General features: G+C 60.5%; 75 protein-coding genes and 6 pseudogenes. 53 read left to right on the forward strand and 28 right to left on the reverse strand.

The features are described 5' to 3' along the window. Positions 1-132: 132 nt before the first annotated feature. A complete protein-coding gene (locus NKI95_RS26320) occupies positions 133-342 on the reverse strand; it encodes a hypothetical protein (RefSeq protein WP_352720348.1) in 210 nt (69 codons plus the stop codon). Between the two features lie 735 nt (positions 343-1,077). Between NKI95_RS26320 and nifA (NKI95_RS26325) the strand changes: the two genes are divergently transcribed. The 3 genes from nifA (NKI95_RS26325) (at position 1,078) to NKI95_RS26335 (ending at position 5,355) form a co-directional block, all read left to right on the forward strand. Further along, positions 1,078-2,850 (forward strand): nif-specific transcriptional activator NifA, encoded by a 1,773-nt coding sequence (gene nifA / locus NKI95_RS26325; protein WP_502909258.1) that lies wholly within the window; start codon positions 1,078-1,080, stop codon positions 2,848-2,850. 235 nt (positions 2,851-3,085) lie between these two features. Continuing rightward, positions 3,086-4,225: a histidinol-phosphate transaminase gene (gene hisC, locus NKI95_RS26330; protein ID WP_352720350.1), complete on the forward strand. Its 1,140-nt coding sequence runs from the start codon at positions 3,086-3,088 to the stop codon at positions 4,223-4,225. Between the two features lie 89 nt (positions 4,226-4,314). After that, the gene (locus NKI95_RS26335; protein WP_352594659.1) at positions 4,315-5,355 is read left to right on the forward strand and encodes an LLM class flavin-dependent oxidoreductase; all 1,041 of its coding nucleotides are present in this window, start codon (positions 4,315-4,317) and stop codon (positions 5,353-5,355) included. A 243-nt stretch (positions 5,356-5,598) separates the two neighbouring features. On the opposite strand, the gene NKI95_RS26340 is transcribed toward NKI95_RS26335, so the two are convergent. From NKI95_RS26340 to nifS, 16 genes are all read right to left on the reverse strand, one after another. Continuing rightward, positions 5,599-5,802: a hypothetical protein gene (locus NKI95_RS26340; RefSeq protein WP_352457028.1), complete on the reverse strand. Its 204-nt coding sequence runs from the start codon at positions 5,800-5,802 to the stop codon at positions 5,599-5,601. A 159-nt stretch (positions 5,803-5,961) separates the two neighbouring features. Then, the gene (locus tag NKI95_RS26345; protein ID WP_352720351.1) at positions 5,962-7,857 is read right to left on the reverse strand and encodes an ABC transporter ATP-binding protein; all 1,896 of its coding nucleotides are present in this window, start codon (positions 7,855-7,857) and stop codon (positions 5,962-5,964) included. After that, the gene (locus NKI95_RS26350; protein ID WP_352720353.1) at positions 7,857-9,725 is read right to left on the reverse strand and encodes an ABC transporter ATP-binding protein; all 1,869 of its coding nucleotides are present in this window, start codon (positions 9,723-9,725) and stop codon (positions 7,857-7,859) included. Before NKI95_RS26350 ends, NKI95_RS26345 begins: the two co-directional genes overlap by 1 nt. Positions 9,726-9,779: 54 nt before the next feature. Further along, positions 9,780-10,700: an SIR2 family NAD-dependent protein deacylase gene (locus tag NKI95_RS26355; RefSeq protein ID WP_352720355.1), complete on the reverse strand. Its 921-nt coding sequence runs from the start codon at positions 10,698-10,700 to the stop codon at positions 9,780-9,782. 36 nt (positions 10,701-10,736) lie between these two features. After that, complete coding sequence (gene nifT / locus NKI95_RS26360; protein WP_352457024.1) at positions 10,737-10,949, reverse strand: putative nitrogen fixation protein NifT; 213 nt, start codon at positions 10,947-10,949, stop codon at positions 10,737-10,739. Next, positions 10,946-11,266: a nitrogen fixation protein NifZ gene (locus NKI95_RS26365; protein WP_352516056.1), complete on the reverse strand. Its 321-nt coding sequence runs from the start codon at positions 11,264-11,266 to the stop codon at positions 10,946-10,948. The genes nifT and NKI95_RS26365 overlap by 4 nt, the downstream gene beginning before the upstream one ends. 99 nt (positions 11,267-11,365) lie before the next feature. After that, entirely contained in the window at positions 11,366-11,560 is a 195-nt protein-coding gene (locus NKI95_RS26370) for a 4Fe-4S dicluster domain-containing protein (RefSeq protein WP_352457023.1), read from the reverse strand. Between the two features lie 31 nt (positions 11,561-11,591). Further along, a complete protein-coding gene (gene nifB, locus NKI95_RS26375) occupies positions 11,592-13,070 on the reverse strand; it encodes a nitrogenase cofactor biosynthesis protein NifB (protein WP_352720357.1) in 1,479 nt (492 codons plus the stop codon). Between the two features lie 238 nt (positions 13,071-13,308). After that, the gene (gene nifA / locus NKI95_RS26380) at positions 13,309-15,072 is read right to left on the reverse strand and encodes a nif-specific transcriptional activator NifA (RefSeq protein WP_352720359.1); all 1,764 of its coding nucleotides are present in this window, start codon (positions 15,070-15,072) and stop codon (positions 13,309-13,311) included. A 182-nt stretch (positions 15,073-15,254) separates the two neighbouring features. Further along, positions 15,255-15,554 carry a ferredoxin family protein gene (locus NKI95_RS26385; RefSeq protein WP_352720361.1) on the reverse strand — a complete coding sequence of 100 codons (300 nt, stop codon included), beginning with the start codon at positions 15,552-15,554 and terminating at the stop codon, positions 15,255-15,257. Between the two features lie 11 nt (positions 15,555-15,565). Then, positions 15,566-16,873, reverse strand: coding sequence for an FAD-binding protein (locus NKI95_RS26390; protein ID WP_352720431.1), 1,308 nt, complete (start codon positions 16,871-16,873; stop codon positions 15,566-15,568). Positions 16,874-16,882: 9 nt separating this feature from the next. After that, positions 16,883-17,992, reverse strand: a complete 1,110-nt coding sequence (locus NKI95_RS26395) for an electron transfer flavoprotein subunit alpha/FixB family protein (RefSeq protein ID WP_352720363.1) — start codon at positions 17,990-17,992, stop codon at positions 16,883-16,885. A gap of 18 nt (positions 17,993-18,010) precedes the next feature. Continuing rightward, positions 18,011-18,862: an electron transfer flavoprotein subunit beta/FixA family protein gene (locus tag NKI95_RS26400; RefSeq protein WP_352506801.1), complete on the reverse strand. Its 852-nt coding sequence runs from the start codon at positions 18,860-18,862 to the stop codon at positions 18,011-18,013. 188 nt (positions 18,863-19,050) lie between these two features. Further along, positions 19,051-19,431, reverse strand: a complete 381-nt coding sequence (gene nifW / locus NKI95_RS26405) for a nitrogenase stabilizing/protective protein NifW (protein WP_352506802.1) — start codon at positions 19,429-19,431, stop codon at positions 19,051-19,053. Further along, the gene (nifV, locus tag NKI95_RS26410; protein WP_352720365.1) at positions 19,428-20,633 is read right to left on the reverse strand and encodes a homocitrate synthase; all 1,206 of its coding nucleotides are present in this window, start codon (positions 20,631-20,633) and stop codon (positions 19,428-19,430) included. Before nifV ends, nifW begins: the two co-directional genes overlap by 4 nt. Further along, entirely contained in the window at positions 20,630-21,847 is a 1,218-nt protein-coding gene (gene nifS / locus NKI95_RS26415; RefSeq protein WP_352720366.1) for a cysteine desulfurase NifS, read from the reverse strand. Before nifS ends, nifV begins: the two co-directional genes overlap by 4 nt. A 13-nt stretch (positions 21,848-21,860) precedes the next feature. Between nifS and NKI95_RS26420 the strand changes: the two genes are divergently transcribed. Further along, a complete protein-coding gene (locus NKI95_RS26420) occupies positions 21,861-22,205 on the forward strand; it encodes a hypothetical protein (protein ID WP_352720368.1) in 345 nt (114 codons plus the stop codon). Positions 22,206-22,274: 69 nt separating this feature from the next. On the opposite strand, the gene NKI95_RS26425 is transcribed toward NKI95_RS26420, so the two are convergent. Continuing rightward, positions 22,275-22,595, reverse strand: coding sequence for a HesB/IscA family protein (locus tag NKI95_RS26425; RefSeq protein ID WP_023678237.1), 321 nt, complete (start codon positions 22,593-22,595; stop codon positions 22,275-22,277). A 581-nt stretch (positions 22,596-23,176) separates the two neighbouring features. Between NKI95_RS26425 and hemP the strand changes: the two genes are divergently transcribed. After that, positions 23,177-23,281, forward strand: a complete 105-nt coding sequence (hemP, locus tag NKI95_RS26430) for a hemin uptake protein HemP (RefSeq protein ID WP_352480503.1) — start codon at positions 23,177-23,179, stop codon at positions 23,279-23,281. Between the two features lie 32 nt (positions 23,282-23,313). Beyond that, a complete protein-coding gene (locus tag NKI95_RS26435; RefSeq protein ID WP_352720370.1) occupies positions 23,314-24,381 on the forward strand; it encodes a hemin-degrading factor in 1,068 nt (355 codons plus the stop codon). 126 nt (positions 24,382-24,507) lie between these two features. Here NKI95_RS26435 and NKI95_RS26440 read toward each other — a convergent pair. Then, positions 24,508-24,842: pseudogene (locus NKI95_RS26440) on the reverse strand (hypothetical protein); the annotation flags it as partial. 437 nt (positions 24,843-25,279) lie between these two features. Between NKI95_RS26440 and NKI95_RS26445 the strand changes: the two are divergent. From NKI95_RS26445 to NKI95_RS26485, 9 genes and pseudogenes are all read left to right on the forward strand, one after another. Continuing rightward, a complete protein-coding gene (locus NKI95_RS26445) occupies positions 25,280-26,497 on the forward strand; it encodes a cytochrome P450 (RefSeq protein WP_352720372.1) in 1,218 nt (405 codons plus the stop codon). A 40-nt stretch (positions 26,498-26,537) separates the two neighbouring features. Then, complete coding sequence (locus tag NKI95_RS26450; RefSeq protein ID WP_352720374.1) at positions 26,538-26,738, forward strand: ferredoxin; 201 nt, start codon at positions 26,538-26,540, stop codon at positions 26,736-26,738. Between the two features lie 323 nt (positions 26,739-27,061). Continuing rightward, on the forward strand, positions 27,062-27,673 hold the full coding sequence (locus NKI95_RS26455; RefSeq protein WP_352720433.1) for a nitrogen fixation protein NifQ: 612 nt from the start codon (positions 27,062-27,064) through the stop codon (positions 27,671-27,673). 854 nt (positions 27,674-28,527) lie between these two features. Beyond that, positions 28,528-29,961, forward strand: coding sequence for a hypothetical protein (locus NKI95_RS26460; protein WP_352516062.1), 1,434 nt, complete (start codon positions 28,528-28,530; stop codon positions 29,959-29,961). A 55-nt stretch (positions 29,962-30,016) separates the two neighbouring features. After that, positions 30,017-30,772 carry a hypothetical protein gene (locus NKI95_RS26465; RefSeq protein ID WP_352667638.1) on the forward strand — a complete coding sequence of 252 codons (756 nt, stop codon included), beginning with the start codon at positions 30,017-30,019 and terminating at the stop codon, positions 30,770-30,772. Then, entirely contained in the window at positions 30,772-32,085 is a 1,314-nt protein-coding gene (locus NKI95_RS26470; RefSeq protein ID WP_352516048.1) for a methyl-accepting chemotaxis protein, read from the forward strand. Before NKI95_RS26465 ends, NKI95_RS26470 begins: the two co-directional genes overlap by 1 nt. Beyond that, positions 32,082-33,122: an OmpA family protein gene (locus tag NKI95_RS26475; RefSeq protein ID WP_352491463.1), complete on the forward strand. Its 1,041-nt coding sequence runs from the start codon at positions 32,082-32,084 to the stop codon at positions 33,120-33,122. The genes NKI95_RS26470 and NKI95_RS26475 overlap by 4 nt, the downstream gene beginning before the upstream one ends. 58 nt (positions 33,123-33,180) lie before the next feature. Beyond that, positions 33,181-33,327, forward strand: a pseudogene (locus tag NKI95_RS26480) (DUF4236 domain-containing protein); the annotation flags it as partial. Positions 33,328-33,453: 126 nt separating this feature from the next. Further along, positions 33,454-34,335, forward strand: a complete 882-nt coding sequence (locus tag NKI95_RS26485) for a hypothetical protein (RefSeq protein ID WP_352491527.1) — start codon at positions 33,454-33,456, stop codon at positions 34,333-34,335. 29 nt (positions 34,336-34,364) lie between these two features. Here NKI95_RS26485 and NKI95_RS26490 read toward each other — a convergent pair whose 3' ends face one another. Next, a complete protein-coding gene (locus tag NKI95_RS26490) occupies positions 34,365-35,192 on the reverse strand; it encodes a thermonuclease family protein (protein WP_352516047.1) in 828 nt (275 codons plus the stop codon). A 537-nt stretch (positions 35,193-35,729) separates the two neighbouring features. Here NKI95_RS26490 and NKI95_RS26495 point away from each other — a divergent pair. The 4 genes from NKI95_RS26495 to NKI95_RS26510 all read left to right on the forward strand — a co-directional run bounded on the left by NKI95_RS26495 (position 35,730) and on the right by NKI95_RS26510 (position 47,243). Then, complete coding sequence (locus NKI95_RS26495; RefSeq protein WP_352720376.1) at positions 35,730-41,318, forward strand: DUF3320 domain-containing protein; 5,589 nt, start codon at positions 35,730-35,732, stop codon at positions 41,316-41,318. Positions 41,319-41,388: 70 nt separating this feature from the next. Next, on the forward strand, positions 41,389-42,648 hold the full coding sequence (locus NKI95_RS26500; protein ID WP_352516045.1) for a metallophosphoesterase family protein: 1,260 nt from the start codon (positions 41,389-41,391) through the stop codon (positions 42,646-42,648). Continuing rightward, the gene (locus NKI95_RS26505; protein ID WP_352720378.1) at positions 42,645-46,115 is read left to right on the forward strand and encodes an ATP-binding protein; all 3,471 of its coding nucleotides are present in this window, start codon (positions 42,645-42,647) and stop codon (positions 46,113-46,115) included. The genes NKI95_RS26500 and NKI95_RS26505 overlap by 4 nt, the downstream gene beginning before the upstream one ends. 879 nt (positions 46,116-46,994) lie before the next feature. Further along, positions 46,995-47,243 (forward strand): hypothetical protein, encoded by a 249-nt coding sequence (locus NKI95_RS26510; protein ID WP_352516041.1) that lies wholly within the window; start codon positions 46,995-46,997, stop codon positions 47,241-47,243. 757 nt (positions 47,244-48,000) lie between these two features. On the opposite strand, the gene NKI95_RS26515 is transcribed toward NKI95_RS26510, so the two are convergent. From NKI95_RS26515 to NKI95_RS26525, 3 genes are all read right to left on the reverse strand, one after another. Then, the gene (locus tag NKI95_RS26515) at positions 48,001-49,218 is read right to left on the reverse strand and encodes an MFS transporter (protein WP_352720380.1); all 1,218 of its coding nucleotides are present in this window, start codon (positions 49,216-49,218) and stop codon (positions 48,001-48,003) included. A gap of 57 nt (positions 49,219-49,275) precedes the next feature. After that, positions 49,276-50,712, reverse strand: a complete 1,437-nt coding sequence (gene rpoN / locus NKI95_RS26520) for an RNA polymerase factor sigma-54 (protein ID WP_352720382.1) — start codon at positions 50,710-50,712, stop codon at positions 49,276-49,278. 69 nt (positions 50,713-50,781) lie between these two features. Further along, complete coding sequence (locus NKI95_RS26525; RefSeq protein WP_352516037.1) at positions 50,782-51,315, reverse strand: peroxiredoxin; 534 nt, start codon at positions 51,313-51,315, stop codon at positions 50,782-50,784. 1,660 nt (positions 51,316-52,975) lie between these two features. Between NKI95_RS26525 and NKI95_RS26530 the strand changes: the two genes are divergently transcribed. From NKI95_RS26530 to NKI95_RS34535, 30 genes and pseudogenes are all read left to right on the forward strand, one after another. Beyond that, positions 52,976-54,178 (forward strand): cytochrome P450, encoded by a 1,203-nt coding sequence (locus NKI95_RS26530; protein ID WP_352720384.1) that lies wholly within the window; start codon positions 52,976-52,978, stop codon positions 54,176-54,178. A gap of 90 nt (positions 54,179-54,268) precedes the next feature. Beyond that, a complete protein-coding gene (locus NKI95_RS26535; RefSeq protein WP_352720385.1) occupies positions 54,269-55,558 on the forward strand; it encodes a cytochrome P450 in 1,290 nt (429 codons plus the stop codon). A 1-nt stretch (position 55,559) separates the two neighbouring features. Further along, a pseudogene (locus NKI95_RS26540) lies at positions 55,560-55,685 on the forward strand (ferredoxin); the annotation flags it as partial. A 168-nt stretch (positions 55,686-55,853) separates the two neighbouring features. Continuing rightward, positions 55,854-56,696, forward strand: a complete 843-nt coding sequence (locus tag NKI95_RS26545) for an SDR family oxidoreductase (RefSeq protein ID WP_352491518.1) — start codon at positions 55,854-55,856, stop codon at positions 56,694-56,696. Beyond that, positions 56,696-58,039, forward strand: coding sequence for a cytochrome P450 (locus NKI95_RS26550; RefSeq protein ID WP_352720386.1), 1,344 nt, complete (start codon positions 56,696-56,698; stop codon positions 58,037-58,039). Before NKI95_RS26545 ends, NKI95_RS26550 begins: the two co-directional genes overlap by 1 nt. Before the next feature lie 154 nt (positions 58,040-58,193). Continuing rightward, the gene (locus NKI95_RS26555; protein WP_352720435.1) at positions 58,194-59,192 is read left to right on the forward strand and encodes a polyprenyl synthetase family protein; all 999 of its coding nucleotides are present in this window, start codon (positions 58,194-58,196) and stop codon (positions 59,190-59,192) included. Positions 59,193-59,340: 148 nt separating this feature from the next. Next, a complete protein-coding gene (locus NKI95_RS26560) occupies positions 59,341-60,891 on the forward strand; it encodes a hypothetical protein (protein ID WP_352720387.1) in 1,551 nt (516 codons plus the stop codon). Beyond that, positions 60,888-61,790 (forward strand): terpene synthase family protein, encoded by a 903-nt coding sequence (locus NKI95_RS26565; RefSeq protein WP_352720388.1) that lies wholly within the window; start codon positions 60,888-60,890, stop codon positions 61,788-61,790. The genes NKI95_RS26560 and NKI95_RS26565 overlap by 4 nt, the downstream gene beginning before the upstream one ends. A gap of 85 nt (positions 61,791-61,875) precedes the next feature. After that, positions 61,876-62,925, forward strand: a complete 1,050-nt coding sequence (fni, locus tag NKI95_RS26570; RefSeq protein WP_352720389.1) for a type 2 isopentenyl-diphosphate Delta-isomerase — start codon at positions 61,876-61,878, stop codon at positions 62,923-62,925. Between the two features lie 54 nt (positions 62,926-62,979). After that, on the forward strand, positions 62,980-64,146 hold the full coding sequence (locus tag NKI95_RS26575; RefSeq protein ID WP_352720390.1) for an NAD(P)/FAD-dependent oxidoreductase: 1,167 nt from the start codon (positions 62,980-62,982) through the stop codon (positions 64,144-64,146). A 140-nt stretch (positions 64,147-64,286) separates the two neighbouring features. Further along, on the forward strand, positions 64,287-64,865 hold the full coding sequence (locus NKI95_RS26580) for a transposase (protein ID WP_502909255.1): 579 nt from the start codon (positions 64,287-64,289) through the stop codon (positions 64,863-64,865). 121 nt (positions 64,866-64,986) lie between these two features. Then, positions 64,987-65,316, forward strand: coding sequence for a helix-turn-helix domain-containing protein (locus NKI95_RS26585; protein WP_352720391.1), 330 nt, complete (start codon positions 64,987-64,989; stop codon positions 65,314-65,316). Continuing rightward, entirely contained in the window at positions 65,291-66,547 is a 1,257-nt protein-coding gene (locus NKI95_RS26590; RefSeq protein WP_352720392.1) for a type II toxin-antitoxin system HipA family toxin, read from the forward strand. Before NKI95_RS26585 ends, NKI95_RS26590 begins: the two co-directional genes overlap by 26 nt. Before the next feature lie 488 nt (positions 66,548-67,035). Continuing rightward, positions 67,036-67,929 (forward strand): nitrogenase iron protein, encoded by an 894-nt coding sequence (nifH, locus tag NKI95_RS26595; RefSeq protein ID WP_023801970.1) that lies wholly within the window; start codon positions 67,036-67,038, stop codon positions 67,927-67,929. Positions 67,930-68,025: 96 nt separating this feature from the next. Continuing rightward, positions 68,026-69,528, forward strand: a complete 1,503-nt coding sequence (gene nifD / locus NKI95_RS26600) for a nitrogenase molybdenum-iron protein alpha chain (RefSeq protein ID WP_352720393.1) — start codon at positions 68,026-68,028, stop codon at positions 69,526-69,528. A 126-nt stretch (positions 69,529-69,654) separates the two neighbouring features. Beyond that, entirely contained in the window at positions 69,655-71,196 is a 1,542-nt protein-coding gene (gene nifK / locus NKI95_RS26605; RefSeq protein ID WP_352720395.1) for a nitrogenase molybdenum-iron protein subunit beta, read from the forward strand. Between the two features lie 56 nt (positions 71,197-71,252). Further along, positions 71,253-72,743, forward strand: coding sequence for a nitrogenase iron-molybdenum cofactor biosynthesis protein NifE (gene nifE, locus NKI95_RS26610; RefSeq protein ID WP_352720396.1), 1,491 nt, complete (start codon positions 71,253-71,255; stop codon positions 72,741-72,743). A gap of 9 nt (positions 72,744-72,752) precedes the next feature. Beyond that, complete coding sequence (gene nifN / locus NKI95_RS26615) at positions 72,753-74,135, forward strand: nitrogenase iron-molybdenum cofactor biosynthesis protein NifN (RefSeq protein ID WP_352720398.1); 1,383 nt, start codon at positions 72,753-72,755, stop codon at positions 74,133-74,135. Continuing rightward, positions 74,101-74,598 carry a nitrogen fixation protein NifX gene (gene nifX, locus NKI95_RS26620; RefSeq protein WP_352720400.1) on the forward strand — a complete coding sequence of 166 codons (498 nt, stop codon included), beginning with the start codon at positions 74,101-74,103 and terminating at the stop codon, positions 74,596-74,598. The genes nifN and nifX overlap by 35 nt, the downstream gene beginning before the upstream one ends. 17 nt (positions 74,599-74,615) lie before the next feature. After that, a complete protein-coding gene (locus NKI95_RS26625) occupies positions 74,616-75,095 on the forward strand; it encodes a NifX-associated nitrogen fixation protein (protein WP_352720402.1) in 480 nt (159 codons plus the stop codon). A gap of 27 nt (positions 75,096-75,122) precedes the next feature. Continuing rightward, entirely contained in the window at positions 75,123-75,908 is a 786-nt protein-coding gene (locus NKI95_RS26630) for a response regulator transcription factor (RefSeq protein ID WP_352720404.1), read from the forward strand. Positions 75,909-76,009: 101 nt separating this feature from the next. Continuing rightward, positions 76,010-76,897 carry a universal stress protein gene (locus tag NKI95_RS26635; RefSeq protein ID WP_352720405.1) on the forward strand — a complete coding sequence of 296 codons (888 nt, stop codon included), beginning with the start codon at positions 76,010-76,012 and terminating at the stop codon, positions 76,895-76,897. Positions 76,898-77,134: 237 nt separating this feature from the next. Next, positions 77,135-77,485, forward strand: coding sequence for a hypothetical protein (locus NKI95_RS26640; RefSeq protein ID WP_352720407.1), 351 nt, complete (start codon positions 77,135-77,137; stop codon positions 77,483-77,485). 59 nt (positions 77,486-77,544) lie between these two features. Then, positions 77,545-77,802, forward strand: coding sequence for a FixH family protein (locus NKI95_RS34530; protein WP_502909260.1), 258 nt, complete (start codon positions 77,545-77,547; stop codon positions 77,800-77,802). Between the two features lie 542 nt (positions 77,803-78,344). Then, positions 78,345-78,989 carry a hypothetical protein gene (locus NKI95_RS26650; RefSeq protein WP_352720410.1) on the forward strand — a complete coding sequence of 215 codons (645 nt, stop codon included), beginning with the start codon at positions 78,345-78,347 and terminating at the stop codon, positions 78,987-78,989. Between the two features lie 419 nt (positions 78,990-79,408). Continuing rightward, complete coding sequence (locus NKI95_RS26655; protein ID WP_352720412.1) at positions 79,409-79,840, forward strand: DUF269 domain-containing protein; 432 nt, start codon at positions 79,409-79,411, stop codon at positions 79,838-79,840. After that, the gene (locus NKI95_RS26660) at positions 79,828-80,031 is read left to right on the forward strand and encodes a CCE_0567 family metalloprotein (protein ID WP_352720414.1); all 204 of its coding nucleotides are present in this window, start codon (positions 79,828-79,830) and stop codon (positions 80,029-80,031) included. Before NKI95_RS26655 ends, NKI95_RS26660 begins: the two co-directional genes overlap by 13 nt. After that, the gene (gene fdxB, locus NKI95_RS26665; protein WP_352720416.1) at positions 80,028-80,345 is read left to right on the forward strand and encodes a ferredoxin III, nif-specific; all 318 of its coding nucleotides are present in this window, start codon (positions 80,028-80,030) and stop codon (positions 80,343-80,345) included. Before NKI95_RS26660 ends, fdxB begins: the two co-directional genes overlap by 4 nt. Beyond that, the gene (locus tag NKI95_RS26670; protein WP_352720417.1) at positions 80,342-80,635 is read left to right on the forward strand and encodes an exopolysaccharide production repressor protein; all 294 of its coding nucleotides are present in this window, start codon (positions 80,342-80,344) and stop codon (positions 80,633-80,635) included. The genes fdxB and NKI95_RS26670 overlap by 4 nt, the downstream gene beginning before the upstream one ends. 73 nt (positions 80,636-80,708) lie before the next feature. Then, positions 80,709-80,847: pseudogene (locus NKI95_RS34535) on the forward strand (1-aminocyclopropane-1-carboxylate deaminase); the annotation flags it as partial. Between the two features lie 730 nt (positions 80,848-81,577). On the opposite strand, the gene NKI95_RS34540 reads toward NKI95_RS34535, so the two are convergent. Beyond that, a complete protein-coding gene (locus tag NKI95_RS34540) occupies positions 81,578-81,889 on the reverse strand; it encodes a hypothetical protein (protein ID WP_502909256.1) in 312 nt (103 codons plus the stop codon). A gap of 683 nt (positions 81,890-82,572) precedes the next feature. Here NKI95_RS34540 and NKI95_RS26680 point away from each other — a divergent pair. Then, on the forward strand, positions 82,573-83,592 hold the full coding sequence (locus tag NKI95_RS26680; RefSeq protein ID WP_352720419.1) for a D-alanine--D-alanine ligase family protein: 1,020 nt from the start codon (positions 82,573-82,575) through the stop codon (positions 83,590-83,592). Between the two features lie 200 nt (positions 83,593-83,792). On the opposite strand, the gene NKI95_RS26685 is transcribed toward NKI95_RS26680, so the two are convergent. Then, positions 83,793-84,287 (reverse strand): hypothetical protein, encoded by a 495-nt coding sequence (locus tag NKI95_RS26685; RefSeq protein WP_352720420.1) that lies wholly within the window; start codon positions 84,285-84,287, stop codon positions 83,793-83,795. A 234-nt stretch (positions 84,288-84,521) separates the two neighbouring features. Then, a complete protein-coding gene (gene blsG / locus NKI95_RS26690; RefSeq protein WP_352720422.1) occupies positions 84,522-85,625 on the reverse strand; it encodes an arginine 2,3-aminomutase in 1,104 nt (367 codons plus the stop codon). 1,370 nt (positions 85,626-86,995) lie between these two features. Between blsG and NKI95_RS26695 the strand changes: the two genes are divergently transcribed. From NKI95_RS26695 to NKI95_RS26705, 3 genes are read left to right on the forward strand one after another with little or no spacing between them, the layout of a single operon-like run. Further along, on the forward strand, positions 86,996-88,345 hold the full coding sequence (locus NKI95_RS26695; RefSeq protein ID WP_352720424.1) for an aspartate aminotransferase family protein: 1,350 nt from the start codon (positions 86,996-86,998) through the stop codon (positions 88,343-88,345). Beyond that, positions 88,345-89,259: a 3,5-dioxohexanoate:acetyl-CoA acetone transferase gene (gene kce, locus NKI95_RS26700; protein ID WP_352720426.1), complete on the forward strand. Its 915-nt coding sequence runs from the start codon at positions 88,345-88,347 to the stop codon at positions 89,257-89,259. The genes NKI95_RS26695 and kce overlap by 1 nt, the downstream gene beginning before the upstream one ends. Before the next feature lie 50 nt (positions 89,260-89,309). Then, on the forward strand, positions 89,310-89,741 hold the full coding sequence (locus NKI95_RS26705) for a PaaI family thioesterase (RefSeq protein ID WP_352720427.1): 432 nt from the start codon (positions 89,310-89,312) through the stop codon (positions 89,739-89,741). 315 nt (positions 89,742-90,056) lie between these two features. Here the strand turns inward: NKI95_RS26705 and istB are convergent. Both istB and NKI95_RS26715 read right to left on the reverse strand, forming a co-directional pair. After that, positions 90,057-90,831: pseudogene (istB, locus tag NKI95_RS26710) on the reverse strand (IS21-like element helper ATPase IstB). Positions 90,832-90,847: 16 nt separating this feature from the next. Next, positions 90,848-91,621, reverse strand: a pseudogene (locus tag NKI95_RS26715) (Mu transposase domain-containing protein); the annotation flags it as partial. Positions 91,622-91,709: the final 88 nt, after the last annotated feature.

Genomic DNA, 91,709 nt, shown 5'->3' on the forward strand with positions numbered 1-91,709 from the left:
AAGCACCTGCGCGTAAAGCTTGGCATAGAAGGGTTTGCGGGGCGCGGGACTCGCGCCGCGGACTTGTGCAGCTGACACTGTTTCTCTCTCCCTGACCGGATCGAGGTGGCGTGACTTCTCCCGGGCTTCTCCCTATCGCGGCGCTCCGGTCGAACGCTGCACCAAGGCCGCCGCAATACCCATGCCAAATGGATCCGCATGACCTGAACTGACGTTGGGCTCGCCAATGATGGGATGAATGCGGTGGCACAAGACGGGAATGACAAGGCCGCCGTCCAGCACGCGCTTGATGTTCTCCGGCGGATTGCCGGTCGATCTCTCTGGCTTGCGGTTTTGCTGCACATCGTGGTGGGCTCCTCGGTTTGCCGACATTGGGAAGGGCCGCATCGCTGGCACCAGAGCGGAGAATTGCCGTGTTCTTTGCCGCGCTGCCGCAGCAGCGACAGCTTGAAAGCGACGTCGAGACGTAGGGATTGACGCCGCTGGTGCTGACCGCGACGATGCGGTTCAGAAGTTCCGAGCACCGCCGAGAAAGCCGCGCTCGACCGCCACCTTCGCGCCTTCACACGCGACGCCGCCGCCTTATCTGTGTCATCAATATCGAGGAAATGGCGGTTGCCGCGACCGACCAGTGTCGTCGGCAGTGATTATCGCTCCCGCCCCTGGTTCGCAGGCGCTGGTGACTGGCACGGCCCGGCAACTCGGCGCGGTCAGCCGCTCGGGCACCGCATCGCCGGCGCCGTATTTCTGTCGTTCAACATCGCCGACAAAAATTAGAACTGATGAATTCTATCATAGGCCGCGAGGTTTCCTTTCACGAATGAAAGAAAGCTCGATTGACTATGCCGCCTCGCTCCAGTCTTTTGAAAATCAACGTGTGGTTGCCCCCGTGCAAGCCGAGAACGTGGCCAAGCTTCGTGGAGGGAGAGCCAAGCGATGCGTCAGGGGTCGACCCGCTTTGCACTCGACCACACGGCGGTGGCACGAGTTCACGTCAGAGCATTTTCGCGCTTGCCCGCGACGTCGCGGGCGCACATGCCGCCGGCATGCATTTCATGGCGCGAGATCGAGGATCATATGCACCACAACATTCCCAAATCAGAACAAAATGCCAGCGAGTGCCGCATTTCGCTTCCGGATGCGAAAAGGGCTTACCCAAAGTCCGAGATGAACACCGCGGTCCCTTTTGTGCCATCGCACGAGCACGCGCTTACCGGCATCTTCGAAATATCGAAAGTACTCACCGACCCCGCCCGGCTCGAAGTCACGTTGGCCAAGGTCGTCGATCTCCTGCCCTCGTTTGTGCAGATGCGGCACGGCATCATCGCTCTCTTCGACGCTGAGGGCGTACTGGACATCACCGTAGTCACCGGCTGCGACGAGAACAGCGATGAGCGCTCCCGGATGCGCCTGCCGCGCAAGGCAATCGATCTGATTGTGACGACGGACACGCCGCTCGTCGCCGAGAACATAGCGGTGCATTCGGCCTTCACTGCCGCTGACATAGAGGTGCTTGGGGCCTCCGACACCGTGTCCTTCATCGGCGTTCCCATTCGTGTTGATGGGAACGCCGTAGGCACGCTGACTATCGACCGCGCCTTGGACAGCAGGTCAACGTATCGGCTCGATTATGATGTCCGGCTGCTCACCATGATAGCCAACATGGTGGGACAGACAGTCAAGTTGCACCGCTTCTCCGCGGGCGACCGCGAACGACCGACGGAGGTGGAAGATGGGCTGCAAACGCAATTCTCTGATGTCAAGCACCCTGCACCGCAGCGCAAGAAGGTTCACGTCAAGGGAATGATTGGCGATAGTCCGGCGCTAAGCGCGCTGCTCGAGAAGATCGCAGTTGTAGCTAAGGCAAAGACCACGGTTCTGTTGCGAGGCGAATCCGGTACCGGGAAGGAGCTGGTCGCCAAGGCAATTCACGAGTTGTCGCCGCGCGCCAAGCGGCCCTTCATCAAACTCAATTGTGCAGCGCTGCCAGAGACAGTCCTGGAATCCGAATTGTTCGGTCATGAGAAGGGTGCCTTCACAAGCGCGTTCAATTCCCGCAAGGGTCGCTTTGAGCTCGCCGACAAGGGGACGTTGTTTCTGGATGAGATCGGCGAGATCTCGGCCTCCTTCCAGGCAAAGCTACTGCGCGTGCTGCAGGAGCAGGAGTTTGAGCGCGTCGGCAGCAACCAGACCATCAAGGTCGACGTTCGCGTGATTGCCGCCACGAACAGGAACCTTGAAGAGGCGGTTGCAAGGAATGAGTTCCGCGCCGACCTATATTATCGCATCAACGTGGTCCCCTTGCTGGTGCCGGCGTTACGCCAAAGGCGCAGCGATATTCCGCTCCTCGCAGCTGAGTTTCTCAAGAATTTCAACGATGAGAACGGCCGTACGCTGACCTTCGATCCGCGTGCGATTGAAGTACTGATGAAATGTGAATTTCCCGGCAACATTCGCGAGCTTGAAAATTGCGTGCACCGGACAGCGATCCTGGCGGAGGGACTATCAATCGGGAGAAACGACTTTGCGTGCTCCCACGACCAATGCTTTGCCGAGGCGCTGCGGAAGAGCAGATCGGGCAAGGCCGCGCTGCAACCAGCGCCAATCCTGCCAGAGGCAGTGAATCCGGCCACGCCTCCGGATGCGGCCGCTCGTTCGGCCGCCACCACAGTCCCGCCTGCCGGAGCAACCCACTCATTGGGCGCGAGGACCACCGACGCCGAGCGCGTCATTGCTGCCATGGAAAGATGTGGCTGGGTACAGGCAAAGGCGGCGCGCCTGCTTGGACTGACCCCGCGCCAGATTGGCTACGTGCTGAGGAAATACGGCATCGAGGTCAAGCGTCTGTGAAAGCATGACTCAGGCGGATTAGCTGAGACCGCTTAGCGGCTTGGCCCGCGCAGGGATGCAGATCCGCGTCCGCGTCAATTCGATCCGACCGAGGACAGCCTGGCCGAATTCCCGTGGCAGCCGGCGTTGCGACCATCTTGTGAAAGGCGACGCTGCCATCGTCAATCCGTCCGCCATGTTGCTCTCGTTGCGAGCTCATACGGATGAACCTGTGCGACAGAAACGGAGATAAAATATGTCCGATGCAAAACTACAAGCTGTGCTTTCGTCTCTTCCGCAAGGGACGCGACAGTTAGATGCTCTGCCGTCCAACGGACCAGCGCCGGACGAAAGTTTTGTCAAGCTGAATACGAATGAGAACCCGTTTCCGTTGCCGCCAATCATAATGCAAAGTGCAGTGGCGGCCCTCAATCGCCAGTATCTGTATCCGGACGACGATAACATCAGCTTGAGGGAAGCAGCGTCCAATACCTATGGCGTATCCACGGATCAGGTCATCGCAGGCAACGGGTCGTCTGAACTGCTCGGACTCATCTACAGAGCTTTCCTCGCCCCTGGCGACAAGGTGGCGATGATATCGCCAGGGTTTTCGTTCAACCGCAAACTTGCCATGTTGCATGGTGCTGAGTTTCTCGAGATCGGATGTCAAACTCATTCGCTGCCAATGGAGCAATTGCTTTCCGGTCCGGCAAAAGACGCCAAGTTCATTCTGGTGGCCAATCCAAACAATCCGACCGGAACATTCCTCTCGATAAGCAATATCGAACGCCTCGTGGCACAATCGGATCGCCTGGTCGTCCTTGATGAGGCCTATGTCGACTTTGCACCCGATCACGGGCTGCGCCTCATCAACCGTTATTCGAACCTTCTGATCTTGAGAACATTTTCGAAGAGCTATGCCGCCGCCGGCATTCGCGTCGGTTTCGGTTTCGGTCACCCTGAGATTATTGGCAGGCTGCGCAACATCCAGAACGTCTTCAACATGAACGTGATCGGGCATGCGGTTGGTATCAGCGTGCTTGCGCATCGCGGCGCCTACGCAGAGAACCACAAGCACATCAGACATGAACGACAGCGAGTGACAGCCGCACTGTCGCAACTTGGATTTTCCGTAACGCCCTCCCACGCAAATTTCTTGCTAGCCCGTGTGCCAGCGGGACAGGACGGCTCATGGTGGCAAGCAGCCTTGGAAAGGCAAAAGATACTCGTTGCCTACTTTCCGGACAATGGTTTGGAACATTGCATCCGCGTCAGCATCGGCACAAAAGAGCAATTGGATGCATTTCTTGCTGCCGCTCGCGATATAGTTGGAAGCTTAAACATACCAAGCACCACGGGCAGGGGAGCGTCAGGCTCTGCTCGTTCGGTACGCTGACGCTAATCCGATATCACACATTGCTATCTTTAGACTTGCTTGGTCACCCAAGCACGACAACATTTTTCTTTAAAATCGGGGACAATCGAGTGACAAACGTCTTTCCTTCAAACCTAGCCTTCGGCATCTTCGATCATCTGGACGAGGACGGCCTCGATATCGCCCGGCAGTACGAAGATCGCCTGATATTAGCAGAGGCGTGCGATCAGCTAGGGTTCTATGCCTATCATCTCGCAGAGCACCACTGTACCCCCCACGGGAGAGGTCCATCGCCGAATCTGTTCTTATCGAGCGTCGCCCAGCGCACCCGGCGCCTGCGTCTCGGACCCTTGGTGATGCTGCTTGCGCTTTATCATCCGCTGCGTGCGTTCGAAGAGATCTGTATGCTGGACCAGTTGAGCGGTGGCAGGCTCGAACTGGGCATAGGGCGCGGTGCTCTCCCGATCGAATTGGGTTACTTCGGGATTGGTGCGGACGCGGTGCCGGGCCGCTATGCGGAAGCCAGCGAAATTCTTGTTGAAATACTTGTTAATGCCATGAAGGTTGGCACGCTGTGCTATCAAGGCCGCCATTTTGAGCTCAATGACGTTCCTTTGACGCTAAGACCTCATCAGCGTCCACATCCGCCGACATGGGTCGCCGCCAATCGACCCGAGTCCGCAGCCTGGGCCGCTGCGAATGGAGCAAATATCGCGTGTGTAGGACCTTCCTCTTCTGTTCGCAAAACTACTGATGCGTTCCGCGCCTATCGAGAGGACAACGCTGGCGCGGGCGATCAAGCGCCATTTATTGGATTGCTCCGCATGGTCGTGGTTGGGCGTTCTGAAACAGACGCGTATTCGATCGCGGCACCTGCTTACGATCGATGGCTCAAGAGCTTCCAATTCCTTTACGACCTTAATGCCATCCCGACTCCACCAAACCTGCCGCTGACCTTCGATGCGGCAATAGAGCGTGAATTGTGCGTGGTAGGATCAGCAGCGTCTGTGCGAGAAGCTCTGCTCAGTCAGTTGGAAGAGGCAGGTGCTAACTACCTTCTTTGTCAACTGGCATTTGGAAATCTGCCGCTAGATGCTTCCCTGTACACCGCGACGACCATTCAATCCGAAATCATGGCTCGACTTGGCTGACCATGAAATTCGCGGTCTGATCCGAAGGTTAAATCGTAGTAACAGCGCTCCCTCACATCCACGTGCTCGAGCGTGCACGTGGTGGGGGCGGGCAATCGGGAGGGAGGCCAAACTGACGACGAGCCGGCGGCACAGATTACCAGGTTTGTGCGTTGGCTGGCGTCTGGGCCATCGTGTGAACCTGCACGATCCTAAGGAGCCGAGCGCGTCACGATGCGGGCGCGTCTGCTCGTCGCGCTCGCGCTAGTCGTTGCCCATAGCCCGCCGCAAGAGGTTCTTCTCGACCGGGGCGGCGCCGGTGGCGGCTCCCGCATCCAGCTTCATCAGCGGCTCGGCGGTAGCAAAGCCGTCACTCGCTACGGCGCTGTTGAGGGCGCGCTCGCGAGCGGCTTTGCTACGCCGAGCGACACCACCTGGAGCGAGTTCGCCCGATGTCGCGGCGTGCACCGCGGTCGGATAACGACGCTGGAGGAAATCGTTCGCAGCCGGTCTTCACGATCCGCGCGAGTGCTTTGCATGAATGCTGCCTGCTTCCTCGTCTGCGGCGGCCTGAGTGTCCGCCGGCACGCCCGAAGTCAATGTCAGTACCACAAGGCCGCCAAGACGTCAGGTCTGGGAGCCGGCTTGTACGGTCGTATCGTGTTCTGGAATATCGTCAAAGGAGGCGTAGTTGAGATTGTAGAGTTTGGAATACAGGCCCCCCATGGCTATTAGCTGATCGTGGTTGCCAGTCGCAATAACTTGGCCATTCTGAAGCACGATGATGCGGTCGGCACCCCGGATCGTGGCAAGACGGTGGGCGATGACGAGGCCAGTGCGCCCTTCAAGCAGCTTTATCAGAGCCTTCTGAATCTGCATTTCCGTGTAGCTGTCGATGTTGGCGGTAGCTTCGTCGAGCACGAGGATCTTGGCGTCGGCGACGAGGGCGCGGGCGAAACTGATAAGCTGGCGCTGGCCGAGAGATAAGTTGTCGCCGCGTTCGCCAAGTTGGGTCTCATACCCGTCGGCGAGGCTCATTATGAAGTCGTGGGCGCCGACCGCCTTGGCGGCCTCGATCACCTTGTCGCGCGTGGCTTCCGTCTTGTGGTATCGAATGTTCTCGAAGACCGTCCCGGTGAACAGGAACGGCTCCTGCAGCACCATGGCGACCTGGCGGCCGAGCGATTCCTGGGTGAGATCGCGCACATCATGTCCGCCGACCAGCACTTGGCCCTGCTGAACATCATAGAAGCGGTGGACCAGGGCCATCGCGCTCGATTTGCCAGAACCGCTCGGCCCGACCAGTGCGACCGTCTCGCCGGGATTGACCCGGAAGGAGACATTTTTCAGCACCGAACGGTTCGGATTGTAGCCGAAGGTGACGTCCCTGAACTCGACCGAGCCGTCCATTTCGGGCGAAAGCACCTCGGCATTGGGTTTGTCCTGAACATCGATCTTGACGTCGAGCACATCGGTCAGGCGCTTGCCTGAGGCCATGGCGCGCTGCATGACCGAATATTGCAGGGTGAGTGAGCGGATCGGGTCAAAGAAGCGCTGGATGTAAAATAGGTAGGCAACCAATACGCCCACATCTATGCGGCCATTCATGACCATCGAGCCGCCGACCACAATAACGGCGGCCATGGCGAGGCCGGTGAGGCCATCGACGATAGGCACCATGACCAGTGCATATTTGGCAGCGATCAGGTGGGTCCTGAGGTTGGCATGGGCCTTGTCGTCAAAAAGGATGAAATTCACCTGCTGGCGGTCCATTGACTGGACGGTGCGCACGCCGTGAATGGCTTCGGCCAGCGCGCCGTTGACGACGGAATTAGTCTCGTGTGCGGCCATGAAGGCGTCGCGGGCACGCGGCAGCCAGACAATGCGGACGATCACCAGGACCGGCAGAACCGAGAGCGTCAAGAGGCCGAGGCGGAAGTCGAGCCACAGCATTACGAAAACGATGCCGAAGAGAAGCGCAACATCGCCTACGGAATATACCGAGGTTTCGAGGAATTCCTGTATGGAGTTGACGTCGCCTTGCAGGCGCGACATGAGGCGTCCGACCTCGGTCTTGTCCATGAAGGAGAGCGAAACCTTCTGCAGATGGCCAAACATGGCGCGGCGGATGTCGAACAGGACAGTTTCGGCCACTTTCCCAACCACGGTTTCCTGCATGTAGCCGGCAGCGAAATTGACCAAAATCGCCAAAACGAACGCGCCGACGGCCGCGAGCTGGGCTGAGCGATCGGTCCTTGCCGGGTTCATGCCCTGGTCGAGCGCGTAGCGGATGATCAACGGGATGAGAAGCTGCGTCCCGGTGAAGATCAGCATTGCTGCAATCGTGATGACTACCCTGGCCCGATAGGGACGGACGAAAGCCCAGATGCGCCGGAGGATGCTCTTGTCGAAAGCCCGGCCGAACATCTCCTCCTCGATGCGGTGCGAGCCGACAACCGCGCGCGGAGGGCGTCTGCCGTCGTCACGTTCGGCTTCGACTTCGCCGGCGCGGCCCTGCGCCATCAGCGGGCGCCCCCATACTGGGTCATATTGTCATCACCCGGGCGCGTCTGGAGATCGTAAAGGGCCCTGTAGCGTCCCCGCTTCGCCAAAAGCTCTTGATGCGTGCCGCGTTCTACGATTTCGCCGTTATCGACAAAAAGGATCTGATCGGCATGCACAAGCGCACTCAGCCGGTGCGCGATGATGATCGTCACCCGATCCTTGGCGAAGCGCCGCATCGCCGCGCGGATGCGCTGCTCGGTGCCGGCATCGATCGCGGCCGTTGAGTCGTCGAAAACGACGACGGAGGGGCGCAGCATCATGGTGCGAGCAATCGTGAGACGCTGGCGCTGGCCGCCAGAGAGAGAGACGCCGCGTTCGCCCACGACCGTCTCGTAGCCTGCTGGGAGCCCGAGGATGTAGTTGTGGAGCTGGGCGAATTCGCCAGCGCGTTCGATTCGCTGTCTCTTCGCCCAGGGATCGCCATAAGCGATGTTGTTCTCGATCGTAGTGGTGAATAGGAATGCATCCTGCTGTACGACGGCGACCGCCTTGCGAAGCGTCGCGAGGGTGACATTGCGTACGTCCTGGCCGTCCAGCGTGATGGCGCCACCGGTCACGTCGTAAAAGCGGGGGACCAGATGAGCCATCGTCGATTTGCCCGAACCCGGCGGACCGACGATCGCGATCGTCTCGCCTCTACGGGCCTCAAAGCTGAGGTTCTTCAAAATGGCGCGGTTTTCGGCGCTGGGGTACGCAAACGAGACATTGTGGAAGCGCAGAGTGCCGTCGCTTATCTCGAGCGGTCTGGCCTCGAGAGCATCCCTGATTGTGATCTCCTGGTCGAGGAGACCGAAAAGCCGCGAACCGCAGCTAGAAGCGCGGGCAAAGGCATTGACCATGAGGCCGATCTGGCGGACTGGCATTTGCAGGATTGTCATGAAGGTCAGGAAGGTCGCCACCGTTCCGACGCTGATCTCGCCAGCGACGAGCTTGCTGCCACCGATCCAGAGCACCAATCCCATTGCGAAAAAGAAGGACAAGGTCATCGCCGACGTGCTGGGCACGTAGATGTCAACGCGGTCGTGGGCGAGGTCGAGCGCGTTCTTGGAAGCGCCGTCGAACTTCAGCATCTCGTAGGCTTGAGCCGCAAAAGCGCGGACCACGCGGATGCCTGCGAGATTTTCCTCCATCACGCGGCTTAGTACCGAAAGCCGCTCATGCAGGTCGAGCCAGGTGGCGCGCAGCCTAAGCTGTGTGGCCGATGAGCGCCAGGCGACAAAAGGCACGAAGCTCAGCGCGACCAGGCCGAGCATGGGATCGGTCGAGATCATCATGTAGGCGCCGATCCCGATCAGCATGGTGAGCAGGAGCACGCGAACGAGCGCGGTGGAAAAATACATCCGCACGCCTTGGAGATCGAGCATTCCGATGGTGATCAGATCGCCTGAATGGACCCGGTCGTGAAAGGAAAAGCTGAGACGCTGGATCTTGTCGTAGTAGGCGAGCCGCAGTTCGTACGCGACATGATGCCCGACGGCTTCGGCAAAATAGTTCTGCGCCATCGTGAAAAGGCCGCGTAGCGCGCTGACGGCGAGCAGCAGGAGAGCAGGGGTCCAGAGCGCTTGTCCTGCCGCAGTCCCCGCGACACCGCCCCCGATGGCTGTCTGGGTCAGGTCGACGGCCCGGCCGAGAAGCTGGGGAATGAGCAACTGGAGGATTGCCGCCAGGACCGTCGAGCCCATAGCGAAGGCGACCTGCCAGGGGTGCCGCAAATTCATACGCGTGATGCGCAACAGCGTACTCAAATCCCGGCCCCAGCGCGCCGCTTCCACATGGGTCAACGAATTCAGAGCTTTCGTTGCGCTGCCGATAGCATCACTGCTCACGGGTGTATTCCCGACTGCATTTTGCGCCTTCGAGGCAAGCCGAAGGACCAATCATCAAAGGGGCCCGCCATTGTTAATCCTGTCCACCGCAGCAGGGCGCGTTCCTATAAGCCGAGCCGCGGCTTCACTTACTGGCATGTCGATCACCGTGATTCCGCTTGCCCCAAGGAAACGCGCTTCGTTTCTGGTCAGCGTTTCCGCGTCCATTACCGCGCAATATGGACCTCGGGAGCGCTTCATGATCTGCCTGGCGTAGGTGCGCAGCATCTGATCGTTGAAGCGGCAGCCAACGAAGAAAAATCCACGGGTGATGCGCCGTTCCTTCACCACGTCTGGGATCGGTGTCTGGATATCGATTTCGGTCAGGACTTCGACATAGTCGGAATCTGCGACGAGAAAGTTTTGCGCCGGCCTAATACTCCCGTGAGGTGTATAGAGAACCGTCTTTGCCCCCGATCGGGGGTCGAGTTCCCTCCCGGACAAATCGTAGGTTTTCGTCCAAATGTCCCGGATTTCGTTCGCCCGCGTTACGCCCTGGATCTCGACGACGTCCGTTCGGCCGGTCTCTACGAGAGCCGTGCGCATCGCGCCGTCGTACCAGCTGTCGACGATGAGGGAGAGCGGCAGCCTTGCGAGCCAGGCGTGGAGGAGGGTAGGCGCCACCGGCGCTGCGAATATGTCGGTCATCCAAGCTTGAAGCGTCCGGCGATGCCGGCGCTGTTCGATGAACTGCGCAACCGACCACATATTGGTGCGGATCCTGGAAGGGGCTGGCGCCCGTGCATTGAGTGCCGCGGCAACGACCTCGGGCGTATGCGGCACAGGCGGTTCCGCACAGTTGAACCCAAGAAGACCCGGACCGAGATAGGGGATCACCTCATCGGCGGCGAGCGCTTCCTTCGCCAGGTCAAGCAGCTTTTCGGCAAAACTGTCCCGTACGATGACCAGGTGGCCCGATGTCAGGATCGTGTTCATGCTCGTTCCTCGCGACGAACCTATCAAGGGGCAGCATCAGTCCTCTTCGGAAACCTTCTTTGCCTCGACGGTGATCGGCAGACGCGTATCCCGTGGAAGATCGGGTAGGAGGAGCCGCCACCCGTTCCTGAGCGTCACAGTTCCGCCCCACAACTCTTCCTTCTCAAGCTTGATGATCGGCTCTTCGAGGTCCTTTTTGGGGACATACGCCGACAAGCCAGCATCGGTCCTGCGGATCATGACTTTCATCTGGCCGTCCCTTCATTGGTATTGCTATCAGCACTGCAGGGCGCCTCGGCTTTGTCGAGGCTCATCAGTTCACGCGCTCGCATGCCGACGACGGTGCCACGGTCGATCCATTCGACCGCATAGATGAAGAATTGCTGGAGAAAGGTGCCAATGTCGCGCACATATCCCTCGTCGCCCTTCCGCACGAGATTTTCGCCGATCTCCCTGCCAGGATAGGTGCCGTCATTCTTTATGTGGCGAGTGGCACGTACCCGCTCTCCCGGCATGAATCGTGGAGGCCTGCGGATTTCGACCTCCTCTTCGCGTCCGAGCGACATGTCCGTTCCCTGATTTCTCTTGAGGCTGCAGATCGTGAACAAAGGCGTTCCAGCCGTCCTGCAAAGGCATCCCCGACCATGTCGGCAGCCCAATGTCCGTCACGCAGGAACGCAGGTCTTCGGCACCGGGCATACCGAGGCACATTGCTGCGCATCGAAGACCCCCTCGCACTCGGTGCACTTGTGCGGCTCGATCACGTAGCTCTCGCCTTTGAACTTGATCGCGCCGGAGGGACATTCGAATTCGCAGGCGCCGCATTGGGTGCATTGGGATGCGATGATCTTGAAAGCCATTTTAACTCCTGGTCCGAATGAATGAGACAGCTCAGGCCGTCGCCGCGAGTGCGGGGGTCCCACACGCGGCGGCGTAAATCGCGCTGATTGCGGTCTCGATATAGTCATGGGCATATGCGTCGGTGGCTTGGATTCCAGCGTCCGCGAGCTGATCCTGCGGGCAGTTTCCGATCTTGGCGCACAGCACGATATCTATGCCTTCAAGCGCTGCGATGACGCCATCGAGGACGGCTTCTCCGCCCCAGCCGCCGAGGCAATACTGCTCCACCTTCCGATGCCCGACAAAACTGATCCCTCTCGGCGAGGCTTGATAAACCTGGAATTCCTTCGCATGGCCGAAATGTTCATTGACGCGGCCGCCGCCCTTGGTCGCCACCGCGAAGAGAAGGGACTTGCCGGGGCTCGCTGCCTTGACCAATCCGATCGCTTCTCTCCTAGCCGCCACGTGATCACGGCGCTCCTCCGCGACCAGCTCCCGATAGGCCTTGCGATTGCTGGCATCGTAGGTGACCTCGCCGGGAATCCGGTCGAGTGTGAATTCCTGGCCACGATCCTCACCGAGCAGGCCGACGGCATCTGCCCGGCACTGCCGGCAGTGGCGCATCAACTGGGCGCCGCCTTCGACACGATCCTGAAGAGCCTTCATCTCCATTGCGTTTGGGCCGCGTTGCCCGCTCAGTCCGTAGTGCGTGCCGTGCGCCGGGTCCGAAATCAGCGGCATGAGGTTGTGCAGGAACGCGCCTCGCTCCTTGACCCATCTATTCACCTTGATCAGATGCTCATCGTTCACGCCGGGGATCATCACCGAATTGATTTTGGTGAGGATGCCGCGCGCGGTCAGCATCTCCAGACCCAACATCTGCCGCTCGTGCAGGATCCGGGCGGCTTCGATGCCGACGTAGCGGCGATGGTCGTAAAAGATCCAAGGATAGATCTTTGCACCGACCTCAGGGTCGACCATGTTGATGGTGATCGTCACGTGATCGACATTCATGTCGGCAAGCTCATCGACATGGTCCGGCAGCGCGAGCCCATTCGTGGAGATGCAAAACTTGATGTCTGGGATTTCCCTGGCGACTCGTTCGAACGTTGCCTTCGTCTTCTTCCAGTCGTAACAGGCATCGCCAGGTCCGGCGATGCCGAGCACGGAAAGCTGCGGCACCTCGTTGGCGACCGCGATCACCTTGCGTAGCGCCTGGTCGGGCGTCAGCTTTTCGGAGACCACCCCAGGCCGGCTTTCGTTGGCGCAGTTATATTTGCGATTGCAGTAGTTGCACTGGATATTGCAGCCGGGCGCGACCGCGACGTGCATGCGCGCGAAATAGTGATGCGCCTCTTCTGAAAAGCAGGGGTGATCCTTGATCTTGTCCCAGACAGCCGGATCCGTGTCGTCCGGCTTTATCGACGAGCCGCAGGACGAAGACGCGCAGCCACCGGCTTTCACGGTGGCAAGCAACTGGTCATCGAATGTCGTGCTGAGGCTCTCAAGCGAAATTGCCGGTGCGGACATCGAACGGCTCCGTTGCTGGGTGAATGTCGCAGTTCAAACCGCAAGACCTATGCCAGCTCAAAGAGCGGTTTTGGTTCACGAATTGGCTTTCGTGTCGGATTCCGTCGGATTGCTCCGACACACCTTTGTCGGGCTTCCGACAGTGGACAAGCAAATCGGGTCGCGAAGGCTACCAGCCTTGGGCGCGAAGGGTGTGAGGGAGACTACTCCGGGCTTACGTTTGACGTCATCACGACGTCTAGAATTTCTTCACCTCGATGCCATATCGGCGCAGCGCGTAGCCGATTTGCCGCGGCGTGAGGCCGAGGATACGAGCCGCCCTGGCCTGAACCCAACCGGCCTTGTCCATCGCGTCGATCAGCCGGTCGCGTTCCGTCAGACGCGGGGGACAAGCGGGATCGTTTGGATCGCCGGCCGCAAGGGGAGATACGTTGCCTGCGGAGGCACCGATGCGACTGGCCGGCAGCCGCAATCCGACGGGCACTGCGTTGACCCGTGCGAGATCGTCGATGGTATTGCCGCCATTCGAGCGGTCGGCTCGCTTCCAGAGGAGCCAGGAAAGGCACTGGCTCTTCTTACAGGCGAAATCGGATGGCGTGATCGTCCTTGAACGCGCAAGTGTGGCCGTCCTTTGGACGCAGTTCTCCAGCTCGCGGACGTTACCAGGGAAGTAGCATTGCGAGATCAGGTCAAGCGCCGACGGCGCGAAGGCGAGTGCGCGATCGTTCTCCTTGTTGAATCGATTGAGGAAGGCGTTCGCAAGGCGTGGAATATCGCCGGGTCGCTCTCTGAGCGGAGGCAGGATAATTGGCACCACATTGATGCGGTAATAAAGGTCGGCCCTGAACTCCCCTTTTATGACGGCCGTCTCGAGGTCCTTGTTGGTGGCGCATATGAGGCGCACGTCGACCTGTAGCGTTTTGGTGCCGCCGACTCGCTCCAACTCGCCTTCCTGCAAGACACGCAACAGCTTGGCTTGAAAGGCCGGCGAAATCTCGCCGATTTCATCAAGTAGCAGCGTTCCCTCATTTGCCAATTCAAAACGACCGGCGCGCTGGGAGATAGCACCCGTGAAAGCGCCCTTTTCATGCCCAAACAGTTCTGACTCCAGAACGCTTTCAGACAGTGCGGCGCAGTTCAATTTGACGAAAGACTTCTTCCTCCGACGTGAGAGCTTATGGATGGCTTGCGCAAAGAATTCCTTGCCGGTGCCGCTTTCACCCCGCAGTAGCACGGTGGAATTGGTCCCTGCTACGACCGAGACGGTTTCGAGCACCTGCTTGAGTGCGGGGCTTTCCCCGATGATCCCTTCGATTTTGACATCCGCATGCCGGGCAGGGTCGTAGGTCCTCCCCTCGTTGGGCGATTTCTCCGGTCTCCATTGCTCATGGACAGACCGCTGACGATCTGTACTCAGGATGCGATGGAGACGGATCGTCCGGCCGACAAGGTTGGCGACCATCGTCAGGAAGCATGTGTCCTCGTCGTCGCGAAAGTCGGTGGCGCCGTCTCCGGCGCGGTCGATCGACAATGTCCCAAGGATTTTATGATCAGCCTTTAGCGGGATACCGACAAAGGCAATTGGGATGGTGCCGCTGCTCGAAGATGTTTGAAGGTCAGCTTGAAATAGTTGGGACTTGCGGACGTCCGGTATGAAGAGCGGCGTCCCCGTAGCGACGATTTGATCTGTTATGGCCTGTGGTATGACGCGGCGAGTGCCTGATTGAGGTGCGTGGGTATTGCCGGCAGTTGCGGCAATCTCCGGCTCTCCTTCAGCGTCCAGGACGACGATTGCTCCGTGACGCATTTGCAGAAACGAAGGCAGGATGTTCACGACATTGGCGAGCGTAATCTCCAGCTCGCTGGGGGCGGTCAGCACCTTCGATATCTCGTAGAGTCCCCTGAGCGCGATATCTGCTTGGGGCATGCTTTTGATGGGCGGTTCAGGGCGGGTATCCCGAGGTGCTACCTCGTCGACCCGATCTTGCGGTACGTGAGCCATGGAAACACCTCAGGGGTTGTCGTCCAGAGTGCTCCTCCTTTTGTGTCTGAGTCTGAATTCTGAAAGCACAGTATTCACGAGCTTCTCTTCGTTGCGAGGCTATTCAAGCAAAGATGAGACTTGGCGTTGGTCGCGACCGCAGGTGTACCAAGACTAACCCTCTTGATACGTGCGTGCGTCGGTCATCCGAATTTGAAGAGGACTCCGAAACCGCCGCGTGGATAGTTCCACTCGATCTCGCCACTGGTCTCGCACAAAATCCGGCAGGTGCCGCACTCCATGCAGCCGTCGGCAGTGATCTCCACTTGACCTTTGTCGTTCAACTCATAACATTTCGCGGGGCAGACGTAGGTCAGCGCGAGCAAGTTCGCGCTTGGCCTCTCGTGCGGTAGCACTTTGATATGCGGACGGCCGGAATCCACCAAGTAGCGGTTCTGGTAAAGCTTGTCCTCGACACGTGACTTCGTCACTGCGATCGTCATTTCGTCTCCCCTCAGCGCCACGCCAATGCAAGGCGGACCGCGTCGCTGACCAGCCCCCAGCGCGAGCGCGCCTTGATGAAGGCCGCCGTGGTCGCCTTTTCCTTCTCGATCTTCGGCGTGCCGTCGACACGCATGAAGTTCTGCGCGGCTTGCGACATCAACCGCGGATAAGCCGTGAAGTAATTGCAGGAATTGGTGTGGAGCAAGGCCGGCATGTCTTTGTATTTCCTTAGGTCCTTGACCACGAAGGACTTGTCCAGCATGGCTTTGTAAAGGGCGAGATTCCGTTTGGTCATAGGACCGTTGCGGCTCTTGACCTCGATGATTGCCTCAGCCGCGATGCGGCCGGAGGTCATGGCGAGGTTCGAACCCTCGCGGTGAATGGCGTTGTTCAGTTGCGCGGCATCGCCGACCACGACCCAACCGTCGCCAAAGAGCTGCGGAATAGCCTTGTAGCCGCCTTCGGGAATGAGATGCGCGGAATATTCTTTCACTTCCGAGCCGGCGATCAGCGGCCGGATCGAAGGATGGGTTTTTAAGGCGTCGAGGAGGACGTAAGGGCTCTCGACAATCGCGGCGAAATCGGAGACGAGGCAGCCAATGCCCAGTGAGATCGACTCCTTGTTGGTGTAGAGGAAGCCGAGCCCGGCCATGCTGCGGGAGGTCGTGCCCACCGCCTCGATCACGCAGCCTTCATCGCCTTTGAGGCCGAACCGCTGCTCAATGACCTCTTCGGGCAGGAAATGCATTTCCTTGACGGCGAGCGCCACGGTTTGCGGCTTCGGCATCTCGCGCAGGCCGGCCCGCGTGCCAAGCAGTCCGCAGACACCTTCTGCGAGAACGACCACGTCCGCGTAGATGGCTCCGCCGGCCCGGTCTGTGCGGACGCCGATCACCCTGTCCTTGGCGTCACGGATGAGTTCCGTCACGGTCGTCTCGCACAGAACCGTCGCGCCGGCCTCGCGCACCTTACGCGAAAACCATTTATCGAACTGGGCACGGATAATCGTGTAGCGGTTGGGCTTCGCCTCATTGAAGTCGTCCGACCGATAGTGAATCCCGGTGTGGGATGTGTCGTCCATCACCCAAAGCCGCTGTTCAACCAAATGCCGCTCGAGAGGCGCATCGTCCCGGAAATCCGGGATGATCTTCTCCAGCATGTTCGCGTACATGATGGCACCCTGGACATTCTTGGAGCCCGGATATTCACCCCGCTCCAACTGCAGCACCTTCAGGCCGTGGCTGGCCATGGTGTAAGCAGCTGCGTTTCCGGACATGCCGGCCCCAATAACAATCGCGTCGAATTGTTCCTCAATCATGTCCATCCCTTAGCTCGCAAGCTTATCGCGACTGTGGGGCGACAGCCGCCGGGTGAAGGCTTCCGTCAGTGCGGGCAGGAAGCGGATCGCGTCGGTGACGATCCCGAGGTGGGCGAAATCGAAAATCGGCGCGTTCGGGTCGGTGTTGATGGCCACGATGAGATCCGCCCCCTCGACGCCAACCCGGTGCTGGATGGCGCCGGAAATCCCAGCCGCTATGTAAAGCTTCGGCCGGATGGTCTTGCCAGTTTGGCCGATCTGCCGATCAGCCGGCATCCAGCTCTTCTGGACCAACGGGCGCGAACAGCCATGCTCGGCACCAATTGCCCGCGCGAGATTCTTCACCAGCTGCAGGTTCTCCGCCGCGCCTAGACCCAGGCCTCCCGCAACCACGACGTCGGCATAGGCAAGATTTGCCTTTGCCGACTGACTATCCGGCAGGAAGCCCAGGACTTTGGTAACGATCTCGTCCTCGGCTACCGAGAGCTTGTGCCGGATGACACGCCCGACCGGTTTATCCGCCCGCGGTGGCATGGGCATGACCCTCGGTCGCACTGTCGCCATCTGGGGGCGGAAATTGAGCGTATAGATCGTGCACAGCAAGGAACCGCCGAAAGTCGGACGGGTGGCGGCGAGCGAACCGTCGGTATCCACATCAAGTTCGGTGCAGTCGGCCGTGAGCCCTGTCTGCAAGGTCGTCGCCACGGAGCCGGCAAGATCCCTGCCGAGTGTGGTGGCGCCGAGAAGAAGGATCTCGGGTTTGTGGGTATTGACCAGATCCGTCATCGCCTTGGTGAATGGCTCGTTCCGATAGTCGGCGAGCAACGGCGCCTCGACGATGTAGACAAGGTCGGCGCCATAAGCGAACGCTTCGGCAACGGCGTTCCCGATGGCCTCTCCCGGCGGTCCAAGCACGACGCCTGCAAGCTGGACCTGAAGCTTGTCTGCTAACTTGCGGCCTTCGCCGAGCAGTTCGAATGATACGGGATGGACCTGACCGCGTTCGAGCTCGATGAAAACCCAAATGTGCCGGTAGTCCTTGAAATGCGCGGGCAGCTCCTTCTTTATGCCGGCACGGCCGGCGGCAGGGCGAGGGGTTTCTCGGTTCGCGGTCGACATCGTCTGCTCCTTGCCCTCTCACGCGCCGCCGTTGAAGGCGAGCTCATGTTCCAATGCCGGCTGGCGGGTGAAGATTGCCGTGATGAGTTCGTCAGCGACATCGCGCAAGGCCATCTCGGCGGTGTCGATTTTTGTCGCCTTTTCCGCTCGCGCAGGAGGCGCGAAAACGCGCTTGACCACCGTCGGTGAACCGCGCAGGCCGCATTTGGTGAGATCCTCAATGCCGGCGTCGGCCGCACTCCATTTCAAGACCTGGCTGCGCGCGGCGCACAGGGCGTCCTGGATCGAGCCCCGGCGGATTTCGTTTGTGCCTTCCAGCATGGTGATGAGGCAAGGGAGCCTGCTCTTCAGCATCTGTGTGCCGCCTTCGGAGCGGCGCTCGACCCTGATCTCGCGTGCAGCAAGGTCAATAGAGGCGATCTTCGCGACATAGGTCAGTTGCAGGAGTCCGAGGCGCTTGGCGATGCCGGGCCCGACCTGGGCGGTGTCGCCATCGATCGTCTGCTTGCCGGTGAAGACGAGGTCTGGCGTGCCGAACGTCTCGCCAACCTTCGCGATTGCCTGGGAAAGGGCGAACGAGGTCGCCAGCGTGTCGGAGCCGGCAAAATAGCGGTCGGTCAAGAGCACCGCTCGGTCGGCACCGTAACCGAGCGCCTTGCGCAGCGCGTCCTCTGCCATGGGCGGACCCATAGTGAGCACGGTGACTTCGCCACCATAGGCGTCGCGCAGTCTGAGGGCTTCTTCGAGGGCGAACAGGTCGTAAGGGTTGATGATGGTCGGAACACCCTGGCGCATGATCGTGTTCGTCACCGGATGGACCCTTATCTGTGCCGAGTCCGGCACCTGCTTGATGCAGATTACGATGTGCATTGGCGGTTTCTCTAGGCTCCTGTCCGGATGCGGGCTTGGCGGTTATCTCTTTGGTGCGCATCATTCGTGCCAACTGTTTTGCGCTGCCCCCTATTCCTAGAACTTAGCTTGGTTGCTTCTGAGGGCGCCGTGGTGATGACCGGATTTGTCGGCTTCTCGACATTGTCGCGTCGCAACCCGTGTCGCGGTCATTCCTGTCCGAACCGCTTCAGTACGGAGTCGAACGGGACAAAGGTGCGGCCCGGCGTGGCAGGTTTGTTCGGATCGTGGTCTTTGAGCACCTTGAAGACCCGATGGGTGAGCGGCGAGGAAACCGCGAAGTCCTCGTAAGCGCGTTCGAGCGTCGCGCGCACCCGCGCGGCAATCACCTGGTCGGGCAGACCGGAGAAATCTTCTTCGGCAAGGTATTGGCCCACGCGCTTCATGATATGGAGCCGCGAGACATTCAGCACCTTCGGATCATAGGAGACGCCAAGGACTGCGAAGAACTCCTCCGCAGCCGACAGGCGCTTCAGTCGTGCGAGGATGTCGGTGACATTGATGGGGCGGCTGTCAGCGGAACAATTCATTGCATTCTCCCTGGTCGGAAAACTGTGGTGTCGGTGCGCTCGCGCACGGCTGACCTGGACCCGCACAGCTCCGCGAGGGATGCCTCGCTGCACATTCCATCGTAGAGCTCGACCAGTTGAGTTGCAGTGACGGTCGATTTGGTCTCGGCCGCCTCGCGCCGGACGCGGGCCACCATCGCGGCTGCCAGATCCGGGTCGAGATCGCGACCGCTTTCGCTCAGCACATGGGCAATCGCAGTGGCGCCGGAATGCTTGCCGATGACGATACGCCGGCAGCGGCCCACGAGAGCCGGATCGAGCCCTTGATAAGTACGCGAGTCCTTCAGCAGCCCTGCGACGTGAATGCCGGATTCGTGGGTGAAAACATCGGCGCCGACGACCGGCTTAATGGCCGCGGTCTGCCGGCGGGCGGCCCAAGCCACCTGGGCGGCGAGGTCGGGCAATGCGGTCAGCTCGATGCCGGTATCCGCGCCGTCGAGGACCGCCATCGCGGCGGCCACCTCTTCCAGCGCGGCATTGCCCGCACGCTCGCCGAGCCCCAGGACGGTGACGGAGGCATGGCGCGCGCCTGCGCGGATCGCGGCCAGCGTGTTGGCGGCAGCAAGTCCGAGATCGTTGTGCGCATGAACTTCAAGGTCGATTGGAGACTGCGCCACGAGCTGGGCGACAAGTTCGAAGGTCGAAAACGGGTCGAGAACGCCGACTGTGTCGGCTAGCCTGACGCGGCTTGCGCCGGCGCGTGCAGCCGTCTCGATGACGCGGGCGAGATGATCCCGATTGGCCCGCGAGGCATCCTCGCAGCCCACCGCGACGAAGAAGCCGGCGGCGGCTGCGCGCCTGACCATATGCTCGATGACTTGGAGCGCTCCCGCCTTATCGAGGCCGAGCTTGGCGGCAAGTTGTATGTCCGACGCAGGCAGCGATAGATTGACGGCGTGGACGCCGCTCTCGATCGCTGCATCGAGATCCAACGACGTCATCCGGCACCAGGCCATGAGCCGAACCGGGAGACGCCGCGCGACCGCGGCGCGAATTGTTTCGATCTCGTCGGCGCCCATGACCGGCGTGCCGATCTCGATCTCTGTGACGCCGGCCGCCGCAAGAGACTCGGCGATCTCCAGCTTTTCCGTCGTGGTAAAGGCGACGCCGGGCGCCTGCTCGCCATCGCGCAAGGTCGCGTTGAGAAAGACATGACGGGTCATGAACGGTAGCCTGTTCTGCTGCCGCTCAGGCACAGACCGGATTGAACGTCTTCGGAGCTTCGCTTACCCGGCCCAGAACTGGGAAAGCCACGCAGCTTCTCCACGATTGCCGGCATGACCTCGAGCACCCGGTCGACGTCCGCTTCGCCGTTGTCCCGCGCCAAGGAGAAGCGGACTGCCGCGTGTGGCGTTTTCATCGCGCTCAGGACATGGCTCGGTTCCAGAGAGCCGGAGGTGCAGGCGGAGCCGGAGGAACACGCGATGCCCACGCGGCTGAGGAGGAGTGGAATTCCATCACTTTCGACATGTTCGAAGGAGATGTTTGCGGTGTTGGGCAACCGTTCCAGGGGATCACCAGTGACACAGGTGCTTGGGATGCGCTGGAGAATCCCGTCCTCTAAACGGTCGCGGAGCGACTTTACCCGTGTGGTCTCGTCGTCCATGAATTTCAAGGCGAGTTCGGCCGCCATGCCGAGCCCGACTATGCCGGGCGTATTCTCGGTGCCAGCACGCCGGTTGTGTTCTTGGTGGCCCCCCTTGATCAGCGAGTGGAAATTGACGCCACGTTTTACGAAAAGCGCGCCGATCCCTTTCGGCCCGTGCAGCTTGTGGCCGGAGAGCGACAGCATGTCGATTGCGGTCGACTTCAGGTTCATCGGAAGCTTGCCGACCGCCTGCACAGCATCGGTATGGAAAAGGGCGCCCACTTCCTTGGCCAACTCGGCAAGCCTGGCCACGGGGAAGATCACACCAGTCTCATTGTTCGCCCACATTATCGAGACGATTGCCACCTGTGGGGTGAGGGCGGCCATATAGGCGTCGAGGTCGAGCCGGCCACGGCAATCCACCGGGATCCTGTGCACCTTGAGGCGGCGGGTCTTCTCAAGATGCGCGCAGAGCGTCAGCACGGCGGGATGCTCGACCGCCGACGTCACGATCTCGGTTCGGTTGGGCGCCGCCTCGAGCGCCGAAAGAAGCGCTGCATTGTCGCTTTCTGTCCCACCCGAGGTGAAGGTGATCTCATCGTCGAACTCCGCGCCGATCAGAGCTTGCAACTGCCTCCGCGCCTTTCTCACCGCCGCACTGACTGAGGCGCCAAGAGCGTGCGCCGACGAAGGGTTGCCGAATTGATCCCTAAAGAACGGCAACATCGCTTGCACGACCTCAGGATCGACCCGTGTGGTTGCGTTGTTGTCGAGGTAGACAGGTTTCATGTGCGATCCTCAGTTGACCGGAATGACGCGAGCGCGCGACCGCCTCATTGAGCCTCTGGCGTATGCCGTTAATGATGATGGGCCCGAACTGGCAGCCGGCGGCGTCGACATGGACAAGTCCGCAATCGCCGCCGTCAGCCCGCAGGCAAGGACGCCCGAACACGACAACGTTATCGATAAGCCGAATTTGGCGCAGCAGCGCGATTTGGCCGCCAGCAGCTTGGGTGCCACCAGGAACCGAACTGTTTCGGGAGGCGACGTTCTTTGCATCCTACCTGAAGCGATTGCCGGTCCCAAGATCGGCTTCGACCTTGCCTTGTTCTTGAGGACAGGGACATCTGTTGTGCCGGCCATATAAGCCTCCTCTGCCGCAAATGAGTCCGTCGGCGGCAATCGCTTCATGGACCCGCACAGGCGCTTCGGGCGATCAACTGAAGGACTTGCCGCAGCCGCACTTCTCGCGCGCGTTGGGGTTATCGAAGACAAAGCCGGAAGATTCGAGCCCGGTGAGGAAGTCGACGGTCATGCCGGCGACATGCGGTTGGGAGCCCGCGTCCACGAACAGCTTGATCCCATCTGTCTCGGTGATCGCGTCGCCCTCGCGCGACACGCTCTCCAGGCCCATTAAGTATTTGAAGCCGGCGCAGCCGCCGGCCTGGACCATGATGCGAAAGCCTTCCGCCGGCTCGCTGGCGCGGGAAAGAGCAGTCTTGATGGCGGCAACAGCGTTGTCGGTGAGCGTAATCATGGCTCCATTCTCCTCAGTCCGGGACCTGCTTGCGCATCAGGTTGCATCCACCGTGCCAAAGCGAAAAAATGTTTCAACACAGCGCGGCATCTCTGACCCTGCGGTGGTTCTTGTGAGTCCATTGCTGCGAAGGTGTCGGCCAACCGACACGTACTGTCGGGTTTGTCGGGTCCGCCACGCGGGACCTGAGTTGTTGGCTGAACTCACATTAAACCAATGACCATTACAGAAGACTCCTTCTGAGCTTGCTTCGGCGCAATTGGCACAGTTTTTGAAGCTCCACTGGCGAGGCGGCAAGAGACTGCCGATCCACAATCGTGTCGTGGGTGCCCTCGCGATCGATGCGGCGAAGCAAGGGAGCAACATGTCAGGACTGGGTCAGACACGCTTTGTTTGGCGAAGCAGCGCCGCCCGTGGCATCCGAATGACCGATTGGCCGATTGCGACAACACCCACAATCGCTCACCACCGCCCGGTGGCCACCGACCGGCTCGATGAGATTCCATCGGCATGTGCCTGCACGTGTCACTCGGGTCTCGCCGCTCCGATAGCACCCCCGGTTTTCGCGCGGGTGCGACGACGTGCGCACGCTGTCCAGCGACACTTTGTTCACGGGCCAGCAGCAGATCAGGGTCGAGCATTTCGGCGCGCCTTATCGGCTGAAGATTCCCGGGCAGTGCAGCTGATCCTTACACGTAGGTGGAAGCAGGGGTAAGACATGGACCAGCGCGAGAAACCATCGCCGGACGAAATCCGGCGGGCGTGCGAAGACAATCCGAAAATCCGGGAGCATGATCTCGCCGCTCGATTGGGCATTTCGGAAGCCGAATTGGTCGCGGCGCATTGTGGTCACGGCGCGGTGCGCATCGAGCCGCGCGTCGATGATCTGCTGACCGGCCTCGAAGCGGTCGGCGAGGTGATGGCGGTCACCCGCAACCAAAGTGCCGTGCACCAAAAGATCGGCGTCTACGACAAAGTGGTCACCGGCAACCCGCATGCCATGGTGCTCGGCGACGAGATCGACCTGCGCATCTTCCCGAAAGCGTGGGCGTATGGCTTCGCCGTCGAGAAGCGCGAGGGAGCCGAGATCCGCCGCAGCCTGCAATTCTTTGATGCCACCGGCGAGGCGATGCACAAAGTACATCTCAGGCCCGCCTCGAACCTGCAGGCCTATCAGAATCTGGCGGCAGAGCTCGCATCCTCCGACCAGGAGCCGATCATATCGGTCGAGGCGAGCGGGGCGCTCGATAATGCAGTGAGTCCAGACCAAGCCGCCACGGTCGACGACCTACGCGAGCACTGGAGCCGGCTGAGCGACGTGCATCAGTTCTACCATATGTTGAAGACCCTGAAGCTCAGCCGCTGCCAGGCGATGCGTATGGCCGACGAGGATTACGCCTGGCTGCTCGACAATGATGCCGTTGGCGCCCTGTTCCAACAGGCGGCCGAAGACGAGATGCCGATCATGTGCTTTGTCGGCAATCGTGGTTGCATCCAGATCCATTCCGGCCCGATCAAGTCGGTCAAGCAGATCGGGCCGCGGATCAATGTGCTCGACGAGAACTTCCATCTCCATCTTAGGACTCATCACATCCGCGAGGTCTGGGCCGTGCGCAAGCCGACGAGGGACGGTCACGTCACGTCCGTTGAAGCCTATGGCGCCGACGGCAAGATGATCGTCCAGTTCTTCGGCACGCGCAAGGAAGGCGAACGCGAGCGCAGCGACTGGCGGTTTCTGGCCGAGAGTCTGCCACGCGTTCCCGGTCCGACCGACAGGGATGTGTAGAGCCGACAGGCCCTCGGATTGAACCGACCGCCATAGGACTCGGCACCACGTTCCGACAGCGGCTCGCGAGGAAATATAGGTCCATGTGCGATAGAGCTTGCCGTCGTAGCGCATAGGGCGGTTAGGGTGCACGCCGGAATTGACCGCAGCGATACAGTCAAGCTCGTCGTCGGCCGGACCGCTGCGCACGAGTGCATCGCCGTCTAGCCGGAAATCCTTGCAGCGGCTCCGAGCGATATAACGCATACGCCATCAGTGCCGAACCGAAGCGCGGCTCGACCTTGTTGATAATTTCGATCATCACGCGCAAGCGCCGCCGGGTCTTGTCGGACCGCACCCGATCCTTGCGCTGGATCGCGTCGTTGCTCAGTCCGGGCCGTGCGAGCGATCTCCTCGCTCGTCGACCGGAAGGCAGTGCAGCAGCAGCAAGGTCGAACAGCCCGATGTCGCGGCCTCGACAAAACCAACCGCGGATGTCGGTTGTCGGACGTTGTCGTAAGAATGATGGACAGCTGATCATCAACTTAGCGGCGGCGGGCCCAGTGCAGGCTGGCATCGATTGGTGCAGCGCCATGGGTACGCCTATCCGGCACGCGACTTGCTTCGACAATTTGATCAGCAGGGCATCAGCAGTGCGTCACGGTGCTCAGAGGTGATTGACCAGCCTCTCAACCCTAACGGGGATAAGCGGCGGCTTTGCTTCATGACCGCAGCGCGGCGGAGATGCCCCTTCTGATCGACTTCGCAACCGATCTCATCCGCGCTGGTGCAGGTGGGCTGTATCAGGCGACAGAATCTAGAAGGCGCCCGACAAGAGACGTGCCCATGCTGGAAATCGACTTTATGAACAGCGGTGCAATCTCAATCGAGCCATGAACGCCAATGTAGAGAACACAAAATGGCGACCAACCCCGTTCCAGATCATGTCCCGCCCGAAATGGTGAGGGACTTCAGCCTGTTTACATCGCCAGGCATGCCACCAACACCCAACGGGGATCCACACGCAGCTGTCGCTTGCGTACATGACGGGCCTCCGATCTTTTACTCCCGCTACAACACGCAAGATGGCCGGGGTACCTGGGTCATCACCCGTGCCGCGGACCAGCGGAAGGTGCTGCAGGACGCAGAGACTTTTTCCAGCCATCGCAGCATCTTCTCCTCCATACTGGGTGAAAACTGGCCGACGATCCCGCTTGAGCTCGATCCACCGGCCCATGGCGTCTTTCGCTCACTGCTCAATCCGCTGCTTTCGCCAAAGCGGGTGTTGGCTTTGGAACCGGCTGTCCGCGAACGGGCGGTCGAGCTGATCGAAAGGATCGCCGCGTCGGGCACAAGCTGCGACGTGATGAAGGATTTTGCCTTTCCTTTCGCGGTGAGCACCTTTCTTCGCTTTCTGGGGTTGCCCGATGACCGACTCGATACATTCGTCGGCTGGGGGAAAGATCTGCTCCACGGCGACGATAAGGAACGACCTGTGGCTGCCCGGACGATCGTGGCATTCATCGACGAACTTGCAGCCATGCGCCGCCAGGAGGCGGTTGACGATTTCATGACCTTTATCGTGCAGGCAGAGGTCGAGGGCCGCCGGCTGACGGACACCCAAGTCCGCGGCATCGGCGTGCTTGTCTTCGTCGCTGGGCTCGACACGGTCGCAGCAGCTATAGGCTTTGACTTGGCGTACCTCGCGCGCAACCTCAAAGATCAGCAATTGCTGCGGAGCGAACCGGACCGCATCCCGCTCGCAACCGAAGAATTGCTGCGGGCCTATCCGCCCATTCAGTTGATCCGCGTGGCTACGAAAGATATCGACTTCGAAGGCGCGCCGATCCGGAAGGGGGACTATGTTTCCTGCGCCACGATGATTGCCAATCGTGACCCGGCGGAATTCGAATGCCCCAACACGATCGATTTGGAGCGAGAGGACAACCGCCACGCAGCGTTTGGCTATGGTCCCCACCGTTGCCTTGGCTCACACCTTGCCCGGCGGGAGATTGTCATTGGCCTGGAGGAGTGGCTGGCGCGCATCCCACCTTTCAGGATCAAGCAGGGTACGGCACCGATAACCTCTGGGGGCCATGTGTTCGGGATCGAAAATTTGATCCTGGACTGGTCTTAGGCCCGCCCCGAGCCGGGGCACAGACAATGGAGGCAGCGCCATGCGCATCATCGTCCAAAATGCCAAATGCCAGGGTCACGCGCGATGCGCGGTGCAAGCGCCGGACATCTTCAAGCTTGATGACGAGGGTTACATCCTGCCTGGTGACATTGAAGTTGCGGAAGGGGAGGAGCTGCGTGCATCGCGAGGCGCGCGATCCTGTCCTGAACGTGCGCTGGAACTCACCCGCTGCGCGCTTTGAGGACTCATTCAACCGAGAGTCTGGCGGGCTTGAACCATGTGGCCGCACTCAGCACGCGACCTCTGTCCCGCACGGTTCACGTCCAACTCTGCAGGGGCATTTCCGGCGCCAGTGTTCCCCGTGAGGCGCAAACGGCAGGGCAGGGGTTCGCGAACACCTCTTCCAATCACAGAATTTGCGTCAGAGCCGACGGACCAGACGAGAATTGCCGAACTACTCGACGCGAGGCGACCCGGAGTGCCATACCGAAGAACTGCCCGACCCATGTTGCGGCAGGCCGGGTCTCTGCATGATTTGATAGGACGAAACCAGGAGAACGCACCATATTTGCCCAACATTATGCCCGGCTCAGCACCGGCCAATGGCCGCACATCGAGCTGGAGAGGAGGTTCGACCAGCATGTGCTTGCCTGTGTGCTTTCACGTGCGCTCGAGGAGATCGAGGCCGGCGAGGCGACGGCGACGGACGCAACCGGACTTTCGCGCGCCGAGTTGCGCGATGTCCTGGTCCGCTGTTTCCCTGCTTTTCCTATCAACGCGTTTGCCTTGAAAGAGGTGAGCGAGCCCGAGCCGGATCTGGAAGAAGAACTTCTGCATGGACTGCTGCTGGCGCATGCCCGACATGGCGACCCGGCGAGCGCCCGCTTCGCCAAGATCATCGCCCGGCGTGCGATGCGCAATGACCACCTCTGGCAGGACCTTGGCCTTTTTAATCGAACCGACCTCGGCCGCCTGCTCGCCTCGCATTTTCCGACGCTGGCGGCCGGCAACACCCAAAACATGAAATGGAAAAAATACTTTTACCGAAAGCTCTGCGAGGCCGAAGGTTTTTCGCTGTGCAGCGCCCCCAGTTGCCGGGACTGCAATGATTTCGAAAGCTGCTTCGGCCCGGATGAAGGCGAAAGCCGCCTCACACGGACCAAGGACAACGCCTAGGATTGAGAGCCGCTTGCGTCAGTCGTACAGCGTCAGCGCTCGCGCCGCGCCATATGTCTGTTGTCAAATCTCGACGGACGCCATCGTTGAGACGGCCATTTCGGCAGCGATAGCCCTCTTTTCGGCCTCCTGGGCAAGATGACTGGCCGCGACCTGCGAATGGCCCCTGCGGCAAGCAAGGCGCCATAAATAACTGCGCCCAGCAGAACCAGTCGGCAAGAACGAACGGAACTGGCCACGTGGACGGGTATATCGAAGCGTCCATTGTTGACGTCAGCATTATACCTGGTAACGCCAGACTTCGACCGATTTTCAGCGGGCCGATAAGAAAGGCGCTCGAAGAGAAGGCGACTTTCGACCTGAACCGGAAATTGCAAAGCTGCAAGCCCAGTTGGAGCAGCAGTTGGCCCGGTTGAAGGATGCAGAAAAGTTGGCGATCAAGCTCAAGACTAATTCTGTTGGCCTCAAACGAATCAACGTCGCCGACGAAGCAATCGAGGTCGTAGCCGGTTTCACAGGACGGCGGACATTGGGGTCGGCAGTCTAGTCCCAGCCAAATAGGGCGCGCGCTTCTGCTACTGCGCAAACGCCTCTGGAGTCGATTTTATCAGCTCGTTGGCGTGATCTTCAGTTCCTTCGCCACAAAGCCCAGCGGAGAAGAGTATGCTGCCTGGCCTATTCATTCGCCCAAGCCCGCTTGCCACGGCAGCTATCGTGGTCATTTTTACATCAGACGATCGTCTCGTGAGCAGTGGACCGCAGAGTTGCGAAGACGCAGTTGCCCTTTGCTTCTACTGTGCATAGAAGCCATTTGTGCGGGCAGAGGTACAAAATCTGGGTGCGGTGCTGTGGGAATAAAATTCGAAAAGCTAAATAAACTGCGAGAGTCACTGCTAGAGGCAAATCACGATTTCCGCGCCAGCACCCAATTGTTCAATAGCTTGGATGTCGCGAAAATTGATCGCGAAATGGATCTTGGAGATCGCGGAAAGCAGCGGGGCGAGGCGAACCAACCTCCGAAGGCGGCCAAGAATTTCGACGACGTTGAGCATGCAGTCATCGAGAGGGTCGAGGACGAAAAAAAGGCGGCACACCACACCCTCGAGGATAGCCTGCAGCTTCTCTCCGGACGTTTGGCGGGCCTCGACTTTGAAGAGCAATTTGGTCTGATCCGTCAGGCGAACGCCGCCAGTGTTTCTGATTTCAAGGCCTCGATCGCGGTAGGCCTGGACGAACTTCACGGATTGCGAAAATCGCTCAACGACGCGGAGAAGGAGCACGCCTGGTTCAAACAGAAGCACGGGCTTGTCCGCGCCGTTAGGATTCAGCACGGAGCAGCCTACGTTTTCCGAATTTCCTTGCTGATTTTCCTGTTTCTGATTGAAACGGCGATGAACGGAAATTTCCTTGCCAAGGGAAATGAACAGGGATTTTTTGGCGGACTCCTCGAAGCCGCCGCGTTCTCGTTTTTGAACATCGGCGCCGCTCTGCTTTTCGCAATATTCTGTGCACGCCTGGTGACTCACAGATCGTTTTTCGTGAAGGTGATCGGCGCGTTGTCGATAGTGGCATACATCGGCTTGGCATTGACCATAAACCTAGCGCTTGCACATTACCGCGAGGTCAGCGGGTCCTTTGTGAACGGAGCCGGTGTCGAGGTTGTGCGCAGCATGCTCGCCAATCCGGCCGGCCTTATGGATGTGAAATCCTGGCTTCTGTTCGGCATCGGTCTCATGTTTTCGATTTTTGCATTTATCGACGGCTGGTTCGTTCTCGACCCATACCCAGGCTATGCGGGTGTCGAAAACAGATTGGTCGCTCGCAGGGAAGACTACATCGAGCGCAAGAGCGAGCTCATCGAGGCTCTGCAAGAGGTGCGCGATGAGCACAACGAGAAGGTGGAGGACATCGTCAAGCGGCTGGGGAGCAGACGCAGGGAGCATCGGGCGATCATCGATCATCGGTCGAGGCTGCTGACGCTCTTTGTGCAGCATCAAGACCAGCTGGAGCGAGCCTGCAACCAGCTTCTCGCAAAGTACAGGGAGGCCAATATCCAGGCCCGCACAGAGCCAGCGCCAAAACATTTTGCCACGCCCTACAGACTCGAGCGCATAAAACCCCTGATATCGTCCGACGATGAATGGAGCGAGAAGGACCTGGGCGCCTCAATTCGTGACGCGCAGGAAGAACTAAACGCTCAGGTGCGGCTCATCGGGCTGGAATGCGAGCGGGGGATCGAACAGTACCGAGATCTCGACAAGCTTCATCCGGACAGCGTGAATGGCTAGGCGGGGCCGCAGAAGAAAGAATGGCAGTGGCGGCACCATTGTGGCAGCAGTTGGATTGGCCGTGCTGTCGGCTGCGATGCTGGCCGGTTTTGTTTGGATGTGGTCGAGATCCGGGAAGGACCAAATCGACGCCAGCACGAATTGCCCGTTGGCCGGTCCTGTAAGCCTGACGGCGGTCTTGATCGACGCCACCGACCCGATTTCGCCAATAACCATGGCCGATTTGAAGAATGAATTCCGTAAGACCATTGGGCGCGTCGAGCCCGGCGGCTATCTGAGGATATTGACGCTGGGCCCGACCCCCGGCGACCTGACTGTGATGTTTGATGGATGCAACCCGGGCGATGGCTCGACGGTCGACAGCTGGACGAACAATCCGTCCCGGCGGCAGAAGAAATGGGAAGATGCATTCGAGGATCCTCTGACGAAGCTTCCCGACCAGATTCCCAATGGAGAATCCGCTAGCCAATCTCCAATCATGGCCGGAATGCAAAAAATCAAACTGTCATTATTCGATAGCGGTTTGGCGAAAGAGAAGACCGCAAAGCGAATAATAGTCGTGTCGGATATGATTGAACATACGGCGCTGTACTCACAATATCGTTCGGGTCTCGATTACCAGAAGTACCTTGATAGTTCGGCCGACAGGACCTACGGGACATCGCTTGATGGCGTGGGGGTTACGATACTCTATGTCGATAGGGCGAAGAAGCCATTTGGCTCTTTCGGACATGCAGAGTTCTGGACCCGGTGGGTTCAAGCTCATCATGGCGAGTTTGAGAAGCTGGTAGGGTTGGAGGGGTTAAACTGATGGCCAAGAAGCGAGGGGAGTCCTTCTTGGGACATCCGAGCCTGCCCCTTGTCGTCTTTGCGACACTAACCCTGGGCGGCTGTGTGTTCATCGCAATAGCCAAGCTGTCGGGCGTAGACCCGATAATGGCGGCGAGCGCACCGGTATGCCTGATGCTCATCTATCTTGCCGCGTCCGTCTTCACCGGCAAGCTGCGGCTCCACGATGAGCAGACTGGCGACAATCTCTACTACATGGGTTTCCTGTTTACGTTGACGAGTCTCGGCGTATCGCTGTTTCAGTTTGGTTCCGAAGGATCCACCGACACAATCGTGAGGAACTTTGGTATCGCGGTGACGTCGACGATCACGGGCATTGCTCTGCGGATCTTTTACAATCAGATGCGCCGCGATCCTGCCGACATCGAACGGACGGCCAGGCACGAACTCGCCGATATGACGCGTCGTGTAAGAGCTGAGATGGAAAGTGTAACCAGGGAATTCGCTGACTTTCGCCGCGTCAGCAATCAGATGTTGGAGGAGGGTTTTGCCGAAATTGCCGTTCAAGCGGAGCGGAACGGAGAGCACATAAGATCGGCGCTGGATAAAATCGCGATGGAATCGATCAAACCGGTTCAAGAGGCCTCGGGAAAGCTCAGCAATGCTTTGAGCGATAATTTTGGGCAGATCGAAAGTCAGTTCTCGTCGATCGCACAGCGCGTCGAGGCGGCAGCCGATCTGCTCGACAAGGCCAACAGCTCAATGTCCTCTTCAGTTGGCAGACTGGGTGAACAGGCCGACAGCGTAGCCACCAAGTTAGAGAAGGTTGTCGTCCCTGATGAGGTCCTTAAGAACGATCTGGCGCCGATGGTGAAACTCCTTGGCAGCGCGGTCGCCCAATATGCTGTCAAAACAGAGACGGCTTCGCAGGAACAGCAAGCCCGCATGGCGGGCATCGTTGATGCTGTGGCTAAAGTGGCCGCAGGTGTGGAAAGGGCTGTGGCAGCCGCAGAGCAAACAGCGGAGAGTGTCCAAGCGCAACAGCGCTTGACCCAGGCGCTTGCTGCAGTGGTGCAAAAGCAAAGCAAGGACACCGGAGACCTTGTCGCAACCTTGGCAGGAAGAAGCCTCCACGCGCCGAGGCCTGTTCCCCCTCTCAACGCTCCTATCGCGATCGAACAGCCACTGGCAGATCTGGCCGCAAATGACACCGTCGAGAGCGCACCGATTAGGGTCGAGCCTGAGCCCCAACCAGACGCTTTCCAAACTCTGGGAAGCGAGCCTCCCGCCGAACGAACGGAACCGCCTAAGCGAACCAGTTGGTGGGGCAGGTGAGTGACGCTGGCGGAACTTCGGTCGCCTTCGAGCGCAAGGGTTACGGCCGCGGTTTGATACTGGGCCTGACCATGGCCGAGACGATGCTGCTTTTGGTGTTCTGCCTGCTGCTAGCAGCCGGTGCTATCATCACGAAAAAGCAGAAAGAGACCGATGAGGCGCTGCGAGCCGCTCAATCAAACAAGGAAAACGTGCAGAGGCTCGAAGCCGAAAACAAGCGGCTTCTGGCTCAGATAAAAGCGGTGTTTCAGCCCGCGAGCGGAGGAACCGTTCCCGACGAAGAATGGCGCGAGCTGGTCCTGGCCAAGGATGCTGTTAAGTCGGTCAAGGAAGCAGGTATTTCCCTGGAGGAGGTCGTGCGAAATGCCCCTGTCGCGAAGGTCCTTGCGGACAACGACATAAGCGTTGATCAGGCCAAGGCCATGATAGATGCGGCGAAGGTCTTGAAAGAATTTGGTTACATCGGCACCGACAAAGGGCTGCAGGATCTGGCTGATGTGCTCAAGAAGGCTGCAGAGCCGACGCAAGCAGCAAAACCTCACGATTGGCCGCCGATCATTAGTCTCAGCGAACTGGATGGTTATAATTTCGATACCGGAAGCGCAGAGCTTTCGGATCCGTTCAAAACAAAGTTGCGCGATCTTGCGAAGACAATCGCCGGCACTGCGACCTCTTACGGTGTCGACGTGATTGAGGTGATTGGACACACGGACGAACAGGCAATGGCGGGCGAATCCTCCAACATGGACAAAGGGCTCCAACCGGTTTTGTCAGGGAAAGTGGAAATCGGCTCACTCCATCCCGCCGACAATGCCGGCCTTGGTCTGGCGCGCGCGATTTCAGTCACGAGTGTGCTCAGTGACATGCCCGCATTAAAGGGGTTTACGATTTTGCCGATGTCAGGTGGTCAGCTCATCCTGCCCGGCGATCATCTCACCGACGGAGCGCAGATGGGCGATGTGCGGGCTCGAAGGCGCATCGAGATTAGGGTGAGGCAGCGATCAAAATTGGCGCCGGTTGGTGGCGCCAAGCCATGAATGGGGACGAGAGACTGGCGCCTTAGCCGGTACGGCAGTTGAGTTGGGGGATTGGGCTATGGGGTTTTACGTTCGAAAATCGATCAGTGCGGGACCATTCCGCTTTAACTTTTCGTCCGGCGGGGTTGGCGCTTCCGTTGGCGTGAAGGGCCTCCGCATCGGCACTGGGCCACGAGGTCACTACATCCACGCCGGCGTCGGTGGGCTCTACTATCGTGGCACTTTAGGCAAGGCTAGCGCCAAGAAGGTAGTACAGCTCTCTCAAACCCGATCTGCGCCGCAACCCCGTCCACAATCCTCGCCCCCGGAGTACGTCTCTGACGGCGTCGTAATGAGGGAAATCGAGTCCCGCGATGTGGTGGAGATGCGTGACGAGACATTTGCCAATGTACTCGATGAAATCAATGCTAGGCAATCGCAGACGCGGCTGTCCGTAGCACTCGCGGTTCTGTTCGGGATTGCAGGTTTCCTTGTGGGGACCAAGCTCGGAGGTGCCGCACCGGTGCTGGGCATCGGTGCCTTTGTGCCGGGTATGCTCATTGGCAAATGGTTTGACAGCTACCGCCGGGTAAGCGTGCTCTATTACGATTTGGAAAAAGACGCGGAGGCCGCCTACGGGCGACTTGTCGGCGCGTTCGAAACTCTCACCGGCTGCGGCGGGAGATGGCATGTCGCTGCCGGCGGCAAGATAGAGGATCTGACGGCTTGGAAGCGAAATGCCGGGGCCAGCATGCTGGTCGATAAAAAGCCCACGACACTTGAAAGCTCCTTGCCGAAGGTTGTGCGCAGCAACGTTACTCCGCCTTCAATCCATGTGGGTCGGCAGGTGCTCTTCTTCATGCCTGACCTAGTGCTGGTGAAGGACGGAAACCGATACGGCGCAGTCGGATATGCCGATCTGCAGACCCAATTCGCCCCGAGTAATTTTATCGAGACCGGCAAAGTTCCATCTGATGCGGAGATCGTGAGCTACACTTGGGCTCACCCAAACAAAAACGGCGGGCCCGACAAGCGTTTCAAAGACAATCGGCAGATCCCTGTCTGCCGCTACGAAGCGTTGCGGTTTTCTAGCCCGTCCGGACTTAACGAGCTGGTGGAATTTTCCAAGACAAACGTCAGCCAGCCCTTTTGCCAGGCTCTATCGGCACTCGCGCAATTGCATCGAAGCTCCGACCGCCAATCCATAACGCTGAACGCGCACTCAAGGGACTGATAGTGGCGATGGCTCAAAGCATGGCCAGGTCAGCAAACGCCTTCGCATGGAATCCCATCGCTATCTCGATCCAACTTGCTCCCCCATGAGCAGTTGGCGAGATACCAACGCGCTTCTTCGCAAGATGAAATCTGCCTGCAAAAGCGGCGAGGTTGGCATGAGTAGCTCTGTGCTACTTGGCGACGGCTGATGAGCCCAAGTGGGCTTTTGGTTGGGTTCGTAGCTTCCGAATGTTGTTCGCGCCAATCCCAAGGGTTGTCAAAAGTTCCAATCCAGATTCCGACCTTAGCGGTTTCAGCCTTAGTTTGCTGTTGCGCATAGGCCCCGTGGCTGTAGCGGGGCCAGTCCAAGGCTCGACCATGTTCAACCATCCAGGACGCGACGCTGACACCGTCCGCGCGACGGCAATCACCGACGAAGCGACGGTACCGATCCCATGAAACAAATGTGCATTGGACAGGCCGCGAAGCCGCAAGGAAATTCGCCAGTGCTTCGGCCGCCTGACGCCCGCAGGGGTATTGATGTCCGCTCGCGTCATTGCAGTATTGGCGGCTTTCGGGTGCATCGATGCCGTTGAAGCGGACGCGCTGCCCGTGGATCTCTATCGTGTCTCCATCAACCACCGATGCTATGCCGACAATCGGCGCCGGTCTCGACCCGGTCGAGTTTGCTATATCCAGACCACGTAACTGGTCGCCCGGCCCTGTAAAATAGTGGGTGGCGTAAGCAGCCAAGGCCACCACGATCACTAGGATCAGAGGCAAGGGCACATCTGGAAAGAAACGTCTGCGGACGATTGGTTCCGCGCCGCGCCTTGGTCGCGCGCGGCGACGATGAGAATAGCGATTGTTATTCAATTTCCGATCCTTTGCGAAACGCAGGCTGCATGATTTCTAACGTGCCTCTGCACGCTTCGTAGGCGCCTTTTTCGCTGGCGCTGGTTTGCCTTGTAGTTCGGCGCTTTGAACACCATGGTGCCTTCGCAGATCAGCCCGAAGTCACGACTTTGTAGTTGCCCTTTTCGTGAACACGACCATCTTTCCGCGCTGGAGCCTACAAGTTTTCTCGGAATGCAATTAGGAGGGCCGATTGAAAAAGAAGTCGGCTTGTGCGCCAGTTGGTCGTGGCCGGCGAGGCAGATGCCAGAGCTGCCAACACCTCGTCCAGAGGTATGATGGCATTTTGTCCGAAAGGGAACCTCGAGATCAAGGTGGGGATGCGAAGTGTCCGGAACATTAAACAAACATCCGCAATTTTCCACTAAGCTGCGGTGCTCACAATACTAAAACGATTGAAGTGTTGGTGGCAGCCATTCGAAGTTGAAAAACGAGCATTTTATGTTGCGGACAGCCCTTGTGTAGGCTCTATGTGTCCAGCCTATCAGGGGGGTGTGAGTGTCGGAAGTTGAAAAATCGGTCTTCCAAAGCGATCTGCCTTTAAAGGAAAAGCTCGAGCGAGCCAGGATGGAATTGCTCGACCTTTCTGCTCGCAACCGACTTTTGAATGTGCCACGGTTTTCAAAGAGCGCGAAGACGATCGATATTGTCGACGAGAGGTCGTCTGAGATCTATCGATTGCTGGTGAGCGAAGGAAAGGCTTTTACCTTCCTGGCCGGCAAGCCGGATCGGCCGAAGGCAGGCCAGGTTGAAAGCAGCCCTCCAGACGAGGAAATCGACTATTCCCCCGTTGCTCTTGCTCAGCCTGAGGACGAAGGATTCGACGATAGAGGGGTATCTGCGCGACATTCTGACACCAAGCTTCAGACGAGGATGACCCCAACGGGGCTGCAGCGCCGGCTCCTTGATCTCTACCACGATGCCCGCACACTTGAGGAAGAGCAGGGCGTCAATATCCTCTTTCTGGCCCTTGGCATGCTGAAGTGGATTGACCCGAACAACAAAGAAAACATCCGTCAGGCTCCTCTCATTTTGGTGCCGGTACGGCTTGAGCGAGGGGCCGCTGGAGAAAAGTTTCGGCTGCGAGCTCGTCCGGAAGATCTTACCGCAAACCTCTCCTTGGAACTCTATCTCGACCGCATCCGCAAGCTCGCCCTGCCGCGTTTTGAAGTGGGAGACGACTTCGACGTCTCGGCCTATCTCGATGCCGTTGCCGAAGCAGTGTCGACGAAAGAGGGTTGGCAGGTGCTTGCCGATGATATGGTGCTCGGCTTCTTCTCGTTCGCTAAGTTCTTGATGTACCGTGACCTGGATCCGGATCTCTGGCCGGATGGCGCAAAGATTATCGAACAACCGAAGATCCGCTCGCTTCTTTCAGATGGTTTCGACGCACGCGAACCGCTGATGTCGGACGACAATGCGATTGATCCGCATATTGCGCCTGCCGAAATGTTGCATATCGTCGACAGTGACAGTTCTCAGACGCTGGCGATCCATGATGCAAGAAAAGGTCGCGACCTCGTTATCCAAGGTCCGCCTGGGACAGGAAAATCGCAGACGATCGCAAACATTATCGGGTCGGCCGTTGCCGACGGAAAGACCGTGCTGTTCGTGGCCGAAAAAATGGCTGCGCTGGAAGTCGTGAAGCGACGGCTTGATACTGCCGGAGTGGGGGACGCCTGCCTCGAGCTCCATAGTAACAAGGCGAACAAGCGCATGATGCTGGAGGAGCTGCGGCGCACCTGGCAACTCGGATCGCCTAGGGGACAGCTTCCTTCTTCCCTGACTGAGCGCTTGCTGGAGGCTCGCGATAAACTCAATGCACATGCTGCACGAATGCACGTTGCATTTGGAACGTCCGAACTCACTCCATACCAGGTTCTTGGCCAGCTAACCCGACTAAGGCAGAACGGGCAAAAACCAGTTGATATTGAACTTGAGGATGCCACCGCTTGGACGAATGACGGTGTCTCGCAACGTCGCAAACTTCTCGATGAGGTGTCTCAGCGGATCAACGAGATCGGCTTGCCGATCCACCACCCATGGCGGGGAGTTGGCCTGGATGTCGTTCTACCAACGACTATTGAGAGGCTCGTCCCACGCATTGCGTCGTCGCTGGATCAAGCAAAGGCTCTGCACGCCAAACTGGCCGATATTGCTGAGCGGATCGAGGCGAAGCCTCCGCAAATCCTCAGCGACAGCGGCGAGGTAGAAGATCGTGCTGAGCTTCTCGCGTCCGCACCTGGACTTCCTGCCGAGGCGCTAGTCTCGCCGGTTTGGGATGAGCGTCCAAAGGACATTGCATCGCTTCTCTGGACAGGAACGGATTTCAACCGCAAATCCGAGGAACTGTCGGAGCAGTTGGTGGCGACGGCTATCGACACGCCAATCGAAGGTCTCGAGACAGAGCTTGCTAAGCTTCCTTCAGACTTTCCGAAAGATGGTTTCGTTCGTGCGCGCCAGCTAACCGTGTTGCTCCCACGCTTACGGGAAGAAGCTGAGCGGCTAAATCAAGAACTGGGGTCTACGGTTTTACCGGACACGCTTGCAGGACTCCTCAGGCTAGTGATGACCGGCGAGAGAGTTGCGGCAGCCCCCGATGCGAGCCCTGAGGCATTCGCAGCCACAGTTTGGGACTCCGGGCTGGAACAGGCTGGTGACCTTGCCGACAGCGTAGCAACGCTAGAGACTGCTAGAGCCGAGCTTCAGGGCAAGGTTGTTGATGCCGCGTGGAGTACCAACGTGGCCGCGGCGCGGCAAGCGCTCGCCACGCACACGGGAATATTGAAAGCATTGAATGGCGACTACCGTCGCGCCACTGCACTTGTGCGGACTATTTTGGTAGCCCCTAGCGCGCCTGCGGCGGAGATAGTGGGTCTCCTCGACATTCTGATGGAGGGCCAGGCGGCCGCAGCAAAAGTGCGCGAAGGCGACGCCTTTGGCCGTTCCGCCTTCGGAGCCGATTGGCGCGGGGAGAGATCGTCTTCGGCACCACTCCAGGCCTTAGTGGAGTGGATGCGCACGCTGAGGGGACTTGGCTCGGAACCGCGAATTATAGCCGGGCGGATGGCGGAGCGCTCTGAAGCGGGCGCGCGTGCGGTCCGAGTTCGTAAGGTGATCGACATCGGTCAGCCGATTATCGAGGGGTTCTGGAACGATTTAGGCCACCTTGCGTCATCCATGCTAGGCGACGTGGCTTCCGCCGAGCGGGCCTCGCTGCAACTGATGGAAGCGAAGGCAAGCACTGTAGCTCAAGCCGATGACGCGTCACGACAGGTTCTGACTGACGTTCCAGATCTGATCAGTGAGCGGGTGGAGATACTGCGCCGACTAGGCAGACTACAAGCGCTTGCTCAAGAGATCGACGACGGGAAAAGCCTTGGCAAGTTCGCATTCGGCTCGTCGTGGCTCGGTCGAGGATCCGATTGGGCCGCTCTCGCGCAAGCCGAACTTTGGCTGAGAGAAAATGGCTCAATCCGGCATTTGGCTGCGCGGTTGCCTGAAAGAAAAGAGATCGCAAACTTGGCGCGTTCAGCGCGTGAAGCGGCCCAAGCGGCAGCGCGGGAATTGAAGGCGCTTGCAGGGGATTTGAAAGCCGATGCTCCCTCCTTGTTTGGAGTAGACGATTTTCCAGACGTCGCGATAGTCGAGGTTGTTTCTCGACTGGAGGGGTGGCTCGATCATCAGGAACAGCTCTCGAAATGGGTTGCCTATGAAGAGCGATCCGAAACGGCCCGAAAGGCTGGACTGGGACAGTTGATAGACGGCCTAGCCGACGGCCAGATTACAACAGGATCGGCGCGATCAGTCTTCGATATGGCCTACTACGAACGAATGTTTCTAGCGATGGCGACCGATGAGCCGGAGCTGGCAAGGTTCGACGGGGAACTGCATTCCAGGGCTGTACGTGACTTCGCGGATCTGGACCGACAGAGGATCAAGGCCGGTGCCATCGAAGTTGTGACGGCTCATCACCGAAAAATTCCTTCAAGAGACGGCGGAGCTGGACCAGTCGGACTGCTTCGTTCTGAGATGGCGCGCAGACGGGGCCACATGCCTATCCGGCAGTTGATGCAGAAGGCAGGGCCTGCCATCCAGGCACTCAAGCCAGTGTTCATGATGAGCCCGCTTTCGGTGGCCCAATTCCTGTCGCCCGGCAGGATGTCCTTCGATCTGCTTGTGATGGACGAGGCGTCTCAGATACAGCCTGTGGACGCGCTTGGCTCGATCGCCAGGGCCAATCAGGTGGTCGTTGTTGGCGACGAACGCCAACTGCCACCCACGACATTCTTCGCGAAGATGACAGGCTCGCAGTCTGAAGATGACGAGGGTGAGGGCGCGCAGGTCGCCGACATCGAAAGCATCCTCGGCCTGTTCACGGCCCGCGGCTTGCCGCAGCGTATGCTCCGCTGGCACTACCGTAGCCGTCACCAATCTCTGATCGCCGTATCGAACAGCCAGTTCTACGAGAACCGGCTTTTCATCGTGCCAAGCCCCTATACCCAAGAGGCAGGCATGGGGTTGCGGTTTCATCATGTGCCGGAGGGCGTCTTCGATTCCGGTGGCACAGGAACCAATCCGGTAGAGGCGAGAGCAGTAGCCGAAGCGATCATCCGTCATGCGAAGGTGAACCCGCAAGAGACTCTAGGCGTTGCAACATTTTCGGTTAGCCAACGCCGCGCGATCCAGGATGAACTCGAAGCGCTGCGGCGACTAAATCCCGATACGGAGGAGTTCTTTCACGCGCATCCCAGCGAGCCATTCTTTGTCAAGAACCTTGAGAATGTTCAAGGCGATGAGCGCGACGTGATCATGATCTCGGTGGGGTATGCCAAGAATGCGCAGGGATACATGGCCATGCGTTTCGGCCCTCTTGGTGCGGAAGGCGGCGAGCGTCGGCTCAACGTCCTCATAAGCCGAGCCAAGCGCAGCTGCGAAGTATTCGCGTCCATCACAGACGAAGACATCGACCTGGAGCGTGGCAAAGGGAAAGGCATCTTCGCCTTCAAGCTCTTCTTGCACTACGCGAGAACAGGGCGAATTTCGCTTGCCCAGGCCACGGTTCGCGAAATGGATTCGATCTTTGAAGAACAGGTAGCCAACGCGCTGATCGAAAAAGGTTATCAGGTTCATGCTCAGGTGGGCATTGCCGGTTTCTTCATCGACCTCGCGGTTGCGGATCCAGAGAGGCCAGGCCGGTATATACTCGGCATCGAATGCGATGGTGCAGAATATCATTCGTCGCGCTCGGCCAGAGATCGAGACCGGCTACGGCAATCCGTCCTTGAGGATCATGGTTGGATTATTCATCGGATCTGGAGCGCTGACTGGTTCCAACGACCTCATGAGCAGCTGGAGCGAACCATACTAGCGATTGAGGCTGCCAGAAAGGAACTCGATGAGCGGGCCGAATTGGGGGTTCAGAGAAATCGTGCTGTAGCCGTTCAGGTTGTTATGGTCGACCGGGGCAACGTGACGGAAATCGGTCTCGAGAGCACAAACGGATCCGAGACTCCCAATCGAGCCTACGAAGAGACTCAGCTAAGACGACCGGGATCGTTCGAACTCCACGAGACGCCCAGCGGAATCATGGCCGGGCTGGTCGAGCAGGTCGTGGCTACAGAAACACCAATCCATGTCGACGAAATAGTTTCGCGTATTCGGGACGCGTGGGGTCTGCAGCGGGCCGGTGGCAGGATTCAGGATGCAATCGAGCGAGGTGTAGGCATAGCACAGAGAGGTGGTGCAGTAGCCCGTCGAGGCAACTTCTGCTTCAAGCCGGGTGCTCCTGTTCGTCTTAGAGATCGCAGTGCGGTCGTGTCCCCTGGATTGCGTAAGCCCGAAATGATTGCGCAGGACGAGGTCGCCCAAGGCGCTATGGAAGTCGTGAAATCCAATCTCGGTGCGACAGAGGAAGAAATTGCCACAGGCGTTGCGAGGATGCTGGGCTTCAAAGCCACAAGCGCACAACTGAAGCAGCTAATTTCGGCCGCGGTCGCCGATTCAGTTGCCAAGGGATTGTTACGGTCCCAAGACGGCTTGTTGGTGGTCGGCGACTCCACGAGCGAGAAATTAGCCGAAGTGTAATGGGGCGTTGCAGCGGCCTCGCTGCAATTTCAGTCGAGCTCAGAACACCTCTTTCCCTGGCGGAGGCCGAATGGCATTTCGATTCGTACACACGGCCGATATTCATCTCGACTCGCCGCTTCGTTCGCTGGCCATGCGAAATCCCGATCTTGCCGGGCTCGTGGGCGACGCCAGCCGCCAGGCATTCGTTTCGATAGTGGATCTCTGCCTTGAGGAACGAGTCGACGCGTTGGTCATTGCTGGCGACCTATACGATGGCGAGCAGACCTCGATGAAAACTGCGCGGTTTCTGGCATCGCAAATGACACGCCTGCACCAGACCGGCATCAGGGTTTTCAAGATCCGCGGCAATCATGACGCCTTGTCGCGGATTTCCAAACAGCTGGTGTTTCCCGACACCGTTACCATCTTCGGCGGTCGTGCTCAGTCGGTATTGCAGACAGCCGGCGGTCTGGACATCGTTTTCCACGGTTTGAGCTTTGCGAACCCAAAGGCCCCGGACAGCCTGCTGACCAAATATCCGGCTGCTCGTGAAGGGGCCGTCAACATAGGCATCATGCATACCAGTCTGGCTGGATCGCCCGGTCACGACGTTTACGCGCCCTGCAGCATCGCTGACCTGCACGCCCACGGTTTCGACTATTGGGCCCTCGGCCACATTCATGTTCGTCAAGTCTATTCCGGCGCAAGCACCGTGGTGATGCCGGGAATACCTCAGGGGAGGGATATTAACGAGGCGGGTGAGAAATCAGTCACCCTGGTGACGGTGCGCGACGACCGTTCGGTGGAGATCGAGGAACGGCTGACCAGCGTTGCGCAGTTCGAACGGGTGAGCGTCGACCTTACCGGGGCGGTGGAGTGGCCCGAGGCCGTCGCGTGTATTCGTTTCGCGCTCGAAGAGATGCGGGCCACCGTCCGATCGCGTCATGCTGTGGCCCGCGTTGGCCTGAGAGGGACGTCACCATTGTTATGGGCGCTGATCCGCGACAGGGACCTCCTTCTTGCCGAAGCCGAACAGGCTGCGGAACAGCTGGGCCATACGTGGGTGGAGAAGCTCGAGCTTGACCTCGCGCCGCCTCGGACGGAGACCGACGAGGATATTGCTGATCCGATTTTCGAACTCGGGCAATCAATGCGTGCCGATGCCACCTCGGAGGCCTTCCGCGCTGAGGCGAGGGCGTTCGTCCAAAAGATGGTCGCCGACCTTCCGGCCGACGGACGGGATTTTGCTGGGAAGGACGAAGCCGGGCTGGAGCAGTTCCTCGATCAGGTGCTTTCCAAGGGTGCGGACTTGGTCACTGCCCGCCTTAAGTCCGGTGGATCGTCATGAGGTTGCGGCGACTTGACCTCATTCGCTATGGAAAGTTCACCAATAGCACGATCGACTTCGGACCCAAACCGGAATCCGGACCTGACCTGCATATCGTGTTCGGCCTGAATGAGGCCGGCAAATCGACCGCGCTTTCCGCCTACTTAGACTTGCTGTTCGGCATCGAGGAACGGAGCCGCTACAACTTCCTGCACGAGTACAGCGCCATGCGCATTGGCGGCGTGCTGGAACTGGCCGGCTCCGAGCACACGTTCACGCGTACGAAACAGCGTACTAATTCGCTATTGAACGCGACGGGCCAACCGGTGAGCGACGTGGCGATCACGGCGCATCTCGCCGGACTGTCGCGTGACGCTTACACGACGATGTTCTCACTCGATGACGAGACGCTGGAAGCGGGCGGGAAGTCGATTCTGGAGTCGCGGGGCGACCTCGGCAAGCTCCTCTTCACGGCAAGCGCCGGTCTTGGGAACGCAAGTGATACGTTGAACACCCTCGAGGCCGAAGCAGACGCTCTGTATCGGAAGCAGGCGCATGGCACCGAACTGGCGCTCCTGAAGAAGCGCCTTGTTGACGTGAAGTCGCGCAGGGATGCGATCGATACCCTTGCATCAACCTACGAGGGCCTGGAGGCCGAACGTCTCGATGCAGCGCAGCAATACGACCGGACCATCAGTGACCGAGCGGTGCTGGTGGCCAGGCTGGATACCATTGCTCGTTACGTGCGTGCTGCGCCGATGCGGGCGGATATCCGGCGCAAGATTGCCCGGCTGAATGAGCTGCCGGACATCGCCTCCCCAGCTCGCACGTGGACGGGTAGTGTCACCGGACTCATCGATGACGATGCCAGCCTCAGAACGCGGCTGTCCGCAAACATCGACGAGGTCCAGCGCTTGGCGGCAAAAGTCACTGCGGTCGATGAGGATGGATCGATCCTGTCGATTTCCGAACGAATTCGCGGGCTTGCGGAGAGCAAAGTGCGCCATACCGCGGCTGGCTTTGACTTGCCCACTCGCAGGATGGGGCTGCAAATCCTCAACAACACCGTGGCAAGCTGCCTAGCCGCCTTGGGTCGATCTTCCGAGCCGGATCCTGCCGCGCTGCTTCTGCCTGCCGTCACCGTTGGCGTCGTTCGCGCTATGGTTGAGCAGAGGTCCGGGATTGCTACCGGGGTGCGCGCCGCCCGCGACGAGGCGGCGGCAGCACTCGATGCGCTGCAGGCGGCAAGGCAGCGGGTCGGCGAGGAAAGGGCAGTGCCCGAACCTGCCAGGGCAAGGCTGGGCTCGGCTTTGTCGAAAGCGCGAGCAAGCGGACACCTGGCGGAGATCAGGACGGCTCGCGAGGCAGAAGATGCGGGAACAATTCGATGGGAGGTGTCGCTCGCGCGCTTGCGTCCATGGAGAGGAGATGCCCTTGCTCTCGCCAACGTCGCGGTTCCGAGCGCCGGGCACATTGCCGCCTGGAAGACAGTAGCGTCAGAACTGGCAAGAAACACCGCCGTACTTGCCGAACGCCTCGCCGAATACGAGGGCAACCGTGCCATGCTCAAGGCTGGATTGGATGCCCTTCGTGCCTCGGTCGACGTTGTCGACGATGATGGGGCTGCCGCGATCCGCCGTGTCCGCGATGATGCGTGGGCAACACACCGCGCAGCGCTGACCGGTGACACCGCTGACGATTTCGCCGTGGCACTGGCGCGCGATGACATTGCCAGCGCGGGCCGGCTGGCCGGCGCGGCGGATCTTGCCGAGATCCGGGCAACGACTCGCGAACTGGCCGAGGTCGCGGCCAACCTGTCACGCAACGGCATCCAACGCACACAGCTCGGCAAGGATGTGGATACCCAATTGTTGGAAATCCGCGCGGCCGCCAGAGACCTGCTCGGAGACGCCGTGGAACCTTCGTCTGAGCGCCTGATCGAAAGGATCGAGGATCAGATCGAGGCGCGCAGCGATGCGCTCGCTGCCTGGGAGCAGATCGAACTTCTCCGCAGGAAGGCGGAGCGAGCCGCTGACGCCGGCGAGCAGATACGCTTGGAAATGAGAGCAGCGCTGGAAAGCGTCGGCATAGTATCAGAGCCCGGCGACACCCTCGAAGCAATCATGGCCATCGCTGAGCTGTTTCTGGATCGGCAGCGCAAGGTGGACGCAGAGTATGCCGAGGCGCTCAGAATGGTGGGCTCCAAAGAAGAGGATCTAGCGGCCCGACGGGTTGCCGTAGGCGTGGCGGAGCGTCGCGAGGAGGAATGGCTGGCCGGCATTGTCGAAGCACTCAAGGGAACTTGGCTCGAAAGCGGGCTCTCAGCATCCGGCGTCGGCACTGTGCTCGATCAATTGGCCGAACTGTCAAGAAGCCTGCAGGAACGGGACGATCTGCAGCTGCGTATCGACAAGATGGCGGCCGACAGGGCTAATTTTCTGGTCGAGGTCATCGCCGTAGCGGTTGAAGCCGACGAGCCGACGGAGGATGGCGAGCCGGAGCAGTTGGCCATCCGCCTTGCCGAGCGCCTGGAGCGCGCCGAGCGGACACGCGAAACGAAGGCAAGCCTCGGCCACGACCTGAAGCGCCTGAAGGAGGCGCGCGACATCCTCGACAATGAGATTTCGGCGCACGAACGCCGCAAGAACGAAGTGCTGGGCGTTTTTGGCGTCGCCACTTTGTCCGAGGTAGTCGAACGCGATGAGCTGCTGCGCGAGCGGGATGGATTGCGCGCTGCCGTCGCTGAACTTGAGGAACGGGTAGTGACGGAACTTGCAGTCGACGGATTCGAGGAGGCACGCTCGATCCTGGACCCGATCGATTTCGACAGCCTCACGGTCGAGAAGGCTGAGGGCGAGCAGCGGCTTCGCCAGTTCGATGAGATGATCCAGCAACAGCTGATCCGGCAGACACGCGCGGCCGATAAGCTGGACGCCATCGGCGGCGACAGCGCGGTTGCACACCTGGATGCCGAACGGCGCACAACCCTGTTGGAAATCGAGGAGAAGGCCGTTCGTTACATCGAGCTGAAGCTCGGCATCATGTCGGCTGGAAATGCTTTGCGGATCTACCGTGAGAACCACCGTTCGGGGATGATGGCGCGTGCATCAGACGCATTCAAGCTAATGACCCGTGGGCAGTATTCAGGCCTTACAACCCAGCCCGTGAAAGGCGGGGAGGTTCTCATCGCGGTGCAGCGCGACGGGCAATCCAAGCTCGCTGACGCGCTTTCGAAGGGCGCGCGCTTTCAGCTCTACCTGGCACTGAGGCTCGCCGGTTATTACGAGTTCGCGCAATTCCGGCCCTCGGTTCCCTTCATCGCCGACGACATCATGGAAACTTTTGACCATATTCGCTCGGAGGAGGTTTTCAGATTGTTTGGGGAGATGGCGAACACAGGTCAGGTCATCTATCTCACGCACCACAAGCACTTATGTGAAATCGCCAAGGCTGTTGTGCCACAATCTACCATTCACCAGCTGGATTAGGCTCGATTAGAATTCGCCTCAAAACGGTTCAACTAACCAACTCGTCTGACATAGGAACTTTCGATCGAATCCGTCATGACGTCCCATAGAGGTTGAGAAATGCCTATTTTGTTCTGCAATGTTGCGTGGATGAACGACTACGCCGGGCGGAGCGCGGATGACCCGCCTCTCGGTGGCGGGGCATTTCCGAGTAAGCAGGGTTATTGCGCGGAGGAATGCAACTTTGTTGCAGCCGATGACGGGTACGTTTACGGCTCTTCGAGACGATTAAGGGCGAATTGGATCGGCAGGTGCGCATCCAGAACTGGGTTCAGGCAAGCACGACGAATTTGTCGACGGGATCGACATCGTTTGGACGGCTCCGGAGGAAGGCAAAGATCCGCGCGTGGTGGTCGGGTGGTATCGCGGTGCGCGACTGTATCGCCACCGCCAGCACTTCAAGGGGCGTAACCCTTCCGCCCAGCATTACAAGGATAAGATCAGGTCGTTCAGGGCTAGGACACTCGCCGAAAATGCATTCGTGCTGCCCCCGGAGGATAGGCACCGTGGCAAAGGGTGGAGTGGCCAGGCAAGCTGGTGGCATGCGAACGATACGACAGATCGATCCGCCAGAGCATTCGTCAAGAGAGTAAAGGCATTAATGGAAGGCGAGCCAGTCGCTCCCGTCGGGGTATCGCCCGATCATGATGGAGGTCGTGGCCGACCGGCTGGAGCGGCAGCGTCCGACGTCTACAAACGGTATGTGCGGAAGTACGAGATCAATGTCCATCCTCAGCATGACAGTCTGCACAAACAGTTCGTAGCGTTTCTCAGCGAGCGATATCCGCGGATTGATTTTCCCGCTTGTTTTCGCGACGACCTTCGGTTGCGGTTGACGCAATGCCGGAAGTGATGGTCGAGATCAAGCCTGCTGATGCGGCTACGATGCGCTTCGCGATTCGCGCCGCGACCGGCCAGTTGCTCGACTACCGCCAGCATCAGCGGTGGACTGGCCGACAGGTAATTCTCGTCGGTGCGAAGGTGACGAGCAAGAACGATCTAAGTCTGGCGTTTGACAACGGCTTTGGCCTGGCCTGGCCCATTGGAACCGGCGGATTCGAGATCCGCTGGCCCGACGGCGCTGGTTGATTGGCAAGCAAGCGCCGAACGTCCGGAGGCTAAAGCTCAGGGTCGCGATGGATCGGCATTGCTGCTTTCGGTGCCGAACCCAATCTCTCATGTGGGGATATCGCAGTCCTCCAAACGATGCTCAAGTCGGTAGTAATGGTCCCTCATGCTTCGCAATCGTGCAATCAGTCCTTACTCGCCGGCGCGCAGAGCTGTGACGAACTCGTTTTCCTCCGCGAACCTGCTTAGGAGAGATCGTATCGCGTACGTACGACATCGATGTTTTGCGCCAGCTCAGTGCGGCCAATTTTGTACGATTGCTTGAATTCAGCGTATATCACGCCGTAGATTCAATCAGTCTGCGGCGCAGTTCGATGAACACTGCATCGTCCGTCGATTCGGATAGTCTGGCATCCGACAGTATGTTTCTGACGTGGAGCTCAGTGACGCAGACCGCTGATATAGCACTTGTGTCAACGATCAACGCCAAACCGAGAGGCTTTCTTATCGTCTTGCATTTTGAGAAATTTCTACCCCTTGAGTGTCTCAAATGCGTATGCGCGAGCCTCTAAGGTCGCTGTACGTTGGCTTTAACGGTGCGGCAGATGCCGCGCACCGAGGTGCTTTGTCGACAACCGGTGTCGGTCGCCATGGCCCGGAGGTGAAGCCGGCGAGGCGCTTGCGCTGGTCCATGAGTAATCGTGCGGAGGACCGCGCCGCGCCGTGCCTCGCATCTCTCGTGCCGCTTGCGCTGCTGAGGCCTCTTCTGTCAGGCGGTCTAGGTTTCGCGCTTCGGGCCGAGCAGGAACACTGTCAGGGCGGCGGCGAACGTGGCAACAGCACTGTAGGCAATGGCACTGGTAATCCCGGCATTGTCCACCAATACTCCGCCGAAAATCGCGCCGGCTGCGATTGCCACTTGGAATGCTACGACCATCAGCACACCGGCGCTTTCGGCCTGCTCGGGAACGGCCCGCCGCACCATCCACGTCTGTAATCCCACCGGCACGGCGCCGAAGGCAAAGCCCCACCCGGCAACCGCAATCGCCGAGGCGAAGGCCGATGCTCCCGCCATCAGCAGCGAAACAGCGGCTATCGCTATGAGCAGCGGTGCAAGGGCCGCGACTGCCTTGAGACTGTACTCGGCCAGAAGCCCGCCGGCCAAATTGCCGAAGAATCCCCCGATGCCAAAAGCAAGCAACACAAGCGAAATCGTTTCGACGTCCAGAGCGGGAACCTTCTCGAGGAAGGCGCGGATATAAGTGATTCCGGCGAAGTGGCCGGAACCGACAAGCAGGACGACCACAAGCGCGACCTTGACCATCGGAATCTTAGCCACATTCAGCAGGCTGCGGAAGCTAGCCACTCCAATCGGAGGCAGTCTCGGAATGGTTATGAGTTGCACCAGCAGTGTAGCCGCGCCGCCGACTGCGGCGAGCATGAAGGCACTTCGCCATCCCCAGATATCGCCGACATAAGCGCCGATTGGAGCTGCGCAAACGGTAGCCACGGAAACGCCGGTGAGGATGATCGCCATAGCGCGCGGCAGGAGGTGGCTTGGAACGAGCCGCATCGCCAGTGCTGCCGACATCGACCAGAAGCCTCCGAGCGCTATGCCGAGCACGACGCGTGCAGTCAGGAGAACCGCCAGCGACCACGCGCCGGCCGCCAGAACGTCCGACAGGATCAGCAGCAGCGTCATCGCCCACATGACGAGCCTGCGGTCCAGGCGCTTTGTGATGATAGCCACTGTCGGCGCCGAGATCGCCCCGACGATAGCGGTCGCCGTCATCGCCTGTCCAGCCGCTCCCTCGGTGATGCCGAGATCATGTGCGAGCGGCGTGAGCAGGCTGACAGGCAGAAACTCTGCGGTCACCAGCCCGAAGGTGCCCAAGGAAAGCGAAATGACCGCACCCCATGCGGGACCAGACGGTGGGACGGGCTTTTCTGGGTCGTGCAGAACAGCGTCCACAACGCCTGCCGCGGATTGGGTCATGAACGAAGTCTCCACTTTGATGCAATGCAACCTGATGTTGGCTGCCTTGACCCAAATTTAAAAACACAAGCGCTTTTCCCGGCGGCGTTGCACGGAGGAGGGGATGTTCATTGCTTCGCGATATTTTGTGACGGTGCGGCGCGCAACATCGATGCCGGTTTCCTTCAGCCGGGCAGCGATGTCCTCGTCGGAAAGCACGTCACCGTGAGATTCTGCGGCAATCATCGCTTTGATCCGATGGCGGACAGCTTCGGCTGAGTGCGCATCGCCGCCTTGGCAGGACGCGATTGCGACGGTGAAAAAATACTTCAGTTCAAAGACGCCGCGCGGGGTAAGCATGTACTTGTTCGAGGTCACCCGGCTTACCGTCGACTCGTGCACGCCGATCGCGTCAGCGACGGTTCTGAGATTGAGAGGGCGCAGGTGGGCGACGCCATGTTCCAAAAAGGCATCCTGCTGACGCACGATTTCAGCCGCAACCTTAACGATGGTCTTGGCGCGCTGATCGAGGCTGCGGATTAGCCAGTTCGCGTTTTGCAAGCATTCGTCGAGAAATGCTTTATCCTTCGCACTTTGGGCAGTTTGACGCGAGACTTCGGCATAGTAGCTTTGGTTGATCAGCAGCTTTGGCAGTGTGGCGGGATCGAGTTCGATCTGCCATCCCCCTTGCGGTGAGGGCGTGACCCAGATGTCGGGTATGATTGATTCAGACGCACCGGATTGGAATCGGTTCCCAGGCTTGGGATCGAGCGCCCGAATCTCATGCATCATGTCGAGAAGGTCTTCTTCATCGACTCCGCAATGCTGCTTCAGTGCCTCAAAATCGCGCCGCGCAAGCATTTCAAGATGGGCAACCAAAGCTGCCATTGCCGGGTCGAGCCGGTTACGCTGGCGCAACTGGATCTCGAGGCATTCTCTGAGACTTCGCGCAAAAACTCCCGGTGGATCAAATTGCTGCAAGGTTCCGAGAACCCGTTCCACAACAGCCTCATGGACATTCAGGCTCTCGGCCAGCTCCAAAAGGTTTGCCCGAAGATAGCCAGTATCTTCCAGATCGGCGGCAAGCTGGCCAGCGATCAGCCGCTCCTGTGGTGTGAACGCAGTGAGGGCGATCTGACGAGCGACATGGTCGTGCAATGTTTCGGCGAGGGTGGCAAACTCGTCGAGGGAAGGGCCATTGCCCGGCGGGTTGTTGGTCGTGTTGCCGAGTGATTTCCATTGCCCGAGCCGTTCAGGCGACCCTGCCCCGGTCGGTCCTTCAACGGCGTTTGCGCCAGGGCCGACAGGCTGATCCGCTCCCGAAATCGAGACGTCGTCAAAAGGCCCGCCATCGCTTGATGCAGATTCCAAAAGCGGGTTCTTCTCGATTTCCCGCTCCACGAACTGATGCAGTTCAGTATGCGCCAGTTGCAGCAGGCGAATCGACTCAATGAGTTGAGGCGATGCGACCATGGATTGCTTCTGGCGCTGAAGCAGGCTTGCTGAGGATTGCATGGTGAGCGCGAAAATCCTGTCGAGGAGCCTCTTGGAGCCGGCAATGGCACCACTGAGACGTATTCTAGGTCATGCGGCGGCTTTCAGCGTTTCGAGAACGTTTTGCGGGGACGAGACGCCATAGGGGTCGGCCTCGCAGTTGTCGGAGAAACCTTCCTCCTCGAACCAGTGCTCCACCACGCCATTGTTGATCAGGGCGGCGTAGCGCCAGGAGCGCATCCCGAAGCCGAGATTGTCCTTGGCGACCAGCATGCCCATTTTGCGTGTGAACTCGCCTGAGCCATCGGGGATGAGCTCGACCTGCTTCAGGCCCAAGGACTTCCCCCACGCATTCATGACGAAGGCGTCGTTGACTGAGAGGCAGTAAATCGCGTCAATTCCCTCCTTCTCAAACTCATCATAGAGCTCTTCGAACTGGGGCAATTGGTAGGTCGAGCAGGTCGGCGTGAAGGCGCCAGGCAGCGAGAACAGGATGACCCGCTTGCCGGCAAAGTAGTCGTCCGATGTCTTTTCTTCCCAGCGATATGGATTTGGGCCCTGGACTGACTCATCGCGAACACGCGTGAGAAAGGTGACGAAGGGAACCTTCTTTTGAACGGTCATCAACTTGCTCCTCAGGAAAAAACTGGCGCGCCGGATTCTGGCAGAGGCTGGCGCAATACCGAGCAAAGGCTCGTATGCCGGGGATGAAATGAGGCCCTCGCGGCTCGCACCCTCCTTTTTCCATCCCGATGTAGGGGAACGTCTTGGCTGCTGGTCTTCGTCACCCGAACGCCATCGATCTGAGCAAGTGGAGGCTGTCGAGCCGCTGGAGCAATCTTTCCAAGGCTATGGCGCCGGAAGCGGCATCCATCGCTCGCGCTCGTGCCCGGGACAAAGTGATAGCGGGCCCGAAGTAGCCAATATCGGACGCGTGTGGAGGCCTCAAATGTGACTTCACGCAAGAGACCCGCGTTACTGAGCTGGTTCGGCGTATTGTCGATATTTGCCAGTGACCCGCCGACCTTGGCTTCGGTGGCTCTTTGACGGGGCTCTTGGGCACTCACATGCTGATCAGAACCGGTAAACGGCAATTGCGCGAGCGCCATGTGTTGGCGTGCCGGCATCGGACCAGTCGTGCGCAAAGCGGCCGCCGAGGAGGGACCTCCGGAGGAGATGATGTACCGATGTTCAACGGGAACGGGCACCGTCTCCTCAGGCCACGGTCTAGAGCTTCGCGTGTCGGGCATGGCGCAAGTCGCTTTCATCGTGTTTTGATGGGCTCTGACCAGGAGCAGCAAGCGGCGTGCCATTTCAAATAGAGATGCTTTTGGACCGCCCCCTTCTTCTCGGAGGCCGTGTCTTAGAAGATCGGGCGCGCGCTATAACCGCCTCGTCACCACACGCAACAACGGTGCTGTATGGTGCGGGTATTCGGCGCTTCCGCCCCGGCTGGGCAAAGACGAACCGGAAGCCGAGCCGATGCACTACCTCACACCGGCGGGCACTGCAGCGAGTGCGTAGCGTGTGCCACTAGCGTGTTCTTGCGTGCGGAGGCACGGCTATCGCGAACACGCGCCTGTCGCAGCAACCATGAGCGCGCGCTCTTCGGCAAGCGCCCTGATTCCGTGAGGATCGAATTCCACAATCGTGTCTGTTTGCCGCCCTCTTATGTTCGAAACTGGACCAGAATGTCGCAAGCCCGACCTAAAGGTCGCCCGAGGCGTTCTGTCCGACACTGTTCCGTCGCCTTTGTTGGCCCGCGACACCGGCTTATTTCGCCTAGCTCTTCTCTGGCCTCAGGCTAAGCCGCTGAGAAGCTGCCACAATCTTTTTCTGCTGCGGCCAAATTGGCACGAGATTTGAAGCACCTTCGTTGCGGGCCGGGAGCCGCCGACCGACTTTCATTTCGTGGATGGCACGAATGGAACGAAGAAAGAAAAGCAAAATGTCAAATCCGCGTCGGATAGCGTCTATGGGCAGGGGGTCCTCGGCGAAACCGCCCTTACCCAACAGCTCGCCGCCCTTGTCGACCCTTGCTCAGGAAATCTTGGCCGGCGGCGGCTCAAAGGCCCACCACACCGACCTTATCCTGAAATCGATGGTGCAGGATAAAGTTCTGCATCTCGCCGCGCGGTGTGCCTAGACAGTTACACGTTGGCCGATCTTGATAATCAGGCCGGCCGTCGGAGGACGTCATCTGTATGCCGTCTTAGGTCATTCGCTGCCGCAGCGCCCGCCGGTCACCTTCCGCCCTTCCATCGCTATAGAGTGAAGTGCCACCATGCCCGAACAACCTTTGCCGACGCTGCCGATGTGGCGCGTCGATCACATTGAGCCCTCGCCCGAGATGTTGGCACTACGCGCCAACGGTCCGATCCACCGCGTGCGCTTCCCGTCCGGGCACGAAGGCTGGTGGGTCACAGGCTACGACGAGGCCAAGGCGGTGTTGTCCGACGCGGCGTTCCGGCCCTCCGGAATGCCGCCGGCGGCATTCACCCCGGATTCGGTGATTCTCGGTTCGCCGGGGTGGCTGGTCTCGCACGAGGGGGGCGAGCATGCGCGGTTACGTGCGATCGTGGCGCCGGCCTTCAGCAACGGCAGGGTGAAGCTGCTCGCGCAACAGGTCAAGGCGATCGCCGCGCAGTTGTTCGAGACGCTGGCGGCCCAGCCCCAGCCCGCCGACCTGCGGCGCCACCTCTCCTTTCCGCTTCCGGGCATGGTCATCAGCGCGCTGATGGGCGTGCTCTACGAGGATCACGCCTTTTTCGCCGGGCTGTCGGACGAGGTGATGACGCACCAGCATGAAAGCGGCCCGCGCAGCGCGTCGCGCTTGGCCTGGGAAGAACTGCGTGCCTACATTCGCGGCAAGATGCGGGACAAGCGCCAGGATCCGGGCGACAACCTGCTGACGGATCTGCTCGCGGCGGTCGACCAGGGCAAGGCGACCGAGGAAGAGGCGATCGGCCTGGCGGCGGGCATGCTGGTGGCGGGGCACGAGAGCACCGTCACGCAGATCGAATTCGGCCTGCTGGCCATGTTCCGCCATCCGCAACAGCGCGAACGCCTGGTCGGCGATCTATCCCTGGTGGACAAGGCCGTGGAGGAAATCCTGCGCATGTACCCGCCGGGCGCGGGCTGGGACGGCATCATGCGCTATCCGAGGACCGACGTGACTATCGCGGGCGTGCATGTTCCCGCGGAGAGCAAGGTGCTGGTCGGCCTGCCGGCGACGTCGTTCGATCCGCGCCATTTCAAGGACCCGGAAATCTTCGACATTGGACGTGACGAAAACCCGCACCTGGCGTTCTCCCATGGGCCGCACTACTGCATCGGCGCGGCGCTGGCCAGGCTGGAACTCAAGGTGGTGTTCGGTTCGATCTTCCAGCGCTTTCCCGCGCTGCGCCTGGCCGTGGCGCCCGAAGAACTGAAGTTGCGCAAGGAGATCATCACTGGCGGGTTCGAGGAGTTCCCGGTGCTCTGGTGATGCGCGGACGCCACCGGGAACCGCGATGTTCTCCGAATTCGCCGGCGCGCCTGCCGCGCGCCGGTCAGATCAGCCAGCAACAGGTGACCAATGGATGTACAAGAAACCACGGCAGCATGCCGGGACGCCTTCGCCGAACTGGCGTCGCCAGCGTGCATTCAGGACCCGTATCCATTCATGCGGTGGTTGCGCGAGCACGATCCGGTGCATCGCGCGGCGTCGGGCCTCTTTCTGTTGAGCCGCCACGCCGACATCTACTGGGCGCTCAAGGCCACGGGCGATGCTTTTCGGGGACCGGCGCCGGGCGAACTGGCGCGCTATTTCCCGCGGGCGGCGACCAGCCTGTCACTCAATCTGCTGGCGTCCACGCTAGCCATGAAGGAACCACCGACTCATACGCGTCTGCGCCGGCTGATCTCGCGCGATTTCACCATCGGCCAGATCGACAACCTGAGGCCGACCATCGCTCGCATTGTCGCAGCGCGCCTGGACGGCATGGCGCCCGCGCTGGAGCGCGGGGAGGCGGTGGACCTGCATCAGGAATTCGCGCTGGCCTTGCCCATGCTGGTTTTCGGCGAACTGTTCGGCATGCCCCAGGACGACACGTTCGGGCTCGTCGCCGGCATCAGCGCCATTCTGGAAGGCCTGAGCCCGCACGCCAGCGATCCCCAGCTCGCCGCGGCGGACGCGGCCAGCGCCAGGGTGCAGGCCTACTTCGGCGACCTCATACAGCGCAAGCGCACCGATCCCCGCCACGACATCGTGTCAATGCTGGTCGGCGCACACGACGACGATGCCGACATGCTGTCGGATGCGGAATTGATCAGCATGCTCTGGGGCATGCTGCTGGGCGGCTTCGCCACCACTGCCGCGGCCATCGGCCATGCGGTCCTGGCGATGCTGGCGTATCCCGAACAGCGGCACTGGCTGAAGGGAGATGCCGTGGGGGTGAAGGCATTCGTCGAAGAAGCCCTGCGCTACGACGCGCCCGCCATGTTCAGCTCCATTCCGCGTATCGCCCAGCGCGACATCGAACTGGGCGGCGTGGTGATCCCGAAGAACGCGGACGTGCGCGTGCTGATCGCGGCCGGCAATCGCGACCCGGACGCCTTCGCCGATCCCGACCGCTTCGATCCCGTGCGGTTCTACGGCACCAGTCCTGGCATGTCGATCGACGGGAAGATCATGCTGACCTTCGGCCACGGCATCCACTTCTGCCTGGGTGCGCAACTGGCCCGAGTGCAGTTGGCCGAGAGCCTGCCGCGGATCCAGGCGCGCTTCCCCACGCTGGCATTGGCCGAGCAGCCGACCCGGGAGCCCTCCGCGTTCCTTAGGACGTTCCGCGCGCTGCCGGTGCGGCTGCATGGGCAGGAGGGCTGAGATGCGCGTCCTGGTCGATCAGGATCTGTGCGGAACTACCGGGCAGTGCGTGCTGACGCTGCCGGGCACCTTTCGCCAGCGCGAACCGGACGGCGTGGCCGAAGTGTGCGTGGCGACGGTCCCGCAGGCGCTGCACGCCGCCGTGCGGCTTGCGGCCAACCAGTGCCCGGTCGCCGCCATTCGGGTCATCGAAAGCGACGCTGGCCATGACGAGCGCGCCGGCGCCGACCCTGCGCCTTCTCCGGCGGAGGCCGAGCGGCATGCTGCGAAAGACCAATACAATTCAGGAGACACGATGGGACGGTTTGAAGGCAAGGTGGCCGTGGTGACCGGCGCCGGCGCCGGCATCGGCAAGGCATGCGCTCTCGCCATCGCGCGCGGGGGCGGCAGAGTGGTGGTGGCCGACATTGATGGCTCGGCGGCCATCGCCTGCACCGCGCAGATCGCGGCCGAAGCAGGCCACGCGCTGCCCATAGCCATGGATATCGCCGATGCGCAGGCGGTGGCAGCGCTGTTCGAGACGGCGGAGCGGCACTTCGGTGGGGTCGACCTGCTGGTGAACAATGCGAGCGCCATGCATCTGACCCCGCGCGACCGCGCGATCCTCGACCTGGACCTGGCAGTCTGGGACCAGACCATGGCGACCAATCTGCGCGGCACGCTGCTCTGCTGCCGGCAGGCCATCCCACGGATGATCGCCCGCGGCGGTGGCGCGATCGTCAACATGTCGTCGTGCCAGGGGCTCAGCGGGGACACCGCGCAGACGTCCTACGCCGCGTCGAAGGCGGCGATGAACATGCTCTCGGCTTCGCTCGCCACCCAATACGGTCATGCGCAGATCCGCTGCAACGCCGTTGCGCCGGGTCTCGTCATGACCGAGCGTCTCCTCGCCAAGCTGGACGAGTGCATGCAACGGCATCTGCGCCGTCACCAGCTCCTGCAGCGCGTCGGCCGCCCCGAGGACGTGGCCGCGCTGGTGGCGTTCCTGCTCTCCGACGATGCTGCGTTCATCACCGGTCAGGTCGTGTGCATCGATGGCGGCATGCTGGCGCATGTGCCGACATACGCCGACGGTGGCAACAGCTGCGCCGCGCGCCCTGCCGGCCACACCGAATCGGCGGCGGCGGCGCGCTGCTGATGGACATGCTGCTCAACCCGCTCAACCGTCGGCACCGGCTGCGATGCGACATCCCGGTCATGCCTGGCGCTTTCCCCCTGGTCGGGCATCTTCCCGCCATTGTCTGCGACCTGCCGCGCCTGCTGCAGCGCGCAGAACGGACGCTGGGCAGCCACTTCTGGCTGGATTTCGGCCCTGCCGGACACCTGATGACCTGCGTGCATCCGGATGCGTTCGCACTGCTCCGGCACAAGGACGTGTCCTCGGCGCTGATCGAAGAGATCGCGCCCGAATTGCTTGGCGGAACGTTGGTTGCCCAGGACGGCGGCGCGCACCGGCAGGCGCGCGATGCGATTAAGGCGGCGTTCCTGCCCAAGGGGCTGACCCAGGCCGGCATCGGCGACCTGTTCGCGCCCGTCATCTGGGCGCGGGTGCAGGCGTGGCGCGAGCGCGGCGACATAACCATCCTGCGCGAAACCGGCGACCTGATGCTCAAGCTCATCTTCAGCCTCATGGGAATCCCCGCGCAGGACCTGCCGGGATGGCATCGCAAATACCGGCAACTGCTGCAGTTGATCGTCGCGCCCCCGGTCGACCTGCCCGGACTGCCCTTGCGGCGAGGCCGCGCCGCCCGCGACTGGATCGACGCGCAGTTGCGCCAGTTCGTCCGCGACGCGCGCGCGCATGCCGCGCGCACCGGGTTGATCAACGACATGGTGAGCGCCTTCGACCGCAGCGACGATGCGCTTTCCGATGACGTCCTGGTCGCCAATATCCGCTTGCTGCTGCTTGCCGGTCACGACACCACTGCCTCGACGATGGCCTGGATAGTGATCGAGCTGGCGCGGCAGCCTGTGCTGTGGGACGCCCTGGTCGAGGAGGCGCAACGCGTGGGCGCGGTGCCGACCCGGCACGCGGACCTGGCTGAGTGTCCGGTCGCCGAGGCGCTGTTCCGCGAGACGCTGCGCCTGCATCCGGCGACCACGCTCCTGCCGCGTCGCGTGCTGCAGGAATTGCAACTCGGCCAACGGCGCATTCCCGCGGGCACCCATCTGTGCATCCCGCTGCTGCATTTCTCGACCTCGGCGCTGCTGCACGAGGCGCCTGATCAGTTCCGTCTGGCGCGGTGGCTGCAACGCACGGAGCCGATCCGGCCGGTGGACATGCTGCAGTTCGGTACCGGCCCACACGTCTGCATCGGCTACCACCTGGTATGGCTGGAAATGGTGCAGTTCTGCATCGCCTTGGCGCTGACGATGCACCAGGCCGGGGTGCGGCCGCGGTTGCTGAGCGGCGTCGAAAAAGGCCGGCGGTATTACCCGACCGCACATCCGTCCATGGCAATCCGCATAGGCTTCTCATGAGCTGGCATCGCATGCCCCGTGTGGCGAGGCAGCGGCGCCGGCGAGGCGCGGCATTGCTGCACTCAGCGCACGCGCTCGGTGCGACGCCGGCAACACCGCTGCGGCTTGGCGCTCGCTGTGGCCATCTCGTGTCAGGTACAAGGACATGAAAAACATGCAGACCGGTTCCACGCTACACGACGACCGAACTGGCGTTTCCGTGCTCGGCGGATTGGGCGCGCAGGCGCGCGGCGCATCCGGCAGGCTGCTGCCGGAGATCTGGATGCAGGACGGCGCAAAGCGGGTCGAACAGGCGCTGGCGCGTCTTCTCTGCGCCGAAGACGACGGTGAGACCGAGCTGATGGCGGCGATGCGCTACGCCACCTTGCATGGCGGGAAGCGCACCCGCGCCTTGCTCTGTCTGGCTGCCGGCGCACTGGCCGACACGCCGGCGCACATGCTTGACGACGTCGGCGCCGCCATCGAGATGATGCACGCCTGTACCCTGGTCCACGACGACCTGCCCGCGATGGACGACGACGTGCTTCGCCGCGGCCTTCCGACCGTGCACGTCAAGTTCGGCGAAGCCACTGCGATCCTGGCCGGCGATGCGCTGCAGGCGCACGCCTTCCTGACCCTGGCGAGCCTGGATGCGCCGGGCGACAACCGTATCGCGCTCGTGCGCGAACTGGCGCAGGCCGTGTCCGCCGAGGGTGCCGCAGGCGGGCAGGCCATGGATCTGTCGCTGGTCGGAAAGCACGCCGAGCTGGACAGGATTGTGGCGATGCACCGGATGAAGAGCGGAGCGCTAGTGCGCGCGTCCGTTCGCATGGGCGCGCTATGCTCCATCGCGGAGGATGCCGCGCACGCTGCGCTGTACTGTGCGCTCGATCGGTACACCGCCTGTTTCGGCCTGGCGTTGCAGGTGGTCGATGACATTCTCGACGCGACAGCGGATACCGCGACGCTGGGCAAGACCCCCGGCAAGGACGCGGCGGCGCAGAAGCCGACCTGCGCGTCGATCATGGGGCTGCAGGCAGCGCGCCAGTTCGCGCTGGATTTGTTGCGCGACGCCGGGGAAGCCATCGCCCCGCTGGGGCCGCGTGCGGAACGGTTGGCGCAGATACTGCAGCGGGCCAACGGGTATCTGTTCAAGCACGCGCCATGCGCATGAGCACGCCCGTCCACATGGAGTCGCCCCTGTGCCGCTGCGATCGGCCGGCGGCAGCGGTGCATGCTGCACTGTGCCCGAGTCCGCGGCGATGTGCGCGGCGTCTGCCGATCCTGGTTCTCGTCAATCGTCTGCAGAAGGAACATCCCGCGTGAACGCGCTGTCCGAACAGATCCTTTCCGAATTGCGCCACCTGCTGAGCGAGATGAGCGACGGCGGCAGCGTCGGTCCGTCCGTCTACGACACGGCGCGAGCTCTGCAGTTCCACGGCAACGTCACCGGTCGGCAGGACGCATACGCGTGGCTCATCGCGCAGCAACAGGCCGATGGCGGATGGGGAAGTGCGGACTTCCCGCTGTTCCGCCATGCGCCCACGTGGGCGGCGTTGCTGGCATTGCGGCGTGCCGATCCTGTTCCCGGCGCTGCCGACGCAGTCCAGGCTGCAACCCGGTTCATCGAGCGCCAGCCCGATCCCTACGCGCATGCGGTGCCGGAAGACGCGCCGATCGCCGCGGAGCTGATCCTGCCGCAGCTATCCGGCGAGGCCGCATCCTTGCTGGGCGACGTGGCGTTTCCGCGCCACCCGGCGCTGTTGCCGTTGCGGCAAGCGTGCCTGGTCAAGCTGGGGGCGGTGGGGACGTTGCCGAGCGGCCATCCGTTGCTGCACTCCTGGGAAGCCTGGGGGACGTCGCCGACCACCGCATGCCCGGATGACGACGGCAGCATCGGCATCAGTCCGGCGGCCACCGCCGCGTGGCGTGCGCACGCCGTGACACAGGGGAGCACGCCGCAGGTCGGGCGGGCCGACGCGTATTTGGAGGCGGCATCGCGGGCGACGCGCAGCGGCATCGAAGGTGTCTTTCCCAACGTCTGGCCGATCAATGTATTCGAGCCATGCTGGTCGCTGTACACCCTGCATCTGGCCGGTCTGTTCGCGCATCCCGCGCTGGCCGAGGCGGTGCAAGTGATCGTCGCGCAGCTCGACGCCCGCCTCGGCGTGCGCGGTCTGGGCCCGGCCTTGCACTTCGCGGCCGATGCGGACGATACCGCCGTTGCGATGTGCGTCCTGCGCCTTGCAGGCCGCGACCCGGCGGTCGATGCGTTGCGCCATTTCGAAATCGGCGAGCTGTTCGTCACCTTCCCCGGCGAGCGCAATGCCTCGGTGTCGACCAACATCCATGCCCTGCATGCGTTGCGGATGTTGGGAAAGCCCGCGGCCGGCACCAGCGCCTACGTCGAGGCCAATCGCAACCCGGACGGTCTATGGGACAACGAAAAATGGCACGTTTCGTGGCTGTATCCCACCGCGCATGCGGTCGCTGCGCTGGCGCAAGGCAAGCCCCAGTGGCGCGACGAGCGCGCGCTGGCGGCGCTGCTGCAGGCGCAGCGGGACGACGGCGGCTGGGGCGCCGGTCGCGCGTCCACATTCGAGGAAACTGCCTATGCGCTGTTCGCGTTGCACGTGATGGACGGGAGCGAAGAGCCGACAGGGCGCCGGCGCATCGCGCAGGCGGTGGCGCGTGCGCTGGAGTGGATGCTCGCCCGCCATGCAGCGCATGCATTGCCGCAGACGCCGCTGTGGATCGGCAAGGAACTGTATTGCCCCACCCGGGTGGTGCGCGTGGCCGAACTCGCCGGGTTGTGGCTGGCGCTTCGTTGGGGGCGGCGCGTCCTGGCCGAGGAAGCAGGAGCGGCGCCATGATCCAGACCGAACGCGCGCTGCAGCAGGTGCTGGAGTGGGGGCGTTCCCTGACCGGGTTCGCCCACGAGCATGCCGGGGAAGCGGTCAGGGGCGGCCAGTACATCCTGCAGCGCATTCACCCGAGCCTGCGCGACACCAGCGCCCGCACCGGCCGCGATCCGCAGGACGAAACGCTGATCGTGGCGTTCTATCGCGAACTGGCGCTGCTGTTCTGGCTCGACGATTGCAACGACCTTGGCCTGATCGCGCCGGAGCAGCTCGCTGCGGTGGAGCAGGCGCTGGGGCAGGGCGTGCCGTGCGCGCTCCCCGGATTCGAGGGCTGTGATGTGCTGCGCGCTTCACTCGCCGCGCTCGCCTACGATCGTCGCGACTATGCTCAGCTTCTCGACGATACCCGGTGCTACTGCGCGGCGCTGCGCGCCGGACGCGCGCAGGCGGCAGGGGCGGAACGCTGGTCCTACGCCGAGTACCTGCACAACGGCATCGATTCGATCGCCTACACGAACGTGTTCTGTTGCCTGTCCTTGCTGTGGGGACTGGACATGGCGACCTTGCGCGCGCGTCCGGCGTTTCGCCAGGTCCTGCGGCTCATCTCCGCGATAGGGCGCCTGCAGAACGATCTGCATGGACGCGAAAAGGACAGGTCGGCCGGCGAGGCCGACAACGCGGCGATCCTGCTGCTGCAGCGCTATCCGGCTATGCCTGTGGTGGAGTTCCTCAACGACGAGCTGGCCGGCCATACGCGCATGCTGCACCGGGTGATTGCGGAAGAACGCTTTCCGGCGCCGTGGGGACCGTTGATCGAGGCCATGGCGGCCATCCGCGCGCAGTACTACCAGACCTCGACCAGCCGCTACCGCAGCGACGCTGCGGGGGGAGGCCAGCGTGCGCCGGCCTGAACGCGCGGGAGGCGGCGGCGTGCGCGCGCTGCCGTCGGTCCGATCCGACGCAACGCCGTCGCCCGACGCCACGGATGGAGCGAGCATGAGCGACACCGCCCTGAGCCGGCGCAAGGATGACCATCTGGACATCGTGCTGGATCGGCGAACGGCGTCGGCCACGGTCGCCCCCGGCTGGGAGTACATCCGTTTCGAACACTGCGCATTGCCCGAGTTGGACCTGACGGAGATCGACCTGCGGGCCTCGCTGCTGGGCAAGACCATGCGCGCGCCGCTGCTGATCAGCTCCATGACCGGCGGCATGCCACGCGCCGAGGCCATCAACCGGCATCTGAGCGAGGCAGCGCAAGCCTTGGGGATAGCCATGTGCGTCGGTTCGCAGCGCGTGAGCCTGCAATCCCGCAACTCCCAGGGACTGACGCGCGCGCTGCGCCGCCTGGCCCCAGACATTCCCTTGCTGGCCAATATCGGCGCCGCGCAACTGCGCGAGGCCGAAGGCCTGGACCTGGCGCGCCGGGCGGTGGATGCGCTGGAGGCCGATGGACTCATCGTTCATCTCAATCCGCTGCAGGAAGCGGTACAGCCGGAGGGCGACCGCGACTGGCGCGGCGTCCTGGCGCAGATCGCTCGCGCCGCGCGCAGCGTGGGCGTGCCGATCGTGGCCAAGGAAGTGGGGTCGGGTCTGTCCGCTTCGGTGGCCTGTGCGCTCGTCGACGCGGGCGTGGCGGTGATCGATGTCGCCGGGGCCGGCGGCACCAGTTGGGCCGCGGTGGAGGGCGAGCGCGCCCGCGATGCCGCCGACCGTGCAGTGGCGATGGCGTTCGCCGATTGGGGGATTCCGACCCCGGGCAGCGTGCAGGCGGTACGTCGGGCGCTGCCAACGGTGAAGCTGATCGCGTCGGGCGGGATCCGCGACGGCGTCGACGTGGCCAAGGCCATCCGCCTGGGCGCGGACATCGCCGGGCAGGCGGCCGGCGTGCTGCGTGCGGCGACAGTGTCCACCGAGGCGGTTGTCGCGCATTTCGAGATCGTCATCCGCCAGTTGGCCGTCGCCTGCTTCTGCACCGGCTCGGCTGATCTGGCGGCGTTGCGTCAGGCGCGCTTGTTGCCCTCGGCGCATCTGCCCGCCGGTTGATGCCGGCGTCGCCCGCACGTGGCGGCGGGCGTCTAGAACTGGAGAAGCGAAAAAGTGCATTACGACATCGTCATCATCGGCGGAGCCATCGTCGGCTCCTCGGTTGCCTATTACCTGCGCGAGGAAGGGTTTTCGGGCTCGATTGCACTTGTCGAGCGCGACCCGCAATTTTCCCGCGCCGCGACCACGCTGTCCTGCGCCTCCATCCGCCAGCAATTCTCGATCCCTGAAAACATCCGGCTGTCGCAATTCACGCTGAAACTGTTCCGGCGGCTCAAGGAAGAGTTTGGCGCGGACGCCGATATCGGCTTTCGCGAAGGCGGTTATCTCATCCTTGCTGGCGAAAACGGGCTGCCGATCCTGCGGGCCAACCACGAGGCGCAGATGGCCGAGGGCGCCGACATCGTGCTCGAGGATGCCGAGGCGCTCGTCCGCCGCTTTCCGTGGCTGTCGGTCGAGGGCATCACTGCCGGGGCCTATGGCCGCAGCGGCGAAGGCTGGTTCGACGCGCATGCGATGCTGATGCTGTTCCGCAAGGCACTGCGAAGCAAGAACATCGATTTCATCACAGCGTCGGTGACCGGTATCGAGCGGCAGGGGAAGCGCGTCGCCGGTGTGACCCTCGACAATGGCGAGCGGCTCGAGGTCGGCACCGTCGTTAACGCCGCCGGGCCGAATGCCGGCAAGGTGGCAGCAATGGCCGGGCTGGCGCTGCCGGTGGAGCCGCGCAAGCGCAATGTCTTCGTCTTCGAGGCGCGCGAAAAATATGACGACATGCCGCTGCTGGTCGACCCGAGCGGCATCTATGTCCGGCCGGAGGGCTCGGTCTACATCACCGGCGGCGCCGAGCCGGAAGAGGGCGAAGGACCGGCCGACCCCGCCGACTTCGACCCCGACTGGCCGCTGTTCGAAGAGGTGATCTGGCCGGTGCTGGCGACCCGCATTCCGGCCTTCGAGGCGATCAAGCCGACGCGCGCCTGGGTCGGCCATTACGACTACAACACGCTCGACCAGAACGCGGTGATCGGCCCGCATCCCGAGGTCGGCAATTTCCTCTTCGCCAACGGTTTTTCCGGCCACGGCTTGCAGCAGGCGCCGGCGGTCGGCAAGGCGCTGGCCGAACTGATCGTGCATGGCGGCTATCGCACGGTGGATTGCTCGGCGTTCGGGTACAGCCGGATCGCCGACGGGCGGCCGTTTCGGGAACTGAATGTGATTTGAGCAGGAAGGGCGGGTGCGCCGCGACCGTCCTTTTGATGCTGGAGGGACAGAGGGGCGCGAAGGAACGCGACAGGCGGTCGATGGCCCAAAGCTGGCGAAAACAGCCGGCCAGGGCCTGCCGCGAACGGAATGATTTTGTGATGATCGTGGCGCTCGATCCGCCGCATTTCAGGACGATCAGCGACTTCCCCAAGCGGCATTTGAAGGCGCTCGAGGCGCTGTTCGTGCAGGTTCTGAAGCTGTGTGAGACGGCAGGATTGGTCAAACTCGGCCATGTCGCGCTGGATGGCAAGAAGATCAAGGCGAACGCGTCGAAACACAAGGCGATGAGTTATGAGCGCATGAAGAAGCGCGAGCTGGAATTGAAAGCCGAGGTCGCTCGCATGCTGACGGCGGCCGAGGCCGCGGATGCCGAGGAGGACGTGACTTTCGGCAAGGACAAGCGCGGCGACGAGATGCCGGATTGGGCCGGCGACAAGCAGAACCGGCTGGCCAAGATCCAGCAGGTGTCGCTGGAAGCCGAGGCCAAGCTGGCGGCGCAAGAAGAGCGCCGGACCGAGGCCGAAAAAGAAGAGCAGCGCCAGGCCGCAGGCCGCAAGAAGCCGGGCAAACCGGCGGCAGCGCCATCAGAGGAGCCCGGTGGCCATAGCAGCTGGTCTCGGAGGAACGCCGTTCGCTGTGCGGCGCTAAAGCCTGAGAGATCCGCCAAGAAGGATTGATCTCTTTGCATATCATTATCTTCATATATGATACGCGAACAGATCATAAAAGTTTTGACTTGCTCGCTGGATGAGGTACCTTTGCGTATCATCGCGCATTGGAATGGATCGTATAGGTCTCATGATCGACTCTGAGTCGGAAATTCTGCGCGAAATCGGTGGGCTTTTCAGGCAGGCGAGGCTGGCCGCTGCCATGACGCAGGAGCAGGTCGCTGACTTGGCGGGTATATCCCGTCCCCGCTATCGCGACATCGAAAAGGGAGCCGCAGCGGCGCGTGCGACGACGCTCGTGAATATCGCTCGCGCGCTCGGTCTGGAAATGATGCTGGTTCCGCAAGTCATGGTGCCGGCTGTCCAGGCTCTATTGCGTCCGCATGATGATGACGATCGACCCGCCTTTGTTTCTCAACCTGACGATGACGATCATGGCTCCAGTCTTTCGCGCACCTAAGACGATCCCGTCGCTGGACGTGCTCTTGAACGCACTGAAGATCGGCACAATCGTTAGGACGCCGGGCGATTTCAATGCATTCAACTTCGATGAGGCCTACCGCGCGACGGGCGGCTTTCCGGTTTTCAGCCTGTCGTTCCGGGCAGCGACGGGAGGATTGCGGAAAGATCCGAAGCCTCTGGCGGGCGCCTTGCCCGCTTTCTTCGCGAACCTCCTGCCGGAGGAGAAATTGCGCGAGGCGATGGAAAAGCACCACGAAGGCAATGTGCGGCCAGGCAATGATTTCGATCTTTTAACGGCGCTGGGCGCCGATCTGCCGGGAGCCGTACGGGCGTTGCCCAGTGAGGGCGCGATAGCGGTATCGCAGGATGCTTCAAAGGATAAGCCCAAGGCACGGTTCTCACTTGCCGGCGTGCAGATGAAGCTGTCGGTCATGAAGAACACTGGAAAAGGCGGCGGCCTTACCTTGCCGATGGACGACGAGCAGGGCCGGCACATCGCCAAGTTCCCTTCGACGGCGTATCCGGGCGTTTCCGAAAATGAATTCGCCACCCTAGCGCTGGCCGCAGCGATCGGCATGGAGGTGCCTGAACGCGAACTTGTCGAGAAGTCCGATTTCGAGAATATTCCCGAAGAATTCAACACGCTGTCAGAGGGCAAGGTCCTTCTCGTCAAACGCTTCGATCGCGGCGCTGAGGGCAAGAGGATTCACATCGAGGATTTCGCTCAGGTCTTCGGCGTCTATCCCTCGCGCAAATATCAGGGCGCCGCTTATCACGACATAGCCTCGGCCCTTGGCGCGGCCGTCTCGCCTACGGCGGCTCTCGAATTCGTCCGCCGCCTGGCACTGACCGTCATCACCGGCAATGGCGACATGCACCTGAAGAACTGGTCGTTGATCTATCCCGGAAACGGCGACAAGCCGGCGCTTGCACCAATCTACGACGTTCTGTCGACCGTGCCATATATTCCCGCCGACGCCACGGCCCTTTCGCTTGGAGGGGAGCGCTCGTTCAAGGCGCTAGCAGCACCGCGATGGAAAGCATTTGCGAACCGTGCAAGGCTTCCGGAGCCGGCAGTCCTGAAGGCAGTGGTCGAGACCGTCGAACTCGTCAACGAGCACTGGTGGCATCTGCCTGAGCGCGACGTTGTCGCAGCGAAAGTGCTCGAGCGGATCGACGAACATGTGAAGGCGATGACGCCGATACTGAACTCCTGCGCCGATGAATGAGCCGAGTCCCCTTGGTTTGGTGATATGGCGGAATTATCCGCCCGCGGCCCCGCATGGATGGCCGGGGATCGATGGTATGCCAGCGTGGCGCGCAAGATTCCGCGCAGTGTCGATGAGGACACGCGAGAACCAAGCACGTCAGCTCGCCGGAACAGAAGAGTTCGCAGCATCCCGCAATTAACGCTAGAGGGTCGAGATGCTGTTCGCCCACCTCAACACAACGATGCGGTTCGAACGAATGCGGTGACTGAGGATCGCGATCCGACGCTTTGTGTCGCCATTGTCGGGTCCGCTACACGGCTTGTTCCGACGATCCTTTCTTTGGCCTCGAGCTAAATCCCTGAAAAGCAACCATGAAATTATTCTTCGGTTCGATCAGCCAAATTGGCACGAGTCTTGAGATCCTTGGGTGCGAGGCGGCGACAGCTGCCCGACCGGCATTCATGTCGCGGCAGCCGCGATGAATGGAACGAAGGAAGGAAAGCTACATGTCAGGTTTGCGTCAGATCGCCTTTTACGGCAAGGGCGGCATCGGCAAGTCCACCACCTCCCAAAATACGCTCGCCGCCCTTGTCGACCTCGGGCAGAGAATCCTCATCGTCGGCTGCGACCCCAAAGCCGACTCCACCCGCCTGATCCTGAACGCGAAGGCGCAGGATACGGTCCTGCACCTCGCGGCAGAGGAAGGTTCGGTGGAAGACCTGGAACTCGCGGACGTGCTCAAGGTCGGCTACAAAGGCATCAAATGCGTGGAGTCGGGCGGCCCTGAGCCGGGTGTCGGCTGCGCCGGCCGCGGCGTGATCACCTCGATCAACTTCCTCGAGGAGAACGGTGCCTACGACGATGTCGACTACGTCTCCTACGACGTGCTCGGGGATGTGGTGTGCGGCGGTTTCGCGATGCCGATCCGCGAGAACAAGGCCCAGGAAATCTATATCGTCATGTCCGGCGAGATGATGGCGCTCTATGCCGCCAACAACATCGCCAAGGGCATCCTGAAATACGCCCATTCGGGTGGCGTGCGGCTCGGCGGCCTGATCTGCAACGAGCGCCAAACCGACCGCGAGCTCGACCTCGCCGAAGCGCTGGCCTCCAGGCTCAATTCCAAGCTCATCCACTTCGTGCCGCGCGACAATATCGTCCAGCACGCCGAGCTCAGGAAGATGTCTGTGATCCAGTATGCGCCGGACTCCAAGCAGGCCGGGGAATACAGGGCGCTGGCCGAGAAGATCCATGCCAATTCGGGCCAGGGCACCATCCCGACCCCGATCACCATGGAGGAGCTCGAGGACATGCTGCTCGACTTCGGCATCATGAAGACGGACGAGCAGATGCTTGCCGAGCTTCAGGTCAAGGAAGCGGCCAAGGCCGCCGCACAGTAGCGACCGCTGCCGACATGAGGGCGCGGCCTTGACCTGGTGCGCCTTACAACGGCGCCTCGTTGATGAGGCGTCACCCTGAACCTTGAAAGGGGTCCCATGAGCCTGGAATACGAGAATGACGGTGCCCTCCATGCGAAGCTTATCGAGGAAGTGCTGTCGCAATATCCTGACAAGTCGGCGAAGCGCCGCAGAAAGCACCTCAGCGTCGCAAAGAGCGGCGACGAGGCTCGCGAGGAAAGCGAGGTCCTTTCCGAATGCGAGGTCAAATCGAACATCAAGTCCATCCCCGGCGTGATGACGATTCGTGGCTGCGCCTATGCCGGCTCGAAAGGCGTGGTGTGGGGTCCAGTCAAGGATATGGTCCATATCTCGCACGGCCCGGTCGGCTGCGGGCAATATTCCTGGTCGCAACGCCGCAACTATTACGTCGGCACGACCGGCATCGACACGTTCGTCACGATGCAGTTCACCTCCGATTTCCAGGAGAAGGACATTGTTTTTGGTGGCGACAAGAAGCTGGAACGGATCATCGACGAGATCGAGGAACTGTTTCCGCTGAACAAGGGCATGACTGTGCAATCCGAATGCCCGATCGGCCTGATTGGCGACGACACCGAAGCTGTGTCCCGCAACAAGGCCAAGGAGCACGAAAAGACGATCGTGCCGGTGCGCTGCGAGGGCTTCCGCGGCGTATCGCAATCCCTCGGCCACCACATCGCCAACGATGCGATCCGCGACTGGGTCTTCGAGAAGAAGGACATTGAGTTCGAGGCCGGCCCGTACGATGTCAATGTGATCGGCGACTATAATATCGGCGGCGACGCCTGGGCTTCGCGCATCCTGCTCGAGGAGATGGGCCTGCGCGTGGTCGGCAACTGGTCGGGCGACGCTACGCTGGCCGAAATAGAGCGCGCGCCGAAGGCCAAGCTCAATCTCATCCATTGCTACAGGTCGATGAACTACATCTGCCGGCACATGGAGGAAAAGTATGGCATCGACTGGATGGAGTATAATTTCTTCGGCCCCTCCCAGACCGAAGCCTCTCTGCGCAAGATAGCCAAGCATTTCGGGCCGGAAATCGAGGCCAAGGCCGAGGCGGTCATCGCCAAATACCGGCCGCTGGTCGATGCGGTCATCGCCAAATACCGGCCGCGCCTCGAAGGCAGGACGGTGATGCTCTATGTCGGCGGGCTGCGCCCCCGTCACGTCGTCACGGCATATGAGGACCTGGGCATGGTGATCGTCGGCACTGGCTATGAATTTGGCCATAACGACGACTATCAGCGTACCGGCCACTACGTGAAGAAGGGCACGCTGATCTATGACGACGTGACTGGTTACGAGCTGGAGAAGTTCATCGAGGGGATCCGTCCTGATCTCGTTGGCTCCGGCATCAAAGAAAAGTACCCGGTCCAGAAGATGGGCATACCGTTCCGTCAAATGCATTCCTGGGATTATTCCGGCCCGTATCACGGCTACGACGGCTTCGCCATCTTCGCCCGCGACATGGATCTGGCCATCAACAACCCGGTCTGGAACCTCTACGACGCCCCCTGGAAGAAAAAAGCCGAGCCGTCGGCGGCGATCGCAGCCGAATGAAACCTGGCCTCCCGGAAGGCGGGAGGCCGTTGAACGCCTGTGGCCCTTTGTCCGCGGGAGACCTGAAACGTTTCGACGTCCCTGTGCCGCCGTATGGCGGGCCAGATGGAGAAGAGGTAACCACCCATGCCGCAGTCGGCTGAAAAAGTTCTCGACCACGCGCCCCTGTTCCGCGAGCCGGAATACAGGCAGATGCTCGCCGAGAAGAGGCTGAATTTCGAATGTCCGCACCCGGACCAGGTCGTTACCGACCAACGCGAATTCACCAAGACGTGGGAATACCGCGAAAAGAACCTCGCTCGCGAAGCGCTTGTCGTGAACCCCGCCAAGGCCTGCCAGCCGCTTGGCGCGGTGTTCGCGGCCGCAGGGTTCGAGCGAACCATGTCCTTCGTCCACGGTAGCCAGGGCTGCGTGGCCTATTACCGCTCGCACCTGTCGCGCCATTTCAAGGAGCCTGCTTCGGCAGTTTCCTCCTCGATGACCGAGGACGCGGCAGTGTTCGGTGGTCTGAAGAACATGGTCGACGGGCTCGCCAACACGTACCAACTCTATGACCCGAAGATGATCGCCGTCTCGACCACTTGTATGGCGGAGGTCATTGGCGACGACCTGCACAGCTTCATCGAGAACGCCAAGGACCAAGGCTCGGTCCCGCGCGACTTCGACGTGCCCTTCGCCCACACGCCGGCCTTCGTCGGCAGCCATGTCGACGGCTATGACGTTACGGTCAAGGGCATTTTGGAGCATTTCTGGAAAGGCGAGGAGCGCACGGAAGCCGAGGGAACGATCAACATCATTCCGGGTTTCGACGGCTTTTGCGTGGGCAACAACCGGGAACTCAAGCGCCTGCTCGATCTGATAGGCGTGTCCTATACCTTAATCCAAGACGCCTCTGACCAGTTCGACACGCCGTCGGACGGCGAATACCGCATGTACGACGGCGGCACCAAGATCGAAGACGTGAGGAAGGCGCTCAACGCCGAGGCGACATTTTCGCTACAACATTACAACACCCGAAAAACACTGGAGTATTGCGAGGGGGTAGGGCAGGCGACTGCCTCGTTCCATTACCCGCTCGGAGTCCAAGCAACCGACGACTTCCTGATGGAGGTCTCCGCGATTTCCGGCAAGCAAATCCCCGAGGCAATCCGCCTGGAGCGCGGCCGACTTGTTGACGCCATGGCGGACAGCCAATCCTGGCTGCACGGTAAGAAATATGCCATCTACGGTGATCCGGACTTTGTCTACGCCATGGCCCGCTTCACCATGGAGACGGGCGGCGAGCCGACCCATTGCCTCGCCACCAACGGCACCTCGGCATGGGAAGCGGAGTTGAAGGAACTGCTTGCATCATCGCCCTTCGGCAAGGATGCTCAAGTCTGGGCTGGCAAGGACCTCTGGGCGATGCGCTCGCTGCTCTTCACCGAGCCGGTGGACCTGCTGATCGGCAACTCCTATGGCAAGTATCTGGAGCGCGACACCGGCACGCCGCTGATCCGGCTGACGTTTCCGATCTTCGACCGCCACCATCACCATCGGTTTGCGCTTATGGGCTACCAAGGCGGGTTGCGCGTCCTGACGACGATCCTCGACAAGATCTTCGACAAGCTCGATCGCGAGACAAGCGAGACGGGCGTGACGGACTATTCGTATGACCTCACCCGCTAAGCGTGACGGTCGGCTTTGGCCGGTCGTCTTCCCGAGGGACTTTGGAGACCGACGCAATGTCCTTGCTCAGAGCCAAAATCCAGGATGTCTTCAACGAGCCTGCCTGCGAGGAGAACCGCGGCAAGGATGCCAAGGCGCGCAAAAAGGGCTGTTCGAAGCCACTAACCCCCGGGGCGGCGGCCGGCGGCTGTGCCTTTGATGGCGCCAAGATCGTGCTCCAGCCGATCACCGACGTCGCGCACCTGATCCATGCGCCGCTCGCCTGCGAGGGCAATTCCTGGGACAACCGCGGTGCGGCTTCGTCCGGGCCAACGCTGTGGCGCACGAGCTTCACGACCGACCTCACCGAACTCGACGTGGTGATGGGGCAGGGCGAGCGGAAGCTTTTCAAAGCGATCCGCGAGATCAAGGAAGCGTATGGGCCGCCGGCGATCTTCGTCTATCCGACCTGTGTTACCGCGCTGATCGGCGACGACATCGAGGCCGTCTGCAAGCGGGCGGCGGAAAAGTTCGGCCTGCCGGTGGTGCCGGTCAATGCGCCGGGCTTCGTCGGCTCCAAGAATCTCGGCAACAAGCTTGCCGGCGAGGCGTTGCTCGAGCATGTCATCGGCACGGTAGAACCGGACGACGCCGGGCCCTATGACATCAACATTCTTGGCGAATTCAACCTCTCGGGCGAATTCTGGCTGGTGAAGCCGCTCCTTGATCGGCTGGGCATCCGGGTGCGCGCCTGCATTCCGGGCGACGCGCGTTATTTCGACATTGCCTGCGCGCACCGCGCCCGGGCGGCTATGATGGTGTGCTCGACCGCACTCATCAATCTCGCCCGCAAGATGGAGGATCGCTGGGACATCCCGTTTTTTGAGGGCTCCTTCTACGGCATCACCGACACCTCGGAAGCGCTCCGGAATATTGCTCAGCTGCTCGTGAAGAAGGGTGCCGATCCGGAGATCCTCGGCCGCACCGAGGCATTGATTGCAGATGAGGAGGCGATCGCATGGAAGAAGCTCGCGGCCTACCGGCCGAGGCTCGAAGGCAAGCGCGTGCTGCTCAACACCGGCGGTGTGAAGTCCTGGTCGGTCGTCCATGCGCTGATGGAGATCGGCATCGAGATCGTCGGCACCTCTGTCAAGAAGTCGACCGTCGAAGACAAGGAGCGCATTAAGCAGATCCTCAAGGACGACAACCACATGTTCGAGCAGATGACGCCGCGCGAGCTTTACGCCATGCTCTCAGAACACAAGGCCGATATCATGCTGTCGGGCGGGCGCACGCAGTTCATCGCGCTGAAGGCCAAGACACCCTGGCTCGATATCAACCAGGAGCGCCAACACCCTTACGCCGGCTATGACGGCATGGTGGAACTCGTACGCCAGATCGACCTCGCCATTTATAACCCGATCTGGCGCCAGGTGCGGGAGCCGGCACCATGGGACTGCCAGCCTGCGGTGAGGGAGCAACTGCCGCGCACGAAAAGCGAGGCCGTGACCTTGCATGCTGTCCAGGAACTCGCCGGCACGACGGCCGACGATTTCGGCGAGTGTTGAGGAAAGCCGATGGTCCGCATCCTTCCCCAGACCAAAGCGGCGGCGGTCAATCCGCTGAAGTCATCGCAGCCGCTGGGTGCCGCCTTGGCCTTTCTTGGCGTCGACGGCGCGATGCCGTTGTTCCACGGCAGCCAGGGGTGCACCAGCTTTGCGCTCGTGCTGTTCGTGCGGCATTTCAAGGAAGCCATCCCCTTGCAGACCACGGCGATGGACGAGGTGGCGACGATCCTTGGCGGGGCAGACCATCTGGAAGAGGCGATCCTCAACCTCAAGGCCCGCACAAAGCCAACGCTGATCGGGGTCTGCACGACGGCGCTGGTGGAAACCCGGGGCGAAGACTGCGCAGGAGATATCGCCAATATCAGGCTGAAGCGCACGGAAGAACTCGCAGGTACGGAGGTCGTGCTGGCCAACACACCGGATTTCGATGGCGCGATCGAAGAGGGCTGGGCCAAGGCTGTCACAGCGATGATCGAAAGGATTGCGCGGCCCGGCGAGCAGACGCGGCAGTCGAAGAAGATCGTGATCCTGCCTGGCTGGAACCTCACTGTGGCTGATATCGAGCATTTGCGTGAGATGGTTGAAAGCTTTGGACTGAAGCCCGTGATTCTGCCGGACGTCTCCGGCTCGCTCGACGGTACGGTGGCCAACCGCTGGGTCACCACCACCTATGGCGGCACCAGTGTCGAGGATATCCGCGAGCTTGGCACGGCCGAGCAATGCATCGTCATCGGTGAGCATATGCGCCGCCCGGCCGAGCTGCTGCAGAGGTTGACCGGCGTGCCATACGTGCTGTTCCGGTCGCTGACTGGATTGAAGGATGCCGACCGGTTCGTCTCGCTGCTGTCCGCGGTTTCGGGCGCGCGCGCGCCGGCTGGGGTACGCCGTCGCCGGGCGCAGTTGCAGGACGCGTTGCTCGACGGACATTTCCACTTTGGAGGCAAGAAAATTGCGATCGCTGCTGAACCAGACCAACTCTACCAACTCGCGAGCTTCTTCATCGGCATGGGCTCCGAAATCGCGGCGGCGGTCACCACGACCGACATGTCGAAAATTTTGGAGGAAGTACCGGCGCAGTCGGTTCAGATCGGCGATCTCGGCGATTTGGAAGCTCTTGGCGCCGGCGCTGATCTTCTCGTCACCCATTCCCATGGCCGCCAGGCGGCGCAGCGCCTCGGCATTCCGCTCATGCGGGTCGGCTTCCCGATCTTCGACCGGCTCGGCAGCCAGCACAAGCTCACAATCCTCTATCAGGGGACCCGCGACCTGATCTTCGAGGTTGCCAATATCTTTGAAGCTAACCGGCACGCGCCGACGCCTGAGGCGCTTGATCCACTCCGTAAGCGAGAAATGCCAGATGAGCTCCGTTCGTCGCCTCTCGCTCGTCACTGACGAGGTTCATGCGCCGACGCCGGAACGCCAACCCGGCGCATTGCGCGTAGCGATCGCCACGCAGGACATGAAGACCCTCAACGCCCATTTCGGGTCGGCCAGGCGCTTTGCTGTCTACGACGTGTCGCGCGAGGAGTGGAATCTCGTCGAGGCCGTGGCCTTCGATGATGTTTCCGACGAGAGCGGGAAGCAACGAACTGAGGGCGATGACCGCATCACCCCGAAGGTGGAGGCGCTGAAGGGATGTCATCTCCTGTTTTGTCTGGCGATCGGCGGACCTTCGGCAGCCAAGGTTATTTCGGCAAAAATTCATCCGATCAAAGTGCCGCAGCCCCAAACCATCCAAGAGGTGCTGTTGCGCACGCAGATGATGCTCAGGACGTGTCCTCCCCCTTGGCTGCGCAAGGTGCTGGCGCAGGCAGGTGTCTCCGTACAGAAACCGTCCTTCGAGGACGAGGACTGAAATGAGGAGTGGGCGAAATGTCTGACGCCGTGGTTAGCCCTGCTGTCGCCGAACACGAGGCGGCCCTTGCCACCCCGTTCGTCAAATGTCTTGTGCGGCTGGTCCGGGCTCATGATTCCCACGGGTCCTGGGAAGGCAAATCGGACGCCGAGCTGCTGGGCGACTTCATCGTCACCAGGGAACAGCGCCGTGCGATCCCGATCATCGGCGATCCCGATCCGGACGTGCTGTGGAGGCTCGAGATGTTTTACACCGCCGTCGGGCTTGCGATCGAGGAGCGCTCCGGCCTGATGGCATCGCCGATGATGGAGATGAGCCATGAGGGCTTTGGGCGCGTGCTTCTCACGGCCGGGCGGTTGGTCGTTCTGTCGAAGACCCTGCGCGACGTCCACCGGTTCGGCTTCGAGACGTTCTGGAAACTCGCCGCGGCCGGTACCAAACTGGCCGGCGATGCGACCGCAGCCATTGAGGCTCATCCCGAGGTGGCCCGGGCGTGATGGAACCGATTTTGGAGCCAAGGGATCATGTCAGGCCTTGAGGACATCCCATGGCCAGCCCACTCAACCGACGCGGTCGATGCCGATTTGGTTCTTGGGGGAGCGCTGATGAAGCCACTGGTCCTGATCTGTTCGCAAGATGCTGAGTTGTATCTGTTCCTCAGCCACATTCTGGGAGTGGACGGCTTTACGAGTGAGCCGGCAGGCGGGGTGAAGGAAGCACTTGCATTGGCCGATCAACGGGAGCTCCAGGCGGTAGTGCTGGACTGCGGGCCAGCAAGCGCGACAGGCTCTACAATCTGCGCCCGGCTCAAGGGGGAGCCCCGGACCGGCCGCCTGCCCGTCATTGCGTTGATCGCGCCCGGCGCCGAGAACCAGCACCTCGATCTCTTGAAGGCAGGTATTGACGAGAGCTTTGTGCGGCCCTTCGCGCCGGCCAAGCTGCTTGACTGTCTACGCACGAAGCTGGCGCTGCCACAGCCGGGTTCAAACGGGATAAAAAACGGCAGCTGGCTCTGTTGCGGCAGCCTTGAGATGAAGCTCGATGCTCACCGGGTTCGAGGTAATGGCCACGACATCCATCTCGGACCTCTCGAATTCAACCTGCTGCGGCAATTTCTTGAGGCTCCCGGCAAGGTCTTCAGCCGAGACGAGCTGATCGACGCGGCCTGGCCGGACAATATCCATATTGGTGAACGCACTGTCGACGTCCATATCAGCCGGATCAGAAAGGCGCTGAAGGCGGCCTCGCCAGGTAGCGTCATTCGTACTGTCAGGTCTGCCGGCTACTCGCTCGAGAAGCCGGACGACTGAATAGCGAACGGATGGTGTGCCACTCTCCAGCTTCGTTGGAAGGCAAGTCTTGCGGCTTCGAAACGCGCTACGGGCGCGACATACTCAGAGGGAGCAGTCAGATGGCCTTCAAAAGCCTGCTCAGTGTGGCGGGAGCTGACCACTCCGATCGGGACGTCAGGACAGCTGCAAACTTGTGCGCCGAGGTCGGCGCACATTTGTCCGTCCTGATTTTGTCGCCTCCGCCTCTCATTATGTCGGCTCCGCCGCTAAGCGATGGCATCTCCGAGTGGCCTACACAACGCGCGCACGCCATTGCCGCACTGGAAAAACGGTACAGCCAAATCGAGAGATTTTCACAGGACATGGCCAGACTGGAAACGACATCCAGGGAAATTCACAAACTGCTGAGAGCCACGTGGCGGTGCTATGATGTCGATATTGCCAACTGGGATCAGGCCAGCATCGGTGACGCGGTGCGACAGCGGGCGCTCTGCAACGACCTGACAATCGTCGGCCCCGCACTTCTCAACGACATTAACGTCGGTCCCCTTGTTATCAACGGCAGCCTGTTCGACACCGGAAAGCCGGTGCTTGTCGTGCCGGAGGGCGCTGAGGCGACTCTGTCGCCACGGCGCGTGCTGGTCGGCTGGGATTCGCGAGTCGAGGCGTCCCGTTCGGTTCGGGAAGCGCTGGATCTGCTAGCCGGTGCTGAGGAAGTTCGCGTTGTGCTAGTCGATCCGGAGGCGACCTGCACTGGACATGGTACGGAGGCGGGAACCGATATCGCTGCCTATCTCACTCGGCACGGTGCTCGGGTGTCGGTTGACCGGCTGGCGAGCGCCGGCAAACCAGTGGCCACGGTGCTCGCGCAGCACGCAATCGACACGTCTGCCGAGATGATAGTGATGGGCGCTTATGGCAGCCGACGGCTGCGCGAGCGGCTCTTCGGTGGCGTAACGAGATGGATAGTGGGGAAGCCGCCATTGCCGCTGTTTTTGGCTCGCTGACGGGTTTTGAAGCAGCACCGATGCTGTTCGAAGCTCTACTTCCCTGGGTCACCTATCCTGATGCCAAGTCGGAGAAAGGTGGCCGCAACGCGCAGGTTTCGCGAAGCTCCTCGAGCAATTGCAAGCGCCGTCGCGAAGAACATTCCCCGGACGCCTCTAACGCGCGCTCGGGGTCTGCTCGCCGAGACAATCCGTAACGCGCAGACCAACGGCCGGGCAGAGGCCCAGGCGTCCTCAATGCGCTCAAAACACCGATACTCGGGTCGGCGTCAGGTCGAGAAAGAGAGTCGTTTCAGCGCGGCAGGCCGCGTTCGGACCGTAGCCGCATCGTATTGGCGTTATCACGATTTCCCTCACCACTGGCCGGGAGCTGAACACCGCAACGACCGTGCAGCGGCCAAGGCACCCATCTTCGAGTCGGACGGTCGGGCTCTTGCCGGCCTCGGCGCGAACGATGGCATCAATCACGTTGTCATCGCCTGGGATGGTAGCCGGGTCAGCGGCGAGGGCGGCCGCATCTTCAGCGTTTTTAGTCTGCCCGGCCCACCGCGTGGCGACCGAGCGGCCTTGAGGCTGGTCAAATTCTGACAACGCTCACAATCGCACCAGGCGGTACCTACAGCGCCTGAGCACAGCGGGCACAGAAGATAAACACAAAACAGGCATCCCGGAGAGTTTACCAGCCGGCACATGCCGGCACTCGGCCTGGCGTTTTTTTCGCCACGATCATCATCGTCGAGCTGACCATGGCGGTATTGGCGAGCCGAAGCTGGACCGGCTTCGTCGAGAAAAATTCCCATGTCGCGAGGCAGGAATTCAATCGCAAGGCCGGCGACGGGGCACAGGCCGCGCTCGGATGGAGCAGCCCTTTGCAACCGCAAATGGCGAGATCCGCTACCGCCTGAGGGACCGGAACGGCAAGACGCTCAAGCCGGTGGCGTGAAGCGGACGATGATGACGGGCCTGGCGGCAGCCAACGCAGCCATGATGTCCATCTGCTCGGTCCCTCAGCCCGAATACATGTGGAGTCGTCCGGGCCACGCTTTCGTGCCGGCCCGAAGCGCCAGATGCGTGTCCAAAACCGGACAGCGGCAGAAAACATGTCGGCTTCAATACAACCGGCCATCTTGGCATTTGGAGGCTTTTGAACCCGAAATCATGGGGTTACTGCGCGTTGAGCGCGCTGGCACGGCCTTTGCGAATTGAGAGATGCGGCAACACTGAGTGAAAGCTGACTGCACGCAAACGCGCGACACACGCGATGCTCTTCTTTCCCTGCCCGTGCGCCCTCTCTAAGAGGGAAACAAGCTCGCGCATAAAGTCGCGCAACCTGTGCCAAGAGCTTTGGAGAGCAACATGGTATTGCAGATGGAGTCACCGGCTCCTTCGGTCAAAGTGGAGAATTGGCGGCGTGGCGAGCCCCTCCCGGATCGCCAGAAGCGAATCCATGGCGCGTGAACAAGCGTTGAAGAAGCCGATCGATGACAGATTCTGGGCGGCGGTGAAGTTGGAAGATTGGAAGACGGCGCTCTGGGCGATCGAAGAGGGCATCGCCTTGATGCCGGACGACATCAATTTTCGCCTGGCTCATGCGCATCTGTTGCTTCACAAAATTCAAGACATGTGGACCGGCTTGCCCGTGATGCGCCAATTGGTTCGCGACGCGATCGACAAAAACTCCGAGGACTGGATGGTTTCGGCGCTAGACCAACTTTTCCGCCCGGCTAATGACCATTCGCGCCTTCCCCCTGCCGAGCGCTTCGCGATGGGCAGGGAACTGTCCGAACACATTCTGGCACTGAATCCCCCGCAAGGCGACAGCCCTAAGTACCGGTCTTATCCGGCCGTCGCCCGGTACTATCACGATAACGGCAACAACGATCGCGCGATCGAGTTGGTCGAATTAACACTGAAGTCGCTGGACGGTCCGGAGCCTATCCCGGACGAACTGAAAGAGCACCTTCTACCGGATTTGCTGCAGGCCCTGGCCAACTACAGAGGCGGCAAGGTTTGTTACGGCGCTCTCTGTGCGGCTCCGCAAAACAAGCTTCCCGGAGGTGCCAAAGCGCGGCCGGGCGAGAAGAATACTTAAGAAGGGGGGGTCGGAATGTTTACTGGCCGGTCCATCCATTTCCCCGGCGTGGCCGCAAGCAGGCCCCATCCAGCACAGGGCGGATCGTTTGCAGCAGGTTCGAGGTTCGTATCTTGCGATGAGCTCCGGCCGCATCGCGGCGGAAGTGATGTTCGACGCGAATTCTGGCCGTGGTGGAAGACCTCGCAGTCGAGGACGCGTCCAAGGTCGGCCACAGGAACGTCAATTGGGTGGAATCGGCCGCTCCGAGCCGGGCGTCGGCTGCGCAAGTGTGCCCGAAGTACGCGTCCCAGAAAACAGAAATCGTCCATCGAGGACGAGGACTGAAATTGAGGAGAAGGCGAAATGTCTGATGCCGCGGTTAGCCCTGCTGTAACGAGGACGAGGCGGCCCTCGCCACCCCGTTCGTCAAATGCCTCGTGCGGCTGATCCGTGCCCAGGACTCCTACGGCTCGTGGGAAAGCAAATCGGACGCCGAACTGCTGGTCGACTTCATCGTCACCAGAAAACAGCGCCGTGCGATGCCTGTCATCGGCGATCCCGAGCCGGACGTGCTGTGGAGGCTCGACATGTTCTACACCGCCGTCGCGCTCGCGATCGAGGAGCGCTCCGGCCTGATGACATCGCCAATGACAAAGATGAAGCCCATGGGGGCTTCTGACGATTGCTTTTCACGGCCGGGCGGTTGGTCGCTCTGTCGAGACGTCCACCGGTTCGGCTTCGAGACGTTCAGGAAGCGCGGAGGCCGGTGCGAAACTGGTCGACGATGCGACTGCAGCCATCGAAGCCTATCCCGACGTGGCGCCGGCGTGATGAAACCGATTTCGAGGAAGGGTTTATGTCAAAGCTAGATGAGATGGGGAAGAAAGTCCGAAAGCTTCAGCTGCGCGCGGCAATTGCCAAGATGAAATTGCGCGACCTTGCAGAGAATCTCCCGGGAAAATGGACGGAGATAGAGGAAGTTGCCGAGGAAACATCGGCCGTTTTTGCCGAGTTGGATGGTGCCAAGAGAGAGCTCGCTGCAATGAAGAAGTTACGATGACGAGCACATTCACCACCCGCGACGGCTCCGGATGGGTGCCGGAATATCTCACCGCTATAGACGGCACGACCTACATCGGCTGCGGCCGCTGTTTCAAAGTCTGCTCGCGCGAGGTCATGCATCTTTACGGCGTCGATGACTCGGGTGAAATTCTGGGCGTCTGCGACGGCGAAGACGACGATTTCGATGGCGAGCTCAATCGCATGATCATGGTCCTCGACCATGCCGGCCGCTGCGTCGGCTGCGGAGCCTGCGCCCGCGTCTGCCCGAAGAACTGCCAGACCCATATTGCGGCCGACAAGGTCGCTGCATGATCTGGCAGAAAACCAGGAGAACGGCGTTGCCCTTTAGAATCTTCCATCGCGTCCTGTGGCTGGTCCTGTTCAGCAACGCTTTGGCTGTCTACTTCGCTTCTCATTCTATCCGCGCAGTAGTCGTCACAACGGTGGCTTGGTTGCTGCTCCTCCAGGTAGCCTATTTCGCAAGCGTGCTCTTTCTGATCTGGCGGTGCGGCTGGGCTAGCAGAGCTGGCAAAAGGGCTGAGCATTTTGGTCGTTGCAGGAAGTTGGATGCCAGTCGCTGGACAATAATGAGGTGGCGATGAATCTTCAGACATGCCTCAGGTCGTCCAATGGGCCGATATTGCCTCGACAACGCTCCGTCATCGGTATCGATGCCTATACGAAGGCAAAATCGATGCAAGGATAATCGACCTCGTCCAGAAGATTTTTTTGCTGCGGATCGAGGGTCCTTTTCGCGCAACTCGGCGGTGCGCCGGCGATCAACTGCTACGGCTACACCTTTCGCTACGGCTGACCCTCGGCAGGCAGGGGCACTCAGCTGCGACGGGCTGGGACTTGCCGCGACGACGACTGCCGGCCGTGGAGCTGTTGCATCTGGAGCGCTCGGCGCAGTCGCCTATAGATATCTCCACGAACTTCACATCGTTGGCGACGCTGGCGGGCAGCGCAGCGGACCAGAGAAAATCTCCAGCACCGGCTGGCGGTGGATTTCCATATGGCCATGAGCCAGCGATCATCAGCGTCGATGGCATGACCGCGCCTAACGGATCGCTTCGCGGATATGGTCACACTGCCCCGCCAGGAGGCCTCCGAGCGAGCCAAGATCGAAGCGTCGCACGCTGAAGGGAAGAAGCTGCGATCACCCACACGGGTTGCGAGATTGCCGCAATCCTTGGCGGAACTGGCATCCAGCTGAATATGCCTCATATGAAGCGCCGGTTGAAATCGGCAGCCTCGATGACAGTCCATCTGACAGGCATGAGCGCCCCGACCAACTGGTCAGCAGCGCCGTACGCCACTCTTCGAAGTTCCTGACAAGGTTACGCGCGCATTCAAGACCGCCAAGCTGGCCTTCGAGGAGCGCGGCTACACCGAACTCCAGACCACCAACTGGTTTAGATTGCGCAGTCCGAGCTCGCCCGCTTCGACGAGCGAAAGCGCCCGGTGTCGTCGATCGCAGCGTCATAGTGAGCGCCACGATCGGACCGATTCCCGGCGTCGACATCAACCGCCTGGCCCTGGCATCAAGGCGCGCCAGCGCGCGAATCTTTCTCGAGAGCCTGGAACTCGCGCAGTAGCACGGCGTGCACAGAAAGCAGCACCGTGGCCACCGTCTTCAGGTTCGGATGGCCAGCCACCAGTTCGCGGATGCGGCAAGCAAAGTCGCGGGGTATTGTCTTGCCGACCTTGAGCCCGAAGCCGCGCAAAATGCCACGCACACTGTTCTCTACATCCCTCAGCTTCGATTGAATGAGCTTGCGCGCCGTCAGGACCGCCCGCACCTCTTGCGCGGCCAGCGACTTGCAATGCACCGGCCGGAACCAGCCAAGCCGCATCAGCTGCGCGATCCCGCGAGCGTCATTGCGGTCCGACTTCACCGGCATGGCCTGAAGGCGTCGCGCACATGTCGCGTCTCCAGCAGCTCGACCGCCAGTCCCGCCTGCCGCATCGCTGCAAGAGCCATTGCGACAGCGGCCCGGCTTCCAGCCCGATCCGCGCCAGAGGAAGGCCGAGCGAGGCAAACCAGGCAATCAATGCCTCCGGCTCGCAACCGAACCTATCGGCGATGACCGCCAGCGTTACAGTCGGCCGCGCTCTGCGCTACGCCGACGGCTCCGCAGATAGCCTCTTACACCATCAGCCCGGACGAGGGCGAATTTTGTCCGAGTCCGATTGACGACATTCTGTGTTCAGAACCAGACGTCCCTAGACGCTAGTAGTAAGCTGGCCACGGGTGACTCACTGATGTTGTGCTCTCTGCTCCCAACACCTTTCGCGGCATGCCAATTGCGAGTGCGTTGCCAGATACCTGTTCCGACGTGGCCGTCTTCGGACCGGCGGCATCATGCGAAGCACCATACCGGCAGCAACCTTCAGTCGGCAGCGCACATAGTGCTGATGACACTGTTCATCAGCCTTCTGACTCGGCTGGTATCTAGTCTCGCGCTGGTGATCGGAGCACACCGGCGCAAAATCGAGCGAGTGACCATCACCCGATCAAACATCAAAGGAGTAGCTTATGCGAGTGGCCGTTGTTACGAACAGAAACCTTACGGGCGTGATTAACCGGTTCGGCCAGCCTTTGCCGCAGCCGCCGAAGTCTTTGCCAGAGTGGGACCGCGAAAGTGTGGTGGCGGCGCTACAAGAGGGCGGCCACGAGGTGCTGCTGTGCGAGGGCGATAAAGGCATGCTATCTACGCTTGAGCGGTTCATGCCGCCCGATACGCACGCCCGCCCTTCAGGATTCGTCTTCAACTTGGCTTATGGAATTCAGGGCGATTCCCGGTTCTCCCACGTTCCTGCCATGCTCGAAATGGCCGGCGTTCCGTACATAGGTGCGGGCCCGCTCGGACATGAGCTTGCCAACGACAAGGTCATCACCAAGATACTCATTCGCGACCGCGGTGTGCCGACGCCGAACTTTCGGGTGATGCGTCGAGGCTCTGAGAATGCCGGCGACCTGAGATTTCCAGTGGTAGTGAAGCCGCCTCGTGAAGGTGACAGCCTCGGATTGCAGCTCGTACATGAACCTGCTGAGCTAAAGGCGGCCGTGGAAGTGATTGTTGAGCAGTATGGGCAGGACGCGCTCGTTGAAGAATACATCGACGGCCGGGAAATCAGCGTTCCGCTGCTTGGAAACGAAGAACTCGAGGTATTGCCTCTTGTGGAGCAGGACTTCGGCGACCGCGCAACTCGTCTTATGACTTGGGAAGCAAAGTACGTGGCGGCTGCGGCGGCGTCGAAGATTTGCCCGGCACAGATCGGGAGAAGGCTTGCGGCGGTGCTGCGGGACATTTCGATTGCGACATTCCGCGCTTGCCAGTGCCGCGACTATGCCCGCGTCGACATCCGGATCGACCGCTCCGGCCAGCCTTTTGTCCTAGAGATCAACGCCAATCCGTGCCTCACGAAGGGCTCATCGTTTTGCGTCGCTGCGAACATGGCTGGACACAGCTACTCGAGCTTGATCAATCGCATCTTGAATGTCGCACACACACGGTATTACGGAACCGCTATCCCTCAGGCCGATCGTGACTAGCGCGGCGAGTTTGCCATTCCGCCGCATGGTGAGGTAGGAACAGACGACTGGAGTGGACGCTTCCTGCCCACTCGAGCCCGGACGCGCAGACGGACTGACCGGGTCAATGGACGCCGGTTCTCGGTGACGCACAAGAATCCCGTTGCTCCCGAGCAGTTCTTCCGTTGCGTCACCAGGATGTTCCCCACGGTCGCGACCGATCAGCCTGTCATTGCGCGGAAGGCCGTTCCTGGCGAAGTTGTGCCAAACACCATTTCGTGAGCCTTCTCCTTTCCCCATGTTACCCGACGTTGCAGCGTGCGCAGAAGGAGATCGGGATATTTCTCTGGATATTCCGACTGCAGCCGCGCCAGCAGTTCCCGACTCGTTTGCCACGGCTCTTCTTCAAACCAGCTACGGCGCTCGTGGGTGACTTCTGCCAATGGATCAGGTCGCCGCCGTTCCCGCTTTTGTTTTGGTCTCGGCTTCGCAGTGGGGCGGATTTCGCCGTCGTTCCACGCGGTTCGCAAGCTTGAGAGGAATTGATCGAGCGCTGGCTCGGTCACTGCGGAATCCGATGTAGACAATCGATCGGCTGATGCTACAAGGCGCTGTTGTGCGGTTCGCATCTCGCTCAGCAGCCTGACAGGATCCAGCTGTGCAGACATCTGCGCCAGCTTCGCGCGAACGGCCGCCGCCGTCAGCGGGTTTTCCATCAAGCTTGCAGGGTGTCGCCGGAAGGTGATAGCGCTTGCGCACTCGGGCTGGGCGACAGCGAAGGAATCAGCGGATCTCGAGCGACCGAGTTTCCAGCGAGACGAAGATTGCGCCAAGATCGGTACGGATAGCGGTCAGCGGGTCGGAACGAATCAATCGCTTATTTACATCCGTCAGTCTTTCTAGCGCGCTGCATAAGACGGAAAGGACCAATCATCAGCGAAGAGACTTATTCAGATGAGATACCCGGTTATATCGTCCTCTTCCATATTATGGTTCCTGACATAAATTCGATTGCCGCGCTGAAATAGATAGGGCCTTTGAGCGGGAATCTTTCCAAGTTTTGTAGTAACCACATAGCTCGGAACGGAAAAACCCGTTTCGAACCCGACAAGACCATCGACGATATCTTGGCCTTGCTCGAGACCAGTCACGAAATGGGAAACGCCAGTGACACGATCACAATGGTAGAGATAGTACGGCCTCACCCGTATTTCGATAAGCCTGCGAAAGAGCGCCTTCAGTGTCTCAAGATTATCATTAACACCCTTCAATAGGACCGTCTGATTTTGCACGGGAATTCCGTGCCGAAGGAGGCGGTCGCAGGCTTCAGTTGCCTCCGCAGACACCTCGATCGGGTGATTAAAGTGCGTGCTAAGCCATATGGGCCGATACTTATCTAGCATGCTGCATAGCTCATCGGTAATTCGCTGCGGCAAAAAAACAGGATAACGGGAGCCGATTCTAATTATCCTAACGTGCGGTATAGATCGTAACCTGCTGATAATTTCTTCCAGCTTTCCATCACGCAGGAAGAGCGGATCTCCACCTGTCAATAGAACGTCGGATATTTCCTCGTGCTGGGCTATATAATCGAAATCAGGATCGTAGGAAGCATCATAATCGGTGTTATAGTATGTGCCTTTCTCGCTAGATGTATGGTATTTTCTGGTGCAAAAACGGCAATAAACAGGACACGTATCTGAAACTAAAAAAACGACCCTGTTCGGGTATTTGTGTATAATGCGTCGCGTCTTGATGAATATCGTGTCCCCGACGGGATCAAGGTCCGACCCAATATCAGCATTCATTTCATCCATATGAGGTACCGCTTGTAGGCGAATCGGACATCTATCATCCGTCTTCGACATTAATGACGCATAGTAGGGGGTCACCATCCACCGGTAAGTGCCTTTGACCGCATCAATCGCTGCGACATCCTGGTCGCTCAGAGTTACCCATTGCGCGAGCGCGTCCTTCGACGTGATTAGATTGCGCATGTGGAATTTCCAGTCGCTCCAGACACCGTCGGTGAAATTTCCCTTCGTCAACAACACTGCATGTACTCCACAATTTCAGAACTTCGATGCTCGACACAATAAATCAAATTGGAACTGATATTCGTAGTAACATAGGATTGATGATGTAATCATGGTTTTTGATTAAGATCAACTCGCATCATTTATAATGTTGAATGAATTTCTCCTATGTAACACCTAGACATATCTGTCTACATCCGCCAATGGCCAGATTTTGATGCCAGACTAGATCGAAATAGTACATAGGTCAATCGAAAGACGTCGCAAGACGTGGCCTGAAGTATAATGTTATGTTGCAATTTTGTTGCGTCATTATCCGATATGCATGGGGATAATAATAGAATGTATCAATAGCCTGATATTTCCTGCAGCTTGGCTCTTGCTTGGGTGCCGTGTTCTGCTTGATCGAACCCTGGTCCATGTAACCTGACCGCTCCGCGCGCCCGAAGTCTCAGGGCGTGAACGCAGCCAATTTGGAATGCGCGAGGTTCCTCATGATCTGGACCTAAGATCAGCGCCCCGCCCTTTCGTGCGATGAGGCGAGGTGCTCGGGTGGGCCAAGCCGACCCTGACGCATGGAGGCGGGCCATGCGAGGGTATAGCGAAGCATTTGTCGCGTTGACATAGCCCAACAAGAAGCGTGCGGTAGCGATCGAGGAGGGTGGCAGTACGGCGAGGACGAGCGGCGAGAATAATGCTGCGCGATGGAGCGGACGATCAAAAAGTTTAGAAAGAAGTACGATCGACTGCACGTTTGCTTTGAGGTTGGGCGGACGGTTCCGATTGGGCATGCACGGGCGACCAGTCAAAACGACCGGCGTGACGCGTTCACGCTGGCGCTGCTGCAGCGGGCGTACGGATTTCGGAAAGACGGGACAGTGGTTTCGCTAATTGTGAGCTTTCAGGAGGTTGTCCGTTCGGACCGGACCGAGCAGAGGTGCGCAGAGCAAAAAGCCTGACCAAAAATCCGGCACGACGTCGGCCGTTGGGCGAAATCGTCCCCGACCTCGACGCAATGAATGGCTGGCAGTTCGTCAGGATGAGGTGAAAAACTTATCGCCACGCTGCAAGACAGGCGAGAGATCAAGGCGGAACTTGATGGCGCAAGTGCGCCCCGCTGTTTCGCTACGCCGCGATCGCCACTGTCCTTTGATCTTTCTGAGTGTCAGTATCGGGCAGGAGGTCGCGGGCTGAGTACAACCGGTCTCGGCTGGAGTTGGGGTGCTGAGTCGGTTCCGATGCGGTTTTAGACTCCCGGTGTGACGGAGTTCTCCAGTTTGTCGAGAAGGATGCAGAATTCCATCCAGGTGCGAGTGCTTTTCGGCGACATCTGATTTTGCCGCGCGAGTATGCTGCGAGCTCCCAATGGCCGCTGCCGGAGAACTTGAATGACTGCCGCAGTGGCTTCAAAGACTTCAACCACGATTGCCGCAGGCGCATTGCCCAAGGTGTCACATGGTCAGGGCGGCTATGTCTTCGACGCTGACGGCAAGCAATACATCGATGGGTCCGGAGGGCCTGCCGTGTACAGCATCGGCTACGGCAATGAAGAAGTCATCGCGGCCATTCATGATCAACTCAAGCGCGTGATGCATGGATACCGGTATACATTCACCAGCGATCCGCTCGAAGAGCTGACCGCGTTCGTCGCTGCCAAGTGTGGCGGCGAGCTCGATGCCATGGTGTTCGTATCTGGCGGGTCTGAGGCCGTGGAGTCCTCGATGAAGCTGGCGCTTCAGTATCATACCGCCCGCGGAGAAAAGAGCCGACGTCGTTTTATCTCTCGGCACCGGTCGTGGCATGGCAACACGCTTGGCGCGCTTTCCATTTCTGGCTTCAAAGAGCGTCGAGACGCCTATGAAGGCGCCTTGCTGTCCTCGTGCTTCCTGTCTCCGGCGAACACCTACCGACCGCCATCTGGCGTGTCTGCGAAGGATATTGCCGCACATTGCGCGGCCGAACTGGAGGATGCCATTTGTGAGATCCGCCCCGAGAACGTCGCCGCCTTTGTCTTTGAGCCCGTCGTAGGTGCCGCCGGTGGCGTCGTCCCCGCGCCACCAGGATATGCGGCTGGCATCCGCGACATATGCGATCGCCACGGCGTCCTCCTGATCGCCGACGAGGTCATGTGCGGAAGCGGGCGTTGCGGCACCTTCCGCGCCTTGGAACATGACGGTGTGGTTCCAGATATCATGCCGATCGCCAAGGGGTTGGCAGCCGGATACATTCCGCTGGGAGCCGCCGTCTACAGCCGCAAAGTCGGCGATGTCCTCAGATCGGTGTGTGGAGGACCGCAGACCGGCCATACGTTCACGGGTCACACCACGGCTTGCGCCGCCGGCGTGGCGGTTCAGAGGATAATCGAGCGTGAGCGGCTCGTTGAACACGTCTCGGCCAACGGACCAAGGCTGTTTTCCCTGCTACACGAGGCCCTCGACGGGATCACGTCCGTCGGCGATATTCGGGGGCGGGGTTACTTCGTCGGCATCGAACTTGTCGCCGATCCCGCCACCAAGGCTCCGTTCGACCCCCGCAGCCAGGCCTTCGTGAGAGTGCGGCGACGAGCGCTGCAAAATGGCCTAATCTGCTATCCGTCAGGAGGCAACGTCGATGGCGTGGCAGGAGACACAGTCATCATTTCCCCCAGGTATAACGCGACAGACGCGGAGTTGAGCGAAATCGCCGACAAGCTCGGCAAGTCGGTGCGAGAGGCTCTTTCTGAGATTGGAGCCGCCTGATGTCTTCCCGCACAGCCATCGTTACCTGCGCGATCACAGGATCGATCCACACGCCGTCGATGTCGCCCTTTCTGCCAGTCAGCGAGGACGACATCGTTTCGCAGGCGATCGCGGCGGCTGATGCCGGCGCGACGGTCATTCACCTTCACGTCCGGGACCCCGAGACGGGTCGCCCGAGCTCCGATGCGGAACGGTTTGAACGCGTGGTGGGACGCATTCGCGCCGGTTGCGACGCTCTGCTTAGCATCACGACCGGCGGCAGCGCGCAGATGTCGGTGGAGGAGAGACTTGAGGCTCCGATCCGGCTCCGGCCTGAACTTTGTTCCCTCAATCTTGGCACCATGAATTTCGCGCTTCACCCAATGGTATTGAAGGAGCGAGCCTGGAAACACTCGTGGGAGAAGCCGTTCCTTGAGGCCACCAGGAGCGGATTCTTCCGAAATACCTTTGCCGATATGGAGAGGATAATTGGCGAACTGGCGGACCGATTTGGCACGCGCTTCGAGTTCGAAGCCTATGACGTGGGGCATCTTTACAACTTGGCGCATCTTCTGGACCGGGGCCTGGTTAAGAGCAAGCCGTTCGTTCAGTTCGTTATGGGAATTCTTGGCGGTATCGGAGCAGACGCCGACAACCTTTCCTTCATGAAGCAGACGGCGACGAGGTTGTTTGGCGACGATATTGAATGGTCGGCCTTGCCTGCGGGCAGAAGCCAGATGCCCCTTTGCACGATGGCCGCAATCATGGGGGGCAACGTTCGCGTCGGGCTCGAGGACAACCTCTGGCTTACACCAGGGCTCCTGGCTGAAAGCAATGCGAAGCAGGTGGAGAAGATTACCCGCATACTTTCCGAGTTGCAGATAGGGGTAGCCACGTCATCCGAAGCGCGACGGCGGCTTCAGATTGCCCAATGAACCCCGCAGCTTTAGAGCGACTCCTCGCCATCCGGGATGGTCTGGAACCAATGCCAAAGATTTATGCAACGCTTGGGCTCCGGGTCGTGTCGGCAGAGGCTGGATCGGTCAAGATGCATCTAGTTCCTATAGACGGTCACGCAAACCCGCACGGCTTCGTGGGCGGGGGAGTGATCGCTACTGTCCTTGATACGTCGACGGCGTGGGTTTGCGACACGATGTGCGCGCCAGGCGAAGCTTGCGTGACAATCGACCTGAATGTGAATTTTCTTCGGCCAGTGCGCATCGACGACGGGGAGCTTCTTGCCGATGCAACGATTGTCCATTCTGGATCGCGCATCATGGTGGCGGAAGGCAAACTATGGCAGGCAGACGGCAAGCTGGTCGCAACAGCTAAATCAACCTGCATGGTGGTCGCTTGCGACCGGGTCGGGCGGCCCCGGGGATCGTCGGCCGACCAGATAATGAATGAGGAGCTTTGAATGAACGCTGTCCGCCAATTAGCGAAACCACTGTCCCGTCTTTCCAAACTCCGAACGCCCGATGCAGCCGCGTCAGCGTGAGCGCGTGACCCTGGTTCTTTTTGCCGTGCTCGCCCGTGGCCAAGATCGCAGATCTGCATGCCCAATCGGACCTGTCCGCCAGCCTCGAAGCTGACGTGCAGTCCAGCGAACTTCTTTCCCGCCCGTTTTGCGCATTTCGCAAAAACCGGACAACGATTCCGCTAAGTCGCGGACAGTTGCTTCACTTAGTCCCGGACAGTTTGACGACGTCGGTCCTCGGGTGCCTTGTTGCGTTTATGGATGATTGATTTCGCCGTTTTTGGCACCGGTCAAGAGGGGCGCTGCTTGTTGCTTTCGCATGCTGTCGCCCTCAAGGCTGATGCGGTGAGCGTTGTGAACTATCCTGTCGAGAATGGCGTAGGCGACGTGGGTTCTGCAATCAGGTCATGCCATCTGGCCACCGGGACTTGGGCGGTGATCAGGGTGGATTTTCGCCGATAGCGTTCCTCGATGATTTCGAACAGGTGAAGCGCTGCTGGTCGGTGAGGCTGTGGGTTCCAAAGTCGTCGAGAATGAGCAATTGGACGCGGGTGAGCTTGTCGATGAGGCGGGGAAAGCGGCCATCGAGGCGGGCGAGCGCCAGGTCCTCGAACAGGCGCGGCACGCGCACATAGAGCACGGAATGATCAAGCCGTGCTGCTTGCCGGCCGAAGGCGCAGGCTAGCCACGACTTGCCGGTTCCGGTCTGGCCGGTGACGATCAGGTTCTCATGCGCTTTCAGCCATTCGCCCTGGGCGAGCGCCATGGTGCTGCGCCGGTCGAGCCCGCGTGGCGCGGCAAAGTCGATGTCCTCGATGCAGGCTTCGGGAAAGCGCAGCCTGGCTGAGGCGAGCCGGTTTCGGACGCGCTTGTCGGCCCGCATGGCGACCTCGCGGTCGAGCATCAGGCCGAGCCACTCGTCACGGCTGAGCTCGTTGGCGTTGTTCCGTTCGGCCAGTTCGCGCCAGGCGGTAGCCATGCCGGCCAGACCGAGGGTTTGCATCTGGTCGAGGGTGGGGTTCGTCAGCATTCTTTCTTCCTTTCCTTCACTGGTAATAGATGGAGCCGCGGATGTTGGCGTGCTGGGGTGTCGGCTTTGCCGGCTCTGCGGAGCTGGCCCGGTCGAGGCCGGATTTGAGGTTGGCGGTGACGGAGGCGTAGGTGATCGCGTTGATCAGCAGCGCCCGCTCGCAGGCTGCCTCCGTCCGCTCAGGCCCATAGCGCGGCGACAGCGACAGGATGCCTATGGCCGCGCGGTAGCCCTGTTCCGGATGTGGCCGATCGCGCATCATGCGCTCGACCAGGATGGCGGCGTTTGGGCCGATCCGGGCCGCCCGGCCGATCAGGTTGGCCGGTGTCGTATTGGCATAGCGCTGATGCGCCTTGGGCATGTGGGTGTTGACGGTGACATGGCCGGAGCGCTGCGAGCGACGCACATGGCTGGCGACGCGCTGGTGATCGTGGAAGATCTCGACCACCCGGTGTGTGAGCCGCACCTGGACGGTGCGGCCGATCAGCCGATGCGGCACCGAGTAGAAGGTCTTGTCGACCTCGACATGGTAGTCGGGATGCACCTTGGCCGTCTTCCATTCCGCGTATTCGAACGGGGCCGCCGGCAACGGCCTCAAGGCCGCCCGCTCGATCTCCTCGAACAGTTCGCGGCGACTTTTGCCGACATGGCGCATCGGTCGGTTGTTCAGCTCCTCGAGCAGCTCCGCAATCGCCGTGTTGAGCTCGGCGATCGAGAAGAAGGACCGGTTCCTGAGCCGGGCGAGAATCCAACGTTCGACGATCAGCACCGCGCCCTCGACCTTGGCCTTGGGTAAAGCCGTCAACTGCAGCCCGTGTGGGGACGACCGGCCTCACGGTCCGCATTACTCACCCATTCCACCCGCTTAAAGGCCAGAG

This window comes from Mesorhizobium sp. M0306, from assembly GCF_040321655.1.
In the GTDB taxonomy this organism is placed as follows: Bacteria; Pseudomonadota; Alphaproteobacteria; order Rhizobiales; family Rhizobiaceae; genus Mesorhizobium.

What these genes read in the sequence shown, in the direction of transcription:
- NKI95_RS26640 (WP_352720407.1), top strand. Translation starts at nt 77,135, where the DNA reads ATGCGCTCAAAACACCGATACTCGGGTCGGCGTCAGGTCGAGAAAGAG.
- NKI95_RS26555 (WP_352720435.1), top strand. Translation starts at nt 58,194, where the DNA reads ATGCAGACCGGTTCCACGCTACACGACGACCGAACTGGCGTTTCCGTG.
- NKI95_RS26550 (WP_352720386.1), top strand. Translation starts at nt 56,696, where the DNA reads ATGGACATGCTGCTCAACCCGCTCAACCGTCGGCACCGGCTGCGATGC.
- NKI95_RS26505 (WP_352720378.1), top strand. Translation starts at nt 42,645, where the DNA reads ATGAGGTTGCGGCGACTTGACCTCATTCGCTATGGAAAGTTCACCAAT.
- nifK (WP_352720395.1), top strand. Translation starts at nt 69,655, where the DNA reads ATGCCGCAGTCGGCTGAAAAAGTTCTCGACCACGCGCCCCTGTTCCGC.
- NKI95_RS26370 (WP_352457023.1), bottom strand. Translation starts at nt 11,560, where the DNA reads ATGGCTTTCAAGATCATCGCATCCCAATGCACCCAATGCGGCGCCTGC.
- nifE (WP_352720396.1), top strand. Translation starts at nt 71,253, where the DNA reads ATGTCCTTGCTCAGAGCCAAAATCCAGGATGTCTTCAACGAGCCTGCC.
- NKI95_RS26630 (WP_352720404.1), top strand. Translation starts at nt 75,123, where the DNA reads ATGTCAGGCCTTGAGGACATCCCATGGCCAGCCCACTCAACCGACGCG.
- NKI95_RS26425 (WP_023678237.1), bottom strand. Translation starts at nt 22,595, where the DNA reads ATGATTACGCTCACCGACAACGCTGTTGCCGCCATCAAGACTGCTCTT.
- NKI95_RS26685 (WP_352720420.1), bottom strand. Translation starts at nt 84,287, where the DNA reads ATGGAAAACCCGCTGACGGCGGCGGCCGTTCGCGCGAAGCTGGCGCAG.
- NKI95_RS26635 (WP_352720405.1), top strand. Translation starts at nt 76,010, where the DNA reads ATGGCCTTCAAAAGCCTGCTCAGTGTGGCGGGAGCTGACCACTCCGAT.
- NKI95_RS34540 (WP_502909256.1), bottom strand. Translation starts at nt 81,889, where the DNA reads ATGCGGCTTGGCTGGTTCCGGCCGGTGCATTGCAAGTCGCTGGCCGCG.
- NKI95_RS26650 (WP_352720410.1), top strand. Translation starts at nt 78,345, where the DNA reads ATGGCGCGTGAACAAGCGTTGAAGAAGCCGATCGATGACAGATTCTGG.
- NKI95_RS26365 (WP_352516056.1), bottom strand. Translation starts at nt 11,266, where the DNA reads ATGTCGCTCGGACGCGAAGAGGAGGTCGAAATCCGCAGGCCTCCACGA.
- NKI95_RS26470 (WP_352516048.1), top strand. Translation starts at nt 30,772, where the DNA reads ATGGCCAAGAAGCGAGGGGAGTCCTTCTTGGGACATCCGAGCCTGCCC.
- NKI95_RS26400 (WP_352506801.1), bottom strand. Translation starts at nt 18,862, where the DNA reads ATGCACATCGTAATCTGCATCAAGCAGGTGCCGGACTCGGCACAGATA.
- rpoN (WP_352720382.1), bottom strand. Translation starts at nt 50,712, where the DNA reads ATGCAATCCTCAGCAAGCCTGCTTCAGCGCCAGAAGCAATCCATGGTC.
- NKI95_RS26580 (WP_502909255.1), top strand. Translation starts at nt 64,287, where the DNA reads ATGATCGTGGCGCTCGATCCGCCGCATTTCAGGACGATCAGCGACTTC.
- nifT (WP_352457024.1), bottom strand. Translation starts at nt 10,949, where the DNA reads ATGAAAGTCATGATCCGCAGGACCGATGCTGGCTTGTCGGCGTATGTC.
- nifV (WP_352720365.1), bottom strand. Translation starts at nt 20,633, where the DNA reads ATGACCCGTCATGTCTTTCTCAACGCGACCTTGCGCGATGGCGAGCAG.
- fdxB (WP_352720416.1), top strand. Translation starts at nt 80,028, where the DNA reads ATGACGAGCACATTCACCACCCGCGACGGCTCCGGATGGGTGCCGGAA.
- nifB (WP_352720357.1), bottom strand. Translation starts at nt 13,070, where the DNA reads ATGTCCGCACCGGCAATTTCGCTTGAGAGCCTCAGCACGACATTCGAT.
- NKI95_RS26625 (WP_352720402.1), top strand. Translation starts at nt 74,616, where the DNA reads ATGTCTGACGCCGTGGTTAGCCCTGCTGTCGCCGAACACGAGGCGGCC.
- NKI95_RS26515 (WP_352720380.1), bottom strand. Translation starts at nt 49,218, where the DNA reads ATGACCCAATCCGCGGCAGGCGTTGTGGACGCTGTTCTGCACGACCCA.
- hisC (WP_352720350.1), top strand. Translation starts at nt 3,086, where the DNA reads ATGTCCGATGCAAAACTACAAGCTGTGCTTTCGTCTCTTCCGCAAGGG.
- NKI95_RS26535 (WP_352720385.1), top strand. Translation starts at nt 54,269, where the DNA reads ATGGATGTACAAGAAACCACGGCAGCATGCCGGGACGCCTTCGCCGAA.
- NKI95_RS26590 (WP_352720392.1), top strand. Translation starts at nt 65,291, where the DNA reads ATGGCTCCAGTCTTTCGCGCACCTAAGACGATCCCGTCGCTGGACGTG.
- nifX (WP_352720400.1), top strand. Translation starts at nt 74,101, where the DNA reads ATGAGCTCCGTTCGTCGCCTCTCGCTCGTCACTGACGAGGTTCATGCG.
- fni (WP_352720389.1), top strand. Translation starts at nt 61,876, where the DNA reads ATGAGCGACACCGCCCTGAGCCGGCGCAAGGATGACCATCTGGACATC.
- NKI95_RS26660 (WP_352720414.1), top strand. Translation starts at nt 79,828, where the DNA reads ATGTCAAAGCTAGATGAGATGGGGAAGAAAGTCCGAAAGCTTCAGCTG.
- NKI95_RS26445 (WP_352720372.1), top strand. Translation starts at nt 25,280, where the DNA reads ATGGCGACCAACCCCGTTCCAGATCATGTCCCGCCCGAAATGGTGAGG.
- NKI95_RS26390 (WP_352720431.1), bottom strand. Translation starts at nt 16,873, where the DNA reads ATGATTGAGGAACAATTCGACGCGATTGTTATTGGGGCCGGCATGTCC.
- NKI95_RS26395 (WP_352720363.1), bottom strand. Translation starts at nt 17,992, where the DNA reads ATGTCGACCGCGAACCGAGAAACCCCTCGCCCTGCCGCCGGCCGTGCC.
- NKI95_RS26450 (WP_352720374.1), top strand. Translation starts at nt 26,538, where the DNA reads ATGCGCATCATCGTCCAAAATGCCAAATGCCAGGGTCACGCGCGATGC.
- NKI95_RS26530 (WP_352720384.1), top strand. Translation starts at nt 52,976, where the DNA reads ATGCCCGAACAACCTTTGCCGACGCTGCCGATGTGGCGCGTCGATCAC.
- NKI95_RS26345 (WP_352720351.1), bottom strand. Translation starts at nt 7,857, where the DNA reads ATGGCGCAGGGCCGCGCCGGCGAAGTCGAAGCCGAACGTGACGACGGC.
- NKI95_RS26705 (WP_352720427.1), top strand. Translation starts at nt 89,310, where the DNA reads ATGCCAAAGATTTATGCAACGCTTGGGCTCCGGGTCGTGTCGGCAGAG.
- NKI95_RS26525 (WP_352516037.1), bottom strand. Translation starts at nt 51,315, where the DNA reads ATGACCGTTCAAAAGAAGGTTCCCTTCGTCACCTTTCTCACGCGTGTT.
- nifN (WP_352720398.1), top strand. Translation starts at nt 72,753, where the DNA reads ATGGTCCGCATCCTTCCCCAGACCAAAGCGGCGGCGGTCAATCCGCTG.
- NKI95_RS26385 (WP_352720361.1), bottom strand. Translation starts at nt 15,554, where the DNA reads ATGACGATCGCAGTGACGAAGTCACGTGTCGAGGACAAGCTTTACCAG.
- nifA (WP_352720359.1), bottom strand. Translation starts at nt 15,072, where the DNA reads ATGGCTCACGTACCGCAAGATCGGGTCGACGAGGTAGCACCTCGGGAT.
- NKI95_RS26510 (WP_352516041.1), top strand. Translation starts at nt 46,995, where the DNA reads ATGCCGGAAGTGATGGTCGAGATCAAGCCTGCTGATGCGGCTACGATG.
- nifD (WP_352720393.1), top strand. Translation starts at nt 68,026, where the DNA reads ATGAGCCTGGAATACGAGAATGACGGTGCCCTCCATGCGAAGCTTATC.
- kce (WP_352720426.1), top strand. Translation starts at nt 88,345, where the DNA reads ATGTCTTCCCGCACAGCCATCGTTACCTGCGCGATCACAGGATCGATC.
- NKI95_RS26435 (WP_352720370.1), top strand. Translation starts at nt 23,314, where the DNA reads ATGGACCAGCGCGAGAAACCATCGCCGGACGAAATCCGGCGGGCGTGC.
- NKI95_RS26500 (WP_352516045.1), top strand. Translation starts at nt 41,389, where the DNA reads ATGGCATTTCGATTCGTACACACGGCCGATATTCATCTCGACTCGCCG.
- nifA (WP_502909258.1), top strand. Translation starts at nt 1,078, where the DNA reads ATGCACCACAACATTCCCAAATCAGAACAAAATGCCAGCGAGTGCCGC.
- NKI95_RS26565 (WP_352720388.1), top strand. Translation starts at nt 60,888, where the DNA reads ATGATCCAGACCGAACGCGCGCTGCAGCAGGTGCTGGAGTGGGGGCGT.
- NKI95_RS26695 (WP_352720424.1), top strand. Translation starts at nt 86,996, where the DNA reads ATGACTGCCGCAGTGGCTTCAAAGACTTCAACCACGATTGCCGCAGGC.
- nifH (WP_023801970.1), top strand. Translation starts at nt 67,036, where the DNA reads ATGTCAGGTTTGCGTCAGATCGCCTTTTACGGCAAGGGCGGCATCGGC.
- nifS (WP_352720366.1), bottom strand. Translation starts at nt 21,847, where the DNA reads ATGAAACCTGTCTACCTCGACAACAACGCAACCACACGGGTCGATCCT.
- NKI95_RS26670 (WP_352720417.1), top strand. Translation starts at nt 80,342, where the DNA reads ATGATCTGGCAGAAAACCAGGAGAACGGCGTTGCCCTTTAGAATCTTC.
- NKI95_RS26545 (WP_352491518.1), top strand. Translation starts at nt 55,854, where the DNA reads ATGGGACGGTTTGAAGGCAAGGTGGCCGTGGTGACCGGCGCCGGCGCC.
- nifW (WP_352506802.1), bottom strand. Translation starts at nt 19,431, where the DNA reads ATGAATTGTTCCGCTGACAGCCGCCCCATCAATGTCACCGACATCCTC.
- NKI95_RS26355 (WP_352720355.1), bottom strand. Translation starts at nt 10,700, where the DNA reads ATGAACACGATCCTGACATCGGGCCACCTGGTCATCGTACGGGACAGT.
- NKI95_RS26585 (WP_352720391.1), top strand. Translation starts at nt 64,987, where the DNA reads ATGATCGACTCTGAGTCGGAAATTCTGCGCGAAATCGGTGGGCTTTTC.
- NKI95_RS26680 (WP_352720419.1), top strand. Translation starts at nt 82,573, where the DNA reads ATGCGAGTGGCCGTTGTTACGAACAGAAACCTTACGGGCGTGATTAAC.
- NKI95_RS26485 (WP_352491527.1), top strand. Translation starts at nt 33,454, where the DNA reads ATGAGGGAAATCGAGTCCCGCGATGTGGTGGAGATGCGTGACGAGACA.